This window comes from Stenotrophomonas beteli, from assembly GCF_001431665.1.
In the GTDB taxonomy this organism is placed as follows: domain Bacteria; phylum Pseudomonadota; class Gammaproteobacteria; order Xanthomonadales; family Xanthomonadaceae; genus Stenotrophomonas; species Stenotrophomonas beteli.
This window is the reverse complement of sequence record NZ_LLXV01000013.1, coordinates 1-109,403: the sequence shown is the minus strand read 5'-3', so window position 1 is coordinate 109,403 and position 109,403 is coordinate 1. Positions and strand designations below refer to the sequence as shown.

Sequence of the window (109,403 nt, the reverse complement as noted above, 5' to 3'; positions counted from 1 at the left end):
CGGACCTGTTCAGCCGCGTGGCCTGGCAGCTCAAGTCCCGCGCGGGCGTGAAGGTCTACGCATGGCTGCCGGTGCTGGGCTTCGAACTGCCCGACCCGGTGCAGCGCAAGGCGCTGGCGATCCGCAACGGCGATGCCGATGGCATGTACCGGCTGGACTTCACCAACCCGAAGGCACGCCAGATCATGCTCGACATCTACGAGGATCTGGCAGTCAATTCGTATTTCGAAGGGCTGCTGTTCCATGACGATGGCTACCTGCGCGACACCGAGCTGCCTGCCCTGGCGGCCGGCGCCGACGGCAGCGCGCGTACCCGGGCGCTGATCGACTTCACCCTGGCCCTGCGCAACAGCGCGCAGCGCTGGCGGCCGAAGCTGGCAACGGTGCGCAACCTGTATGCCGAGCCGGTACTGCGCCCGCAGAGCGAAGCCTGGTTCGCGCAGCGCCTGGACCTGTTCAACAGCGCCTACGACCAGACCGCGCTGATGGCGATGCCCTGGATGGAAGGCAGCAGGCACCCCGAACGCTGGCTCGACCACCTGCTGGCTGCGGTACGCGCGCATGACCCGCAGCTGCAGCACACCCTGTTCGAACTGCAGACCGTCGATTGGCGCAGTGGCCAGCCGATTCCCGCCGAGCGCCTGCGCGCGCAGATCCGCCAGCTGCAGGCACAGGGTGTGCACCATTTCGCCTGGTACCCGGATGACTTCATCGGCGACCAGCCCTCCACCCACGATGCCCGTGCGGCCATGTCCGCCGGCACCTTCCCGTACCCGGAGAAGTGACGTGGACATGCATCCGCTGCTGCAGGTCCTGTTCCAGTTCGCCTTCTACTACCCGATGGTGATGGCGTTCTTCTGGATGTCCGGCGGCCTGTACTACTACTACCGCCGCGAACGCCATTCGCGCCCGCGCAGCGACCCGCCCTTGATGGTCGATCCCCCGTTCGCGACCCTGCTGATTCCCTGCCACAACGAATCGGAGAATCTTGACGACACCCTCGGCGCAGCGCTCAACCAGCGCTATCCGACCGATTACGAGGTGATCGCGATCGACGACGGCAGCAGCGACGACACCAGTACGCACCTGGACGCGCTGGCGGCCCAGCACCCACGGCTGCGCGTGCTGCACCTGGACCGCAACCTGGGCAAGGCCAACGCGCTGCGCATGGGCGCACTGGCCGCCCGCTCGGAGTACCTGGTGTGCATCGACGGCGATGCCATGCTGGAGGAACACGCACTGCACTGGATGGTCTGGCACCTGGTCAGCGGCAACCGGGTCGGTGCGGTCACCGGCAACCCGCGCATCCGCAACCGCTCCACCCTGCTCGGCCGCCTGCAGGTGGCCGAGTTCTCCTCGATCATCGGCATGATCAAGCGCGCGCAGCGCGTGTACGGGCGCATCTTCACCATTTCCGGGGTGATTGCCGGCTTCCGTCGCACCGCATTGCACCAGGTGGGCTGGTGGTCGGATGACATGGTGACCGAGGACATCGACATCAGCTGGCGCCTGCAACGTGCGCACTGGGACATCCGCTACGAGCCCAACGCACTGTGCTTCATCCTGATGCCGGAAACACTCAGGGGCCTGTGGCGGCAGCGCCTGCGCTGGGCGCAGGGCGGCGTGGAGGTGATGCTGCGCCACGCCCGCTCGCTGCTGCACTGGAAAGAGCGGCGCATGTGGGGCGTGCTGCTGGAGTACGTGCTGAGCGTGGTCTGGGCCTACACCATGCTGTTCATCGTGCTGCTGTGGGCGCTGGGCAAGTTCATCGAGCTGCCACCGCAGCTGCACATCGCCAGCCTGCTGCCGCAGTGGCATGGCGTGATCCTGGCGCTGGTCTGCCTGCTTCAGTTCGCCAGCAGCCTGATCATCGACCGGCGTTACGAAACACAGATTGGACGCAACTACTTCTGGGTCATCTGGTACCCGATGGCGTACTGGCTGATCAGCCTTTCCACCACCCTGGTGGCGTTGCCGAAGACGCTGCTGCGACGCCGTCGCAAGCGCGCCACCTGGACCAGCCCTGATCGGGGTATCCGATGAACGCACAGCACCCGTCCAACCGATTCGATTCGCGGATGATCCGCAAGCCACACCGCCAGCCGCGGTTCCAGCGCACGGCCTGGGGATTTGTCACCCTGGCGTTCTGGGGCTTCTACTTCTACCTGTGGGCACCGCTGGTCACGCTGGTGTCGTGGCTGGTCGGCGGGCAGATGGCATGGCAGCAGCTGTACGAGCGGCAGAACCAGTTCGACCCCTACGTACTGGTGGCACTGCCGGTGATGCTGTTGTGCGCCAGTGTGCTGCTGATCAGCTGGGCCGAGTACAACCGTGCGCGCTTCCGCGGCCGGGAGCGACGCCTGCCGCGGCCACTGGCCAGCCTCAATGAGGTGGCAGCAGATCTGGGCGCCAGTACCGGCTTGGCCGAGCGCCTGGCCCAATGCAAGGCGGCGACGCTGCATATGGACGATCACGCACGCCCGGTCGGCATCCGCCGCGAGGTGGTGTAGCCCGGCAACCCGGCAGGTGCCGGCCTGGGTCGGCAGCTACCAGAAGCAACCGTTGATATCGGCGCAGCCAGCGCTCAGGTACGCGTCTGCCCTTCGCCACGCACAACGAAGCGTTCGACGGTGAGCGCTTCCAGCCCCATCGGCCCATACGCATGCAGGCGCGTGGTGGAAATGCCGATCTCGCTGCCCAGCCCCAGCTGCCCCCCATCGGAGAAGCGCGAAGACGCGTTGACCATCACCACCGCCGAGCGCAGCGCTTTGACGAAGCGCTCGGCATTGCCGGTGTCTTCGGTGGCGATCACTTCGGTATGGTCGGAGGTGTACGCGCGGATGTGCGCGATGGCCGCAGCCAGATCGTCAACCACGCGCACCGCCAGCACCAGATCGAGGAACTCGGCAGCGTAGTCGTCTTCGGTGGCCAGCGTGCTGCCCGGCAGCAGGGGCTGCGCATCCGCGTCGGCGCGCAGCTGCACGCCACGCTCGCCCAGCGCCTTCGCCACGCGCGGCAGGAACGAGCCGGCGATGTCACGATGCACCAGCAGCGTTTCCAGTGAATTGCAGGCCGAAGGACGGCTGCACTTTCCGTCCACCAGCAGATCGAGGGCCTTGCCGGGATCGGCACTGGCGTCCACGAACAGGTGGCAGACGCCCTTGTAGTGCTTGATCACCGGGACCCGCGCATGCTCGGCAACGAAGCGGATCAGGCCTTCGCCACCCCGCGGAATCGCCAGGTCGATCAGCTCATGCAGCTGCAGCAGTTCCAGCATCGCTTCACGGCGCAGGTCGGTCATCACGGTCACTGCCGCCGCCGGTACGCCATTGGCCTGCAGGGCACCTGCCAGCGCCTGGGCGATGGCAGTGTTGGAGTGGATCGCTTCGGAACCACCGCGCAGGATCACGCCATTGCCGGCCTTCAGGCACAGCGCGGCCGCTTCGGCGGTCACGTTCGGGCGCGCCTCGTAGATCATCGCGATCACACCCAGCGGCACGCGCACCTTCTGCACGCGGATGCCGTTTGGACGCACATCGTCGCGGGTGAGCTGGCCGACCGGATCGGGCAGCCCGGCGACCTCACGCACGGCCTCGGCCATCGCGAACAGGCGTGCCGGGTCCAGCGCCAGGCGGTCAAGCATGGCACTGCCAACGCCCTTGTCGCGGGCGGCCGCCAGATCGCGCGCGTTGCCGGCCAGGATCAGCCCGGCGTTCACTTCCAGCGCCTGCGCCATGCCCAGCAGCAGCGCGCGCCGGGCATCGCTGTCGAGGCCGGCAACGACCTGGGCCGCGTCACGGCAGGCACGCGCCTGCGCTTCGATATCGCTCATCGGGATGTCCTTCAAGCCGGTCATGGCAGCACCAGGTCGTCGCGATGGACGACGCTGCCACCGTAGTTGTAGCCGAGCACGGCCTGGATGTCGCGCGAATGGCGTCCCGCGATGCGACGCACGTCATCGGCCGCGTACTGGCTGACGCCACGGGCGATGCAGACGCGCCCCTGCGGTGCGTCCCAGCACACCTGCACCATGTCACCACGGCGGAACGTCCCTTCCGCACCGGTGATGCCGCCAGGCAGCAGCGAGGCGCCCTTCTCGCGCATCGCCTGTGCCGCACCAGCGTCGATCATGATCGCGCCTTCAGCCAGCGGTGCGTGCCGCAGCCAGTGCTTGCGGGCCGCTTCGCGGCTGCGTGCGGCGTGGATGCGGGTACCGAACAGGCGATCCTGTGCCAGCGCGCGTACCACCTCGCCACTGCGGCCGTTGAACAGGTAGGTTTCGATGCCGAGACGGCCGGCCTTCGCTGCGGCCTCCAGCTTGGTGCGCATGCCGCCGGTGCCAGCGCGGGAGCCGGCACCGCCGGCCATCGCCAGCACCTGGTCGCTCAGTTCCGGCACATCATGCAGCGGCCGCGCGTCGGGCACCGTCCGCGGATCGGCGCTGTACAGGCCGTCGATGTCGGTGGCGATGAACAGCGCATCGGCGTCGACCAGCGCCGCCACGGTGGCGGCCAGGTTGTCGTTGTCACCGAGCTTGAGTTCGTCCACCGATACGGTGTCGTTCTCGTTGACCACCGGCAGCGCACCCAGCCGCAGCAATTCGTTGAGGGTTGCCCGCGCGTTGAGGTAGCGGCGGCGGTTGCGCAGATCGTCATGGGTCAGCAGCACCTGCGCCACCGGGCGTTCGAAGAAGCGCTGCCAGAGCCCGATCAGCTGCGCCTGGCCGAGCGCGGCCAGGGCCTGGCGTGCGGCCATCGCCGCGCCGGGCTCGTCGGCGCGCGGCAGGATCGCGCGACCGGCCGCGACCGCGCCGGACGATACGATCACCACCTCGCGCCCGGCCAGTACATTGGCCGACACGAACTGTGCCAAGCCCAGCGCGTGGCGTGGCGACAGGCCGCCACCATCGGCCGCCAGCAGGCTGCTGCCAACCTTCAGCACCGCACGCCGCCATGGCGGCAGCGCCTGTTGCGGGAACGGCGAAGCGACAGTGGCGGCGTGCAGGGTCATCGGTCAGGGCCTCAGCGGGTGTTCCATTCGTGCACGGTCAGGTCGGAGGCCTGCATCGTCACCAGCGGATCGGTGGCGACGATGGCCTGCGCCTGCGCCAGGTTGTCCACGTTGCACAGCACGTAGGCGCCACCACTGCCATCGGCGAAACCGCCGGTCAGCTGCAGCTTGCCCTGCGCCTGCAACGCATCGAGGAAATCGCGGTGCGGCTGCACGGCCGCCGCGTTGAAATCGGGCCGGCGCATCGCCAGCACCAGGTAGACAGTGCCCGCCATCAGGACAGCGCCTGCCAGCGTGCCTGCAGTTGCTCCAGGCGCAGGTCGGACGCCGAGCCGGGCGACACGCGCGCCGCCAGGCTGCCTTCCGGCGTGCGTCCCTGCCCTGCACTGTCGGCGCCGGCCGCCGCGGCCTTGTAGGCCTCGCGGAACGGTACACCGGCCACGGCCGCTTCCACCGCGACATCGGTGGCATACATGCCCGAATCAATGGCTGCACGCAGCTTGTCGTCACGCCATTCCAGGTTGGCCAGCAGCGCCGGCAGCAGTTCCAGCGCGGCCAGGCCACGGCCGAAACCGTGGAAGATGGCGCCCTTGGACGACTGCAGGTCACGGTGGTAACCCGAGGGCAGCGACAGCAGCTGCTCGATCTCGGTGCGCGCGGCGGCGACGCTGGCGTGGGTGGCACGCATCAGCTCGATCACGTCCGGGTTGCGCTTGTTGGGCATGATCGAGCTGCCGGTGGTGTACTGCGCCGGCAGCGCGACGAAGCCGAATTCGGCGCTGGTGAACAGCGACAGGTCCCAGGCGATGCGGCGCAGGTCCAGCGTTGCGCCGCCGAGCGCTTCCAGCGCGGCCAGCTCGAACTTGCCGCGCGACAACTGCGCATAGATCGGCGAGATCTGCATGCGCGCGAAGCCGAGCACGGCGGTGGTGTGCTCACGGTCCAGCGGCAGGTTCACGCCGTAGCCGGCGGCGGTGCCGAGCGGATTGGCATCCACCAGCGCATGGGTGTCACGCGCGCGGGTGGCGTTGTCGATGAAGGCCTCGGCCCAACCGGCCCACCACATGCCGGCCGAGGACACCACCGCACGCTGGATGTGGGTATAGCCGGGAATCGGCAGATCCTTCTCGGCCTGCGCGCGATCCAGCGCGACCTTGGCTACGTCGGCGCTGAGCTGCGCCACCCGCTGCAGTTTCTCTTTCAGCCACAGCCGGGTGGCAACCAGGATCTGGTCATTGCGGCTGCGCCCGGTGTGGATCTTGCGGCCAGCATCGCCGAGGCGTTCGGTCAGGCGCGCTTCGATGGCCGAGTGGCCATCTTCGTACTGCGTGTCTAGCACGAAGCGGCCTTCGCGGAAGTCCTGCGCCAGCACCTCCAGTTCGCGCAGCAGACCGGCCAGCTCATCGGCGCTGAGGATGCCGATGTGCTGCAGGCCCTGCGCATGCGCGGCGCTGGCGGCGATGTCATGCAGGAAGAACTCGCGGTCGAGGATCACGTCGTCGCCGGCGAGGAAGGTCTGGATCTGGGCGTCGACAGCGACGCCGGGCTTCTGCCAAAGAAGGTCTGCCATGGGTGCTCCGGGAATGCGGGGGTCAGTGCGGGATCGACGTCAGTTCGTCGATGCCCAGCGCGAGATTGAGGTTCTGCACGGCCTGGGTGGCCGCGCCCTTGAGCAGGTTGTCCAGGGTCGCCACCACCACCACCCGCTTGCCGCCCGGGGCCAGGGTGAAGCCACCGACCTGGGCACCGTGGCGGCCGGCGATGCGGCTGACCCACGGCGCCTCGTCCACCACCTCGATCAGCGGTTCGCCGGCATAGGCCTGCTGGAAGCGTTCGACGATCTGCTCGCGGGTCTGCACGCGGTTCAGCCACAGGTTGGCGGTCAGCGTGATGCCCCGGAAATGCGGCGCGACGTGCGGCATGAACTCCACCGCTACGCCCAGCTGCACCGACACCTCGCGCTCGTGCACGTGGTTGGTCAGCGCATACGGCATCAGGTTGTCGGCCAGCAGCTCGACGTTGTTCTTGTCCGATGGCGTGGTGCCGGCACCGGAGTAGCCGGAGACACCGAAGCACTGCGGCGGGCCGGCCAGCAGGTCCAGCAGCGGATGCACCGCCAGCTGCATCGCGGTGGCATAACAGCCCGGGTTGCTGATGTGCTTCTGGCCGTTGTAGCGGCTGCGGGTCAGCTCCGGCAGGCCGTAATACCAGCTGTGGTCGAAGCGGTAGTCGGCCGACAGGTCGACGATGACGGTGTCCGGCTTGGCCGCGTCCAGCGCGGCCACGAACGGTGCGGCCAGGCCGTTGGGCAGGGCCAGGATCACTGCGTCCGCGCCCTTGGCCGCCACCGCATCAGCGTCCAGGTTCTCGTACTGCAGATCGCCCTGGAACTCGGGATGGTGGTCGGACAGGCGCTGCCCGGCGCGCTCGCGCGAGGAAACGAAGGCCAGTTTCAGGCGCGGGTGGGCGGCCACCAGCTTGATCAGCTCGGCGCCGGTATGGCCACGGGCACCGACAATGCCCAGGGTGAAAGTCGAATCGTTCATGCGTGGCTGTCCAAGCGGTATCGCAGGTGGCGCTTCACGCCCTGCCATTCCGCGTCGATGATGGAAAAGATGACGGTATCGCGCGGCGTGCCATCGGCATGCCGCTTGTGGTTGCGCAGCACGCCATCCTGCTTGGCGCCGAGGCGGGCAATGGCGGTGCGCGAAGTGGCGTTGAACCAGCTGGTTTCCAGCACCACGCTGATGCAGCCCAACGTTTCGAAGGCGTGCTGCAGCAGCAACAGCTTGGCTTCGGTGTTGGCGCCGGTGCGCTGCACGCGCGGCGTGTACCAGGTGTAGCCGAGGCTGAGTCTGGGCACGCTGGCATCCAGATCGTAGAAGCGCGTGCTGCCGATGATGCCACCGGCCGCATCACGGACCACGAACGGCAGCACCCTGCCTTCGGCCTGTGCCTGCAGCGCAGCCTGCACATAGGCTCCGGCGTGCTCCGGCGACGGCACCTGGGTGTACCAGAGCTGGTCCAGGCCACTGCCTTCAAGCGCATCGCGCAGGCCGGGCACGTGTTCCATCTGCAGCGGCTGCAGGGTTACGTGCTGGCCGCGCAGGGTGGGAACCGTGTTCCAGGCACCGGGGTTGCTCATTGCTCAGCCCTGCAGGCTCGGTGCGCGCTGGGCGCAGTGATCGACATAGGTCTTGATGCGGTCGATGCCATCGGCGCCATACCAGAACACCTTCCAGTGATCCTGCTTGTAGCAGCCGTCGGATTCGGCGTAGTAGAAATGGTTGATCGGGTTGCCGTGGCGCGAGCGCCAGAACAGCTGCGGGGTTTCCTCCAGCATCACGTTCCACACCGCACGGCCCAGGCCCTCGCCCTGCGCATCATCGAGCACGGCGAACTTGTCCAGGTACACGCCTTCGGCCTCGTCGGTGAGGATGACCGCAGTGCGGTAGTTCTCGCTGACATAGGCGCGCAGCAGCCTGGTCTTCTCGAAATAGTCCGGCACCAGGGTGCGGCCGAAACTGGATTCGATCAGGCTCTTCAAGCGCGGCAGGTCCAGTTCGTTCCAGGCGGTGGCGCGCAGCACTTTCTCGCCCTTGCGCACCAGCGTGCCCGAGCCCTTGTGGGTGAACAGTTCCTTGGCCAGGTCGGCCGGACGGGTGATCGACACCGACGATTCCAGCGGCAGGCGATCAAGCAGATCCTTGATCTGCTCGATCTTCACTTTCATGCCACCGTGGATCCACGGCTGTGCAATGAGGTGGTCGTACTCGGTGGACAGGTTGATCGAATCAATCACGGCGCCCGCCTCGTCCAGCAGGCCACCGGTGCCGGTCAGGAAGATGATCTTGTACGGCTGCAGTTCCTGCACCAGTTCATTGGCGGCGAAGTCGGCGTTGACGTTGAGGATCTGGCCACCGGCGGTTTCACCCAGGCTGGTGATGACGGGGATCGACCCGGCGCGCAGGCTGGCCTCGATCGGCGCCAGGTTGACCTTCTTCACCTCGCCGACCAGGCCATAGGTGTCCACGTCGAGGTACTCGGCCTCGAACACGCCACCGGTGATCGAGGTGGCACGTGCGCCGTTCTGCTGCAGCGCCTCGACCAGGCGCAGGTTGGACTGCTGGAACACCCGGCGCACGATCGCCAGCGCTTCCGGGGAGGTCACCCGCAGGCCGTTGACGGTCTGCTTCTCGATGCCGGCCGCCGACAGTTCGGCATCCAGCTGCGGGCCGGCGCCGTGCAGCACGATCGGGGTCAGGCCGACTTCCTGCAGGAACGACAGCGAGGAGGTCAGCGCGTCGAGGTCATCACGCAGTACCGCGCCGCCGACCTTGACCACGGCGAAGCGCTTGGCGTCCAGCTGCGAGAAGCGCTTGAGGTACTGGCTGATCTCCTTCGCGCTGGCCATGCTGGAAAGCAGGCGCACGATGGTCTGGCGGGTCTGGCGGTGGGGCTGGAGGGCAGGAGACATTTCGGTTTCGTCGGAAAGGGAAGAATCAGGCGCCGGCGGCGATGATGCGGTGCACGGCGTCGGTGTAGCGCTGCAGCTGGTCCAGCGTCACGAACTCATCGGCGGTGTGGGCCTGGGCAATATCGCCCGGGCCGAACACCAGGGTGGTGTAGCCGGCGGCGGAGAACAGCGACGCTTCGGTCCAGAAGTCCACTGCGTTGCCGATCGGAAGGTCCAGCGCATCGGTCACGTCACGCGCCAGCAGGCGGCGGTTCTCGGCCTCGGCGATGTCGCCGGCCGGCAGGCTGGGACCACGGAAGGTCTCAGTGAACACGGCCGCTTCCGGTTCGGCGAAACCGGCGAAAGTGGCCAGCAGTGCGTCGATATCCATCGACGGCAGCGGGCGGAAGCCGAAGCGCACTTCGGCGGCCGGCGCGATCATGTTGGCCTTGATGCCACCTTCCACGCGGCCGATGTTGAAGCGCAGTCCGGTCAGCCCGCCGAAGCGCGCCGAGGCCAGCGATTCCACATGATCCAGCGCGCGGTTGCCCCAGCGCATGGCCTGGTGCAGCGCGCTGGCAGCGGCATCCTGCTTGCCCGAGGCATGCCCGGCGCGGCCGGCGAACTGCATCAGCACCGAGCTGATGCCACGATGCGCCAGCACCGCTTCGCTCATGGTCGGCTCGGCCACCAGCACCGCCTCGTACGGAATGCCACGGGCGAGGAAGGCGGCGATGCAGCGCGGATCGTTGGCTTCCTCGTCGCTGGAGAACAGGAAGGCGGCATCGCCATCGCTGGCATTGGCCGCCGCCACCAGCGCAGCGGCGGCGCCCTTGATGTCACACACGCCCAGGCCGACCACGCGGTCGTCCAGGCGGCGCATCACATGCGGGTCGGCACTCCAGTGCGGCGAATCGGGCACGGTATCCAGATGCACATTGAACAGGTACTTCGGCGTCCCGCGCACGGCGTACAGGCTGACCGCACCCGCGCCATGGTCGATCACCTCGACGTTGAAGCCGGGCAGGTTGTCGCGCAGGTAATCGAAGATGCCACCGGTGGTGATCGCACGCGGCGGGTTGCGGGTGTCGAAGGACACCAGGGCCTGCAGGTGATCGAGCGTCTGTTCAAGCATGAATCAATAGTTCCTTTGATGCCGCCATCAACCCAGGCTGGAGGAGAGCCCCCTTCTTGTTGAAGGGGGCGCGCCGAAGGCGCGGGGCTAAGGTGAAATGCGTGGGCTCGTGCTCAAGTCAACCGCGGTTGACTTGAGCAAAGAGCGTCGAGCTCATGCCAAACAGCTTGATGAAGCCCTCGGCCTCTTCCACGCCCCAGTCAGCCGACTGCGCGTAGGTGGCACCCTTGGTGTTGAGCAGGTGCGGCGACTTCACCGCCACCGCATCGACGCGGCCACCACGGGTTTCCAGCACCACTTCACCATTGACCTTGGCCTGCGAGGACTTCAGGAAGGCCTCGAGATCGGTCTTCAGCGGGTCGTGGTAGAAGCCTTCGTACACCAGCTCCACCCACTTGCGCGCCACGTCCGGCTTGAAGCGGTTCTGCTGCTTGGTCAGCACCGCATCTTCCAGCGCGCGGTGCGCGGCCAGCAGCGAGACCAAGCCCGGTGCCTCGAACACGATGCGGCCCTTCAGGCCGATCACGGTGTCGCCGGTGTACACGCCGCGACCGACGCCATACGGGGCGAACAGCTTGTTGAGCTGGGCCAGGATCTGGTCACCCGGCAGCGCCTTGCCGTCCAGTTCGACGGCTTCGCCTTCGACGAACTTCAGGGTCACGGTCAGCGCCTGTTCCGGCCACTCGCTGCGCGGTGCGCACCAGCCACGCGCGCCCTCGCCCGGAGCTTCCCAACGGTCGATCTCGCCGCCGGACATGGTCAGGCCCAGCAGGTTCTCGTTGATGGTGTAGGCCTGCTGCTTGGCGCGCACGCCGAAGCCGCGCTCTTCCAGGTACTTCTGCTCGTAGGCGCGGGTCTGGGTGTGTTCCTTCTGGATCTCGCGGATCGGCGCGATGATCTGGTAGTCACCCAGGGCCTTCACGGCCAGATCGAAGCGGACCTGGTCGTTGCCCATGCCGGTGCAGCCGTGGGCGATGATGTGGGTGCCCAGTTCGGCGGCACGCTTCAGCGCGGCATCAACGATCAGGTAGCGGTCGGACACCAGCAGCGGGTACTGGCCCTGGTAGCCTTCGCCAGCCCACACGAACGGCTTGACGAAGCCTTCCCAGATGGCCGGGCCACCATTGACGGTGACGTGGCTGGTCACGCCCAGCTCGGCGGCACGCTTTTCGATGAACTCACGCTCTTCATCGTCCACGCCGCCGGTATCGGCGAACACGGTGTGCACGTTGTAGCCACGCTCCTGCAGGTAAGGCACGCAGAAGCTGGTATCCAGGCCGCCGGAGAAGGCGAGAACGACGTCTTTGTTGCTCATGGGGGGATGTCCTGTTCGTCTGTGTCGTCGAGCCATGCTCGACTTCGTCTATGTAGAGTCGAGCCATGCTCGACTGATGCTTCTTAGCGCCCGGCAACCGCGGCCATGATCGCCTTCTGCACGTGCAGTCGGTTCTCGGCTTCGTTGATGGCAATGCACTGCGGCGAATCCATCACCGCGTCGGTGGCCTTCACGTTGCGGCGCAGCGGCAGGCAATGGCTGAACACACCGTTGTTGGTCAGCGCCATCTTCCGCTCGTCCACGATGAAGTGCTTGAACTGGTCGCGGATCGGCTTTTCCGGTTCCCAGTTGCCGAAGAACGGCAGCGCGCCCCAGCTCTTGGCGTAGACCACGTCGGCGCCGGCGTAGGCGCTGTCGATGTCATGGCTGATCTTCAGCGAACCACCGCTCTCGGCCACGTTCTGCTCGGCCCAGCCCATGTAGCGCTCGTCGAGGATGTAGTCGGCGGTCGGGCACAGCAGGGTCACGTCCATGCCCATGCGGGTGGCGATGGTCAGCGCCGAGTTGGCCACGGCGGTGTTCAGCGGCTTGGGGTGGTAGGTCCAGGTCAGCACGTACTTCTTGCCGCGCAGGTCCTGGGTGCCGAAGTGCTCCTGCAGGGCCATGATGTGGGCCAGCTCCTGGCACGGATGGGTGATGGTTTCCATGTTGATGACCGGTACCGGCGAGTACCTGGCGAAGCTGTTGAGGACGATGTCCTGGCGGTCGTACGCCCAGTCCTGGAACTTCGGGAACGCACGCACCGCGATGATGTCGCAGTAACGGCCCAGCACCTTGGCCACTTCAGCGATGTGTTCTTCGGTGTCGCCGTCCATCACCGTGCCCAGATTGAACTCGATCGGCCACGCATCCTTGCCCGGCTGCAGCACCACCGCGTGGGCACCGAGCTGGAACGCACCCAGCTCGAAGCTGGTGCGGGTGCGCATGGACGGGTTGAAGAACACCAGCGCGATCGACTTGCCCTTGAGCTGGTCGCCGAGCTTGTTGCGCTTGAACAGCGCCGCCTGGGTCAGCAGCGCGTCAAGATCGCTGCGGCTCCAGTCCTGGGTGTTCAGGAAGTGCTTGGGGGACATCATTTTTCCTTGCATGGCGGCGCCGGTTTTCGACGCGGTGGACGGGAAAAGCAGGAACCAAAGGTGGATCGAAAAGGTTGCAGTTGCAGCTTTCAGAACGCAGAAACAAAAAAACCCAGCCGGCGGGCTGGGTTTTTTTCGGACGAACAGCAAAAAGCTCCGGTTACCCAGCGAGAATGTGGGGTTCCGGTCGACGCGCACGCGAGGTCATGCCCGACGCCTGTCGGGCTGCGCTGCTGTCGTGCTGGAAGTCGGTGAGCTTCATGGCCGGCAATCTTTGCACGCGGCCGGAGCCGGCGCAAGGGGCAGCGGTTCCGGAATCAGGGATTGCTGGCGGTGCCCTGCTCGGGGCCGACCCACGGGGTGATCGAAACCCGGATCTTGAGCCGGTTGCCAGGGTCTTCAGGCAGCCGCGAGCGGTACTTCGTGCCCTTGTAGACGTAGTCCACGTCATAGGCGATGGGGCGGCGGAATTCACGCCCCACCGGCACGATGCGGCAGTCGCGGGTCAGCATCGGCCCATTGTTGGCCGGCGCCGGGGCGGGGTTCTCGGCGGCGGCCTCTTCGGTCACCTCCTCGTCGCTGCGCTTGAACATCGAGCGCACCGAGTCCCAGAAACGGCCGATCCGCCCCTTGTCTTCCACCGGTTCTTCACCGGTGACGTTGACCGGGGCCAGGGTACGGGTCGATACCGGCTCGCAATGCTCCTCGGTACGGGTCGCGCGCAGGGTCTGGAACACCGGCTCCACGTTCAGCACCTGGGCATAGTCGAACTTCACGTTCTCCACGATCACCACCCGGTTGCGGGGCTCGGCCTCCTGCGCCAGGGCCACGGCGGGCAGCGCCGACAGGCAGGCCAGGGTCAGCAACGCGGTGGATTTCATTGGCGACGGGAGCAAGGACACGGCAATAGTGTAGGCAGTGACGAGCACAAGGGGCTGAACATTACCCGTCCACGCCGCTCCTGCCCACCCCACCCTGGCCGGGCGCGGCGTCCACCGGTGGCAGCGGGCGCCCCAAAGGGGGTCGACACGTTCTAAAATCGAAGGATTGTCCCCCAGCCACAGCCCCATGACCCTGCGCCTGCACAACAACCTGACTCGCCAGCTCGAACCGTTCACCCCGCTCGACCCGGCCTGTCCGACGCTGTATGTGTGCGGGCCGACGGTCTACAACTACGTGCACATCGGCAACGCCCGTGGCCCGGTGGTGTTCGGGGTGCTGGCCGATCTGCTGCGCCGCCGTTTCGGCGCGCTGCGCTATGCCCGCAACATCACCGACGTGGACGACAAGATCAACACGGCCGCGCGCGAACAGGGCGTGCCGATCAGCACCATCACCGACCGCTTCGCCGCCGCCTACCGCGAGGACATGGCCGCGCTGGGCGTGGTGCCGCCGGACATCGAGCCGGAAGTGACCGCGCACATGCCGCAGATCATCACCATGATCGAGCAGCTGATCGGCAACGGCCACGCTTACGCCGCCGAAGGCCACGTGCTGTTCGCGGTGGCCAGCTTCGAAGGCTACGGCAAGCTCTCGCGCCGCGATCCGGAAGAGATGCTGGCCGGCGCCCGCGTCGATGTCGCCCCGTACAAGCGCGACCCGGGCGACTTCGTGCTGTGGAAGCCGTCCACCGACGACCTGCCGGGCTGGGAATCGCCGTGGGGCCGTGGCCGTCCGGGCTGGCACATCGAGTGCTCGGCGATGGCCGCCGCGCACCTGGGCGAGACCATCGACATCCACGCCGGCGGCGTCGACCTGCAGTTCCCGCACCACGAGAACGAGATCGCGCAGAGCGAATGCGCCCACGGCGGCAGGATCTTCGCCCGTTTCTGGCTGCACAACGGCATGCTCAACTTCGGCGGCGCCAAGATGAGCAAGTCGCTGGGCAACATAGAGCGCGTGCACGACCTGGTGCGCCAGCATCCACCGGAAGCGCTGCGCCTGGCCCTGCTGTCGGCCCATTACCGGCAGCCGCTGGACTGGACCGACGGCCTGATCGAGCAGTCGGTGCGCACCCTGGACCGCTTGTACGGCACCCTGCGCGAACTGGCGCCGATCGAGGCCACGGCGGTCATCCCGGCCAGCGTCGAGGCGACCCTGGACGACGACCTGAACACCCCGCAGGCGCTGGCCGAAGTGGCCCGCATCGCCGCCGATGCACGCCGCGCCACCGATCCGGCCGAGCAGGCGCGCCTGAAGGGCGAGCTGCTGGGCGCGGGCCTGGCGCTGGGCCTGCTGCAGGCCGACCCGGCGCAGTGGTTCGGTACCACGGCCGGCGACGACGGCGATGATGCTCGCATCCAGGGCCTGATCGACGAACGCGGCGCGGCCAAGAAGGCGCGCGACTTCGCTCGTGCCGACGCCATCCGCGACCAGCTGGCGGCCGAAGGTATCGTGCTGGACGACACCCCGCAGGGCGTGCGCTGGTCGCGCAAGCGCGGCTGACCCGCCCTGCCCCGTGGCCGGTCCGCCGGCCACGCCCCCACTGTAGAGACTGCTGTGATCGACTCCCCGTTCCCGCTTGAACCCACCGCCGCCGAGGCCCAGGCCGCCATCGCCGAGGAATTCGGCTTCTTCGGCGACTGGTCCGAGCGCTACCAGTACCTGATCGACCTCGGCCGCAAGCTGCCCGCCTTCCCGGACGAATGGAAGACCGAAGAGCACCGCCTGCTCGGCTGCCAGTCGATGGTCTGGATCGTGCCGGAAGGCAACGCGCAGTCGCTGCGCTTCCATGCCATCAGTGATTCGGCCATCGTTTCCGGCCTGATCTTCCTGGCCCTGCGCGTGTACTCCGGGCGCTCGGCACAGGAAATCCTGGACACCGAGCCCAGCTACATCCAGGACATCGGCCTGGCCCGTCACCTCTCCCCCACCCGCAGCAACGGCGTGGCGGCGATGCTGGCCTTCATCCGCGAGACCGCGCAGGCCCAGCTGCAGCGCGACCCGTCGTGAGCGGGCCTGCCACAGCCGAAGACACCGCGCTGGGCCTGCTGTCCCGGCCCGGTTTCGCCAAGCTGCTGGCCTACCGCATCTTCGCGATGCTGTCCTACCAGGTGGTTGCGGTCACCGTCGGCTGGCACATCTACGAAGTCACCCGCAATCCGTTCTCGCTGGGCCTGGTCGGCCTGGCCGAGGTGCTGCCGTTCTTCTGCGTGGCACCGTTCGCCGGCTACCTGGTCGACCATCTGCCGCGCCGCCGGCTGGGCATGGTCGCCTGTTCCGGGCTGATCGCCACCGCCCTGGTGCTGACCGGCGTTGCGACGGGTTGGCTGCCGTTCGAGGGCGTGTGGCCCATCTATGCGGCCATCGCCCTGACCGGCATGGTCCGTGCGTTCCTCTCGCCCATCTACAACGCGCTGTTCGCCCGCGTGCTGGCCCGCGACCAGTTCGCGCGTGGCGCCGGACTGGGTGCCGTGGTGTTCCAGGCCGGCATGGTGGCCGGCCCGGCGCTGGGCGGCGTGCTGGTCGGCTTCGGCGGCAAGGGCCTGTCCTATGCCGTGGCGACCGCCTTCGCGCTGGTGGCGACGGCCTGCCTGGCCACGCTGAAAGTGGAAGAACCGGTGCACACCGGTCCGGCCGCGCCGATCTTCAAGAGCATCGCCGAAGGCGCGCGCTTCGTGGTCGGCAACCGGATCATGGTCGGCGCGATGGCGCTGGACATGTTCTCGGTGCTGCTGGGCGGCGTGGTGGCGATGCTGCCCGCATTCCTGCACGAGATCCTGCACCACGGTCCGGAGGGACTGGGCATCCTGCGCGCGATGCCAGCGCTGGGTTCGGTGTGCGTGGGCCTGTGGCTGGCCCGCCACCCACTGCACCGCAATGCCGGCCGCGTGCTGCTGTTCGCGGTGGCGGGGTTCGGCCTGTGCGTGATCGGCTTCGGGCTGTCGCAGCACTTCTGGCTGTCGGCACTGATCCTGCTGTTCTATGGGGCCTTCGATGGCGTCTCGGTGGTGATCCGCTCGACCATCCTGCAGCTGGCCACGCCGGAAGAAATGCGCGGCCGGGTATCGTCGATCAACGGCATCTTCATCAGTTCGTCCAACGAGCTGGGCGCGTTCTATGCCGGCACGATGGCGAAGCTGCTCGGCCTGGTACCCGCGGTGGTGCTGGGTGGCTTCGCGGTGCTGAGCGTGGCCGGGATCACCGCGTGGAAGAACCCGACGTTGCGGAAATTGAATCTTCGCGACCTGCAGTGACGCTGCTAGCAGCGGATTCGGCGGCGCCGGGCGTTTGGCTGGGGCCGTTGCTCTCCCTCGATGATTGGGCTTGTCACTTTCTTTTCGCGAAAAGAAAGCAACCAAAGAAACGCTCCGCCATCCGCGAGCCGGCGCTGCGCGCCGGTGCCCTGTGCGCCTCGGTGAATCAGGGGACGGCGCCGAACTCGCTGCGCTCAAACAGCGGCGCCTCTTCGCCCCTGATTCCCCTGCGGTGCTCGGCTCGCTACAAGGCGGACTCAACAGCCGCGAGCGCACGCATGACCGCTCCTGTCGGCCTGAGCCGAGCGTGGGCTCGGCTCTACATCGGCCGCGCACGCAGGAAACCGTCGAGAGCCTGCGGGTGGGTCCGGGCAGGACCGTCCGCGGCATGGATGCCGCGGCCGAGCTTACAGGGATGTACTTGCAGCGTGTCCCGCCCGGACCCACCCGCAGGCTCCATCCGATACCCGGAAGGCGCTGCTCTACACAGCCAACTCGAACCCAACAAAAAACCCGGCCGAGGCCGGGTTTTTCGCATGAGCAGACAACGAACTGGAATCAGTCGCCCTGCTGCTTCTGCAGGTGCTCCCAACGCTCCTGGGCGTCGATGGTGCGTTCAGCGGTGAGGCGCGCTTCCAGGCGCTCCAGGCCGATTTCTTCGCCGGTGTCGACGCAGTAACCGTAGTCGCCCGCTTCCAGGCGCTTCAGGGTGCTGTCGATCTTGCCGATCAGCTTGCGGTAGCGGTCGCGGGTACGCAGTTCCAGCGAGTTCTCGGTCTCGCGGGTCGCACGCTCGGCTTCGTCGCCGATGTCACGCACTTCCTCGCGCAGGTTCTCGATGGTCTGCTTGGACTCTTCCACCAGATCGGCGCGCCAGTTCTGCAGCCGCTGGCGGAAGTACTCCTGCTGCAGCGAGCTCATGTATTCCTCTTCCGAGGACGGCTTGTAGCCGGCCGGCAGGATCGGGCGGCCGGTGGCCTCGTCGGTCTTGTACTCGACCACCTTGTACTTGCTGCGCGGGGCCGGTGCCGCCGAGCGGGCGGCGACAGCGACGGCGACCTTGCCGACAGGGCGCGACACGGTCTTCGGGGCGGAATCGGATTTCACGGCGGTTTTGGCAGGCGATTTCGAAACGGGCACGGGATTCTTGGATTGCGGGGCCTTGGATGCAGCAGAAGCGGCGGCCGGGACCGGCTTGGGAGCCGGTTGGGCTGCTGCCGCTGCCACGGTCTTGGCCGGGACAGGCTTGGCCGGAGCCGGCTTGGCAGCAGGCTTCGGTGCGGACTTCACTACGGGAGCCGGGGCCGGCTTGGCAGCCGGTACGGCGACATTCTTGGCAACGTTCTTTACAGCAGCAGGCGTGGCGGCCGGTTTGGCCGCGGCGACCTTCTTCGCCGCCGGCTTGGCGACCGGCTTGGCCGCGGCTTTCTTCACCACCGCCTTCGGCGCCGGCTTGGCTGCTGCCTTCTTCGCCACCGGCTTGGCGGCGGCCTTCTTTGCCGGCGCGACCTTGCTGGCAGCCTTCTTGACCACCGGCGCCTTCTTGCTGGCGGCGGCAGGCTTGGCCTTGGCGGGCGCGGCGGCTTTCTTCGCCACCGGCTTGGTTGCCTTGACCGGCGTTTTCTTTGCGGTGGCCTTCCTGGCCGCCGGTTGCGAGGACGCTGCCTTGGTCGCCGCCTTGCTGGCCGGCTTCTTGGCAACGGGCTTTGCCGCCAACTTCTTCACAACAGGCTTGGCGGTTTTCTTGGCGGCCGTTGCGGCCTTCTTTGCAGTTTTTTTAGCAGCCACGAAACGCTCTTCCTTGGATTCCCCGGGGCCCGGGAAAGCGGGCCTTTATAGCCTACCCGACCCGCAGCAGCAACCTCGGCACCCTGCTCCATTCAGTCCTGGAGCCAAGGCACCCAAAGCGCGGTCCGACGAACACGGACCGCCTTGCGCGGTACGGAACCTGGCCGGCACCCAGCGGCGCCGACAGCGGTCGCAGGCCATCGGCGACATGCGACCAACAGCCCATCCTGCACAAATGCGGCCTTCATGCCAACTGGCATAAGATGACTGGGTGATCTCGCGCCTGCTCATTGCCCTGCTGCGCTTCTACAAGCGCTTCATCAGCCCCCTGCTGGGGCCACGCTGCCGTTTCCTGCCGAGCTGTTCTGAATACGCGATGGAAGCCATCTCGCGGCACGGCCCGCTGCGCGGCAGCTGGCTGGCTGCGCGCAGGCTGGGCCGCTGCCACCCGTTCCATCCCGGCGGCTTCGACCCCGTGCCCGAGTCCCCCAACGCCCCCTCTTGCCGTTGCACAGGAAAACACTGACATGTCCTCCACCCTCATCACCAATGCCCGCATGGTCAACGAAGGCCGCACCTTCGACGGCGACCTGCGCATCGAGAACGGCCGCATCGCGCAGATCGGCAACGGGCTGGCGCCGCGCGACGGCGAGCAGGTGGTGGACGCGGCCGGGCGCTGGCTGCTGCCCGGCATGATCGATGACCAGGTGCACTTCCGCGAACCGGGCCTGACCCACAAGGGCGACATTGCCAGCGAGTCGGCCGCCGCCGTGGCCGGGGGCCTGACCAGCTTCATGGACATGCCCAACACCAACCCGCCGACGCTGGATTCGACCATCCTGGAAGCCAAGTACGAACTGGCGCGCGGCCGCGCCTGGGCCAACTACGGCTTCTACCATGGCGCCAGCAATGACAACCTGGAGGCGATCCGCGCGCTGGACCCGAAGAAGGCGCCGGGCGTGAAGGTGTTCATGGGCGCGTCCACCGGCAACATGCTGGTGGACGACCCGGACACGCTGGACGCCATTTTCCGCGAATGCCCGACCCCGATCATCACGCACTGCGAAGACACGCCGATGATCGATGCCAACCTGAAGGCCTTCCAGGAAAAATACGGCGACGCACTGACCCCGGACATGCACCCGGACATCCGCTCACGCGAGGCCTGCATCAAGTCGACCCGCCTGGCGATGTCGCTGGCGCGCAAGCACGGCACCCGCCTGCACGTGCTGCACATCTCCACCGCCGATGAACTGGCGCTGTTCGAGAAGGGCCCGCTGATCCGCGCCGATGGCAGCCGCAAGCAGATCACCGCTGAAACCTGCGTGCACTTCCTGCACTTCGCGCGCCCGGACTATGCGACCAAGGGCAACCTGATCAAGTGCAACCCGGCCATCAAGGAAGTGTCCGACCGCGAGGCGATCACCGCTGCGCTGGCCGACGACGTGCTGGACGTGCTGGCTACCGACCACGCGCCGCACACCTGGGAGGAGAAGCAGAAGCCCTACGCGCAGGCGCCCTCCGGCCTGCCGCTGGTGCAGTACGCGCTGGTGGCCGCGCTGGAGCGCGTGCACGAAGGCAAGCTGACCCGCGAGCAGGTGGTGCAGAAGTTCGCACATGCGCCGGCGCAGCTGTTCGACGTGGAAGAACGCGGCTTCCTGCGCGAGGGCTACTTCGCCGACCTGGTGCTGGTCGAGGACGTGCCGTTCACCGTCAAGCGCGAGGACGTGCTGTCCAAGTGCGGCTGGTCGCCGTTTGAAGGCACCACCTTCCGTTCGCGCGTGGCCTCCACCTGGGTCAACGGCCAGCTGGTGTGGGACGGCAGCAAACTGGTGGGCGAGCCCGCCGGCCAGCGCATGACCTACGACCGCTGATGCGCAGGATACTTCTGTTCGGGGCGCTGCTGGCTGCGCCCCTGTTTTCCGCACCCGTGGTACAGGCGCAGGATGGCATCGGCAGCCTGATCGACAGCCGCGTCGTGTTCCCGGCCAGTGCGTCGCAGGGCGCGCTGGTGATCGGCAAGGTCCCCGCCGGCAGCCGCGTGCAGTATGCCGGCCGCCAGCTGCGCGTGAGCGGCTATGGCAGCGTGGTGTTCGGCATCGGCCGTGACGAGAAGGGCCCGCTGCGCGTGCAGGTGCAACGCCCCGATGGTGGCAGCGAGACCGCGACCATTGCGGTGACGCCGCGCGACTGGCCCACCGAGCGGGTCAACGGCGTGCCGCCGAAGACGGTCAATCCGCCACCTGCGATCGCCGAGCGGATCAAGCGCGAACAGGCACAGGTGACTGCTGCGCGTGCCCGCGACGACGACCGTACCGACTTCACCCAGACCTTCATCTGGCCGGTCCAGGGCCGCATCAGCGGCCGCTTCGGCAATGCGCGCGTCTACAACGGGCAGCCCGGCGCCGGTCATTCCGGCATGGACATCGCGGTGCCGACCGGCACGCCGGTGAAAGCACCGGCCGCCGGTATCGTCACCTTCGCCGGCCCGGACCTGTACCTGACCGGTGGCACGCTGCTGCTCGATCACGGTTTCGGAGTCAGTTCCAACTTCCTGCACCTGTCGCGCATCGACGTGAAGGTCGGCGACCGGGTGGAACAGGGCCAGGTGATCGCCGCGGTCGGCGCCACCGGCCGTGCCACCGGCCCGCACCTGCACTGGGGCATGAACTGGTTCGATACCCGCATCGACCCGCTGCTGGTGCTGGAGCGTAAATAACACCCATCGCCCGGTGCAGTGGTGAGCTGCCGTTGTAGAGCCGAGCCCACGCTCGGCTGCTGTCGCGCAAGGATGAGCCTGAGCATGGGCTCGGCTCCACCGACGGCATTCAATCAACCGCGCACGGTAGCGCCGGGCCCTCCCCGGCGGAGCGCCGGATCAACCGCGCGCAGCCCACCACACGCGCAGCAAAGTACGCACCGGAGTAGCTTCAATCGGCTTGCCTGCGGCCTGCGCCGCCACGCGCGCGCGCGCCAGGCTGGACCATACGCGACGCGGGCGCGGGCCGGGCACGCGGGTGCTCCACCCCTTCAACAGATGCTGTGCCCAGCGCTGCGCGGCGCTGCTGGAATCTTCATCCAGCACGCTGCGGGGCACGCCAGCCACGCCGGCATCCTGCAGACGCTGGGCCAGGGTCTGCAGCAGTACCGCGCGACCGGCGCCAGTGTGCTGCTTGTCGTTGAACAGCGCCGCTTCCACCGCCGCCACCGCGTCGGCATAGTTGGCCAGCGCACGCTCGGCGCCGGCCGCATCCAGTGCGACGGTGCGCGCTTCGACCAGATCCGGCAGCGTGTCGGCCAGCTGCGCCCAGGGCGCACGCACCGGCTCCAGCAGGCGCCCCAGCGGATGGCGCGAACGATGCGCGGCCCAGCTGCGCAGCTCCTCGCCCCACCATGCCAGCTTGGCATCGGCCGGCAGCGGATCGCCGCCGGTATTGAGCATGTCGTCGAATTCCTGCAGCAGCGCGAACCACGCCACTGCGAGTTCGCGGTGCGATTCGGCCACGAACGGGGCGGCCACCGACCATTCCGGCCAGCGGCTGCGCCACTTGTCGAGGAAACTGTCCAGCGCGGTGCTGCTCACTACGTCATTCCTTACGGCTGGGCCGGGGCTGCCGGCCGGGTCGGCCACAGACTGGCCAGTTGCAGAAGTCCGGCGTTCTCCACCAGCACGTCGGCCTGCCAGGCCAGCGGGTCGTCGCTGTGCAGGCGGTAGCCCCACAGCGCCGCCACCGACGGCATGGCTGCAGCCCGTGCGGCGATGATGTCGCGCTCGTCGTCGCCCACGTACACGCAGTCTTCGGCCACGATGCCGATCGCCTGCGCCGCATGCAGCAGCGGCAGCGGATGCGGTTTGCGCTCGGCCAGGGTGTCGCCGCCAACCAGCACCGCACAGCGCTGCTGCCAGCCGTATTGCGGCACGATCAGGCGCGCCAGGTACTCCGGCTTGTTGGTGACGATGCCCCACACCGTACCGGCCTCATCCAGCGCGGCAAGCATCCCGGCCACGCCGTCAAACAGCACCGCGTGCTGGCCGATCAACGCTTCATAGCGCTGCAGGAATTCCGGAATCAGCGCATCGCGCGCAGCGGCATCCAGGTCCGGGAAAGCGGCCCCGACCATCGCACGCGAGCCCTTGGAGACCACCGGCCGCAACATCGCCGGATCGATCGGCGCACGGCCACGCTCGGCCAGCATCGCATCGCAGGTGGCAACGAAGTCCGGCGCGCTGTCCAGCAACGTGCCATCCAGATCGAACAGCACCGCACGCGGGAAGCGGGCGGAGGTCATGCCGGCTTGACCGCGTAAGCCAGATAGTTGATGTCGGTGCGGCTGCTCAGGCGGGCGCGGTTGCGCCACGGCTCGTAGGCCATGCCACTGACATCCACCAGCTGGACGTCGGCCTCGCGCAGCCAGCGTGCCAGCTCGGCCGGCTTGATGAATTCCTGGTAGTGGTGCGTGCCCTTGGGCAGCAGCCGCGCCACGTACTCGGCGCCGACAATCGCCACCGCGAAGGCGGCAGCGGTGCGGTTGATGGTTGACAGGAACAGGTGGCCGCCCGGCTTCAGCAGGCGCTTGCAGGCTTCGATGATGGCGCCCGGATCGGGCACGTGCTCGAGCATTTCCATGCAGGTGACCACGTCGAAACTGCCCGGCTGCTCGGCGGCCAGGTCCTCGGCGGCCTGCACCCGGTAGTCGACCTTGGCGCCGCTTTCCAGCGCATGCAGCCGCGCGACCTTGACCAGTTCCGGCGCCAGGTCGATGGCGGTGACATCAGCGCCGGCCTGGGCCAGCGCTTCACTCAGCAGGCCACCACCGCAGCCGATGTCCAGCACGCGGGCACCGCGCAGCGGCACGCGGTCGGCCACGTACTTCAAGCGCACCGGGTTCAGCGCATGCAGCGGCTTCTGCGGGCCGTCAGCGTCCCACCAGCGGTTGGCCAGCGCGGCGAACTTGTCCAGCTCGGCCTGATCGAAATTGGAAGAAGCGTGGGGGGCGGTCATGGGAAAGTCCTTGCAGCGCCGGGGTTCAGGCGCGGATATGACGGATGCGCTCGCGCCACTGGCGCGCGTTGGCGATGATGCCGGGCAGGTCCATGCCGACCAGCTCACGCTGCACCAGCTTCGGCTTGCCGGCGATCCAGACGTCGCTGACCTGCTGGCGGCCGGTGGCGTACACCAGCTGCGACAGCACGTTGTGCAGCGGCTGGGTTTCCAGCGCCGACAGATCGACGCAGACCAGGTCGGCCTGCTTGCCGACTTCGATCGAGCCGATGCGCTCGCCGAAGCCCAGCGCGCGGGCGCCGCCCAGGGTGGAGGCGCGCAGCGTGGTGGCCGCGTCCAGCGCGGTCGCATCGTCGGCCACGGCCTTGGCCAGGATCGCCGCGGTACGGTTCTCGCTGAACATGTCCAGGTCGTTGTTGCTGGCGCAGCCATCGGTACCGATCGCCAGGTTCACGCCGGCCCGCTGCAGGGCGCAGGCCGGGCAGAAGCCGGAGGCCAGCTTCAGGTTCGATTCCGGGCAGTGCACCACGCTGACGCCACGCTCGGCGCACAGGTGGATTTCCGCATCGGTCAGCTGGGTCATGTGCACCGCGATCAGGCGGTCGTTGACCAGGCCGAGCCGATCCAGCCGCGCCAGCGGGCGCTGGCCGTGCAGCTTGATCGAATCGTTGATTTCCTGCGCGGTCTCGTGGGTGTGCAGGTGCACCTGCATGTCGAGCTGGTCGGACAGCATCCGCACCCGTTCGAAGTTGGCGTCGTTGACCGTGTACGGCGCATGCGGTGCGAACGCGGTGCCGATCAGCGGATCGGTGCGCCACTGGTCATGCAGTTCACCGGCCTTGGCGAAGTATTCGTCGTCGGTCTTGGCCCAGGCGGTGGGGAAATCGATGATGACCGCGCCGACCAGCGCGCGGAACCCGTGCTTCTTGTAGACCGCGGCCTGCACGTCACCGAAGAAGTAGTTCTCATTGGCGCAGGTAGTGCCGCCGCGCAGCATCTCGGCGATGGCCAGGGTGGTGCCGTCGGCGACGAACTCGGGGCCGATCACCGCCGCTTCCACCGGCCAGATGTGCTGCTGCAGCCAGGTCATCAGCGGCAGGTCGTCGGCGACGCCGCGCAGCAGGGTCATCGGGTTGTGCGTGTGCGCGTTGACCAGGCCCGGCATCAGCGCCGCCTCCGGGCGGCTGACCACCTGTGCGGCACGGAACCGCGCGCGCGCTTCGGCACGCGGCAGGATGGCCACAATCTCGCTGCCACGCACGGCAACGGCATGGTCTTCCAGCACCACCGCATGCGGCTCGATCGGGACGACATAACCGGCTTCGATGAGCAGGTCGCAGGCTTCGGGGAGATGCGGGCTATCGCTCATGCGGGCTCACTGGCTGGGGGGCGGCGAGATACTTGTGGGGGACACGCCCCTGAGTCAGGGGCTGCCGCGAAGCGGCGGGGTCTGGAGACCCGTGAAGCGGGACCCATGATCTGCCGAAGCAGATCATGGGAGCGCCAGCGCGAATGCGATGGCGCGTGCCCGAGCATGGCTCGGCTCTACAGCAAGGCCGGCCTACGGCCGCAACCTTACTTGACGCGCGCGGAGTATTCGCCCGAACGGGTGTCGACGCGGATCACTTCGTCCTGGTTCACGAACAGCGGCACGCGGACCACGGCGCCGGTTTCCAGGGTGGCCGGCTTGCCGCCGCCGCCCGAGGTGTCGCCACGGACGCCCGGATCGGTTTCGGTGATCTTCAGTTCGACGAAGTTCGGCGGCTGCACGAAGATCGGCTCGCCGTTCCACAGGGTGACCACGCAGGACTCTTCGCCCTTCAGCCACTTCTCGGCGCCGCCCATGCCGGCCTTGGTGGCCTGGACCTGCTCGAAGGATTCCGGGTCCATGAAGTGCCAGTACTCGCCGTCGCTGTACATGAAGTTCATGTCGGTATCGACGACGTCGGCTGCATCCAGCGAGTCGGTCGACTTCATGGTCACTTCCTGGGTGCGGCCGTCCTTGATCAGGCGGTACTTCACGCGGGTGAAGGCCTGGCCCTTGCCCGGCTTGACGTATTCGGTGTCGATGATGACGGCCGGTTGGTTGTTGACCAGGATCTTCATCCCGTTCTTGACGTCGTTCATGCCGTAGCTGGCCATGCGTAAACTCCTGAGTGGCAAAAACGCCGCGGGTGCGGCGAGCCGTTAGAATGGAAAGCCCACCGGATGCCGGTGGGCGACTGTTTTTCTGCCCCCATGATAACCGCAGGCCCCCTCTCCATGCAGCTTTCCGCCTTCCCCCGGCCCCAGTCGCCAGGCGCGCCCGCGCGCTGGCAGCAGCTCTGGCGCCAGGCGCTGCGCGACCCGCACGCCCTGCTGGCCCGGCTGCAGCTGGATCCGGCCGCGCTGGGCGTCTCGGAGGCGGCCATGGCCCAGTTCGCGCTGCGCGTACCGGAAGGCTTCGTGGCCCGCATGCGCCCCGGCGACGCGGCCGATCCGTTGCTGCGCCAGGTGCTGCCGATCGACGAGGAAATGCGTCCGGCGCCCGGATTCAGCTTCGATGCGGTGGGCGATGGTGCGGCCAGGAAGGCCACCGGCGTCATCCAGAAGTACCGCGGCCGCGCCCTGCTGGTCGCCACCGGCAGCTGCGCGATCAACTGCCGCTACTGCTTCCGCCGCCATTTCGACTATGGCGCGGAGAACGCCGCCAAGGGCGGCTGGCAGGAAGCGGTGGCCGCCATCGCGGGCGATCCGGACATCGACGAGGTGATCCTGTCTGGCGGCGACCCGCTGTCACTGGCCACGCACAAGCTGGTCGAGCTGACCGACGCCCTGCGCGCCATCCCGCATATCCGCCGCCTGCGCATCCATACCCGGCTGCCGATCGTGCTGCCCGAGCGCGTGGATGAGGAACTGCTGGCCTGGCTGAGCAGCCTGCCGTGGCCGCTGGCGATCGTGGTCCATGCCAACCACGCCAATGAATTCGATGCCAGCGTGGACACCGCGATGGCACGCCTGCGCGGCACCGGCGCACAGCTGCTGAACCAGGCAGTGCTGCTGCGCGGGGTCAATGACAGCGTGCAGGCCCTGCAGGACCTGAGCGAGCGCAGCTTCGCCGCCGGCGTGCTGCCGTACTACCTGCACCAGCTGGACCGGGTCGAAGGCGTGGCCCACTTCGAAGTGGACGATGCCCGGGCCAAGGCGTTGATTGCCGGCCTGACCGCACGCCTGTCCGGTTACCTGATTCCCAAGCTGGTGCGCGAACTGCCCGGCGACCCGAGCAAGCGCCCGGTGTAATTCCGCAGGGGGGCAGATTCCTTTTCCACGGGGAAAAGGAATCTGACCCCAGGCCGACACCTACAACCCCGATTCGACCATCCGCACCACTTCGGTGGCGGTCACCGGGTGGCTCAACCAGTAGCCCTGGCCGAGATCGCAGCCGCGCTGGACGAGAAGTTCGAACTGCGCCTGCTGCTCGATGCCTTCGGCCACGACCGTGATTCCCAGCGCATGGGCCATGGCGATGATCGCCGTGGTCAAGGCCAGATCGTCCGGATCGCGCTGCATGTCGGCCACGAAACTCTTGTCGATCTTCACCCCGTCCACGGGCACCTGGCGCAGGTGACTGAGCCCGGAGAAGCCGGTACCGAAGTCGTCCAGCCAGACCTTCACGCCGGTGCGGTGCAGCTTGTCCAGCAGCTGCGCGGCCACCATCTCGTCGCCGATCACGGCGGTTTCGGTCAGTTCCAGATGCAGGCGCGAGGCCGGCAGCCCGGACTCGTGCAGGCACTGCGCCACCAGTGCCGGCAGTTCCCCTCCACGCAGCTGGCGAGGCGAAACGTTGACCGAGACGAACAGATCATCACCACCTGCTCCACGCGGCCACTGCGAGGCTTCCATGCAGGCCGCACGCAGCACCTTCGGGCCGATGACCTCGATCAATCCGCTCTGCTCGGCCACTTCGATGAACACCGACGGCGGAATCGTTCCCAGGGTCGGATGCTGCCAGCGCAGCAGCACTTCCACGCCGACCATGCGGCGGTCGCGCATGCGGAAGATCGGCTGGTAGGCCAGCCGCAGCTCGCCGCGCTCCCACGCGCCACGCAGCTCCTGCTCCATGTGCACGCGGCGCTCGACCGCGTGGTCCATTGCGCGGCTGTAGTAGCGATAGCAGTTCTTGCCGGCCATTTTCGCCTGGTACATGGCGATATCGCCGTTCTTCAGCAGGGTGGTCGCATCGGCCGCATCATCCGGGAACAGGGTCACGCCGATCGAGGTACCCAGGAACAATTCCCTGCCCTGCACCACCAATGGCTTGCCCAGTTCGCGCACCAGCACTTCGGCCAGCAGCCGTGCGTTGGCGGCCACATCACCGTCGCCCACCAGGATCACGAACTCGTCGCCACCGAACCGCGCCAGCAGGGCCTCATCGCCGCCGGCCTCGGCGACAGCGCGGCCGATACGCTGCGCGAACTGCAGCAACGCCTCGTCGCCGGCCTCGTGGCCGAGCGTGTCATTGACCCGCTTGAAATCATCGATGTCGGCAAACAGCAGGCCCAGCCGGTGGTTGGAAGCACGCGCGGCCATCAGACGATGGTCCAGTGCCTCCCGGAACGCCAGCCGGTTGGTCAGCCCGGTCAGGGCATCGGTATAGGCCATGTGCCGCACTTCGCGGTCGTGGCGGGCGATCGCGTCGCGCATGCGGGCAAACCCGCGCACCAGCTCGCCGACTTCGTCATCGCGTGTGTTCTCGGCCAGCGGCGCCTGGTAGTCACCCGCCTCGATGCGCCGCGCGGCGGCGGCCAGGTCACGGATCGGGGCGACCAGGGTGCGCTGCACGTACAGGATCACCGCCACGCCGATCACCACCAGCAGGCCCAGCATCAGCAGCAGCCAGCCCAGGTGACGGCTGCCGACCTGCTGCAGGCGTTCGCCCAGGGTGGCATTGGCGGCCTGTTCGCGCTGCTGCACTTCATCGAGCGCCATGCCGACGCGAACCCCACCGATGCGCTGGCTGCCGACCATGATCGGCATGGTGTTGTCGAGCACCTTCGGCGATTCCTGCACCACCAGGGCCCGTGCCGCAGCAGCCTTGGGCGCCAGCGGGTCGGTCATCGGCTGGCCGAACCCGGAAACCTCCACCGAACCGTCGTGCACCAGCCGGCCGCGCTCGTCGAACACCAGCACGTAGCGCACCACCGGCTGCCGTGCGGTGCTGCGCACCAGCGCGCCGACCTGGTCCAGGTCACGGTAATACAGCGGGTTGGCCAGCGCGTCGGACAGCTCGCGCGCCACCGCTTCGCCACGGCTTCGCACGCTGTGATCGAACAGTTCATGGATGACGCCCCCACTGAGGGTACGCACCTCGCTCTGCATCGCCGCCTGCCGTCCCAGCAGCACGGCCAGAATCGCCACCACCACGACCATCGCCCCGCCCATCGCGAGCAGGAACCTGGCCTGCATTCCCGAGCCGAGCCACTTCATTCCACTTCCATCCGCACGCGTGTCAATCCTTGTTTCAATTCATCCAACCGCTGCTGCGCATGCGCATCGACGCGGTGGAACCCAGAAGTGCCGAAAAACCGATGCAACGCTCCCTGCGCCCGTGGGTCACTGGCCGCCTGCAGCAGCACCTGCTGCAGGCGGTCACGCACCTGCGGATCGAGGTCGGCGCGGACCATCTCCACCGCCCGCGGGTAGGGCTCGGTACGCTGCAGTTCGCGGAAATCGCGCCGGAACGCCGCCGGCACCCGCCGCTCGTCGTCCCAGTCGACACTGCTCACCGCCCCCCCTTCGACCAGCCCCTTGTGCACGAACGTCGCGATGTTCAATTCGCTGCGCGCAAACACATACCCCACGCTGTTGCGCCCCGGCACGTCCCATTCCCCGGCCAGGATCTGCGGCGACAGACCTGCCTGCAGCAGGGTCATCACCGGCACCAGGTAGGCACTGGTGGACGCGGTGTTCTGCAGCGCCAGACGATGGCCGCGCAGATCCTCCATCGTCTGGATCGGACTGTCGCTGCGGACGAAGAACACCGTCTGGTACTGGCGCACGCCATTGCGTTCGGTCAGCAGCAACGGCCTCGCACCGCTGCGCTGGCCCAGCGCCATCGCCGTGCCGGACGTTTCCGTGACCCAGTCCACGCGTCCCCGCCGCAGATAGCTGGCCATCTGCTGCGGATCGCGCGCCATCAGGATCCGCCCTTCCCTGATGCCGACGTCGTGCATGTGCGCCACCACATAGTCCAGCAACGGCCGCAGCTGCTCATAGTGGGCCTTGGGATCATCACTGATCCGGCCCAGCACCAGCACCGGATCCGGTGCTGCATGCAGCGACCCGGCCAGCAGGATCATGGCCAGGCCCAGCAGTCCCCTCTGCACTGCCTTTCGCAGACCCGACACAAGTTTCATCCCCCAGGGTATCCGGACAGACTACTCGAAAAGCTGAGACCGTCGTCAGTCGTCCCGGCTGCCGGCACGGGCCAGCCGCGCCATGCGCTGCGTATCGGCCAGGATGCCGCGCAGCAGGCGCACTTCCTGCTCGCTCGGCTGGTTGCGCAGGAACAAGCGGCGCAGCTTGCGCATCGCCGACTCCGGGGCACGCCCCTTGTGGAAATCGATCTCGTCCAGGGTGTCACCCAGCTGGGCAAAGAAGCTCTCCATCTGCTCGTGGCTGGCCGGCTGCTCGCGGAAGCCCGGCTCGGTCTCCGCCACCGGCTGCGCGCCGAGCAGCTGCATCCGCGTTTCGTAGGCCAGGACCTGCACCGCAGCGGCCAGGTTGAGCGAACTGAACGCCGGATCGGACGGGATGTGCACCGCGGCATGGCACAGCTGCAGCTCCTCGTTGGTCAGGCCGGTGCGTTCGCGGCCGAACACCAGCGCCACCTCGGCACCCTCGCCTGCCCGGGCCACCGCGCGGGCGGCGGCGTCGGCCGGCAGGTACTCTTCCAGCTGCACGCGACGGGCCCGGGCGGTGCAACCCAGCACCAGGGTGCAGTCGGCCACGGCTTCGGCCAGCGTGGCGACCACCGGGGCCTCCCCCAGCACGTCCTCGGCGCCGGCCGAACGCCGGAAGGCCTCCTCATCCAGCGGCTTTTCGGGGGCAACCAGCACCAGGCGGGCCAGCCCCATGGTTTTCAGGGCGCGGGCGGCGGCCCCCATGTTGCCGGGGTGCTGGGTGCCAACCAGGACGAAACGGAGGCGGGTGGCGGCAGGAAACTGGGACATGAACAGGGAAAAGGTCGAGCTGGACGATGACCAATGGTAAACTGTGCGGCCGGCCACTGCGCCGGACCCGCTCTTTTCCCCCGCCAGTCCATCTCTTCTGCCTTTCCGGGAGCCCACGCCATGCAGAAACCCGCCGTCACCGTCATGGTCAAGGCCGCCCGCCTCGCCGGCAACGTCCTGTTGCGCAACATCAACAAGCTCGAGGCACTGAACGTGGTGCAGAAGGGCCGGATGGACTACGCCAGCGAAGTGGATGCGGACGCGGAAAAGGTCATCGTCAAGGAACTCAAGCGCGCCTACCCGGACTACGGCATCTTCGGTGAAGAAGGTGGCGTGCAGGGCGAGCGTCGCCAGATGTGGGTCATCGATCCGCTGGACGGTACCAGCAATTACCTGCGCGGCGTTCCGCACTACTGCGTGTCGATCGCGCTGGTGGAGAACGGCGAGCCGACCGATGCGGTGATCTTCGACCCGCTGCGCAATGAACTGTTCACTGCCAGCCGCGGCGCCGGCGCGGTGCTCAACGACCGCCGCATCCGCGTGGCCGACCGCAAGGACCTGGACGGCACCATGATCCACACCGGCTTCGCCCCGCGCGAGCGCAGCCGTGCCAGCGCCCAGCTGAAGGCGGTCGACGCCCTGCTGGTGCACGGTGAGGACATCCGCCGCACCGGTTCGGCCGCACTGGACCTGGCCTACGTGGCCTGCGGCCGCGCCGACGCCTACTTCGAAGCCGGCGTGAAGGCGTGGGACATCGCTGCCGGCCTGCTGCTGGTCCGCGAGGCGGGCGGCAAGGTCTGTGACTTCAAGGGCGCGACCCTGGGCCGGATGGACAACCGTGGCCCGGACACCCACCAGATCGTGGCTGGCAACCTGAAGGTGGCCGAGTCGCTGCAGAAGGTGCTGGTGAACACCGGCTACGCGGCGGAGTTCGACGCGAAGTTCTGAGGTTTCGCGTAAAGTGGTTCATGGAGACGGCACCTGCGAGGGTGCCGTTTTCGTTTGTGCGCACGGAGAGTCGTTTCCGCGACCGCGGAGGGGTGTCACTTTCTTTGCGCGCAAAGAAAGTAGCCAAAGAAACGCTCCGCCAGCCGCGAGCCGTCGCTACGCGACGGTTCCCTGCGCTTCTCGGAGAATCAGGGGACGGCGCCGAACTCGCTGCGCTCAGACACCGGCGCCTCTTCGCCCCTGATTCCCCTGCGATGCTCGGCTCGCTCAAGGCGGACTGGAAGGTCAAGATCAAGAACAACAGCATCCACGCGTCGCGAAGATGTACTGGGTGCAGCTGTGGCATTTGACCTTGGGTCCGCCTTGAGCGAGCCGAGCACCGCAGGTCCGGCGAGGGCGAAGAGGTGCGGGTGTCTGAGCGCCGCGAGTTCCCGCACCGTCCCTCGACGGACCGAGGAGCACAGGGTACCGATGCGCAGCATCGGCTCGCGCCCCGGCGGCGTGTTTCTTTGGTTACTTTCTTTGCACGAGCAAAGAAAGTGACACCCCTCCGCGGTCGCGGAATCGACTCTCGCCAAGTCGTACCCGGCGCCACCAATGCTGCGCGCAAACAAAAACGCCCGGCGCGATGCCAGGCGTTCTTGTACCCACTTGGGAGCACCAAGGCTTACGCCACCGTCGACGCCCGCAGCGCGGCAATGCGCTCTTCCAGCGGCGGGTGGCTCATGAACAGCTTCTTCGCCGTCGAACCAGCAATACCGAACGCGGCGATCTGCGTCGGCAGCGTGCTCTGGCCGTGGTTGAGCTGCAGGCGCTCCAGCGCGGCAATCATCTTCTGGCGGCCGGCCAGCGAGGCACCGCCGGCATCGGCGCGGAACTCGCGGTGGCGCGAGAACCACATCGAGATCATCGTCGCGAACAGGCCGAACACCATCTCCAGCACGAACACGATGATGAAGTAGGCGAAGCCACGGCCACCGCCCTCGCGGTTGCCCGACAAGGCGCTGTCGATGATGCCGCCGACCACGCGGGCCAGCACGATGACGAAAGTGTTCAGCACGCCCTGCAGCAGGGCCATGGTGATCATGTCGCCGTTGGCGACGTGGGCGATCTCGTGGCCCAGCACCGCTTCGGCTTCGTCTTCGCTCATGTTGTGCAGCAGCCCGGTGGACACCGCCACCAGCGCGTTGTTGCGGTTGGCGCCAGTAGCGAAGGCGTTGATCTCCGGGCCTTCGTACACGGCCACTTCCGGCATGCCGATGCCGGCCGCCTTGGCCTGGCGCTCGACGGTCGCCAGCAGCCAGCGCTCGGTCTGATTGCGCGGCTCGGTGATCACCACTGCACCGGTGGAGCGCTTGGCCATCCACTTGGACAGCAGCAGCGAGATGAACGAACCACCGAAGCCAAAGATGCCGGCCATGACCAGCAGGCCGCTCATCGAACGCGAATCCACGCCGAGGATCGACATGACGATACCGGCGAGGATCAGGACCGCGAGGTTGGTCGCCAGGAACAGGGCTATACGGGTGAACATGGGAAAATCCGGCTCGGAAAGGGTCGATATCTGCCAATTTGCGGTGCGGTCAGCTTGAATTCAAGCGCCAACCTGACCGACGATTCAGCCAGCATGACCTCCCCTATTCCCTGCGGCCGCTTCGCGCCCTCACCTACCGGCCTGCTCCATCCCGGATCCCTGCTCGCCGCCTTCGGCAGCTGGCTGCTGGCCCGCCACCACGGCGGCTTGTGGCGTCTGCGCATCGAAGACGTCGACCCGCCCCGCACCGTCCCCGGCGCCGCGCAGTCACAGTTGCAGGCACTGTCTGCGTTCGGGCTGGTCCACGATGGCTCGGTCCTCTGGCAGAGCACCCGCGGCGCGGCCTACCAAGCCGCGCTGGATGTGTTGCTGGCCAGCGACCAGGCCTTCGTCTGCCACTGCAGCCGCAGCGACCTGGCCGCCAGCGGCGGTATCCACCACCGCTGCGTCGCACGGCAGCCGCGACCGGATCCTGCCGTCCGCTTCCGCGTGCTGCCCGGCAGCGTCGTGCACTTCGTCGATGGCCTGCGCGGGCCGCAACAGCAGGATGTACACGCCGAGGTCGGCGACTTCGTGCTGCGCCGCGCCGATGGCTGCTGGGCCTACCAGCTGGCGGTGGTGGTCGATGATGCCGCACAGGAGGTGACCGAGGTGGTGCGCGGCGCCGACCTGCTTGACTCCACCGCACGGCAGATCCTGCTGCAGCAGGCATTGGGCCTGGCCGTGCCACGCTACTGGCATCTGCCGCTGCTGCTGGATGCGCCGGGCCACAAACTGTCCAAGTCGCTGGCCGCGCTGCCGGTAGACACCCGGCACCCGTTGCCGGTGCTGCGCCAGCTCTGGCAGCTGCTCGGCCAGGCGCCCGCCGCGCTGGATTCGGCCCAGGCGCTGGACGCGCTGCTGGCCCGCGCGCAACAGGCCTTCGACCCGGCGCGGCTGCCACGCGCCGACATCCTGTTGCGGCCCGGCGCACTTTCCGCGCCGATGTTGCAGAATCCCCCTTCCCCCACCTGATATCCGGACAGCACTCCATGACTTCTCGCGTCGCACTGGTCACCGGCGGAACCGGCGGCATCGGCACCGCCATCTGCCAACGCCTGGCCGACCAGGGCCACCGGGTCGCCACCAACTACCGCGACGAAGCCAAGGCACGCGCCTGGCAGCAGGCCATGACCGAGCGCGGCTACAGCGTGTCGATCTTCCCCGGCGATGTCTCTGATCCGGACAGCGCCGAGGCGCTGGTGCGCGCCGTGGAAGCCGAGCTCGGCCCGGTCGAGATCCTGGTCAACAACGCCGGCATCACCCGCGATACCACCTTCCACCGCATGCGCGCCGACCAGTGGCACGATGTGATCAATACCAACCTCAACTCGGTGTTCAATGTCACCCGCCCGGTGATTGAAGGCATGCGCCGCCGTGGCTGGGGCCGGGTCATCCAGATCAGCTCCATCAACGGCCTGAAGGGCCAGTACGGCCAGGCCAACTACGCAGCGGCCAAGGCCGGCATGCATGGATTCACCATCTCGCTGGCCCGGGAGAACGCCGGTTTCGGCATCACCGTCAACACCATCTCGCCCGGTTACGTGGCGACGGACATGGTGATGGCCGTGCCCGAAGAGGTGCGCGCCAAGATCATCGCCGACATCCCGACCGGGCGCCTGGGCAAGCCGGAGGAGATCGCCTACGGGGTGTCCTTCCTGGTGGCCGACGAGGCCTCGTGGATCACCGGCAGCAACCTGGACATCAACGGCGGCCACCACATGGGCTGGTAAGCCGAGCGGGCTGCAGCCCCTGCCGTTGGTCATGCTGCGCAGCACGCAAACCCTTGTTGCGCAACATGATCGCCCCCGAAAGCCAAGCCTGGCGGGGGCTGAGGCGGTTGCAACCGCTGCTGCACTGCGCCATGCTGCGCTCCTACTGTGACGAGTGACCGCTTCAATGGCTGCGACCCGCATCATCAAGAAGTATCCGAACCGCCGTCTCTACGACACCGAGATTTCCAGCTACATCACCATCGAGGACGTGCGCCAGCTGATCCTAGACGGTGAAGACTTCGAAGTCCGCGATGCCAAGAGCGGCGACGACCTTACCCGCTCGGTCCTGCTGCAGATCATCGCCGACCAGGAACAGGACGGCGAACCGATGCTCTCCACCCAGCTGCTGAGCCAGCTGATCCGCTTCTACGGCGATTCGCTGCAGGGCTTCATGGGCAATTACCTGGAGCGCAGCATGCAGGTCTTCCTCGACCAGCAGCAGCAGTTCCGCCAGCAGATGGGCAACCTGCTGGGGCAGACCCCGTGGGCGATGATGAACCAGCTGACCGAACGCAACCTGGAACTGTGGCAGGAATTCCAGCGCAGCATGGGCGCCGGTTTCGGCGGCCCGCGCCCGGGCGGCACCGGAACGGGTGCCGGCACCGGCAGCAAGCCGAACGAACCGGGTACCGGCACCGGCGGCAAGACCCGCCGCTGAGCCGCGGGCCGGGCAGGAACGAAAACGGCGCGCCCCTGGCGCGCCGTTCTGTTTTTGCGGTCCAGTGGCGAGGCGTCAACGTTTCGCCTTGCACCCCGTGCACACGCGTTCGACCTTGTAGCCCTTCGCCTTCAGCTTCTCGACCACGCCATCACTGCCCAGCAGGTGCAGCGTGCCGACCACCACCAGCGTACCGCCCTGCCCGGCCTGCAGGTATGGCTGCAGCTTCGGCACCCAGGCATCATTGCGCCCGGTGTTGATGCGCTGGTACAGCTGCGGATACTGCTGGCGCATCTCCGCCGCCATCTTCGTCCACAGCAGGCGCTCATCGCCGCGGCGCCACGCATCGTGCAGCTGGCGTGCCTGCTCGTCGGCCTTGCCGGCCTGGTCCAGCGCCTCGGCCAGCATCTGCCGTTGCTCCTGCAACGTCATGCCATCGAGCATGCCGATCTGCGTGTCGATGTCCTCCAGCCCGGCAGTCTTGCGGCCGGTCTTCTGCGCGCGCTCCATGAAATGCCGGTCCAGCCCCAGCGCCGGGTCCAGCCCCAGCTTCTGCATCTGCCCGACCGAAATGCTCAGCCCGACGAACCACGGCTTCATGCCCTGCATCTGCGCCAGTGGCAGCTTGTTCTCGGCAGCGAACACCTGCAGCTTCTGCCAGGTCGCAGCATCGAGATCACGCTTGAGCTCGCTGCCATCGGTGCGGACCGCTGCCTGCACCATGCGGCTGGCCAGCTGTGGCGACTGCATGTCTTCCGGCGACAGTTCGAACACCACCCGCTGCGAGGCCTCGAACGCCTGCTCGACATCGGGCGACAACGGGTAGTCCTGCGGCTTCAGCAGGTGGAAGGAACCGAGCAGGTAGAGGCGGGAGTCACCCGGGCCGGTCACTTTCCACAGCAACGGTACCGGCGGCTTGGCCGCGGTTGCGGCCGCAGCAGAGGTGACCGGCGCATCACGGGCCGGGGCCAGCGGTGCGATTGCGCAGGCCGCCAGCAACAACGTGACGCGGAACAGGTGTCTGATCGGCATCTCAGCCTTCTCCTTCAGGCAGGTGGTAGGCCTTCTCGCCCGCTTCCACGCGCAGGTCGAGCCGGTTTTCCGGCGGCGCCAGCGGGCAGGTCGCGTAGGCGGTGAACGCGCAGGGAGGGTTGTAAGCATGGTTGAAATCGATGCGCACCGTGCCGTCGGCCGCCGGCGCATCGGTATCCAGGTAGCGACCGGCCGGATAACTGCCGCGGCCGCTGGTACGGTCGGCGAAGATCAGGAACAGCGGTTGGCCGGGGGCACCGATCGCCTCCAGCCGCCAGCGGCGCCCTTCCCGCTCGAACTCGACGGCGCCGGCATTGGGCATCTGCGTGGTCAAGCCGGTGATGTCGACGATGGGCAGGGTCTTGCCCGGCGGATGCGCGATGAAGCGCGCCTGCACCTGCCAGTCAGCGCCACCCGGCCAGTACTGCAGGCCGGCGAAATCGCGGCGCGCAGGTGCGTCGGCATGCTTCACCCGCAGTGCATCACGCGGACCACGGCGGATGATGCTGAGCTGGCCCTTGCCGCCATCGAAGGCGAGCAGGGTCGGCTGCGGATCCTTGTCGGTGTCGACCCGGATGCGTCCGCGCACCGGTTGCCCGTCATGGCTGACCTCGGCGCCCGCTTCCGGCGTGAACCACCACTGGCTGCCCTCGCGGCGCAACAGGCCCAGTTTGCCCGGACCGACCGCAAGGCGGATGCCATTGGTGGCCCCGCTGCCGACGAAATGCGACTTGTTCTGCAGCCAATGCAGGCCCACCAGCGCCGTCCAGCCATCGGCCCGGGTCAGATCCTGATAACGCGCCACGCGCCACTGCTGCTGCGCGGCGGCGAATGCCGGATCCTCCACTGCAGCCGGCGCCGGTGGTGTCGCCGGGCTGCAGGCGGCCAACATCCAGGCGACCAACAGGCCACTCATTCCCCAGTTGCGCATCGATCCTCCCCTCAACGTCCGCGCAGGAACCAGCGGTCGATCTCCGCCAGCGAAAAACGGGCCCAGGTCGGTCGGCCGTGGTTGCACTGGCCGGACCGTTCGGTGATTTCCATGTCGCGCAGCAGCGCGTTCATTTCCGGCACGGTCAGGCGCCGGTTGGCGCGCACCGCGCCGTGGCAGGCCATGGTCGACAGCAGTTCGTCACGCGCGCTGGCCACGCGGCGGCTCTGGCCGTGTTCGCGCAGATCGGTCAGCACATCGCGCAGCAACCCTTCCGGTTCGGCATGGGCCAGCAGTGCCGGAAGGCTGCGTACGTGCAGCGCACCCGGGCCGGCACGGGTCACTTCGAAGCCGAGCGCGGCCAGCGTTTCAGCTTCACTCTCCGCGGTGTCGGCCTCGCGCTCGCCAACCGCCAGCGTGATCGGTACCAGCAGTGGCTGCGACTGCAGGCCGATGCCATCGTGCGCATTCTTCAGGCGTTCATAGCCGATGCGTTCGTGCGCGGCATGCATGTCGACCACGATCAGGCCTTCGGCGTTCTCGGCCAGGATGTAGATGCCATGCAACTGCGCGATCGCATAGCCCAGCGGCGGCACGCCTGCATCGGCACGGGTGACCGGCAGACCGTTCTCGCTGGGCATCGGCGGCAACGGTGCTGCGCGCTCGGCACCGGCCGGCGTGGCGTACAGCGCTGCATAAGCCGCTGGCGCATCGGCCACCTGCAACCCCAACGGTTGCTGCGGGCGCCAGCCGGAGAAACCACCACCACCGCCGCCGCCCGCACCGGCACCGGGCGCAGGCCCGCGGACCAGGCCGAAGCCGGATGCGCCCACGCCCGAGGGCATGGGTGCTGCGGCGCTGTCGGCCGGGTGCGCAGCGCCGGCGCCGATCTCCTGCGCGGACACACCGGCACGGGTCTCGGCCAGCGCATCCTTCAGGGTGCGGTAGACGAAGTCGTGGACCAGCCGCGCATCACGGAAACGCACCTCATGCTTGGCCGGGTGCACATTGACGTCGACGCGGGTCGGATCCAGCTCCAGGAACAGCACGTACGCCGGCTGGCGGCCGTGGTACAGCACGTCGCCGTAGGCCATCTTCACCGCATGGGCGACGCTGCGATCACGCACCGAGCGGCCGTTGACGTACAGATACTGCTGATCAGCACTGGCCCGCGAATAGTGCGGCTGCGCGATCCAGCCGTGCAGGCGCAGGCCGGCACCGCTGTGGTCCACGCGCACGGCCTGGTTGGCGAAGTCCTCGCCCAGCGTCTCGGCCAGCCGCGCATCGGAATACAGATCGCCCGGCTTGTAGCGGCGCGAGGCCTTGCCGTTGTGCGACACGCGCAGTTCAACGTCCGGGCGCGCCAGCGCCAATGACCGCAGCCATTCTTCGATGTGGCCCAGCTCGGTGCGCTCGGCGCGCAGGAACTTGCGTCGCGCCGGCACGTTGTAGAACAGCTCGCGCACTTCCACCGTGGTACCCGGCGCGTGCGCGCGCGGGGTGACCTCACCGATCTTGCCGCCTTCGATCTGCAGCGCGGAGCCGTGCTCATCATGCGCGCGGCGCGAGGCCAGGGTGAAGCGGCTGACCGAGGCGATCGAAGGCAGCGCTTCACCGCGGAACCCCAGCGTTGCCACCGATTCCAGATCGTCCAGGTCGGCGATCTTGCTGGTGGCGTGGCGCGATACCGCCAGCGGCAGCTGCTCCGGTGCGATGCCGCTGCCATTGTCACGGATGCGGATCAGGCGCACACCGCCCTCTTCCAGATCGATGTCGACGCGGCTGGCGCCGGCATCGATCGCATTCTCGACCAGCTCCTTCACTACCGACGCGGGACGCTCAACCACTTCGCCGGCGGCGATCTGGTTGATCAGGATTTCCGGCAGGGGCCGGATCGGGCGCGGATGGCTAGCAGACGTCATGCGGGGATGATAACGGAGGCGCCGCAGGTAGAGTCGACTGTCAGTCGACTGCTCCTGGCCGGACAGCGAAAAACCCCGCGCTGCGCGCGTAGTCGACTAACAGTCGACTCTACAGAAAGCAGTAACCCGCCCTCCGGCGGGTTACTTGCTGCCGCCGGCCATGGTGCCGGCTGCGTCGATCTCGGCCTGCGCGCGCGCCGCGTACAACGTCCCCGGCGGCGGCTGCCGGCTGAAGAAGGTATGCACGCCATCGAGCACGGCACCGGCGATCTTGCGCTGGTAGGCCGGGTCGATCAGGCGGCGCTCTTCATCCGGGTTGGAAATGAACGCGGTTTCCACCAGCATCGCCGGCATGTCCGAGGTGCGCAGCACCGCGAAGTTGGCACGTTCGATGTTCGGCTTGTGGTTGTTGCCGATCCGCTTCAGGCCACCCAGCACATGGCCGGCAGCATCTTCGGAGGCCTTCATGTAGCCGCTCTGGGCCAGATCCAGCAGGACGTTGGCCAGCGTGCCTTCGGTCTGCTGCAGGCGCACGCCGCCGACCAGATCGGCCGCGTTTTCCTTGTCCGCCAGCCAGCGTGCACGCTGCGAAGACGCGCCCTTGGTCGACAGCACATACACCGACGAACCGGTCGCAGAGCGGTTTTCGGCGGCATCGGCGTGGATCGAGATGAAGATGTCGGCCTTGTTCGCACGCGCCTTCTGCGCACGCATCGGCAGCGGGATGAAAACGTCGCTGTCGCGGGTCAGGTAGGCCTTCAGGCCGGGCGTGGCGTTGACCTGGCGGGCCAGTTCGCGGGCCACCGCCAAAGTGACGTCCTTCTCGCGCTTGCCGGTCGGGCCGATCGCGCCCGGATCCTGGCCCCCGTGGCCGGGATCGATCGCCACCACCAGATGGCGCATGCCCGGCTGCATGCGGATGCGCGAGGCGTCGCTGGGCATTGCCGGGCGCGGCGCTTCAACCGGCGCCGCTGGCGCCGGCGCGGGAACGGTTGCCGGCGGCGTGCTCACCACGGCGGCGGTGCGCTGGCCGGCGAGGATTGCGGCCGGCGAAGACGGAGGCGTACTGCTGGCCGTAGTGCCTGCCGCGGCGACCTGGACCGGCGTCGTGGACGGTGCCGGCGTCGGCGCGGCGGGCGCTGCTGCGGTGGCACTGGCCTGCTGCTGCACCTGTGCGGTCAGCAGCGCAGTGGCGCGTGCGGCATCGGTACGCGACTGCGCACTTTCGGCCGGGGTCGGGGCCGGTGCGGCAGCCGGCGCCTGCGGTGTCGGTGCCGGACGCTGGGCAGCCACGGCCGGGCCATCGCCCGGCCACTCGATCACCAGCTTGGATTCATTGCCTTCGCGCTGCATCTGCGGGCGGAACGGCGCCACCGATTCAGCGAGGTCGAAAACGACACGGAAGGTGCCCGGCACCGGCTGTCCGGTGCGCACCGCCGTGACCACGCCCTGCGCGGCCGGCATCTTCAGGTTGCGGATGGCGCTGGAGTCGGGGAAATCGACCACCAGACGGTTCGGGCCTGCCAGCGACAGCGTCTTGTAGCCGCCGCTGCCGACCAGCGAGATCTCCGCGCGGGTGCCGGTGGCACCGGTGTTCAGCAGGACCTGGCGGACTTCACCCGCCCACGCACTGACGCTCGCCAGACCCAGTCCGACGGCGGCACAGATGGCAATGAGACGGTTCCCCGGGCGCATGGCTCAGGATTCAATCACCGCGCTGAACGGAATGCAACACCTTTTTCCTTAATAATCCGTAACCTGCCGGTGTTTGTTCTCGTCAACCGGCAGAAATGGCCTGCAAGTCGCCCCCTTGTGGGAGCCGCCGCAGCCATTCATGACCGATGTCGCTTGCTGCAGTGAGACGGGCACGACGGCCCTGCCCCTCGATCGCCAGCGTCACCACCAGGTCGGTCGGCGGCAGCGCGCCGGCACCGCGCTCGGGCCATTCGACCAGCCACAGCACCGCGCTGCCCTCGTCCAGGCCGAGGAAATCCAGCTCGCCGGCCTGGCCGATCCGGTACAGGTCCAGGTGCCATGCCTCGCCGCCGCTTGCCAGTGGATAGCGCTCGACCAGCGTGTAGGTGGGGCTTCGGATCGCCCCCTGCACGCCCAGCGCGCGCAACAGGGCACGGGCGGTGGTGGACTTGCCGGCACCGAGGTCGCCGCGCAGTTCGACCAGCGCCTGCGGCGGCCGGCTGGCCGCCAGCCACTGCCCCAGCCGTTCGGTGGCATCGCTGTCAGCAAGGAAGAAGTCAATCATCGAGCGTGTTCCGGGTTGGCCAGTCGCCGCAGCGGCGCCAGCAGGTCGGTAGGGAGCAGGCCGCGCGCGCCCTCGGCAGCAGCGGCATCGCCTGCCAGTGCGTGCAACAGCGCGCCGGCGGCGGCGGCATCGAACGCACACAGGCCCTGCGCACGCAGACTGGCAATGATGCCGGTGAGCAGGTCGCCCATGCCACCGACGGCCATGCCGGGGTTGCCGGCAGCGATCAGCCGCGGCAACTGCCCGGGCGCGGCCACGATGCTGCCTGCGCCCTTCAGTACCACCACGGCGTGGAAGCGTTCGGCCAGCGCCTGCGCGCTGGCATAACGGTCGGCCTGGATGTCGGCGGTGCTGCAGCCCAGCAGGCGCGCGGCTTCGCCCGGATGCGGGGTAAGGATGGCCTCGTGCAGCGCATGCGGGTCCTGCGCCAGCAGATTCAGCGCATCGGCATCAACCACCAGCGGCTTGCCACAGGCCAGCGCCCGCGCAGACAGCGCCCGCGCCCATTCGTCCTGGCCCAGCCCGGGGCCGATCGCCACCACCCTGGCCCTGTCCAGCAGCGCGGGCAGCGCGTCGCCGTCTTCCAGCGCGTGGCTCATCGCCTCGGGCAGGCGCGCCAACAACGGTGCTACATGATCGCGACGGCTGCCGACGCTGACCAGACCGGCACCTGCGCGCAGCGCGGCAGCGGCGGCCAGCATCACCGCACCGCCGCTGCCGTGGTTGCCGCCAATGCACAGCACGTGGCCGGACTCACCCTTGTGGGTATTGGCCCGGCGCGGCGGCAACAGCGCCGGCAGACGCTCAGCCGTCCAGCGCTGCGCACGGGCGGCAATGCCTTCCCAGGCGGCATCAGGCACGTCCAGCGGCGCCAACCGGCGCTGGCCCACGTGATCCAGCGCATCGCCGGTGTACAGGCCACGGTGGCAGGCAATGAACTGCAGCGTGACGTCGGCCTTCACCGCCACGCCCGGCACGCGACCGCTATCGGCGTCGACGCCACTGGGCACGTCCAGCGCCAGCACCGGTATCATTGCGTGATTGAGCGCCTCGATCAGCGCCAGCGCCTCGCCCGCCGGCGCCCGGTCCAGGCCAAGCCCGAACAACGCGTCCACATACACCTCGGCCGACGGCAGCTGGCCTTCGAAGGCGACAACGCAGCCTCCTGCCGCTGCAAAGTCCGCCGCGGCCTGCCTGGCCAGCGCTGTGGCAGGCGCCTTGCCGGGCAGCGTGACCACCTGCACCGGGCGCCCCGACCGCAGCGCATGGGTGGCCAGCACGTAGCCATCGCCGCCGTTGTTGCCGGCGCCGGCCAGCACGCACAGCGCGCGGGCCTCGGGCCACTGCTGCAGCAGGCATTGCCAGCCGGCCAGACCGGCCTGCGCCATCAGGCCCCAGCCACCGTCACCGGCCAGCGCCGAGGCGCGTGCATCGAGTGTGCGCGCGGCGGCGGTGTCCAACAGAAGAGAAAGATCGGGCATGCCGGGATTTTATACTGGTACACATGTCCCTCGTCCCCGCCCCTGTCGATCCGGCCCAGGCCGTACTGCGCATCCGCGAACTGGCCCGCGCGCATGGCTTCCAGCGCTGCGGCATTGCCGGCATCGAGCTGGGCGAGGACGAAGCGCACCTGGCCGACTGGCTGGGCCAGGGCCTGTACGGCACGATGGACTGGATGGCGCGCCACGGCACGCTGCGCGCGCGACCGGCCGAACTGCTGCCGGGCACGGTGCGGGTGATTTCGGTCGGCATGGATTACAGCCACAAGGACGATACCGAAGCCTGGGCCACCCTGGCCGACCCGGGCCGCGCCTATGTGGCGCGCTACGCGCTGGGCCGCGACTATCACAAGTTGATGCGCAACCGCCTGCAGAAGCTGGCCACGCAGATCAACGATGAAGTGGCGCCGCTGGGCTACCGCGTATTCGTCGATTCGGCACCGGTGCTGGAACGTGCGCTGGCACGCAATGCCGGGCTCGGCTGGATCGGCAAGCACACCTGCCTGATTGATCGGCACGGTGGCTCGTGGTTCTTCATCGGCGAGATCTACATCGATATCCCGCTGCCGATCGACACGCCGGCCAGCGCGCACTGCGGCACCTGCACGCGCTGCATCGATGTCTGCCCCACCCGCGCGATCACCGGCCCGCAACGACTCGACGCGCGACGCTGCATTTCCTACCTGACCATCGAGCATGACGGCGCCATTCCCGAGGACATGCGGCCGTTGATGGGCAACCGTATCTACGGTTGCGACGATTGCCAGCTGGTCTGCCCCTGGAACAAGTTCGCCAAGCGCACCGACGAGGCCGATTTCCGCGCGCGCAACAACCTCGATACCGCGCGCCTGGACCAGCTGTTCGCCTGGGACGAAGCCGAGTTCCTGCGCCGCACCGAAGGCAGCCCGATCCGCCGCAGCGGACATGAGCGCTGGCTGCGCAACATCGCGGTGGCGCTGGGCAATGCGCCGGCCTCGGCCGAGGCCCTGGCCGCGCTGCACACCCGCATCGACGACCCCTCGCCGCTGGTGCGCGAGCACGTGCAGTGGGCGCTGGCCCAGCACGCCCCGCGCTGACGTGCGATCCTGAGCGCCCGTTCCACCTGCCGCACGCCGTTCCCATGCAGCCACGCAACAACGACATCCTCACCCCCAGCCAGCTCAACACCCTGGCCCGCGACCTGCTGGAAGGCAGCTTCCCGGCGATCTGGGTCGAGGCCGAGCTCGGCAGCGTGGCGCGGCCTGCTTCCGGGCACCTGTACTTCACCCTGAAGGATGCGCGCGCCCAGCTGCGCGCGGCGATGTTCCGGATGAAGGCGCAGTACCTGAAATTCGTGCCGCGCGAAGGCATGCGCGTGCTGGTCCGTGGCAAGGTGACGCTGTACGACGCACGAGGCGAGTACCAGATGGTGCTCGACCACATGGAGGAAGCCGGCGAAGGCGCGTTGCGCCGTGCGTTCGAGGAACTGAAGGCACGGCTGGACGCCGAAGGCCTGTTCGACCCGGCACGCAAGCGCCCGCTGCCGGCCCATGTACAGCGCCTGGCGGTGATCACCTCGCCCACCGGTGCCGCCGTGCGCGACGTGCTGAGCGTGCTCGGCCGCCGCTTCCCGCTGCTGGAAGTGGACCTGCTGCCGACCCTGGTCCAGGGCAGCACGGCTGCTGCGCAGATCACCCGCCTGCTGCAGGCCGCCGATGCCAGCGGCCGCTACGACGTCATCCTGCTGACCCGCGGTGGCGGTTCGCTGGAAGACCTTTGGGCCTTCAACGATGAAGCACTGGCCCGCGCGATCGCCGCCAGCCGCACCCCGGTGGTTTCTGCGGTGGGGCACGAAACCGACTTCAGCCTCAGCGATTTCGCCGCCGACCTGCGCGCACCGACACCGTCGGTGGCTGCCGAACTGCTGGTACCGGACCAGCGCGAACTGGCCCTGCGCCTGCGCCGCACCGCCGCGCGCATGGTGCAGCTGCAACGGCATGCGATGCAGCAGGCCATGCAGCGCGCTGACCGCGCCCTGCTGCGCCTGAACGCCCAGAGCCCGCAGGCGCGGCTGGACGTGTTGCGCCGACGCCAGCTGGATCTGGGCCGGCGCCTGCATGCCGCCTTCAACCAGCAGCAGGAGCGCCGTGCCGCGCGCCTGCGTCATGCGGCGGCAGTGCTGCGCGGGCACCATCCGCAGCGCCAGCTCGATGCGATGCAGCGCCGTCTGGCTGCCCTGCGCGGGCGGCCGCAGGCCGCGATGCAGCGCCTGCTGGAGCGCGATGCACTGCGACTGCGCGGACTGGCGCGTTCACTTGAAGCAGTCAGCCCGCTGGCGACTGTGGCGCGTGGCTACAGCATCCTGACCCGCAGCGATGACGGTACGCTGGTGCGAAAGCTTGATCAGGTACAGTCCGGTGACGCCCTGCAGGCCCGCGTCGGCGACGGCGTGATCGACGTGCAGGTCAAGTAAGGGGTGTTCGGCGGGGCTGCGCCCTGCACCTGCAGAGGCTTCAAGCCAAAGCAACGCCAACGTCAAAAGCAGGCATTCCGTGGGATGGCGGGGCGGTGCCGGAGTGCGGGGACGCCGTAAACCCGTCCATGGGGGCTTGGCAGCCGCATCCATGCGGCTGACACCCCGCACTCCGGCACCGCTCCACCTCTGACAGTTTTCCGCGATCGGGTAGATCCACGCCATGCGTGGATGAATCTCTGCCAGATATCGAATCAATTCGGGGTCAGATCCGTTTTCCGTAGGAAAACGGATCTGACCCCACGCCATTCCGACAGATCGCGAGAATCTGTCGAAGGCGGGGTGGGTCCGGTTGCGGGGGCGTGAGCCGCATGGGCCCGAGGCATGCCTCGGGCGGGTTGGGCAGGACGCCCAACCCCGGTCTTGCCGTGTGCGAAGGACTGCGCACACGAGCAAGCGGCGACCGAGCTTACATGGGTGAGGGCGCTTTGCTTGCGAAGCATTGCTTCGCAAGCGCCCGAACGCACAGCCGCCAGCGGCTGGGCCGGTCCCCGGAGGGGTACTTGCAGCGGCCCCCGCAACCGGACCCACCCCGCCATCCCACGGAATGCACGCTGTTGCTGTTGCTGTTGCTGTTGCTGTTGCTTCGGCAGGTGCAGGGCGCAGCCCTGCCGAACACCACCCTACTTTGCCTGCTCGCAGAACGTCTGCCGGTACTCGAGTGCCTTCGGCATCAGCGCCTGCAGGTTCTGGATGCGGGTACCGGGATTGGGATGGGTGGAGGCGAACTCCGGCGGCGACTGCCCCCCGCTGGCCTGGCCCATGCGCTGCCACAGCGGCTCCGCCTCGCGGGGATCGAAGCACGCTGCTGCCGCCAGCATCAGCCCCACTTCGTCGGCCTGCGTCTCGTGGCTGCGCGCATAGGGCAGCAGGTAGCCGTAGCCCATCGCTGACATCATCATCTGTTGCTGCTGCGCATCCATGCCGCTGGCGGCGCCGGCCACCTGCCCGATCTGCGTCAGCTTCTGCTGCGCCATGCGCTGCGCACCGTGGCGCAGCAGCGCATGGGCGATTTCGTGGCCCATCACCACCGCCATTGCATCGCGGGTGCGCGCCACCGGCACCAGCCCGGTATAGACCGCCATCTTGCCGCCAGGCAGGCAGAACGCATTGGCCTGTTCGGACGGAATGACGTTCACTTCCCACTGGAAATCACGCGCGAAGTGCGCCGGCTGCACGCCATGCTCCTGCGCCAGCGCGGTCTCCACCACATCCACCTTGGCAATCAGTCGCTGCGCGATGTCACGCACGTCGCGCGCGATCGGCGCGTTCGGATCCATCGGCGGCTCCTGCGACAGGATCTGCTGGTAGGCCTGCAGGCCCAGCGCGGTTTCCTGGCGCGCGTCCAGGCTGCTGTCGATCATCACCTTCTCGCCGGTATAGGGATCCACCGTGCGGTTGGAAAACCAGTAGAACGCGGCATAACCGGCGGCCAGCAGCAGCACCCACCAGCGGATGTTGCCGAACAGGCCGCGCCGTTGCGGGCCTTGTGGCGAGCGGGAAAAGGGATCGTTGCGCATCGGGCGGTCTTCCGGCAGGCCCCGCCGGCCGGCGGGCACGGCGCAATCTTAGTGCGCCGGCGCCTGCAGCAGGTGAAGCCGCGCGACGATCAGATACCGCGCACCAGCCGGAAACCAATGCGCGCGTTGGTCGTATCCGAATCCTGCGACTGCCGCCAGGCGGCACGGGTCTGCTCGGGCGCGTTGGCCCAGTTACCGCCACGAATCACCCGCGAGCGGCACCCCGGGTTGAACCAGGCCACGCCATCGGACGGCGCACGCCGGTAGCTGGCATGCCAGCAGTCGGCCACCCACTCGCTCAGGTTGCCCGCCATGTCATGCAGGCCGAAGGCATTGGCCTGGAAGCTGGCCACCGGTGCCGGCCCCCACCAGCCATCACCATAGCCGATGAAGGCGTTGTGCCAATGTCGGCCCGAGGGCGATGCATCCTTGCTGCCGGTGAAGTTGCCGCTGCCGGGGGGAGGTGTGCCGGCATCTCCCCACGGGTAACGGCCACTGCTGCCGGCGCGCAGTGCATATTCGAATTCAGCTTCGCTCGGCAGCCGGTAGCTGCGCCCGGTCTGCTCGGACAGCCACGCCGCGTAGTTCTCGGCATCACGCACGCTGACGTGCATGACCGGCGAGTTGCCCAGCGCGCGGCCGCCATCGTAGTCCGAGCGCCAATCAACGCCACTACGCCGGATGAAGTTGCCGCTGCGCTCGTCGTACACCACCGAATGACCACGGCGGGTGGCCCGGGGCCGCGCGTTGGTCGCTTTTACGTACCGCTCGAAATCGCTGACGGTGACCTCGGTGATCGCCATCGCGAAGCCTCGGTCAAAGCGCACGTAATGCGAAGGCCGCTCGGAATCGGCCGAGCCCGGCTCGGCGTCGCCGGCGCCCATCTGGAATCCTCCGTGTGGCACCACCACCATCTGCGGGCCGCGTCCACCATCGCGCATCGCATCACTGAACACCTGGCCCGGGCGGAAGCTGCCGTAGTGCGTGGCCAGGTCGATGCGCTCGCGCAACTGGGCCACCACCGCATCGCCCGGCAGGCCGATGCGCAGTGCCTCGGCCAGCTTCTCCCGCGCCGGTTTCAGGCCCTGCGGCGTGGCCAGGTCGCGCAGGCCGTCGTCGCGCAGGCGCAGCAGCGTGTCCGAGCGAATCTGCTCGATACGCTCAAACGCATCGGCAATGGTCGGCGACGAATCGCGGACCTTGCTCGCCTCGGCCAGCCAGCTGCCTGCGCTGGCGAAGTCGCGGGCACGCGCGGCGTCCTCGGCGCGACGGATCAGCCCACTTTCTGCCGCCGCCAGACCCTGCCGCGCCCGGCTGTTGTGCTCGTCCAGCGCCAGCGCCTCGCGGAAGCTGCCGATCGCACCGTCCCCCTGCTCGCCGATCCGGTCCGAGCGCAGGTCCTCTTCGCCCTCGCGGTTGTAGGCGACCACGCGCTGGGCCCGTTCCACCCGTCCCTGCAGGGCGCGCACCTTGTCATCATTGGGTGCCAGGGTCAGCAGCACCAGCGCCTGGCGGCTCGCCTCGGCCAGGGCCTCGCGCTGCTTCAGCGGGCGCACCAGCAACTGGTCGGCCTGCTGCTGCAGGCGCTGGCGTGCACGCTGCAGGCCCTGCCGCGCCTGGCGGTCATCCGGGTCTTCCTCCTGCACTGCCAGCCACAGCGGAATGGCTGCGTCGGCATCCTCATAAAGCCGCCCCTGGGTGAACGCCTGCTCGGCCGCACGGCGCAACTGGGCCAGGCTGCGCCCTTCCCGGTCCACGCGCGGCGGTGTCCACTGCTGAACATTCTCTGCGGCGTCCTCGCCGGCAATGGTTACGCTGCCCAGCCCCGGTGGTGGTGCCGTGCCGGTGTTGCTGTCCTGGGCCGGGCGTGCATCGCCGCCGGCCGCCCGCTCCGCAGTCGCCGGCGGCGACGGCGTGCAGCCGGCCAAGGCCACTGCCAGGGCGGTGCACAGCACGGGCGACAACGAAAAACGCAAGCACAGTCTCCTTCGGCACGGATGCGGACCGACGTTAGGCTATTCTCCCCTGCCTGAGCAAACCCGAGTAGTAGGCCCTGACCCGTGGCAACCTGGATCACCACCCCCGCCGAGCTGGATGCGTACTTCCAGCAGCGCCCGGCCCGCATCGGCCTGGACACCGAATTCATCCGTGAACGGACCTTCTGGCCGCAGCTGGCGCTGGTGCAGATGGCGGTCGGACAGGACATTCTGCTGATCGACCCGCTGATTCCCGGCATGACCGACGCATTGGCGCCGTGGCTGGCCGACGAATCGATCACCAAGGTGATGCACAGCGCCAGCGAAGACCTGGTCGCCTTCAAGTGGGCCTGCGGCGTGCTGCCGCGCCCCCTGTTCGACACTCAGATCGGCGCTGCACTGGCCGGCATCGGCGGTGGCATGGGCTACCAGAAGCTGGTGGCGGAAATCACCGGCGTGACCCTGGCCAAGGGAGAGACCCGTTCGGACTGGATGCGCCGGCCATTGTCCGAGTCGCAGCTGCAGTATGCCGCCGACGATGTCGAGCACCTGTTCGCCCTGCATGACGCCATCGATGCCCGGCTGCAGGCGCTGGGGCGACAGCAGTGGCTGCATGACGATGGCGAGCGCCTGCTGGCCAGCGTCGCCAACGATGAGGATCGCTGGCCCCACCTGGCGATGCGCTCGGCGCAGTTCCTCGATGCCGCCGCACAGCGTCGCCTGCTTCGCCTGCTGCGCTGGCGCGACGTACAGGCGCGCAGCAGCGACCGGCCGCGCAGCTGGATCCTGGACAACGAACTGGCCGCCACCCTCGCACGCACGCCACCGGCCGATGCGGACGGGCTGGGCAAGCTGTTCGAGCAGTTCCCGAAAGCACCGCGCAAGCTCGCCGCAGCGATCTGGCAGGCGCTGGACACGCCGCTGGCTGATGAGGCCGATGCCCCGCTGGCGCTGCCGGCCAATGACAGCAACAAGCAGGCCCTGAAGAAGCTGCAGGATGCGGTGGCCGAACGCAGCCGCGAACTGGGCCTGCCGGACGGCGTGCTGGCCTCGCGCAAGCACCTGGAAAGCTATCTGGAACGCCGCCAATGGCCCGCCGCGCTGGCCGGCTGGCGCCAGCAGGAACTGGAATCGCGGCTGCAGGCACTGCTGCCCGCACGCTGATTTCGGCAGGCGCCGGGCACATCCGGCGCCAGCGCAGTGGAGCCGCCCCCGGCGCACACAGCACAGCGGCCTCACTGCGGCCTGAGGCAACAGCAAAGGGCGGCCCGGGGCGGGCCGCGCCAGCGTCAAACGTAGCCGCGCGTTTTCAGCAGCGCCCAGCGCTCGGGCGCCAGTGCCCGCCGCAGGGCCGGCAACGGATCGACACTGCCGGTGTTGTCTGCCACCGCCACCACGAAATCATCGGTGGTCCGCAGCTGCCTGCGCTGTTCCGGCTCGTCCAGCCACGCGGCCACTTTCTTCAGCACCTGCATCGCCGAGGCCGGACTCTGCCGCAGTGCCATGTACTGGTTGTGGCGGGCGCACGCCTGCACCAGCGCGGGCGCATCGAACCAGCGTTCGCAGGACCCGCCCTGCGCCTGGCGGATCTCATCCGGTGCCCACAGGTAATAGGCCACATCCTCGCCACGTGCCAGGACCTGCTCACGATGCGACTGCCGGCCCCAGACCAGGAACGGCGGCCAGGCCGCCGGCACGTCTTCCCCGGTGAAGCACAGCAGCAGGCAGTACAGCGGCTCTTCCTGAGGGATGCGTGGCAACGCATCGGCGAGTGACTCCTGCAACAGGTGCTGCACCTGCGCGCTGACCGTCGCCAGCGTTTCTCCCTTCCTGGGCCGCAGATAGAGCAGCTGCGCGTCGCCCTTGCGGCGCTTCCTGCGGTCCAGGTACTCCAGCGTCATTCGCTGCAACTGGCCGTCATCGTCATAGTCATGCAGGCGTTGGCACCACCAGGTGCGCCGGCCGTCGCCGCGGTTCTCGATCAGCACCCGCTGCAGGCGCTCGCCTTCCCACTCGTAGTGCTCGGTGAAGCCACGACCCTCGGCCGCCAGCTGCAGTTCCTGCAGGCGTCCACCGGATTCGCGGAACTGGGTGATCGAGCCGAGGCTGCCCGAGTTGTGGAACGAGAACTGCTGCCGGACGTCCGCCAGATGCAGCCAGACCGACAGGCTGCCATTGGGCTCGCACTCCAGGATGATCCGCCCTTGCGCATCAAACCCATGGTGGACATGCCTGGCGGGATCGGCCTTGGTATCGGCGATCCAGCGCGGCAGCGGCCCACCGTGCTCTTCGCGCATGAACGGCACCACGAAGGCCATCGAGTGGCTGGCCCAACGCCAGGACACCACCTGCTCGCGGCAGCGCGCCTGCAGCTCTGCGCCGGCGCTGGCATCGGAATAGGTCTGGTACAGCGCATCAAGCATGGTCGAGATCCTTTCAACACAGGGCAGGACCTTAGCACGGCCCACGAAAAACGGCGCTCCAGGAGCGCCGTTTCCGAAACACGGACGGCTGGAATTACCAGTTCATGTTCAGCGAGACACCGACGGTGCGCGGCTCGTTGTAGACCGCGGCCATGTAGTTCTCGATCACGCCCTTGAGGTTCTTCTCGTTGGTGATGTTGCGCGCGAACAGCGCCACTTCGTAGGCACCGTAGTTGCCCGAGTAGCCGATCTTCAGGCCACCCTCGAAGTCACCCTTGGAGTTGAACTCCTTGCTGTCGTACAGCACGAAGCTGGTGTAACCCTGCTTGTTCCAGTCGGTGGAGACGAACATGGTGCCGGCATCGCTGACCGGGAAGTCATAGCGGGCGGCCAGGTTGACGTTGTACTTCGGCGCGTTCGGCAGCGGGTTGCCGTCGATCTGCGCGAAAGTGTTGGCACCGACCTTGATGGTCGGGTCATTGACCGTGCACACCACCTGGCCATTGAGGCCGCAGACCTGCGCGTACACGCGCTTGTCCTTGATCTCGCTGTGCAACAGGCTCAGGCCGGCGCTCAGGGTCAGGTTCGGGATCGGGCGCAGCTCCATGTCGGCTTCGAAGCCGTAGGCCTTGGCCTTGTCGGCGTTGAACAGGACGCCGTTGCCATCCGAATCGTTGCCGTTGAGCTGGATGTCGTTGACGGTGTAGGTGAACGCGGTGGCATTCAGGCGCAGGCGGTTGTCCCACAGGCTGCTTTTCACGCCCGCTTCCCAGGACAGGATCGTCTCGGAATCGGCGGTAGTGAAATCGGCATTGAACACCGCCGAACGGCCCTGGATGGTCGGGCCACGGAAGCCACGCGCGACCTTGGCGTAGACGCTCACGTCCGGGGTGATCTGGTACATCGCGCTCAGATCCCAGCTCGGGGTGGTGTCGGACATCCTGACGTCGGTGCGGCCCTTGTAGGTCACCACGCCGGCGGCGGTATCGGCGGTCTTCAGCAGACGCGTGTGCTTCTCGTCCCTGGTCTGGCGCAGGCCGGCGGTGATGGTGAACTTGTCGGTGAAGGCGTAGCTCAGCTGGCCGAATCCGGCCCAGGAGGTGTTCTTGTTGCGCAGGCGCACCCAGTTGTTCGGGTTGCGGGCCGCGCCCTGCAGGAACCACGCGCGCTGGTAGAAGTCGGTGGTGTCGCTGCCGTTGAAGTAGAACGCACCGGCCTGCCACTGCAGGGCGCTGTCGTCATGGCTGGCCAAGCGGAATTCCTGGGTCCACTGGTCCAGGTCGCGGATGCGGCCCATCGACTGGCCGTAGCCGTTCGGCACGCCGTTGACCGGGAAGTTCACCGCAGCGCCGCCGTCGGTGTCACCACGGCTGTAGCCGGAGGTGGTCTCATAGGCGGTGATCGAGGTGAAGTCGATCGCGCCGAAGTCGTAGCGCGCTTTCACCGAGCCGCCGTAGGTCTTGTAGGCCTGCGGGTTGTTGTCGGCTTCGTCGTAGGCCACCTTGTCGCGCGCCACGTCGGTCTTGTTGGAGCCCTTGGTCAGCGCACTGCGCAGGAACAGGGTCGAGGTGCCTTCATAGTCGCGGGCATGGGCTGAGGCCAGGATCGAGAACTGGTCGCTCGGGGTCAGCAGCAGCTGCGCGCGCACGTTGCGGTCATCGAAGCCGCCCATGGCGTTCTTCTTCGGGCTGACCGTGCCGTCGGCGCTCGGGCCCTTGTAGGTGTTGTCGACGTAGTCGTCGCGGTGCTGGTACAGCGCCGACACGCGGAACGAGGCGATATCATTGATCGGACCACCAAAGCCGCCGTCGATCGACACGCTGTTGTAGGTCGCATAGCTGGCGCTGACGCGGCCGGTGTAGTCCTGGGTCGGCTTCAGGGTGTCGAACTTGACGATGCCGGCGGTGGTGTTGCGGCCGAACAGCGAGCCCTGCGGGCCGCGCAGCACTTCCACCTGGTCCACGTCGTAGACCGGGTTGGACTTCAGCACCACGTGCTCCAGCACCACATCGTCCTGGATGATCGACACCGGCTGCGAGGCACCCAGGTAGAAATCGATGTTGCCCAGGCCGCGGATGTAGAAGCGCGGGAAGATGCGGCCGGTGGTGGTTTCCGCATACAGGCTCGGTACGCGGCCAGACAGTGCCAGCAGGGTGTCATCGCCGCCGGCGGTGAAGTCGCGCATGCGCTCGCCCTGCACAACGCCCACCGAGACCGGCACTTCCTGCAGGTTCTGCTCACGGTGTTCAGCGGTCACGGTGATCGTGTCCAGGCCAGTCGGGGTCGGCGCGCTGTCCTGCGCGGCGGCACCGAAGCTGCCGACCAGGGCCAGGCCGGCACAGGCCAGGGCCAGCGGGTGGCGGCGGAAGGAAACGAAGGAAGACGACATACCCGACAGGCGGCGGGAATCGGAATGGGAGGGCATGGAATGCTCTGAGGAGGCGTCCGTGCGGCCTGCGCGAGCCGGGCGGCAAAAAAGGAGGAGAACTGCGCAAGCGGCCATTATCCCCCAATTTGTTACGATTTCGTTGCGCGGCGCCCAGGCCCGGCGAAACAAGCGGTTTCGGCACAGTCAGCCGGCAGCGCCTGGGGTCAGATCCGTTTTCCAAGGGAAAACGGTTCTGACCCTGGATCTCAGGGCAGCAGGCTCAACGCCACGTCGACCATCGCCAGCAGGCGCTCGCGGCTGATGCCGTCACGGGCCTGCACCGAAATGCCGTGCAGCACCGTGGCGAAGTAATCGCCCAGCGCCTGCACCGCCACATCGCCGGCCAGCTGCCCTTCGGCCTGGGCCTGCTGCAGCCGCGCGATGATCGCCGCCGTGCGCTGGCGTCGATGGCTGGCCAGCCAGTCCCGCACGCCCTCGCCATCGGGCGACACGCTGCTGGCCGAAGACACCACCAGGCAGCCATGCGGACGCCCGCGCCGGGTGTAGGTCAGCACCGCCTCGCGCAGCATCGAACCGATCGCCTCACGCAGCGACGCCTGCTCCAGCGCGCGCGGCGCGAAGCCGCCCTCGCCGTCCTCGTACAGCGCAACGGCTTCGCGGAACAACTGCTCCTTGCTGCCGAACGCGGCGTAGATGCGCGCAGAGGCGATGCCCAGTGCTTCGACCAGTGCCGACATCGACGTGCCTTCATAGCCGTGCTGCCAGAACAGCAGCATCGCCCTGCGCAACGCCTGGTCCCTGTCGAATTCGCGCGGTCGCCCTGCCATCTGCCTGCCTGCTCCAGTGAGGCGCGCAGTGTAACGCGGGTGTTGACCACCGCGAGAGCCGCCCCTATTCTTTGTCGACCGACAAACAATTGGAGCAACACATGCAGACCCTCAGGGGCCCCAGCCTGCACCTGGCGCAGTTCGCCGGCGACCAGGCCCCGTTCAACTCACTTGCCGGCATCGCCGCGTGGGCCGCCGGCCACGGTTTCAAGGCCCTGCAGATCCCGGCCTGGGACGCGCGCCTGTTCGACCTGGCCACTGCCGCCGGCAGCCAGGATTACTGCGACGACATCCGCGGCACCCTCGCCGCGCACGGCCTGCAGGTCAGTGAACTGACCACCCACCTTCTCGGCCAGCTGGTGGCCGTGCATCCAGCCTACGACGAGCTCTGCGATGGCTTCGCACCGGAAGCAGTGCGCGGCAATCCGAAAGCCCGCAGCGAATGGGCGCAGCAGCAGCTGCACCTTGCCGCCCGCGCCTCGCGTCGGCTGGGCCTGCAGGACATGGGCACCTTCTCCGGCTCGTTCGCCTGGCCCTACCTGTTCCCGTTCCCGCAGCGCCCGCCGGGCCTGATCGATGCGGCATTCGACGAACTGGCACGACGCTGGCGGCCGATCCTCGATACCTGCGAGGACAACGGCGTCAACCTCTGCTACGAGATCCACCCCAGCGAAGACCTGCACGACGGCACCAGCTTCGAGCGCTTCTTCGAACGCGTCGGCCAGCACGCTCGCTGCCGCATCCTGTTCGATCCCAGCCACTTCGTGCTGCAGCAGCTGGACTACCTGGAGTACCTGGACATCTACCACCCGCTGATCCGCATGTTCCACGTCAAGGATGCGGAGTTCCGCCCCAGCGGCCGCCAGGGCATCTATGGCGGGTATGCCGACTGGACCGAACGTGCGGGCCGCTTCCGCTCGCTGGGCGACGGCCAGGTCGACTTCAAGTCGATCTTCTCCAAGCTGGCCCAGTACGACTACCCGGGCTGGGCGACGCTGGAATGGGAGTGCTGCCTGAAGGACCCGGACGCCGGCGCGCGCGAAGGTGCCGCGTTCATCCGCGACCACATCATTCCGGTCACCGACAAGATTTTCGACGACTTCGCCGGTGCTCCCATCAGCACCGCACAGATGCAGCAGATGCTCGGCATCGCCTGAGCACCAACGGAGCACTCCCCCATGACCACATCCCTTTCCGCTGGCGCTGCCGGCGACGACGCCCTGCGCCACCACTACCTGCGCATCGAGGGCCAGCGCGTGCATTGCGTATCCGCCGGCCACGGCGAGCCGGTGCTGCTGATTCCCGGCTGGCCACAGACCTGGTACGCCTGGCGCCACGTGCTGCACGCCCTGGCCGAGGCCGGCTTCGAAGCGATTGCCGTGGATCCGCCGGGCATCGGCGAATCCGATCGCCCAAGCCACGGTTACGACACCGGCAGCGCCGCCGCCATCCTGCACCAGACCATGCTGGCGCTCGGCCACGCACGCTATCAGCTGGTCGGCCACGACATCGGCATGTGGATCGCCTATGCGCTGGCCAGCGACCAGCCGCAGGCGGTGCGACAGCTGGCGGTCACCGAAGCGGTGATTCCCGGCCTCGCGCCGGAACCCGGCATTTTCGCCGCACCGGCCGACAACATCTTCCTCTGGCACTTCATGTTCAACCAGGTGACCGACCTGCCCGAGGCGCTCATCAGCGGACGCGAACGCGCCTACCTGGAATTCATGTTCGACCGCTGGTCGTACCGGCGCGATGCGGTGGCCGCCGATACCTACATCGCCGCCTACAGCCGCCCCGGCGCACTGCGGGCCGGCTTCGCCTGGTACCGCGCGATTCCGGAGACCATCCGCCAGAACAAGCTGCGCGCGCAGCGCCGGCTGGCGATGCCGGTGCTCGCGATCGGCGCCGAACACGCCACCGCCGATGCGCCGATGCTGACCCTGCAACCGCACGCCGACAACGTGCGCGGCAGCATCTTGCCGGGCTGCGGCCACTTCATCATGGAAGAAGCGCCGCAGGCGTTCCTGGCCCAGCTGCTGCCGTTCCTGCGGGAGGCGCGCCATGCAGCTTGAACCGGCGCTGCAGCAGTTCGTCGATGCCATCGCGGTCCATCCGCTGCCGGAGGACCTGCGCGAGCTGCGTGCGATCAGCGAGAGCGCGCTGCCACCGTTGCAGGGTGCGCCGCAGCCGGTTGCGCATGTGATCGAACATGCGGTGATCGCACGCGACGGCCACGCGTTGGAAGTCCGCCTTTACACACCGGAAGGGCTGCCCGATGGACCGGCGCCGGCCTTGTTGTTCGCCCATGGCGGGGGCTGGTTCCAGTGTTCGCTGGCGGTCTACGACGGTCCCTGCCGCGCCCTGGCCAATGCCAGCGGCTGCGTGGTCGCGGCAGTCGGCTACCGGCTTGCGCCGGAACATCCGTTCCCGGTACCGCTGCACGACGTTGCTGACGCCTGGTCGTGGCTGCAGGCCAACGCCGAACTGCTCGGACTGGACCGGCAGCGGCTGGCCATCGGCGGTGACAGCGCCGGTGGCAATCTGGCGGCCGCCTGCTGCCTGCTGCTGCGCGATCTCGGGCTGCCGCAGCCTCGCCATCAGGTGCTGCTGTACCCGGCGCTGGACGCCGGCATGGACAGCGATTCCTACCGCGACTACGCCACTGGCTACTACCTCAGTGCCGAACTGATGCAGCGCTGCTGGCAGGCCTATCTGGGTGATCTGGATCAGCCGCCGGTTCTCGCCTCGCCCGCCCATGCAACGGAACTGCATGGATTGGCGTCGGCCTCGGTCCTCAGCTGCGAGCATGATCCGTTGCGGGACGAGGCCGAGCAGTACGCGTACCGCCTGCAGGCTGCGGGGGTCGACTGCACGCTGGAGCGGCTGCCGGGGATGATTCACGCCTGCATCCACCTGCAGGCCGTGGCCGCGTCCACCGGCATCGCGGTTCAGCGCGCAGGCGCCCTGCTGCGCCAGGCCCTGGCCTGAATCAGTATGGGAAGACGGTGGATCCTCGCCTGTCGCCGTCCCGGCCCGGTGCTTGGCAAGCCCGGCAGGCAGCGCTACACTGAAGCCCTGCCGTGGGGCCATAGCTCAGCTGGGAGAGCGCGTCGTTCGCAATGACGAGGTCAGGAGTTCGATCCTCCTTGGCTCCACCACTATTCAGAAGAACCCGTAGATCTCCGTGATCTACGGGTTTTTTCTTTTCAGCGCCGGCGGCTCAGGCCGGCTCCTGGTCGCCGTCCCTGCGGCGCGGGCTGCGCGAATGCGCATCACGCACCTGTTGATCGCGCTGGCCCGGCCGCTGCTTGGCCACATCGTCCTGCTTCCTGTCCTGGCGGCTTTCCTGCACGCCCTGCTTCGGGTCCTGATCCTTGCTTCGCTCGTTCATCGAAATCTCCACGCCGGGCGGCGGGCCTACGTTGCCCACCACGCTAGAGGTTGCCGGGTAAGCCGCAGGTCAGTCCCGTGCCAATGTCATGTGCAGGCGCTGACTTGTCGCCGCGGGCCTCGCGCAGCCAGAATCCGAGCCACCACGCCCACCGGTATGCCATGCCCTCTCCTGCCCAGCACGCAGCGCGCGCGTTGCCGATGCTCCTCGATGCAACCGACGGCAGCATCCAGCTCGGCAACCTACCGACGCTGATTGGCCCCACCCTGTCCCGGAATGAGGCGCGTGTCGCCTTCGCCACGCTGATGCATGGCGAGCGCGATGTCGGCACCGGCTATCACTGGCTCAGCCTGCACCGGCTCAGCCTGGGTGGCGCGCCCGCCGGCATCAGCCTGTGCTTCCACGGGCAACAGCTCGACATGGTGACGATCGGCGTCGATCTGCCTGGTGCGACACTGGAAGACGGCTGGCCGACCCAGGCCGCGATCGATGCCGAAGTCGCTTTCATGCGTCGCACCTTGGCCACGGCACTGGGGCGCAAACTGGCAGGTGGCCGCGCCCGGTTCGACTGGGGCGAGGCATGGGCCCGGTTCGACCCGAAAGGCTTCATGGCCAGCAGCGGAATCCGCTACACGCCGCGCTCATGACGCCGCTCAGGTTCGGGTGATCGACACCCCACCTTCAACACGCATCGCGGTACCGGTGACGAAGCTGCTTTCATCGCTGGCCAGGAACAACGCGGCATTGGCGATCTCCTCCGGCTCGGCCATCCGCTTCAGTGCGTGCAGCGAGCGTACGAAATCACGCGCGTCGCCGGTCGGTGCCGCCTGCCGGCCCATCTCGGTATCGGTGCCTCCCGGCAGCAGCACGTTGCTGCGCACGCCGCGCGCGCCGTATTCGGCGGCGATCACCTGGCTCAGGCCGATCAGCCCGGCCTTGCTCGACGCATAGGCGGCCATGCCCGGGAAGCCCACGGTGTGGCCGACGAAGGTGCCGACGAACACCAGCGAGCCGCCGCCGCGTGCCAGCAATGCCGGCAACTGCGCGCGTGCGGCATGGAAGGCGGCATCGAGATTGGTGGCCATCACCTCGCGCCACGCATCGGCCGGGAACTCCGCTGCTGGCACTCCCGGGCCAAGCATGCCGGCATTGTTGAGCGCGATGTCCAGGCCACCGAAGGACTGCTGGGCCAGATCGACCAGTGCCTGCGCCGTGCCTGCTTCGGCCACGTCGGCGGCATGCACCACCACCTCGCCACCGGCGGCACGGATCTGCTCGGCCAGTGCCTGCAGCGGCTGTGGGCGTCGTGCATTGAGTACCAGCTTTGCCCCTTCGGCAGCAAAGCGCAGCGCGCTGGCGCGGCCAATGCCAGCGCTGGCACCGGTGATGAGGGCGATCTTGTTGTTCAGGCGCATGAGGGCGGTACCGGTTGTGGAGTGGCCCCCACGATGCCGCGCCTTTGGCCCGCCAACACTCCGTTTCCGGGCCTCGCGGCCAGGTGCAGGAAACGGAGTTTCCGCAGAACCGGCACGTGCCAGAATCCGCCCATGGACAGCACCGCCACCACCGCCCTCGATGCCCGCGTCGAACGGGTCTGCCGCCATCTGCAGGCCAGCCTCGACGAACCCTCGCTGCAGGAACTGGCTGACATCGCCGGCTGCAGCCCGACGCGCCTGCATCGCCTGTTCAAGCAGGCCACCGGGCTGACCCCCAAGCAGTACGCCATCGCGCTGCGCGCCGACCGCCTGCGTACCGGGCTGCAACAGCAGGAACGCATCACCGACGCCTTCCACGATGCCGGCTTCGGTTCCAGCGGGCGCTTCTACGAGAATGCACCGAAGTTGCTGGGCATGACTCCCAAGCAATGGCGCGCAGGTGGTCGCGGCGAAGTCATCCACTTTGCGCTTGCCGAAAGTTCGTTGGGCAGCGTGCTGGTGGCCAGCAGCACCACCGGCGTGGTCGCGATCCTGCTCGGCGACGATCCGGAGACGCTGCTGCAGTCGCTGCAGCAACGTTTCCGCCAGGCCGAACTGGTCGGCGCCGACCAGGGCTACGAGCAACTGGTGGCACAGGTGGTAGGCCTGGTCGAGGATCCCTCGCGAGGTGCCACGCTGCCGCTGGATATCCGCGGCACCGCCTTCCAGCAACGGGTCTGGCAGGCGCTGCAGCAGATTCCGCGCGGCCAGACGGCCTCGTATGCCGATATCGCCGCGCGCATCGGCGCGCCGCGATCGAGCCGCGCGGTGGCACGCGCCTGCGCAAGCAACCCGCTGGCGGTGGCGGTGCCCTGCCACCGTGTGGTGCGCCGTGACGGCGACCTGTCCGGCTATGCGTGGGGCGTAGCGCGCAAGCGCGAACTGCTGCGCCGGGAAAAGGCCTCGACTGCCTGACCTGGGTGCCGGCCTTGGTCGGCACACCCAGCGTCCCGTAGGTGCCGACCTTGGTCGGCACACCGCCAGGCCCTCAATCCAGCTTCACCACCAGCTTGCCGAAGTTGCGCCCCTGCAGCAGCCCGAAGAACGCCTCCGGCGCCTTCTCCAGCCCTTCCACCACATCCTCGCGGTACTGGATGCGGCCCTCACGCAGCCACTGCGCCATCTCGCGCTCGAAGTCCGGCCAGAGGTGCTTGAAGTCGTGCACGATGAAACCACGCACGGTCAGGCGCTGGCGCAGGATCTGGCTGAACAGTGACGGCAGCCGGTCCGGGCCAGGCTGCTCTACACCACGATCGTTGTAGGTGGCGATGGTGCCGCACACCGGAATGCGGGCGAAGTCGTTGAGCAACGGCAGCACCGCATCCAGTACATGGCCGCCCACATTCTCGAAGTAGACATCGATGCCGTTGGGCACGGCGGCGCGCAACCGTTCGGCGAAATCGTCCGCGCGATGATCCAGCGCCACGTCCACGCCCAGCGTCTGCAGATAGGCTCGCTTGGCCTCGCCACCGGCGATGGCGACCACGCGCGCCCCCTGCAGCTTGGCCAGCTGGGCCACGGTCGCGCCGACCGGCCCCGTCGCGGCGGCCACCACCAGCGTCTCTCCCGGCTGCAGACGGGCGATTTCATGCAGGCTGGAATAGGCGGTGAATCCCGGCATGCCATACACGCCCAGCGCCGTACTCAACGGCAGTCCGGCCGGATCCAGACGACGCCCCAGCGCCTTGGCCGGCAGCACCGCGTGGGTCTGCCACCCGCCCGGGGCCAGCACCAGCTCGCCCACTGCGACGCCCTCGGCGTTGGACTGCAGCACCTCGGCCACGGTCTGGCCTTCCATCACCGCCCCCACCGCCACCGGCGCGGCGTACGACGGTCCTTCGTCCATGCGTCCACGCATGTACGGGTCCAGCGACAGGTAACGGTTGTGCAGCAGCACCTCACCGGAGGCCAGCGGCGGCAACGGCGCCTGCTCCAGGCGGAAATTGGCGGCCGTCGGCGCGCCCCGCGGACGCGAGGCGAGCACGATGCGGGAGGCGGTCGGGGAATCGGACATGGCGATCGGCTCGGCTGTTGCCAGCATCAGGAAAGGAACGCCGACACTACGCTGCGGCCCGCCCCGCCGGGGGCCGCGAAAACAGCGTTCCATGCCCTGCCCCGGTGCTGTCGGCGCGTATCCCTCGCCACTGCCGCTTTGCCCATCACGGTGGGTCGCTGATTTCCGCCGCCGGCGACGATGCGCGAATCGATGTCCAGCCGTTCCTGCCGTGCCGCGCGGCGGCGGATCAAGCACTTGCGTGTGCGCAGACGGCAATGTGAAGAATTCTTGGCAAAACCCTTGCCGAACACCATCGACCTCCGTAATATACGCCTCCTCGGCAGCGACCTCGCTGCAACGAAACATGTGGCCGAGTAGCTCAGTTGGTAGAGCAGGGGATTGAAAATCCCCGTGTCGGCGGTTCGATTCCGTCTTCGGCCACCACTTTCGAAGGCCTGCAGAAATGCGGGTCTTTTTTTTCCGGAAACCGCATTCACCGCGGTCGCCACACAATCTGGCCGAGTAGCTCAGTTGGTAGAGCAGGGGATTGAAAATCCCCGTGTCGGCGGTTCGATTCCGTCTTCGGCCACCATCTTCAGAGACCTGCAGAAATGCAGGTCTTTTTTTTGCCTGCGCTTCGCCGTCCGCGCATGGCACGGGGCACGGCCCCGCTTGACGAAACATTTACACCGGCAGCCGCTGCGGCACCTACGCTCCAGACTCCTGCCCGGAGTCCGCCGATGCCCCTGCGTCCCACCCTGCTCGCCTGCCTGCTGCTGGCCACCCCGCCGGCGATCGCTACCGAACCGGTGCGCGCGGTCGAGTCCCTGGACATTGATCGCTACGCCGGCCAGTGGCATGAGATCGCGCACCTGCCGGTGTCGTTCCAGAAACGCTGCACGGGTGAGATCACCGCCAATTATGGATTGCGCCGCGATGGCCGCATCACCGTCACCAATGCCTGCCGCGCCGACGATGGCCAGCGCCTGGTGGCCGAGGGTGTGGCTCGCCCGGTCCCCGGGCACGCCGGCCAGCTGCAGGTGCGCTTCGTCCCGGACTGGCTGAGCTGGGTGCCACTGGTCTGGGCCGACTACTGGGTGCTGGCGCTGGACCCGGACTACCAGTGGGCCCTGGTGGGCGAACCCGGCCGCCGTTACCTGTGGGTCCTCTCGCGCCTGCCCGAGATGGATCGGGCCCTGTTCGAGCAGTTGAAGGCCAAGGCCGAGGCAATGGGATACGACCTTGGCCCGCTGCGGGTCATGGCCCCGCTGCGTGACGCCCCGGCCGATTGAACCGCGCCACAACCCGCGCACCCGGCGTGCCAGATCCGGCGCCGCGCACGCCCGGGCGCGGTCTTCACACGCTACCCTCTGCGACGGGTCGCCAGCGGCGATCCACAGAACCATACGCCGTAGTATGCTTACCTCAACGCACCCCCTCCAAAGGACTTGCGCCCATGCTCCACCGTGCCCGTACCGCCTTGATCATCCTGTGCACCCTCGCCCTTGTTGCCTGCAACGACGGCATCGTCAAGCGCGTGTCGGAACCGGCGGCCAGCCTGCAGCAGCTCACCGTACGCGCCGACGGCAACTGGACGGTGGCGCTGCGCCTGCAGAACTACAGTTCCATGCCGATGACCTTCGATGACGTAGCGCTGGCGCTGACTGTCGGCGACAGCGAGGCCGGCACCCTGCAGGCCAAGCCGGGTATCTCCATCGGCGGCACTTCCGCCGACGTCATCAATGTCGACCTCGTGCCCAGCTCGGCCGCACGCCTGGTGGTGGCCGACGCGCTGGCCGGCAACCGCACCCTGGCCTATGGCCTGAAGGGAACGGTGGCCGCCACCCCGCAGGAAAAGAAGCAGCGCAGCTTCGACATCAGCAGCCGCAGCACCCTCAACCAGGCCCCGGGCCTGCCCGGCGTGCTGCGCTGATTCCGCTTTCCGCTGCGGCGCCGCGCGCCGCTCCCCCTGTCCCTGATCAATTCGAGACGTACCGATGAGCAGCTACACCGCCCCGCTTTCCGATCTCCGTTTCGCCCTGCACGACGTGCTCAAGGTCGAACCCCTGTTCGCCCGCCTGGGCTTCACCGACGCCACCGCCGACGTGGTCGATGCCGTGCTGGAAGAAGCCGGCCGTTTCAGCGCCACCGTGCTGGCCCCGCTCAACAGCGTCGGCGACGAGATCGGCTGCGTGCTCGACCAGGCCAGCGGTGAAGTGACCACCCCGCCCGGCTTCAAGCAGGCCTACGACCAGTTCGTCGAGGGCGGCTGGACCGGCCTGACCGCCTCGCCGGAGCTGGGCGGCCAGGGCCTGCCGCATACCCTGGGCGTGCCGCTCAACGAAATGATCAACGCCGCCAACCTGGCCTGGGGCAACTTCCCGCTGCTCTCGCACGGCGCCATCGAAGCGCTGAAGCAGCATGGCGAAGCCTGGCAGCACGAGGCCTTCCTGAAGCCACTGATCGAGGGCCGCTGGACCGGCACCATGTGCCTGACCGAGCCGCACTGCGGTACCGACCTGGGCCTGCTCAAGACCAAGGCCGAGCCGAACGCCGATGGCAGCTATTCGATCACGGGCACCAAGATCTTCATCACCGCCGGCGAGCACGACCTGACCGGCAACATCGTGCACCTGGTGCTGGCCAAGCTGCCCGACGCTCCTCCCGGCGCCAAGGGCATCTCGCTGTTCGTCACTCCCAAGTTCAAGGTCGACCGCGACGGCAACGTCGGCGAGCGCAACGCACTGCGCTGCGGCTCGATCGAACACAAGATGGGCATCAAGGGGTCGGTCACCTGCGTGATGAACTTCGACGGCGCACAGGGCTACCTGGTCGGCCAGCCGCACAAGGGCCTGCAGGCGATGTTCACCATGATGAACACCGCACGCCTGGGCGTCGGCCTGCAGGGCATCGGCCTGTCCGAGCGCGCCTACCAGAACGCGCTGAAGTACAGCCGTGAGCGCCTGCAGTCGCGCGCCCTGAGCGGGGCGAAGTTCCCGGACAAGGCAGCCGACCCGATCCTGGTGCATCCGGACGTGCGCCGCATGCTGCTGACCGTGAAGTCACTGGTCGAAGGCAGCCGCCTGCTGGCCCTGCACGCAGCCACCCTGATCGACGTCGCCCACCACGCCGAGGATGCCGCCGAGCGCGAGCGCGCCGACACTCTGGTGAGCTTCCTGACCCCGATCTCCAAGGCCTGCCAGACCGAATGGGGCATCGAGAACACCTACAACGCCCTGCAGTGCTTCGGCGGCCACGGCTACATCCGCGAGCACGGCATGGAACAGCTGGCGCGCGACGCCCGCATCACCACCCTGTATGAAGGCACCACCGGCATCCAGGCGCTGGACCTGATTGGCCGCAAGACCGCCTCCAGCCAGGGCGCCGGCCTGAAGCTGATGCTGGCCGAGATCGAAGCCTTCGCCAAGGAACACGAGGGCAACGAAGCGCTGGCCGAGTTCATCGGCCCGCTGCGCGCCAAGGCCGCCGAATGGGGCACGCTGACCCGCGACGTGCTGCAGCGCGCGGCCGCCAACCCGGACGAACTGGGCGCGGCCAGCTACGACTACCTGTTCTATTCGGGCTACGTGGTGCTGGCCTACTGGTGGGCCCGCAGCGTGGCAGCCGCCGATGCCAGCGCGCACGGCGCCGCCTTCGCCCAGGGCAAGCGCGAGACCGCGCGCTTCTACTTCGCCCGCGTGCTGCCGCGCACGCTCAGCCACGCCGCCGCGATCCAGGCCGGCGCCGCCCCGCTGATGGCGATGGACGACGAACGCTTCGGCGCCTGAGCCGGGCTGCGCCCGGCACCTGCGGTAGTGCCGGCCGCTGGCCGGCAACCTCAATAGCGACAGCTGGATCCCGGTGGATGGCGGGGCGGTGTGGGCTGGCAGGACACGCCGTAAACCCATCCCTGGGGGCTCGATGGCGCCATCCATGGCGCCAACGGTCCTGCCAACCCACACCTCCCCGCCTCTGACAGTTCCCCGCGATCTGCGTAGATCCACATCATGCGTGGATGAAAACCACCGAAATCCATCTGGAGAAAAGCCCCCCTTTGTTAAGGGGGGCGCGCCGACGGCGCAGGGGATAGGAGGAATGCGTGGGCATCCCAACCCGCCATCGGCGGGCTGGGATGCGGAATGCGCCGACCTGAATGTTGACGATTTGTGCATCGCCGACAGGCGATACACAAATCGTCAACATTCAGGTATAAGCTGTTCTCCCGATGGAGACAGACACTACACGCTTGGGTCTGATCGAAGCCGGAGCTCCGTTTTCTGCTCCGGGCGCCGAAGCATCGCCCAACGCCACGACGCTGCATCGCCCCGGTTCGGTCCGGCTACTCTCGCTTGACGCCCACGGACGCGTACTGGACTGGATCACCTGGCAGGACGCAGCCTGCCTCTACGCCCGCGAGGCTGTGGCCTGGACGCTCGGCGATCCCTGCCTGCACATCCACGGCGGCACCAACCGCTTCAGCGGCCTGCAGAGCGGGCTGGACCTGCACCCGATCATCGCCGCGCGCGGCCACGCCCGCTCCCGTGCCATCGACCCGACACCGAACCTGACCAATCCGGCCCTGTTCGCCCGCGACGCCCATCTGTGCATGTACTGCGGACAGCAGTTCAGCCGCCCCACCCTCACCCGCGACCACGTGATGCCGCTGTCCAAGGGCGGCCTGGATTGCTGGGAGAACGTGGTCACCGCCTGCTTCCACTGCAACTCGCGCAAGAGCGACCGCACCCCGCAGCAGGCCGGCATGCCGTTGCTGGCGGTGCCTTACCGGCCCAGCTGGATCGAGCACCTGATCCTGTCCAACCGCAACATCCTGGCCGACCAGATGGCCTTCCTGAAGGCGCAATTGCCGAAGCGCTCGAAACTGAGCACCTGAATCGCCGGAAATGCAACCCTCACCGTCCTGTCACGGGCGGCGGCGTTTGCTTGCCCCACCCCCGTTTGAGGGCGAAAATGGGCGTTCAGAACAAGTGCGAACATGATGATCGACTCTGCCCGCTATCCCCGCCTCGCGCGCATCCAGACACCGGATGACCTTCGCACATTCGACGAATCCGAACTGAGGGCGGTCGCCGACGAACTGCGCGCCTACCTCATCGAATCGGTGGGCAAGAGCGGTGGCCACTTCGCCGCCGGCCTGGGCGTGATCGAACTGACCGTGGCCCTGCACTACCTGTACCAGACCCCGCACGACCAGCTTGTCTGGGACGTCGGTCACCAGACCTACCCGCACAAGATCCTGACCGGTCGCCGCGACGAAATCCACACCGTCAAGCAGAAGGACGGCGTCGCGCCGTTCCCGAAGCGCGAGGAAAGCGAGTACGACACCTTCGGCGTCGGCCACTCCTCGACCTCGATCTCGGCCGCGCTCGGCATGGCCATCGCCCGCCAGTCCGAAGGCGACGACCGCAAGGTGGTGGCGGTGATCGGAGACGGCGCGATGACCGCCGGCATGGCCTTTGAAGCGCTGATGCATGCCGGTGGCATGGATCCGGAGCCGAACCTGCTGGTGATCCTCAACGACAACAACATGTCGATTTCCGAGGCGGTCGGCGGGCTGACCAAGATGCTCGGCCGCGCCACCGGCAGCCGCACGCTCAATGCGCTGCGCGAAGGCGGCAAGAAGATCCTTGGCGACAAGAAGAACAACCCCGCGCGCTTCGTCAAGCGCTGGGAAGAACACTGGAAGGGCATGTTCGTGCCGTCCACGATGTTCGAGGAAATGGGCTTCCACTACACCGGTCCGATCGACGGCCACGACATGCCGGCCCTGCTGTCCACGCTGAAGACGCTGCGTGCCTCCAAGGGCCCGAAGCTGCTGCATGTGATGACCACCAAGGGCAAGGGCTACGAGCCGGCCGAAGGCGATCAGATCGGCTACCACGCCGTCGGCCCGTTCGATCCGGACAAGGGCCTGGTAGCCAAGGCCGGCGCCAAGAAGCCGACCTACACCGATGTATTCAGCGACTGGCTGTGCGATGCCGCGGCGGCCGAGCCGCGCCTGTACGGCATCACCCCTGCGATGCGCGAAGGCTCCGGCCTGGTGCGTTTCAGCAAGGAATACCCGCAGCGCTATTTCGACGTGGCGATCGCCGAACAGCATGCGGTCACCCTCGCCGCCGGCATGGCGACCCAGGGTGGCAAGCCGGTGGTGGCGATCTACTCCACCTTCCTGCAACGCGCGTACGACCAGTTGGTGCACGACGTGGCCATCCAGGACCTGGACGTGCTGTTCGCCATCGACCGCGCCGGTGTGGTCGGCCCGGACGGTGCGACCCACGCCGGCAACCTCGACCTGAGTTTCCTGCGCTGCGTGCCGAACATGGTGGTGATGGCGCCATCCAATGAAGCCGAGTGCCGGCAGATGCTCAGCACCGGCCTGCAGCACCCGGGCCCGGCCGCCGTGCGCTATCCGCGCGGCACCGGCACCGGCGTGGCTGCCGGCACCGATCTGTCCACCCTGCCGATCGGCAAGGGCGAACTTCGCCTTCAGGGCAGCCGCATCGCCCTGCTCGCCTTCGGCAGCACCGTGGCCGCCGCCGAACAGGTCGGCCGCGAACTGGGCCTGAGCGTGGTCAACATGCGTTTCATCAAGCCGCTGGACCGCGAGCTGGTGCTGGCTGTCGCCGCCCAGCACGAGGGGTTGGTGACGATCGAAGACAACGTGGTGGCCGGTGGCGCCGGCTCCGGCGTCGGTGAGCTGCTCAACGCCGAAGGCGTGCTCCGCCCGATCCTGCACCTGGGCCTGCCCGACAGCTACCAGCACCATGCCAGCCGCGAAGACCTGCTGGCCGAAGCCGGCATCGACGCGGCCGGCATCCGCGCAGCGGTGCTCAAGCGCTGGCCGCAGCTGGGCGCAGGAACCCCACCGCTCAGCGCGGCAGGCTGAGGCCGATCACTACCCAGTGGATCCACGCACGGCTTGGATCCACTGCGGAACAGGGGTCGATCCACGCCATGCGCGGATAACGAGCTCCGGAAGCCCCAGCCCTCAGCCGTAGCTGACCGCTTCCACGTACGCGCCGCTGGCCTCCACCCGCACCGCAGCGCGCTGCCCGGTGTCGACAAAGTGGAGGCGTGCAAGGGCTTCAGCGAAATCGTACGCCCGGGCACCATCGCGGAACTCGATCGGTTCCGGCCGGTCCGGGTGCAGCACGCGCCATTGGCGCTGTTCGCATTGCAGGCGGATCAACATGCGGCTCACTCCTTGAGGCAGCGTATCGACGGCGACGGGATGCCCGGGCCGGCTGCGTGCGCGGCACCGTAAGCAGTCAGGGCGCACACCGGCACCCTGGCTGCAGACGATACGGCCTTCAAAATGAGAGCTGTATCAGATTTCTCTGATTTTGCCGGGGCAATCCCGAAAGACTCAGTTCACCTGGAACTGGGCCCGGCAGCCATCGCTGACCCAGATGCCGCGGCGGTCCCAACCCCAGGTCTGGCCTTCGATGCAGGCACTGCGCGAATCCTGGCGAACCAGGCGAACACCACGGCGGATGCGCGCATCGCAGTACTCCTGGCGATGGCCATTGGAATGGCAGGCGATCACCTCCCCGCCTCCACCCCAACCATTGCCGTTTCCGTTGCCCCAGCCACCGCCACGACGATACTCGCCAACGAACTCGGCGCGACAGCCCTGCGTCACCCAGACGCCGTAGCGCGACTGGCCCCACGTCTCACCTTCCACGCAGGGTGAACCGGACAACTGGCGGATCATCCGCGCCCGGCCTTCAAGACGGCACTCGTTGCTGCGGTTCTTGATCGATTCGCAGCGCACGATGCCGCTGCCTTCGCGGCCGCCGTAGCGGTCGTCGTCATAGCCGTAGCCATAGCTCTGCGCCTGGGCGCCACCCGCCGCCGCCAGCATCGGCAGCAGGGTGCAGGCCAGGGTGCGCCAGGTGAGTGCCTTGCCCATCGAGATCTCCAGATGAATACGATGGCGCAAGCATCCGGGATTCGCGGCACGGCGCACAGGGGGGCGCGTGACGGCGGTTTTTCCCCATTCAAACACCACAACCGTGGCTGACTGCACCACGGCGGTCGGCGTCAATCTCCGACGTGAAGGGCATCCACCGTGCTGCCGAGCGCCTCCACCCGCACCGTGCTGGGCTGGCCGGTGCGCCGGTGATGTTCCAGGGCCAGCGCTGCAGCGGCATCGAACGCGTCGGCGCCGTGCGCATAGCCAATGGCGTCGTGCGCCTGCGGATGCAGCACGGACCAGTGCCGTGCCTTGCATTGAACCGTAATCACCATGTCATGGCTCCTTCGCAACAGGGATGCAGTGGCAGGTCGAGAGGCGCCCCCGCCGGTACAACGTCAGGCTAGCGAGCACGTCGGGAAGGGCCTATAGGATTTGTACGAAAACGCCTCCGCTACGGGTCGGTGCTTTCAACCCTCACATCCCTGAGTCCGTTTAGCCCATTCATTTCGTGATCCTTGTCACGGAGTCAGCGTGGCTTCACACTACCGTCATCAACAGGGGCCCCTTCCACATGCGCACCTTCTTCTCACAGCAGCGTTCGACGTTGTTGAAGTTCTATTTCGTGGCCAGCTACGTGGTGCTGATCGAAGAGCTGATCCGCGCTACGGTGTTCTAAGCGCTTGCCGCGTCCCGGGCAGCAGCGCAGACTGCTGCTTTGAACGAGGATGACGGCCATGAAACCGCTACTTCTGATGCCCGCGGTGCTGCTGCTGGTCGCCTGCGCCAGCGCGGACAGGCCGGCGGCCGCCACCGATACCGGGCCCACCCGCCCGGCGCCCGGCAGCGACCGCGATGCGCATGGCTGCATCGGCTCGGCGGGATACCAGTGGTGCGAGCACAGCCAGCGCTGCGAGCGTCCCTGGGAACTGGCGCAGGCGCAGGGGCTGGCCAATACCGCCGAGGCCATCGATGCCTATTGCGCCAAGCCGGCCAGCCCGGCGCAGACCTGAGCCCGACCCCGCATGGCTGAACTGAGTCCACTGCCCGCGCTTGCGCGCGGCCGCTACCGCCACTTCAAGGGCGGCGAATACGAAGTGATCGATCTCGTGCGCAGCAGCGAGACGCTGCAGCCGATGGTGCTCTATCGCGCCCTGTACGGCGAACGCGGCCTGTGGGTGCGTCCCTACTCGATGTTTGTCGAGCAGGTACCCGGCGAGCACGGCCCGCAACCCCGCTTCGCCCGCATCGACGATTGAGCCCGGCCCGGGGCGGGGACGGCAACGGGACCGTGGCGCTGCTGCGCTACAATCGTACCGTCCAGTCGGTTTCTTCCCGCATGTCCCAACCCCCTCCCCGTTCCCGGCGCAAGGCGCCCGACAGCGTGCGCCAGTCGCTGTTGCAGGCCACCGTTGCGATGATCGGCCAGCATGGCCTGGCCGCCCTGACCGTACAGGACGTCGCGCGCGCGGCCGGGGTCAGCAAGGGGGCGCTGTTCCACCACTTCAGCAGCAAGCAGGCCTTGGTCGATGCGGCTGTTGACGGTCTCATCGGCGAATTCGAGGTGCGCGTGCGGGCACTGCTGCCGGCGGGACCGCCTGGCTACGGCCGCTTCAGCCGCGCCTATGTCCAGGCCAACTTCGAGCACCTGCTGCAGCAGGAACAGGACAACGATATTGGCCTCACCCTGGGCAACCTGCTGGAACCGGCCCTGTTGGCGCGGTGGCGCGACTGGAAGCGCGCCATGCTGGTTGAATTCCCCGACGAAGCCAATGACCCCCGGTTGTACACGGCGCGCTGCGTCGCCGATGGCTATTGGGCCACCGCCTATGGACGCCCGCTGGACGCGCAGGAGCACGCCAATGCGCTGGCGATGGCCGAGCAGGCCCTGAAGCTGTGTGATCCGCCGTAGCCCGGAGCCCGTGATGAATCCCTACCTGTACCTCGCCGCCGCCATCGTCCTGGAAGTGATCGCCACATCGCTGCTGAAGGCCTCCGAAGGCATGAGCCGGCTGTGGCCGACGCTGGGCGCACTGGTCGGCTACGGCCTGTGCTTCTACCTGTTGTCGGTGACCATGAAATCCATCCCGACCGGCATCGCCTACGCGATCTGGTCCGGCGTGGGCATCGTATTGATCTCGGTGATCGGGCTGCTGGTGTTCAAGCAGCGCCTGGATGCGCCGGCCCTGATCGGCATCGGCCTGATCTGCGCCGGGGTGCTGGTGATCAACCTGTTCTCACGCAGCAGCGCACACTGAGCGCGCCGCTGCGTGAACGACGCTAGCTGACCTTCTTCGCCACGGTCATGCCCAGCAGGAACAGCACCACCGCGATGATGATGCCGGCCCAGAACAGGAACTTGGCAATACCAACCGCCGCGCCGGCAATGCCGCCGAAGCCGAGCACGCCGGCGATGACGCCGATGATGGCGAAGATGATGGCCCACTTGATCATGTCAAACCTTTCCCCGCGGGGGACTGCGTACTGGATGATCAGGCTAGGCCGTGGCCGATGCGGCACTCGTGAACAGGCCGCGTGCGCGGCGTGAATCAGCGCGGGCGGAAACGCAGCAGGGCCACCGCAAACGCCAGGAACACGCTGCCTACCAGCCGCTCGAACCAGCGCCGCGCGAACGGCCGGGCCAGCCAGCGACGCAGGCCATGCCCACCGGCTGCGTACATGACGTACCAGAACAATTCGCAGGCCGCGAAGGTTGCCACCAGCACGCTGTACTGCACGGCCTGGCTGCGCGAAGGGTCGACGAACTGCGGCAGGAACGCGGTGGCAAACAACAACAGCTTGGGATTGCTCAGGCCGACCCACAGGCCGCCACGCAGGACGGTCCACGCACCATGTACCGGCGCCATCGCCAGCGCCTCGTCACTGGCCACCGGCGGCGCCGGCCGGAGACTGTCGTGCCAGGCCTTGATACCCAGCCAGGCCAGGTAGGCCACGCCCAGATAGCGCAGCACCTCGAACAGCATCGGCGAGGAGTGCAGCAACGCGCTCAGCCCCGCCGCCGAGGCCGCCAGCACCAGCAGCATCGCCAACAGGCAGCCTGCCATGGCCGGAACGCTGCCGCGGAAACCCAGCCCGACACTGCGTCCGAGGATATGCAGCATGTTCGGCCCGGGCGTGCCGCACAGGACGAAAACCGTGGCCAGGAACCACCACCAGGTATGCAGCGCCATGTCCGGCATCCATCTCGGAAGAGCGCACCAGCATAGTGCCCGCTGCCGCATTGCGGCACACACAGCGGCGCACCGATGCGATGGTTACAGGCTGGCGGTGACCGCATGGGCAGCGCCATCTGTGCTGCAATGGCCTGCCCTGGCATGGAGCAGTGCATGAAGACCCTGGGCCTGATCGGCGGTATGAGCTGGGAGAGTTCGGCGCAGTACTACCGGCTCATCAACGAGGCGGTGCGCGATCGCCTCGGCGGTGCGCATTCGGCGCAGCTGCTGCTGTGGTCGGTGGATTTCGCCGGCATCAAGCAGCTGCAGCACGAGGGCGACTGGGACGCCCTGGGCAACCACATGGTGGACGCCGCGCAGCGGCTGCAGGCCGGCGGCGCCGAGCTGCTGCTGATCTGCACCAACACCATGCACGCACTCGCCGGTCGCATCGAGTCCGCGTGCCCGTTGCCGCTGCTGCATATCGCCGACCCGACCGCAACGGCGGTCGTCAAGGCGGGCGCGCGCAGGGTCGGACTGCTCGGCACCGCCTTCACCATGGAACAGGAGTTCTACCGCGGCAGGCTGGAACAACGCTTCGGGCTGGAGGTGCTGGTCCCGGACGCGGCCGACAGGCGCTGCGTCCACGACATCATCTACCAGGAGCTGATTCTCGGCGTGGTCAGCGAGGCCTCGCGGCGACGCTACACCGAGGTGATCGCACGGCTGACCGCCCGCGGCGCCGAAGCGATCATCCTCGGTTGCACCGAGATCATGCTGCTGGTGCGCCCCGAAGACAGCGCGGTGCCACTGTTCGACACCACCACCCTGCACGCGATCGCAGCGGTGGACGCGGCCCTGGGTTGATCCGGGGCGGCATCAGCCCTCGCCCTGCACTTCCAGCGCGGTGATCAGCCAATCGACCACCGCCTGGGAATCACACAGGAAGAAGATGGCGTCGCCCGAACGCGCCTCGGTCAGCATTCGATAGATGGTGATCGCCACCGCCGACTGGTTGGCGATGAACACCTCCGGGCTGCGCGGTCCTTCGCTGTGCCCTGCCACCGCCTGCAGCGCCTTGCGCGCGGCCACGGTGCCGGGCGGATCCGCGCTGCGGGTCAGCTCCGGCCCACGCAGGCCCCAGGCAACGAACACATGCTTGCCCTTGAACGTGGTGTCCAGGACCTGCACCCGCCCAGCATCGGTGCTCGCCGAACGATGAATGACGGTACTGCTGATCAACGCAACCCCCTGTGGTCGTCGTGGTCCGCGCATCGTCTTCCGCAGGCCGCGCACGCCGGCGAAGACAGCCACAGGCTGCGCCGCCAGGCGTGGCAGACATGTAAGAAGGTGTAAGCCGATGCGATCGGATGTGCGGCGATGATACGGGATGTAAGCCTCTGCATGGGCCGGTGCACACTACTAAATCCCTACTGAGCCGCTTCAGGAACGATGCGTTCCGAGGGGCCCGTGCTGGGTCATCCTTGCCGCCCGAATCCCCGCCCGAGGCCCCCCATGACTCTTCGCCCGCTGCTGCCGATCACCGGCGCCGCCCTTGCCCTGCTGCTGGCCGCCACCGCCGTGGCCGCCCAGGACTACGACACTGATCACATTCCAGCGCTGCGCTGCGAATCCCAGTTCAACAAGACCGAGCAATGCCCCATCGAGGGCCCGATGCGCCTGGCCAGGCAGCTGTCGGTGACCCGTTGCGTGGAAGACCAGAACTGGGGCCAGAGCCGGCGCATGCTGTGGGTGACCGACGGCTGCCGCGCTGAGTTCGTCGCCGACGAACGTGGCCGCTGGCCGGGACGTGGCCGCGGCCGTGATCGCGACAACGAGGGCGAACGCCTGGTCTGCGAGTCCTACGAGAACAAGGACAAGGAGTGCCGGATTCGCGTGCGCCACGAGGTGCGGCTGGTCAGGCAGAAATCGGTGACAGCCTGCATCGAGGATCGCAACTGGGGCTGGGACCGCCGCGGCGTGTGGGTCAGCGATGGCTGCCGTGCCGAGTTCCGTGTGTATTGACTGCCGACCACACGCTGGCTGTGGCGGATGCGCAGATACGGCCGAGGTGATCGATAGACTGGGCGCCCCCAGCCCAGGAGTCTTCGATGGTCCCGCCCGCCCCCTCCTCGACCCTGCTGCATATCCGCGAGGCGATGCCCACCGACGTTCCCGCGCTGATCGCGCTCGACAGCGTTGCGGCCCACGATCCGCGACGCGCACGGCAGATCACCGACTGGCAGGCCGGCGGTGGCGTGCATGTGGCCGAACGGGCCGGCCAGCTGGCCGGTTACCTGGTCATCCACCATCACTTCTTCGGCGAAGCCTTCATCGAGATGCTGATGGTGGCGCGCGAACAACGCAACCAGGGCGTGGGTGCCGCCCTGCTGCGCCATGCCACCGCGCTGCAGGGCCAAGGCAGGCTGTTCACTTCGACCAATGCCTCCAACACCGGCATGCAGCGCCTGCTCGCCGCCTCGGGTTTCATCGACAGCGGCATCGTGCATGGACTGGAGGAAGGAGATCCGGAGCTGATCTACCGCTTTGCCGGCAGCTGACCGAGATATGCGGCCACCTTGGCGTCCAGCAGGTCCATCAACAGCGGATCCATGCAGCGATAGTCGTCGGGGATGTCCAGGCAATGCAGGCGCTTGTGTTCGAGCAGGCGTGCGTATGCGGCCTGCAGGCGATGCTGGTGCTTGGCTTCCATCACGAAGATGACATCGGCCCAGCGGATGTCCGCCGGACCGATGGGGCGTCGTGCATGCGGGCTGGTGCCGGCCGACAGCACGGCGAAGCCGGGCCGCCGTCGCCACATGGCTTCGGCGGTCGGGCTGCGCAGCTGGTTGCGGCTGCAGACGAACAGCAGGTTGATCATTCCTGTTCCTGCAGTTGGCGGGCGCTGAGGACCGGATAGGTGAAGCCCAGCTGGCGTGCGCGCGCGAGCTTGGCGTCACGCGTATACAGCAGCTTCCAGTTCTTCTCGGGCTTGTAGCTGTACGCGGTCGTGGCGCGGTCGCCACCGCGATTGCGGGCCTGGCTGCGACGCCAGGCGCGGTTTCTTGCAGATTCCATGATGTGTTCTCGTGAGTACCGGGTTCAGCAGCCGCGGTAGTACGAGTGGCGCGCAGCATACACCGCACGCACAAAAAAGCCCACGCATCACTGCGCGGGCTTCTTGATTCATCACAGTGGTCGGGACGGCCGGATTCGAACCGACGACCCTCTGCCCCCCAGGCATCGTTACAGATAGGCATATCCTGTTGATCTGCAAGGATTTCAGGACCGCGCAGCCCCTCCCAAAAGTGCAGATTGCGGCCCAATCCGATCAATCACTTACGCCCGCATAGGGTGCATCCGATCCCTACCCCATTCCCCTGAATGGCGGCTTCAGGCTGTCCTTCAGCAGGCGGTTCCCCGCGACTGCCTCCCGGTACTCCCGGATCTTGGCCAAGTCCTCGCGTAGCCGGGCCTCGTGCCTGGCCACCCACAGCTCGGCCCCTGCCCGACCCTGCTCGTAGCTGCTGCACCAGCGGAATGGACCGCCGGGGCCATGCCGGTGCCGGTCCAGCGAGGCAATCCAGATCCCGTCGTTCACCCGCTGGATCATAGCCACCACCCACACCCCTTCACAGGCAATCACGGTTGGGAGGTCATCCGGGTTGCTGGAGGACCTGGTAGTCCAGTGGAAGTCGGAGGGGAGCGGCATGGCCGGGAGGATACGGCCTTCCGTCGCAGATCCTGCGAACGAGCCAGCCACCTCGCTGAATCGTTCGGGCAGGGCCGAGCCAGGCTCGACCCTCCCTGCCTTTATTTGAACAGCCCTGTGCGGCTGAAGTAGATGATCGGGTTGCTGTCGATATCGGAACCGATGAAGCAGCCCGCCGATGGGGACCACACGATGCCCTCCGGGATAGCCATGATCGTGCCCGCCAGCGGCGCTGGAATGTCCGTGGCTTGGAACGTGGCGCCGTTGTCGCGGCTGATGAACTGTCGGGAGCTGCCCACGCCGGGACCTGACATGTAGGGCTGGATCACCAGCAGGCGCAGCGTCTCGTCGTACGCGACGAACCCGGCAACGTTGTACCCAGCGGGGACGCCCGGGAGATCGGACGGAACAACAGGCCGTCCGAACGTCAGGCCGCCATCGTGCGACACCATGTAGCCGTTGATGCTGGTCGTTGAGTCCACCCCGGAAACCCAAACGTCGCCATTGGGCAGGCTGGCCAAGCCATATCGGCCGTTGATGCTCGTCCCGGCTGGGCTGGTGGGATAGGTCCAGGCCGTAGCGGTAGGGTCAGCCGTGCACACCGCGTAGCTGCCACTGCCATGAGGCAGGCAAATCGCGCGATCGTGCACCGCGTTGTAGCCAACGTGATAGTAATTCCCGGTATTGCTCTTATTGACCGGAGCGGCGCCGCCAGCATTGAGCGTGAGGATCCGTCGGGTATAGGCGCCAGCGCCCACCGCGATGAAGATGTTCCACTCGGGGATCCATTTAACGAACTGCCAAGCCGAGTCGTAGGGCGTGTAGCTGCGCGCCCAGGTGAGGCCGCCATCCAGGCTGCGCGACACATAGTGACCACAGGCCACCAGCACCTGGTCGCGGTCGTTGTAGGAAAAGGACCTTGTGTAGTACGGCGTCCCCGGGTCAGGCGGCTGGATGATCCGCGTCCAGGTCACGCCCTTATCGTCCGACCACCAAATGTTCCCATCGTGGCCGCCCATCAGCAGCCGCCCTGCCCCGTTGTACTTGATGGCATAGGGCACGCCGCGCCATTCCATGCTGCCGCGCGTGCGGGCCTGCCACGCGCCATCCCACAGGACGACGCTCACCGTGCCCTTCCACAGGTAGCTGCGGCCGCGCGAGTCGCTGACCAGCAGGGACAGGCTCAGCAGCTTCTCGTAATTGATGCCAGCCGACGGGACCGTGTGGTCCCACTCGAAGGTATCCACGAAGAGAATCTTGTTCTCGCGGTAGCGGATGCCGTTACCGGCCACGTTGATCGTCGCCGCGCCCGCCGGTGCCACCCCGGTCACGTTGGAGTCGTAGACCCGGTTCTTGCTGGCCGACATGACCCGGTTGCCCTCGGCCGAGTCGATCACCTCGCCGGCGAGGTTCCGGTATTCCAGCATCACCGAGGCGCCCGCATTGCCTTCCGACGATGCACCCTGGCGCACCTGGCACTTTGCGTGGGTCACCTGCCCGGGAAACACCGAGTAGCGCGAGGTGCTGGAAATGCGGGACTCGCCCTGCGCGTTGAGGTAGCCGGCCGCCCACAGGCCGGTGGGCGGGTTCTCGGTGGCGATCTTCCATCCCGGCCCACCGATCCAGCCAGAGTCGCCGGCTTCGAACCCAGGATTGACGATCGGCGCGAGGCCGGAAACGTAGGCCGGCCAGGCCAACACCACTTCCTGGGTGACCTGGTCTACGTACAGTCGGTGCCCCTCGGGCAGGCGGTCGCCGTCGACCTGCCGCACCTGACAGGCACCGATCCCGTTCTTGATCTGCAGGCGCCCCTCGTAGGCGGCCGAAGGCTCGGCGCCAGGGAACAGGCCGGCAACGTACAGCGCCTTCTGCCCCAGCTGCTGGTCCAGGTCCGGGCGGTCAAAGATGCGCGCGGTCATGTCAGCCTGCCCTCTGGCCGACCAGGTACACCCGCAGCCCCTTGGCGTTGGCGGTACCGATCTGGTCGACGTCGATCGTGATTTCGTCGCCCTTGGCCAGGATGTTGCCGCCGGCCTCGTACACGGCGGGGATCGCCGCGGTCTGCGTGCTGCGCTCGTTGTTGTCGAAGGTCAGCCTCGTGGACAGGATGCTGGTCCCGTTCCGGTTGACGTCCACGGTGAGCACCACGCCAGTGGCCTGCGCGGTGGACAGGGTGGCGTAGATCCCACCGTTAGCGATGGTGTCCAGCATCAGCCCGTAGGGCAGGATAAGGCTGTCTTTGCTCACACCGGTGGTGATATTGGAGCCGATCAGCACCGAGCGGTCGATCAGGTCGAAGCACTGCAGGTCGACTGCCGCAGCCACCCGCAGCAGATCACCGGCGGCCACCCATGCGTCGGCGTCAGGCGCAAGGCAGGTGCCACTGATGATGCAGCCCTGTGCGCGGGTCTTCGCCTGGAAGCTCGGCGGCACGGTGAGTGGCCCACCGCCCTCGACGGCGAGCGTTACCTGGCCGGCGCCTACCTGTAGCACCGAGAAGAACTGTCCTTCCTTCCAGTCGGCGCTGCCGCCGGTGTTCGCCCGCATGGTGAGGGTGATCGGCGTGGCCGAGTTGGCCAGGATCAGGGTGTTGTGCATGTCCCCGGCCAGCGTGGTGTTGCCGGTGACGCTGACGATCCGCGGCGCAACCGTGTAGACCGGCGGTTCACCGATCCACGGCCTGGCGTAGCCGCGCAACGTGGTGAAGCCCTGAACGCCGTCAGCCAGCGGAACCTTGAACCGAATCGCCGGCGGCGCACCATCGACACCCGGCACGATCAGGAATTCCCCTACCCCAGCCGCATCAACCGGCCGGGACACCTTGTAGTTTCCAGCACCGGCAGTGATCTCGACTGCGGTGTCGTAGAACAGCGGGCTCAGCACGTCGGCGCCGGCCAGAGGGAAGTCGGTCACCTCCCCGTCGCCCTCGAACGTCCACAGCCGCGGCGTGATTCCGATCGTGCCGCCTCCGCCTTGGATCTGCTCGATCAGCACCAGCGCACTGCGAAGGTTCAAGGCGTCCGCCAAGGCCGTGGCGTCGCCCACGTTGGTGATGCGGCTGCCCTTGGCGTCCCAGACGAACTCGCCCGTAACCGGGTCCTGGACCAACTGCATGCCGTTGTCCAGCAGCTGCTGCAGCTGCATCACCCGGTAGTCGAAAGCGTCTTCGTGGATCTCCGGCAGGAATGCGCCCTGGTTGGTGATGTCCGTCGGCTGGTCCATGGGGACCGTGCGCAGGATCAGGATGTCGGCATTCAGCGCAGGCGGGACGTTGAAGGTCACCACGCTGGCCGGCTGCCGCAGCCCGGCCACCGTGTACTGCGCCGGCGGCACCAGGTGATAGACCGGGTGCGTGCCGGTGAACACCTGAATGTGGCTGGACAGGAACGCCCTCGGCCCGTTGAACGCGGTGGCGACGCCGTTCCCCACGTAGGTTTTGCGGCGGTCATTGGCGGAGATAGTCATCTGATTCTTGACTCCAAAATGAAAAGCCCCGCAATGCGGGGCTGGGGGATCAAACCATTACCGCCGGTGGCGGCTCGGGCAAACCAAACCATTGCGCTACGAAACATCCAAACCCGTGTGAGTAGCGCGCTGCATGCCGCGCCATCGCACGCATGTAGGCCTTCTCCCGCTGCTCCTTGCGCTTGCTGGCAATCGATCCTTCGCACGTCCGGCAGAAGTCGAACCTGAACGTCCCAGCCGCCGTTTCCCGGCTCCTACGAACATAGCCATGCTCGTAGGAAAGCCCGTGTCCGCAGTGATCGCAGTAGCCGTGGCAACGTGGAAAGTTGACAGCCAGCGCGCTGCGTGTAGTCTTCGCCATGATTTCCTCTCCGGAAGTCGATTTCTGAAACGCCTCGGTTGCCGCCGGGGCGTTTCTCTTTTTCTGGGGCCTGCGGCTGCTCATGCCGCTTCACTCGCAATCAGCGGGAGCTTTATCTGCGGGTCCAATTGCTCCAGTCGGGCAAGGTGAACCAGCCTCCGCCCGCGCCAGTTGGATAGATCCTTCCCGCACCGAGAGGCATGCTCCAGGTCTGCGCGGTACTCCACGTACGCGACCTCCCAGCGCTGCAGCGCACCGTCAACCTGTGCCCGAACAAACTCCGCCATCTCGTTGAATGCGGCGATGAACTCGAGCTTCACCTTCAGCGCTTCGTCACCCGTGAAGCCCATTACCAAAAGCATGAACCCATCTTTGTTCATCTGATAGAGGTCATAGGTCTCACCGTTGTGGCTATCGATGTAGGGGGTGTGCCCAAAAATGGGCGCCCCCCCTTCCGGCAGCTTCTTCATGAGGCCTCGGATCTTTCGAGTCACGTGCGCGTGCCGCTTCCCGAACGCTTCCGCTACCTTCCGGCTGTCCGTCATCACGTGCTTGCCCGAGAGCATGACCACCTCGGAGGCGTGGTCGAGGCCGTTCATGCGACTTCCCCCACCTTGGCGGCCTTGGCCTGCATCAGCAGCGCTGTGGCGATGAAGTTGACCGACCTCGACTCGGCCTGTGCCTGCTGCTTCAACCAGGCTTTCAGCTCCGCCGGGACAACCAGAACCACTTGCTCTTTGCTCACCTTCACTACTCCTGTTGAGTTTCGTTGAGGTTGAGTATTGTTGAGTTACATCCCATCGTCAACTACTTTTTTTGAGTTTCGTTGAGCGGCGGCTATTCTTTACGGCATGGCTTCTCCCCCCTCCATAGATGAACGCAACTTCCCGATCACTCTCCGCAATGCCAGAGAGCGCGCAGGGCTGACTCAGCGGGAGCTAGGAGAACGAGCCGGGGTCAACTTCAGCCAGATCTCGCGATACGAGCAGGGCATCGCTCTACCCAGGCCCGGCATGCTGCTGAAGCTTGCCGACGCTCTAGGGGTTACCCCGGAATTCCTCCGAAAGGGCGAAGACTTGGTGCATGTCGACATGGTTGACCCGGATGGTGGCCGTATACCGATCGCATTCCCAGCGTCGGAGATGGACCGCATCCGCCATGCCGCCAAGGCGAGCGGTCGAACGGTCGAAGAAGAAATCCTCAGCATGGTGCTGAACGGAATTCGAGCGCTTGAAGGCGAGCTCGAGTTAGCCCCAGGGCAACTACCTCCTACAAAACCAAAATCAAAGCGCAACGCCAAGGACTGAAGCCATGACCCTCGCGTTCCTCTGTGTCGCCATCGCCTTTGCCGCAGGAATGATCGGAGCCACGCCTAAGCGAGCCGCGCTCTTGGGGGCCGTGGCCGGCATCCTTGCCGGCACGATCTACTTCCTTGTGGAAGAGAACTACGTCCACTACAGCCCCGAATGGGAGTACCTGCCGGCAACTGCTCTGCTACCTTGCGCCGCCTCCGCGGTGTTGGCCTTCGCCGTCGCCAAGCTGAAGCGGTAGGCCCTACTTCTTCTTGTCGGGCAGCACCTCCCCGTCGGCGTAGAACGGGGTCTCCCCGTAGACCGCCATCTGGGTGAGTTCGAGCGCTCCAGTGTCCGGATCGTCCCAGATTTCCTTGTACGCCTTGTCCCACTTCCTGGCCTGGGTGGACGGCGCACCGACGAGCGGGCCGGCCAACTGCAGCAAGTCCACGGTGTACTCGTCCCAGCTGTCGCCGAAGGACTTACCACTGTCCCAGCGTTTGGCGATGCGCTTCGTTGCCTTGCCCATGTTGTTGATCGCAGTCGCCAGCGGTGCGCTACGAGCGTTCGGTGGCCGATTCGCCAGCAGAGACTCGGCGATCGATGCAACATCGCGCACCAGCGGCAGGGTCTGCAAGGGGAACAATCCTACTTCCGTAACCATCCAGGTGACCCAGTCCTTTTCGCCGTCCTTGTCATCGTCGTCAGCCAAGCGGCCGGCCAGCAATGCGAACACCGTCGGTGCCAGTACCCACTGCAGGAACAACGAGGCGATTCGTGCCGATCCTTCGCGCGATGCACCGCTGCCTTCAGTCGCAGCGCGGAGCCTGCCGAAGATGACGAACATCGGGCCCATGTACTGGCGGGTCTGCCGCAACGCCGGATCACGCTCGAAGGTTGAGAGATCCTTCTTCCCAGTGGCCGTCTGTGTCATGCGGATGGCCTTGTCGGCCAGCTTCACCGCGTCGACATCAGGCGTCCCCTTGCGACGCTCGGTCTCGTAGCGAGCCAGCCAGACGACGCGCGACACGTCAGCATCCGCCAAGCGATGCAGCGTCATCATCAAGCGGGTGTAGCCCGCATGCGCTCCCTTCCATCGATCACCGCGGATCTTGCCGATGGTGGTGGCGTACATGTGATCGACCTCCTGCAGCTTTGCCGCCATGAAAGGCGATTTTTCGACGATCTCCCGGGTCAGCTCGTTCCGATGGGTCTGGAACTTCGCGAACGATCGCAGCACCGAAGACGTGCTTGACCTGTCGATGCCCTGGACCAATGCCGAACCATAGTTTCCGAGTGCGATGTCCGGCCGCAGCGCCAGTGCAGCAACCGTGATGTTGGCCAGCAGCCCATCACCCAACGCGCGCCATTTGGCCACGTTGCCAGCGGCCTCGGTACTGCCGACCACGGAATAGGCCAGGCCACCGGTGAGCGAGCGCAGCGCTGCAGGGCTCAAGCGGGAGCTCACGTAGTTCTTGATGCGCGGATCGTTCAGCAGCATGTGCACATCGCGGACCGCCTCGCGATAGGCGAGGTCAGTCATCACCTGATCAAGGTGTCGATTCACGACCAGGCCATAGTCCAGATTCAGCGCTGCCTTGACGGTCTCGGCACGGCCCTTCACGTAACCCTTGCTGGTGGCCGCCCGGCCTGCACCGGTAGCCATCAGCACCTTCATGGCGTCCTCGCTCGCTTGAACGTCGCCGACCACAGAGCGGGTTGAGTCATAGGCGAGCGGGAAATAGCCGCCGGCCATGTGAACGACTTCCCCGCCAGGCATTTGCACGTCGAACGGCACCGCCTCCACGAACTGGACCGGCACACCGCCCATCCGTGCGTTCAGGGCTTCAATGTCGGGACGCATCGAACCGATGGCATCCCACATGCCCTGGACATAGCGCAACTCGGTAGGGCTTAGCATTGCTGCCAGGGAGTTGAGGTCGCCTTCGGTCAGCAGGATCGTCCTGGTACTGGTGGTGAAGCCCCCTTCCATCAAGCGCTGCCGATTTCCGGCGTTGCCCAGGTTCAGGGCCATGCCGATCAGCCGCCGACGGGTCATCGCAACACCCTTGAAGGTCACGACCTGCCGCAGGTTGTCCTCCCAACTCTTCGGCAGGCCAACGTGCAGCTGCTTCAGCTGGGTACCAACACGCTGCATCAGCTCGCTCTTCTTGGACTCAGCCTGTTCCTGCGCGTGCCAGATGAAGTCGTGCCACGGCCCAGTTTCTCCGCCGTCGAGCTTCTCCAGGATGGACTCAGGACGATCGATGTCATCAAGCAAGCCACTTGCAGTCCTTGCTGCCCGGGCACCTGCCGGAAGGTCATCGGCAGCAACGAACTCTCTGGCTTCGCCCAGCACCGATGTTGAACGGTTGAGCATCTCCGCGATGGCGCTGGCCTTGTCCGCCTTCCGTGCGCCGGCCAGCAGCTGGTTCTGCCGGCTGGCCAAATGGGACAGGTTTTTGATCGCCTCGGCGAACTCCCGAGCCTCTGCGAACGGCACGTCGCGAAACTCAGTGGGGTTGTCCAGCCGTGCAATGACCGCATCGCCTACCGCCGTGACCTCACCACTGTCCTGCAGCCCTTCGACCCAGTCCGCCAGGGCCCGGGAATCGCCGGGCGCTTCCTTGCCGAAACCATACGCCGCCAGCAGACCGTTGACCTGGGGGAGGAAGCCACTTCCTGCCTTGGCGAGACGTTCCTGTCCAGGCGTGCGGGTCAGTTGCGTCGCTGCGCGTTCGATGCGACTTAGGCGCTTCTGTGCTTCGATCGCGCTCCGATACAGTGCTGCATTCAGGGCTTGCTGACGCTTGGCCAGCAGTGCCTCGCCGAATCGTCCTTTGGTCGCTGCTGCGGTTGCAGCCCGGGCCGCATTACGCTCCGCTGCCAGATAGGCGTTCGGGCGCAGTTGTCGCGAGGATTTCCGATCGATCACCGCCTCGGCCACAGCCTTCAGCTCGCGGCGATTCGGACGTGGCTGCTCCGCCAGATTGGCAAGAATCGCAAGTTCCCGCTCCAACAGCCGAATCCGCCGACTGTTGTGGACCGCTTCCATTGCCTTCTCCGGCAGCGAACCATCGATCATGGGATCGCCGTATCGTTCCCGCATCCTGGTGTCAGCTTCCTCCCGCACTCTCTGGCTCAACTGCGTTCTGGTGGCTAGGGCGTCCACCAGCGCATTGGCCGAGTCGAAGCCATGCAGCGGGGCCAGCATCTCAGGCGACACGCCACCTTCGTCGCGGTACAGCCCCTTCAACGGCTGCAAAATCGACTCTCCCCAACCTTCGACCAGCGATTCGCGGTCCAGCTGGACGCGCTGGGACTCTGGTATCGGAGTTCCATCTGGGAAGGTTTCAGCGCCAGACAGTGCAAGCGCCAGGCGCTCGGTCTGATCGACGTTCAGATCCGAAGCAACCTCCCGTCGCACTGCGGCCAGCTCTTCCTTCCACCACTGCTTTCGGGCCTTGGCATCGGCCTTTTGCAGCTGCGCCATCAGGTCGGCCTCGGCCTGCTCCCGCGCCGCAGCGACCTGCGCCTGGTAATCGGCGAACTGGCGCTCGGTCATGCCCAGCGCCTGCGCTTCGGCCAGGTCCCGCGCGATCGGCTCGAACCCCACCCGGGCCTGTGCCGCTTCGATCTCTTCCTGGCTGGCCAGCATGCGGTCGAACACGCCGCGCACGTCGTCGGTCAGCTCCACGTCCAGATTCCGCAGGCTGCGGTAGACGCCGAGAATCCACTGCTTGAACTGGCTGAACACCGACTGCAGCTCCGGCGTGGGCGCCTTGCCTTCGCCCAGGTAGGCCTCGAAGCCACGGGCGAACTGTTCGTGCTGGTCGACACCGATCTGTTCCGCCGACTCAACGCCGAACCACTTCAGCATGGCATCCAGATCGGAGCGGATCTGCGGCGATGCGTCCTCTGCTGCGGCCAGGTCGCGGTAGACCTCCAGGAAGAAGTGCCCGGATTCATGCAGGAAGGTGGACAGGTCGGCGCCCTTGAACAGGCTGATCTGCATCGCTCGGTCGGTTCCGATCTGGATCTGGCCGCGCGGCGCGGCACCGCCTTGGAACAGGATGTCCCCGGCCAGCACCTCGCGCGCAGCGGTGTCCGGCAGCGCCACGCTCCAGGTCTGCCGCTGACCGTCGATCGGGTCGTCCTGCACAATCTCGCCGCCGGTGCGCTCAGCTTCCGTGCGCGCCTGATCCAGCGTCAGGAAGTCTCGGGCTTGGCCCTGATCGTCGGCCAGCAACCACTGCCCGGCGCGCTGCACGTAGGCGTTGCCATCACGCTCGATGGTCTGCTGGCCGCGGCCGTCGGTGGCCACCTGTGGCCGGCCGAATAGGCTGCGCAGCGCATCCATGCTCCGCTGCATCAGCGTGCGCGGTGCGCCTGCCTCTGCTGGAGCATCAGCGATCTGGATGCCCGCGGAGTACCGCTCGTACAAGGCCATAGGGTCCTGTCCGGTCACCTCCCCCAACCTACCGAACACCGCTTGCCAGAGCCGCGCCTGGCTGTCCGCCTGCGCCGGCGTGTATCGCTCAGTGGCAGAGAGCTGCGCCAAGACGGCCTGCCGGACCCCGTCGGCATCGACCTGCGCGGAATCTGCGGCCCCCTGCCCTTCGTCCTGCACGCCCAGTTCCCGGGCGATCGCTTCGACATCCAGTCCTTCCACTTCGATCGGCGACAGACCTTCCGGCGTGGTTCGCGTGTGTTGAAGGATCTCGCTCCAGTTCGGTAGCTGCGGAACAGCGGCCATCCAGTCCGCCTTGGAGATCGTGATCTGGCCGGTCGCCATCTGCTCGGCCAGGGCCTCCTGCCCGCCCACAAGATCCTGAAGCACCTGCGGGGCGGACTGGAACAGCGTCTGGGCCTGCTCGGCGTCCAGGTACAGGTTCGAGTCTTCGCCCACCAGCTGCCGAACAATCGCCCGCATGTCATCCGGCGAACGGGCGCCGAGCTTCAACTCTGCTGCCGCCTGGGTTGCTGCTGCCAGTTCGGCGTTGGCATCCTGAGACCCGATGATGCTCTGCACCTGCTCAGCGGCGGCGCGCGTGCGCGACCGCGGCACGCCGGGGATTCCCAGCAGCGCTCGAACGATCGCGCCCACAGCGCCGCCCTGTGCCGCGTTGTCGGCGACTCCCTCAGTCAGGGCCTGCTTCGGGTCCACGAACGCCTGCAGCGCCGCATTCTGGGCCACCTGCTGCCCCGCCTCGGTCGCTCCCTCGGTCGCCGCCGCGATGCTGATGTCGGCGATGTAGCGCATCGTGCTGCTACGAATGTTCGGCGGCAGGCGCTCCACCAGCCGCTCGATGCCGAGACGCTCCAGGGCACCCTGCGCCAGACCACCGGTGGCGATGGCCAAATCACCCCTTCCGGTGCCGTAGGCGCCCTTCTCGCGAACTGCGTCCGCCATCTGGTCCACGCCCATGCCGTAGGTGCTGGCCGGCAGGGTCTGCGGGGCGTAGATGCTCTGGATGACCATCGGACCGACTTGGCCTACGCCTTCGGCTACCTGTGTTCCGAACGTCTGCCGTTGCTTCGGTGGGGCGATCCAGTCGGCCAGTTGCTTCAGATACTGACCGGTACCGACGAACGAGTCGCCTGGCCGCAGCCAGATCGGCACGTCGCTACGGGCAGGGCCGCCGCCGCTGGGCACGCCGACACCCGATAGGCCGCGATCCAAGGTGCGCTCGCCCAGGTTGTAGGTCTCACCCACACCGCCCACTGCCATACCGATACCACGCACGGCGCCGGCCGGCAGGGACCGCAGGACGTCAGTGGACGACTCAACGTCCTCGGGCGTGGACTTGCCGGTGCGTGCCCGGTTGGCATGGCCGTACACGCCGATGCCGGTGGAGACCATGTTGGCCAGCAGCTCCTGCGCCCAGTCCTGCTGCTTTGGCTTGGACAGCGTACCGGCGAACTTCTCGACGCCGTCCACCTCATCCTTCACCAAGCCCAGTCGGCGAGGATCTTCCAGCCAGTCGGCCAAGGCAGGGTTGCGCTCGCGAACGCCCTCGATCTTGCGCTGCAACTCCATGCGCGCCGCCTGTTCCGGGTTGCGCGCCAGAACGTCGGCCGGTACGCCCAGGCTGGTGGACTGTCGCTGTGCAATGGCGATGGCGTCAGGCGAGAACTGGCCGGCGCCAACCACTGCCCTACCAGTATCGGTAGGGAGACCGCGAGCCGCCTCTGCATAGGGATTGGAAGTTGACGCAGTCTTGGTGGCCGCGTCGTCGGGGAGCGCAGCAGCTGCCGCAGAGTACGGATTGTTCATTTCTTCCCCAGCCAGAGCTTGTTGATGTTGTCGGCGGTGACAGGTTTGCCAGCAGCGCGGAGCGCTTCCTCGATCTGGATGCGATCAGGTGCCGGGATGTTGAGGTCCTGTACCCGATAGGTCTCGGTGTTGGTCCCCCACAGCCGTCCAGGCCTCTCGACAGTGCCCTGCAGGGTCAGGAAGTCAGCCTGCTTGGTTACTTCGTCAAATCCTGGTTTGCGCTTCTTCTCATTCTCGAACTGTTCGGCCCAGCGGCGCATGTCCACGGTGAACTGCCAAGCTTTCATTCCATCAGGTGTTTTTCCGCCGATCTTGCTCGCATCGATCCCCATCGTCGTGGTTATGTACTGCTTCACGACCGAATTGAACTCGGCCTCGCTGGCAACGCTGGCCGTCTGTTCGGGTTTGCCCGAGAGCAGCTTCAGCTGGGCGTCGGCATACCGCTTCCGGTCGGACGCGGACAGCTGCAGGTTCGGGTCGTAGGGGTTGAAGTGGGTCAGGGCGACGCGGGCCGGCTCGCCGCCGAGGGACGCGCGGTACACCGCTTCATCCATAGCCAGAACGGTGGTGGGACTGCTGGTTTCGGCCTGGCCGGTCTGACGCTGCTTCCAGCGGGCTTCGAGCGACGGGATCCAACCGCGCTCTGCTGCACGCGTGTAGTTCCGGCCCAGCAGTTGCCGCAGGCTTGCCCCGCTGTTCGGGTCGGCGTTCTCCACGGCCAAATTGATGGACTCGGAGACGTCCCGATCCTGCTCTGCACGGCGGGCCTCGGCGACAGCCAATCGATCTCCATAGCGCTGCCGTGCCGCACGGCGCCGGCGAGGGTCGGCGAGACCATCGATATAGGCAAGAACATCGCCCTTCGACCGTGGCCCGCCCAGGTACATATCTGCCTGATCGTTGTGCAGGGACTCGGCGTAGGCCGTAGCCTGCTCGGGGGTCTTGAAAACCCCCAGATGCTTGCCGGTCTTCTCATACAACGCGATGGCGTCATCGTCAGAGAGCACGCGCCCGTCATCGCTGACCGTCGGGATCAACACCTCACCCTTGTCGGTGCCGAACGAGATGGATCGCACCGTGCTGATGCTTCCATCGGCATTGCGCACCACCGGTCGCTTGGCAAGATCGATGTTTCCTGGCTCGACAAGGCCCGCTGTCGGATTCTCCCTGGTCGATCGCGTCGATGGCAGTTCCGCATGAATATGCGGGCCGGTTCCATGCGGCTCGGTGATTACTTGAAACCCAGCTGCTCGTAGGTCTGCCACGAACGCATCGATCTGCTCTTGGCTCTTCCCCTTAACCGACCAGTCTCGGGCTGTGCCGCGGCTTTCCAAGTGCTGACTGTTAGCCACGCCACCTACGCGACGGTTCTCTTCCTCCGATCGCGTGACACTGGTGGTCCTGAATCCGTGCTGCGCTCCCAGCGATGCAAACTGTGTCTGCACTCCGGCGGCATCTGCTCGCTCGGCAATCGCACGATTACCCGTCTCGGCCGCGTCCACATCGGCATCGGCCTGGCGATCCTCCACGTACGGCCTTAGCTCCCTTTCTACCATCGCGCGATCTGTCGGGGTCAACTGATCCGCGTATCGGTCGTAGAGATCTTCGGCAGCGAACGGGTCCTGCAGGGCCATGCCGATGATTGTTTGCTTGCGGACGCTGGAGACGATCCCGCGCTCGCCGGCCTTCAGCGCCTCAGGGCCGTACCCCTGCTTCTGGTAAGAGGCCATCGCGATGCCGATGACTTCTTGCAGCCTGGTCTCGGCCAGGTTGAAGTCCCCGGCGAGGCCTGCGCGAACAGCGTCCTGCCCAACCGTATCGATGGCGGCCTTGTTCTCAGCCTCCTCGAACATCGAATACTGACGCTCTGCGTATCCGTTGAGGCGGGTCTGCACGGTGTCACGGAAGGAGAACGCGACCTGATCGAAGCGGGCCTGCTGGTCGGCAGTGAGTCGTGATCTAATCTCCCCTGACCTTTTGTCAAGATCCCCCAGCAACGCGTCTGGAGCGAGCAGCGAGTCCTTTCCACGGTACTTCGCCACACCATCGGGATTGGCGGGATTGAATGCACTTCCTTCCCACTCGGATAGCTCCCGGCGAGCCTGCATGACAGCAGTCAGATCCGATCGATCCTTCTGCTGCTGGAAGATCTGCGCCGCGGCCTGCCCGACCTGGCCTGCTGCATGAATGGCTGGCGACAGGTCGACCTGGGCGGTGTTGCGGACCTGGGGGCCAAGCTCGGCCTGCACCTGCGGCCCGCTGGTGCGTGGGATCAGGGTTGCCATGTCACAGCCCCCAGCCGCGCGAAATGCGCGCGTTGTTGCGCATGGTGATGCTGTTGGCTTGGGATGACAGGTTCCCACCGCCGCCAGCACCGCCCGCCCGGCTCATGCCTCCAATGCCCATGCTCGCGGCGCTGGCGAGCGAGCCCAGGATCGTGCCGGTCGCCTGCGCATTGCCGCTCCAGCGCGCCAGCTCGCCCTGCGTGCGCTGGTTCTGGGCCTGTGCGCTGAAGCCCCAGGCCTGCCGTGCGGCGTTCATGCGGATCGTCTGCTGATCGACTTCGCCGAACATGGCCGTCTCGCCCAGGATCTCTGCGGGGGTTCCGAGCGTGGGATCGAGGTTGTTCGCGGCAATGGCAGCGCGCTGCTGGCCGAGCGCTATGCGCGTGCGCCAGGACTGCTGCTCCATCTCGCGGGTGGCCAGGGCGTTGCTGGCGTCGGCGTCCTGCTGCGCCAGCACCGCGTTGTTCTCGGCGATCTGCGCGTTGGCCTTGCCCTGCTTCTGCTGCTGGTCGGCCTGGTATGCACCGGTTACAACGGTGGCCGCCAGAAGGGCGATTGCGGGATTGCACACGTTATGCGCTCCAGTAGAACGGAAGGAAAGGGGCGCTGTCCGGTCCGACCGGCACCGGCGCGAGGAAGTGGAAGCCCAGCCAATGCAGCCAGCGCTGCGCGGCCTCGTTGCGCTGGTCGACAACGTTGAACAGCATCGAAGGGAATGCCTGCTGCATTCGGGCCAGCGCCGGGCGGGACAGGCGCAGCAGTTCCTTCTGGACCGACAGCGGGTTGAGCCCCGTCGAGCCGACCATCCAGGGCGTACCGATGCCGCCGAGGATCGAGTAAGGGGTCGCCCCGAACATGCACACCGGCACGCCGCGCACCGTCGCCGTCCACGCCTCAGCGCTCCCGGCCAAGCCACGCTGCAGGGCCTCCGCCGGCGTGGTGCGGGCGCATGCCCACAGCTCGACCACGTCTGCGGGCCGTGCTGCGGCCGCGATCACTTCGATGTGTCCAGCCTCAGCCGGTACCAGTTCTGCGGTGATCTTCATTCGGACGCCACCACCTGGGGCATCAGAGACAGGATCTCCATCGGCAGCGGGTCGTCGCTGATGATGTGGAAATGGCCGCTGTCCACGCCCCACCGGCAGGACATGTTCTTGCGCAGGACGCCCGTGTACGGGGCCGTGGGCTCGTCGTAGTCCTCAAAATCGCGCTGTGCAATGGGGTCCAGCGTGTCCAGCGTGGTCCCGACGTAGACGCCGCGGGTGTTGCGCACCAGCAGCGCGACCTCGAAGGCGAGCTTCTTCATCGGGCGCAGCGGGTCGCCGCCGTTGGCATTGACCTCCAGCGTCTCGATGTGGGCGGTGTAAGGCAGGCCGATGTGCACAACGCCGCCCGGGCGCTGCAGCTGCACCTTGCCGTCGATCACCTGCAGGTCCTTCTGCACGTTGCCGTCGACCAGGGCCACCACGGTCTTGCCCTCCAAGTGGCCCATACCGGCGATCGTCGAGCGCTGGTAGGTCCAGTCCTGCACAGCGACGCCGCGCAGCGCCAGCGGCACCGCGCCAATCGATTCCACCGTCGCGACCGTGGGCGACACATAGGCCATGACCCGCACGCGGACGTGTTCGTCGCCAATGGCCAGCCGCAGGATGTTGCCCACGTCGCCTGCCCCGCTGAAGATCGCGGCGCCGGTGGTTGCGGTGATCACGGCGCCCTCGTTCCACCCATCGGTGCTGGTCAGCGTCATGGGCGAGCCGTTCGGGCGCCGGCCGTCGTAGGTCAGCAGGCTGTCGGCGTACTTCCAGTCGAGCGGATCGTCGTACCGGGTCGGGGCCATCTGCTCCACGTACTGGACCCATTCGCCGTTGATGAAGCGGCGCACCAGCAGGTAGACCTCGGTCTCGATCTCGCCGGGCAAGCAGCAGACGTCCAACACCTCGCCGTCGGTTTCATGCGGGTGCCAGCCGGTGACCTCCTGCTCGGGCATGTATGTGCAGCCGATCAGCACACCGTCCGTGCGCGGCATCCACAGGATTGGCCAGGGCGCCGTGCTGTATTCGATGCCGCGGAACGTGTAGCCCTGCACCAGGTGGTCGGCCCAGATGCTGATCTCGTTACCGCGGAAGCCGTCCTTTTCGAATTGATAGGCCAGATCGCGCACGCGCTGGCCCTGTGCCTGCAGGAACACCGCCGACTCGCCCAGCACGCGGGCCTGCAGGTCGCCGGTGCCGTAGGCGGACTGCGGCTTGATCCCGATCGTGCTGGGCGTCACCACAGCGTCCTGCCCTCCGGTGACCTTCCACTCGCCGCCGGTCGTCAGCACCAGCAGGCTGTCCAGCGGCACCAGGTCGCGGATCGCATTCACCTGGCGCGCGTTGATCGTGAACGACACCGCGTCGCTGTCGACGATCGGCGAGCTGCGCCCGAAGTTGGGGTAATCGCCGATGTTCGACGCCCACACTGTCTGCGGATCGCCAGGGCTGCCAGCGAACCACAGGCGGTCGCCGAAGAACTCGACCTCCCCGGGGTAGCCATAGCGATAGGACCAGGCGCCGACGGCCCAGACGTCGGTGCCGCCGACAGCGCCGGCCGCGTACTGGGTCACCACGATGTTGTTGGTGCCGGTCGGCGGCGCCTCGTAGAAATTGATCAGGTCCGCGCCGGGATCGATCGTCCAGCCCTGTGCCATCACTGCACCTCCTGCGCGACGCTGCCGCCGCGGCCGATGCCACCACCGCTGGTGCCGCCGGTGCCACTGCCGCCCGGGTAGTACGGATTGGACTGCACCGGCACGCCATCGATCTTGACCTGGTAGTCCAGGTAGCTGCTGCTGGTCGCGCCAGGGATGGGGAACTGTTTCGTGGTGCCGTCGCCGCTGAAGGTCCACGGACCTGCCACCGGCGGCGGTACGTTGCCCACGATGCTGTCGGGGATCCGCTCGATCACCGTGGCGGTGACCTCGAACGGGCTGGTAAAGGCAGTGATTTTCATGATGCCGAACCCGCCGTGCACGTATTCCCATTCGACCCCGACGGCGTAGTCGTTGACGTTGTCGAACTTCACGTCCTGCGGGCCGTCGAACGCTCGGCCGCTGTCGTGCACGGGGCGCACGCTGCCGCAGACGTAGTACGGCGTCCCGGCCAGGCCGGTCACCACAGGGACGCTCACGCAGCGGTAGACCTTCTGGTCGCTTCGGCGAAGTGCACCCAGCGGCACCTTCTTCTCCGCCGCCACCCAGGGCTTCACCGAGCGCAGTTCTTTTTCCTCGGCGTACAGCAGCGAGCCGACCATCTCCGCGGTAAAGGTCGGAACGTTGGTCGTCACCGTCACCACGCCCTGGGTGCCGGACACGGCCAGCAGCGCGGCCTCGTCGTTGTTGAACGGGCGGAATGGGCCACGCCGGTATTCGAAGTCGCGCAGCTCGAACTGATCCACGGCCAGGCGGCGCAGCTCCTTCTGCGGGATCCACGGGTGCACCAGGAAAAGCACATCCGCCGACTGCGTGTGCCGCACCTTATAGATGTCCTCGCCGGTGTATGGCGTGGCCACCTCGACGATGTCCCCTGCCCAATTGCGCAGCAGCGCTCCGCCCACCCAGAAACGCATGTAACCGTCGCCCAGCTCGATCGCGTACTTGACCGTTGTCGAGTAGATGAACGGGATGAAGCGGGTGGCGCGGTCGTTGTGCTTGGCACCGCCGCGGAACAGGTAGCCTGGCCGCTTCTCTCCGCCGCCGGTGGGCTTGGTGATGACGTTCAGACACCGCTTCAGGCTGATGGCGTACCGCACCATATCGACGCGCCCCTGGAGCCCGGGCGACAACTCACCGCCGGACATGCTCGGTTGCAGCAGACGTGCCATGGTCAGGCCCTCGCCATCTGGGCCATGGACGGCTGGCGCTCGTCCTCGTCGGCCTCGTTGAAGTCATGCGCCGCGGCCTGGCTGAGCGCGAGCTGGTACAGCTGCTTCAAGCCAGATTTGTTGGAGAACCCGTTGGCACCAATGATCGTCGGCGCGCCTTCCTCGGCCAGCTTGCAGGCCAGGGCATCGACGAAGTGCGCCGGGTAGCGCTCCGGGTCTTCCACGCGCGCGACGTAGATCAGATAGGCCTCGGCCTGATCGCACAGCAGCGACGTGCCGTCAGTGCCCATCGCCTGCTCGAACTGGATGCCGTGGCACTGGCGGAACTGCGGCTCACACCAGCGCGACAGGCGGCGGCCAGCGCGCATGCCATGGTCGTCGGTGATGGTCAGCACGGTGATGCAATCCGCCGGACGAGCGTAGCGGATCTCCCAACCCGGCATCGGTGCCTCAGCGGCGACGGCCAGGCGCTGGGCCTTCATCGCCCACGGCCACAGCCGGTCGGCCAGCACCAAGTCGCGCATCGGCTCCCACAGGCGCGAGAACACGCGCGCTTCCTTCGAGCGCTCGGTCAGCGAGGTAATCGTGATGTCCTGGGCCAGCTTGCCCAGGGCCAGGTTGCAGATTTGGACCTGGGACGTCATGGGTCAGCCCTCACCGTTCGGGTACAGCACTTCGCTGGGATTCGGGCCCTTCGCGGCTGCCAGCCCCATGTCGGTGATCTGCAGCTCCAAACGGCGATGCACCTTGCCATCGCGCGTTTCCTCTCCGAGCGAAACCACGGTCGCGATCGCCTCAATGGCGACCTGTGCACCAGACGCCGGCAGCTGCTTGATGCCCTGTGCTGCGATCTGGTCTTCGTCCAAGTTGATGCGCAGCCCCCATGGGTAGTCAGGCTCGCTGCAACCTGACGGCGCCGTTGCGCAGCAGTCACAGCCGTGGTCGTGGCTGCCATCTTTCTTCATGGATACGAGCTTCATGTGCCGCTCCGGTAGTGGGGGCGCCCGAAGGCGCCCCCGGTGGTTGCCGTCAGGCGTTCGCCGACTTCTCGGCCACGGCCGCGTCAATCGCCTCGATCACGCCCTTGCGGGGCTTCTCGGCGGCAGCTTCCTGCTCGCGGTAGGAGACCAACTGCTCGACCTCCAGACCGGCCAGGTCCGCCTTGATCAGGTCAGCGTTGCGGGCCAGGAACGGGGCCGCCGGCGGCGCTGACTTCTCGGCCACGGCCTCGCCGCCGATCTGCTCCATCCAGGAGCCCAGCTGTTCCTTGCTGGCGATCTCGAACTCGTCGCCCGCCTCGCGGGTCTGCCCGAAGAAGCCGCGCCGGGTCGCGCGCACGCGCAGGCCGGTCACAGGTTGTTCTCCTGGTGGCCGGCGACGATGCCCGCAGTGACCTTGCCCGTGGTCGGCGCGGTGCCCACCAGGGTGTAGTTCAGGCGGACATAGCGCAGGTTGGTACCGCGCGGCACGTAGTACAGGCCGCCGAACACCGAACCGGCAGCCAGATCGGCCAGCAGCTTGGTCTGCGAGCCGACGACAACCGGTGCGGCGAAGTTCTCGGTGGCCGAGACCTGCAGCTCAACCTGCAGGCTGGTGGCGTTGTTGAATGCCTCGACGACCTGGACGCGCAGCGGGATCGGGATACCCGGACCGATGTCGCGCTTGATGGGGGCGCCCTCGCCCTGCACGGTGCCGGTGGCGCCCAGGTCGATGACGTTGGTGGACACTGCGCTCGCCAGCACCGACTGTGCGTTCGAGAACAGGTTCTGCTGATCGAAGATCATGGTGGTTTGCTCCTTGGGTTGCGGTAGGGAGCGGGGCCGGAGCCCGCGCGCCCGATTCAGTGGCGGCGGATCAGACGACCCGGGCTTCGGTGTTCAGCAGCGCATCCGACTCGCGCAGCGGGATGCCGCGATAGGTCAGCACTTCCTCGCCCTCGATCTCCTTGCGGGTGAGGCGCACGAAGTTGTCGGTGGTGCCGCCATTGGTGGCCAGCGCGTCCAGCGCTTCCAGCATGTCGGTGTTGAGGTAGATGGCCGCACGGCCACCCATCACGCGGCGCTGCTTCAGCTTGTAATAGGCCTTGCGCATGAAGTCGTACAGCTTCACGTTTCCGGCCTTCACGTCGGACACATCGATGTTGGCGATGCGGGAAACGTAGCGGTAGTCGCGAACCGACAGGCCAATGTCCCACTGGAACTTTTCGCGGACCACGTCGAGGATCGACCCATCCGCGTTGGTCTTGGTCTGCTTGCCCTTGTCTTCACGATCGATGCCGGCCTTGCTGCCCTTCGGGTACAGGCCATGGACGGTGTTCTCACCCCAGACGATGAACCAGATCGAGGTGTTGTCGGAGCCGGTACCGCCTGCATCGACGATCTGGGCGCCCGAACCGCTGGTGGCGATCTTGTTGAAGCGGGGAGCAAAGCCAGTGAACTTCGCCGGCGAGGTAGCCTGGTCACCGTAGAACATCGAGGTGGCCACGCCCTGGTTCAGGCCTTCGAGGAATGCCTGGGCTTCGGACAGGCGCAGGCCGGCCGAGTCGCCGGTCATGCGCACCAGCTTCTCGTCGATCTCGCTCCAGGCTTCGATCATGCCGGTGGCATCGCGCACCTGGGCGGTGGTCGACTTGGTGGGCTGAACGCCCTGGTACAGCATGCGCCAGGTGGCTTCGGGGATGCCGGTGCGCACGGTCGTCAGGTGGGTGGTGCCGTCATTGCACTCCTTGACGATCATGTCCTGCAGGATCGGGTTGTCCTGCGCCAGCAGCTCGATCACCGCAGCGATCTGCTTGTCGGCGTCGGTGCGCTTGAACACGTCCGCCAGGGTCAGGTAGGTGTTGCCGATGGTCGACATTGTTGGTCTCTCCAGATACGAAAAAACCGCCTTGCGGCGGCTGGTTGATGGGGTATTGCGTGGCGGCTATCAGCCGCCGTAGAGGATCGACTTCGGGTCGCTGGAAGCGCTCGGACCAGACGCGGTGGTGCCGCCCAGGCCGTCGATCTTGCTGTCACGGAGGAATCGGCCCATGAAGGCGAACGCGTTGACCATGGCCGGGTGGTTGCCCCAGCCCTGCTCGTTGAACGCTTTGGTCAGCTCGGGGTCGTTGATGGCCTTCACCGCAGTGGTGGCCAGGCCGACGGTTTCGTCGTACTTTGCGCCCAGCTGCTGCTTGGTTTCCGTCCCCCACTGCTCGATCTGCTGCAGGCGCTGCGCTTCCACTGCCTGCTGCATCGCCGCCGCATCCTGTCCGGCCATCTGGGTATACAGGTCGACGGCCTCCTGCGCCTGCTCCTGCGTCCAGCCCTTGGCCTTGAAGAACTGCGTAGCCGCGCCCAGTCGATCGCCTTCCAGGGTGAACCCTTCCGGCAGGTTGAACTGTCCGTACTGCTCCGGTGCCGCGCTGGTCTTACCGTCCCCGGGCTTGCCGGCTTCACCGCCGCCTTCACCCTCGTTCGGCTTTCCATCGTTGCCCGCAGCGTTGCCACCGCTGCCGCCACCATCGGTCCCCGCCGGCGCACTGCTGCCGGGAACCTGCGGAGTTTCGGTCGTGGTGGTGGTATCGCCGGCGCCAGGATTGGGGTTGCTGGCAGTGTTGGCGTTGTCAGTCGACATCGTTGATTTCCTCGGGTTGCTGCAGCTGCGATTGCAGCCGCTTCATTGCACTGTTGGCCTCGGCGCGCATCTGTGCCTCGCGCTCCGGGCAGCTGTCACGGACGAGGCGCAGCCACCACTGGCCGGCCTCCTGCCGTCCGATTTTTCGGGACTGCGCCATCGCGTTGGTGTTGAACGCGCTGTCATCCACATCCATGGCCTGAATGAACAGCCACACCAGCCGGCGCCCGGCTGGATCGGCCAGCACTGCACGCGCGTCCTCGCGGAGCTGGCTGTCCTGCAGGTCCGCGATGTGCTCGGCCACGCGGCGCTGCTCTTCCTCCCGTGGGTCCATACCGGGGCGCTTCATGCCGCACCCTGCATGGCATCGATCAGGGCCTGCGCCGCGGATCCTTCCTCTGGCACGGTGTCGCTGGCCGTCTTCAGCGCCTGCGCGGCGTCCTTCATGGGCTGGGCAGACGCTGCCAGCTGCTGCTGGCGCTGCTGCTGCGCGCGGTCTGCGCGGATCCTGGCCACTGCGTCGTCGCTACGGATGATCGAAGCAGGACCGCCAACAGCTGCGGTGTACTCGTCGACCACCTGGTCGCTGTCCAGCTTGTCCATCACGGACGGGTCACCGGTGGCCTGCGCGACGTTGGCCACGAAGGTCATGGTGCGCTCAATCGACCCGACCGCTGCTGCCTTGGCAGCCTGCGCCAGGATGCTGGTGTATTCGATCTTCAGAGGCACATTGGCCAGCACCTGCGGCGGATCGGGGATGCGGCCTGCACGCTCCAGCAGACGGAACACCCGAACGACCACCGGGTCCAGCACCTCGTCGGTGATGGATTCCAGCGTCGGCGCCAGCACTGCCGCCTTCTCTTCCTTGCGGGTGACGATCTCGGTGGCGGTGCGGTCCGTCTTGTCGCCGAGCGCCTCCAGCATCAGGAACAGCTGGTAGAAGAACGCTCGCTGGATCCGCTGCTCGACGACCGAGATTTCCTCGCGGATCTGCGCCAGGCCGCGCGAGTCGGGCATGTAGACCGGCGCTACCGTGGCGTTCGCTGCGTCCTGCGGCAGGTACACCTGGCCACCTTTACGCAACCGCGCACCGCCAGTACGGCGCAGGCTCTCCGGCATAGCGAGCGTCGGATCGGACATCTGCTCCATAAGGCGGAGCTTCTCGCCTTCCAGATACTGCAGCTGCTTGATGTCGCCCAGGCAGTTGATCGCCGGGCAGGACGAGTAGATGTCCTCCGCGACGGGGTTCCAGCGGGCCACGACGAACGGGGCCTCGTAGTGGCCGCCGATGTCGATCACGCCGTTTTGGCCGTTAGCGACTCCGTCGATCCAAACCACCTCACGGTACGGCCGGAAGCGCGGCGCCTGCAGCCCCAGCGGGCCGATGCCAGGCCGCTGGTCCGGGTTCGGCTCGATCAGCGACTCCACCCAGAATTTCTGGTCGCCGCTCTTGGGCAGGGCATCGCGCACGACTGACGGCAGTGCATCTGCGCCGTAGCGTTCCTCCAGCTGCCGCGCCGTCTTCGGGTAGCGGCGCCACAGCGAGTCGACCCGCCCCTGGTCGTCCAGCCCCACGGCGTAGTTGCCGGCGGTCAGCGCGTAGAAGCGGACCACCTCGCGCGAGTCTTCCAGCACCAGCAGCGGGGCAACGCCGAAGATGCCGTCCTCGGCGTAGACCACCGGCATGGCCTTGTAGAAGTTGCTGCTGGCCAAGGTGTCGCGGATTCGCTGGGCGACATCGTCCAGCCACACGCGCACGCCGAACAGCTCGGCAATGGCCGGGTCAGGCGTGGTCACCTTGAACCACGGCTGCGCCTTGGGCGTCATGTGCGACATCATGCCGGCGGCCATCACGCCCAGCGCATCGGTGGCCGTGCTGTTGATCACCTTGGCCCAGTTGCGCTTACGCGGCTTGTCGTCCTGGTCACCGTAGAAGCGGCCGCGGGTCGGGTCGATGTACTCCGACGTTTGGCGCCACAGCGGCGTCCAGTCGTTCTGCGCCTCCTTCAAGGCGGTCTTGCGGCGCCGGCAATGCGCCTGCAGCTTCGCGATGTCCATCAGCCTCCCCCCAGAACGGTGTTGCGCGGAGCCGTTCCACCCAGCGCGGTTGTGGTCGGCGCCAGCGATCGATACGCCACAGAGGACGCGCCGCTGCTGGCGTAGGTGCGGCGCTCGTCCTCCGCTTCCTTGCGAGCGCGGCGCACGCGGCCAGTGGGATCACCCACGGCGGTCTTGGTGATGCCGAGCGGGTCGGCGTACTTGCCGGTCTTGTCGCCGAACAGGAGGCCACCCGGATCGATGATCTGGCGCGAGGTGCACATGGCGTCAGGCACCCAGAGCCGTCTTGACCGACGCGGTGGGCATCGCCGAGCTGGTGTCACCGGCCAGGATGGTCGACCTGGCGCCGAAGCGCAGGCGCTGCCGCTGGCGTTCGCGGTCACGCTCGTTCACGGCGGCATCGTCGATGGACTCGGGCGCCACTTCGGGCGCTGCGGCCACCGGCTTCACCTTCGGGGCGGAGTTGCACATGGGGATTCCTTCAGGACAACGGGTTGTAGGGCTCGCCGGCCTGCTGGTCGGCGTGGTCGCGATGCTCCATCGGCGACCCATCGGGGAAGCGCGGCCGGGGCATCACGGGGTATGCGAACGACAGCACCAGGGCGTCTGCCCGGTTGGGGCTCGGCAGGCCGCGGCGCTTCATGTCCTTCTTCGATTCCATCTGCAGCTTGCCGTCGAGGCGCGGCACGGTTTCCGGTGCCTGCAGCTCGTCGCGCAGCTGCGGGTCTTCAGGGATGGCACCGCCTTCCTTAAGCCAGTCGCGGCAGGCTTTCCACATCTCGGCGCGCTTGTTGAGGCAGCCTTGGTCGCCCGACTCGCCGGAGAACCACACCAGGCGCCAGTCGCGGCCCATGGTTCGGCCTGCGGACACAATGCCGGTGCCGAATCCGCCGTCGACGAACACAGCGTCGGCCTGATGCTCGTCCTCCAACTGGGCGAGGATCGCCGCCACCGCCATGTCGTTGTCGTTCTTGGCCAGCGTGCGCAGCTGCCGATAGGCCAGGCCCTGACGCATGCCGATCACCAGCTCGTCGTCGCCTTCCCACGCCGGGTCCAGCGTGAGGATCTTCGGCGCCCAGCTGTACTGCTCGGGCCGCAGGTGTCGCCCGTAGGCTGCAGCCACGTCCGCCTCTGCGATGAACTGGCGGGCTGACATCGACGGGAACAGGCCTCGGATACGGACCTTCACCACGTCGCTGTCCTCGCCGTAGTCGCGCACCATGCGCTCGGCCTCGACCAGGTTCACACCCTCAACGGTGCGGCTGTCGATCTGCTCGGTGTCCCAGCTGGCCTTGAACCGGCGGAAGCACTCGCGGAAGCGGCCGGTGTTGCGGGTGGTGTTGCCGAACGCGGTCCAGATGATCTCGGTGCCCTGGTCGGTCAGCGCGCCCTCGGCCACTTCCCACACCTTGTCGGCGATGGCCGAAGCCTCGTCGAACACCAGCAGGATGCGCCGGCCCTCGTTGTGCAGGCCCGCGAAGGCCTCGGTGTTGTTCTGCGACCACGGCACCGCGTCGATGCGCCAGGTCTTGTCGTGGCCCGGGGCGTTGCTGATCAGCGCGGTGGCGGTCAGCGTTGCCCAGTCCTTGGTGAGGCTGATCCCGTGCCACTTCGACAGCTCGGCCCAGGTCTTGGTGCGCAGCTGGTTGTCGGTATTGGCCGTGACCACGCCGCGGGTGTCTTCGAACGTGTCGAAGGCCCACTTGATCAGCATCGCCACCAGTGCGGACTTACCGATGCCGTGGCCTGAGCCGACCGCTTGGCGGATCACCTCGCCAGCATCAGCAGCCCCGGCCTGCAGCTTCCTGCCAACCTTCTCCAGCTGCCGGCGCTGCCAGGCGCGCAGCTTCTTGCCATCCAGCGGGCCGCCCTTGACGCCCCACGGGAAGTTGAACAGCACGTAGCCCAGCGGGTCGTGCTGGAACGAGCCGATCGCCTCGACCAGCTGCTGCTCAGGACTCGCGGCCAGCTGCGCGCTCACGGGCGGCCCTCAGTTGGTCGGCCAGGTTGTCCTGCACGCCGTGGTCCAGAGCAACGCGCTCGCCGTACTTCTTGGGCTGCAGCTTGCCGGCGTACCACTTCCGGGCATCGATCATCAGCTTGGAGCGCTCGACCATGTCGCCTGTCTGTCGCTCCAGCACCTTGCCCTTGCCGTCCTTCTTCAGCCGCTCGCCCAGCACCGCTTTGTCGGCGATGTCGAGGATCTCTTCGGCCAGCGTGTCCGCCTGCAGCTCGCGTGCACGCGCGTACTGGTTGCGAAATGCCTCGTCCTCAGCCAACCAACGAATGACCGTGGAACGGCTCGGCATCTTCGCCGTGGAACAGATCGTGCGCAGGCTCTTGCCATCCACCAGCAGGTCGCAGATCGCGTCGGCCAGCTGCTGGCTGTACTTGCTGGGGCGTGCCATCAGTAGTCGCCCCTGATGATCCGGGCCTTGGACCACTCCAGCAGCCCGACCAGCTCTGCGGCACTGCACTGCCGCCCATAGACGCGGTGATCTACGCCGCCTGCGCAATCCACCACCAGGGCCACCTTCTCCACGTCCCCGAACTGCCCGGCCTCGATGCGGTCAGCGAACTCCCGGATGCGCGCGGCAAGCTGGTGCTGGTCCACGGCCAGCGCGTTGTTCGGGATGAGCTGCAGGACGTTGCTCACGGTTGGCCCCTGTCCGCCCGGATCACGGCTTGGCCGGCGCGGACGTGGTCGTCGGCGTCGCGGCCGATTTGAACAGCAGCTCCCGCAACCTCTGCTCGTAGTTCGGCGTGCGCATCACGTTCGACGGCGCCGGCGACGGCTTGGGACAGGAGGCTGGTGCTGCAGGTGGCGAGGTCGTCGCGCAGCTGGAGACGCCCAGCGCGCAGGTCAGCCACAACAGCAGCAGGGACGGTCGCGGCCGCAGTGCGGTCTTCTTCATGCTTCGCTCCAATGGCGGCCAGTGTCTCGGCCTGGGCATGCTCGATGGCACGGGTCTGGTTCACCTGGGCGGCGACTGCCTCGGCGCCGGCGGCGCGCTGGGTGGCCTCCCTGCCCTCTGCACGGTCACTGCGCCAGGCCCAACCAACGCCGACCATGGCGACGGACCAAAGAACGAAGGCTGCTACCGCGATGGCGATGCGGTTCACGATCGGCCCTCGCACATCGCCCGTTCCGCCGCCCGGCGGTTCACCAGGCCCTGCACGCGCTTCCCGCCGGCATACACCCAGCGGTCCAGCTCCGGGCACCAGGCCGCGGCGGGTTGGCCGGCGTTGATCCTGCCCACCAGCGTCGAGCGGCAGGCGGCGCCGACGCCTACGTTGTAGGTCCAGCTCAGTACCGCGGCCCACTCGCGCTCGCGCAGCGGCACCTTGATGCACTGGCTGATGCCGGTCAGGTAGCTACCGAGGCGGCTGTTGAGCTTCTCGGCGCACTCCTGCTCGGTGTAGACCGCCTTGTCCGCGCGGCTGGTGTCGCCGTAACAGTGCGTGGCGACGCCCACCATGTCGATGTACGGCGTGGGCGAGTAGCCCTCCCACGGCTTCACCAGCGCGCCGGCAGCGAGCAGCACGACGCCCGCGACGCTGCCGCCGATTACCTTGCCCTTCACCCGATCACCCCGCCGCGGCGCGCCTGGCGCCATTCGCGGATCCACTTCCACACCAGGTAGCCGATCTGGCCCACCAGGTAGATGGCAGTCAGCACCAGCACCGCCTTGTCCAGGGTGAACCCCGATGCGACGGCCGTGGCCACCGTTACCGGCGGCGTGACCTTCAGGGCTGCGGTCCCCACCGCGTCAATGATTTCTCCCCGCATGTCGGTTCCATGGTTGATCCGGTTCGGCATGACGCCCTCCCCGATTGGTCGATAGGTGCCCGTCACCGCAGCCCGGCAGGCTCGGCGAATTGGTCCGGTGAGGGTGGACGGGCGTGGATGGTTGCGGGGGCCGGATTCGAACCGGCGAATCTCCGGGTTATGAGCCCGGCAGCCTGGACCTCTGGCCTACGCCCGCAGGAAGCGCAGTCCCGGAAACGCAGAAGCCCCGACGCAGGGCCGGGGCTTCAGGGACAATTCTTGACAGTTGCAGAATTAGGGCACTTCCTTGTGCAACTTGTCAACAGCCGGCCGTCCGCGTAAGAAGTGCGGACCTCAACTAAACGGACTTTCCGATGTTTTTCCTTTTCGGCGGCTACAACATTCGCATCGAACACGTCTCTGCCGTTTCAGCTGTGTTCGACCAAGGCGACCATTTGAAGATGAACCGTTACATCGTCCGCGTCTATTTGTCAGGCGGTCAGCACATTGACGGTGGCTACGACGACGAGGGCGAAGCCATCAAGGCTCAGCTTGCGGTGAAGAAAGCGGTTGGTGCGCTGGTTCCCTAAGCCGCAGACGCCTGCGCGCCAGAGATCCAATCTACGGCGCGCTGCAACTCCCGGCGGTACTGCCAGACCGACAGCGTGCCGCCGTACTTCTCCGCCACCATGCGTGCCTTCACCGCCTGGCTGGCCGACACCGTGTACTCGGTGTGCAGCACCAGGGCACGCAGCGGGTACTGGCGCATCATCGACGCCAGCGCCTGCTCGACCCACCGCAGTTCGTCGGGGATACCAACGTCGACGGCGATCTCGGGGTTGTCGTGTGGCTTGTCGGCATCGTTCGTCGACCGCACCGGATCAACCGCCCACGCCGGCAGCATGCCCATGCCCTCAACGCCGCTGCGGTCGGCCATGAAGCGCCTGCGGCTGGACCCGTCTCGGCCCACCAGGTCGCGCAGGGCGCGCTCCCGGGTGCCGGGCGCTAGGTCGCGGGCCTTCTCCAGCACGTGCGTGCTGCGGTCGGCGTAAGTCAGCGCGAACCGGTTGGCCTGCGCATGGCCCCAGGCCCGGAGCTGCTGCACCAGGTAGTCGTCAGTCGCCATCGCGCATCCCCTTCAGCACGTTCTCGTCGAATCGGAACACCGGCAGCAGGCCGTCGGTGTCGCAGCTGCCCTGCCGGTCCGGCCGGCGCTGGCAGTGCGCCGGGCTGCTCCCGCGCTCCCGCATGGTGCAGACCGAGCAGACGCCATGCCGGCGCAGGTAGGCGTTGTATCGCTTACGGGTGCGGGCCTCGGCGGTGGTCATGCGCCACCCCTGATCAGGCTGTCGCCGTACAGACCAATCAGCAGCGCGTCTGCCCGGCCGTTGTCCTTCTTCCGTTGCAGCTGCACCGCCGCAGCGGGGAAACGCTGGATAGCCAGCACACGGCCCGCGTCCTTGCCCTTCCCCGACAGGTCGAAGCGTCGCTTCCAGACCGATGGCTGGACCAGTAACAGCTGCATGCCCAGCAGCCGCACGGTTGCCTTCAGCTGGCCGAAGCCTTCCGCTAAGTTGTGCCTGGCCACCGATCCCTCGATGGCCTTGCCCTCGCCGTTGCGCATCGGCCGGGCGTGGATCCGTTCCAAGGCCACTGCGATCAGCGCGCCAGGGTTAGCGTCCCGCTGCTGCCGGAGGAACGCCGCGACCGCGCGCGCGTCGACCTCCCCATCCATCACCGGCATGTCGACCATCGGGCCAGGCTCTCCGTCGAGCAGCGTCACGATGGCGCCGGTCAGGCCTGGGTCAATGCCGAACGTCAGGCGGCTTGCCATTGGCGGGTCTCCTTCATGTGCTTCTCGATCAGGGTGTTCTGCAGGTCCAGCAGGTAGTCGTCGCTGCCGACCTCCTGGCGGAACTTGCGGGGTTGGAGGGCGTAGGACGGACCGAACAGTTCCTCGCACCGGGCAGCGGACATGCCGCCGAATGGCTCGCCGCGGTGGGACCAGGGGTTCAGCCCGATGGTGAAATCGTGGCCACGGCGCTTGGCGCCGTGCTTGCCTCCGACCGTCAGGTGGTGCACTTCAGCCGGGATAGGCCTGTCGCCCAGGTCAATGCCCAAGCCATGGGCGACGATGCAGCCGATTTCGGCGATGGCGTCCATCCGCTGCTGCTGGGCAACAGTCGGCTTGCCGGTAGAGCGGCCGCGCTTCATGCTTCAGCCTCCACCACGGACAGGCAAGAGCAATGGCTGAGCCCCTCTACTGCTACCCATTTCAGATCCTTTGCCAGCCACTGAGCTGGTGGTCGTCTGCCGCCTCCTGGGCTCAGGCGCTTTTGTCCGCGCTGGCAATCCTCGGGGCTTCCTACATAGCGAAGAAGCAACACGAACGAGTAAAGGTGCAGCAGATTGGCGCAATCTGCGGGACCGTCCAAATGGCCGCTGATCACCTGATCGGCTACAGAAATGTCATTCGAGACAAAGCCACGACCTGTCTCATCAGTGAAGCCGACAGACGGCGCCTCGATGTCATCTCGACAGCGTTGTCCTCCACTCCAATCCATGAAATCCCAGATCACCGGCTCGCCATCTGGATGTTCACCGTGGGTGAGATCGTTGCCCAAGCGGCCGACGCAGTTGGACAATTGCCTAGCAAACCAAGCCCCGACGATGTCAAGAAGTGCGTTGCTTCGCTTGACATTTACGTGAATCAGGCTAGTGATTGCCTGAAGGCAGTGAGAGAGATCGACAAGCAGTACTCGGGCCGCTAGCGAATCATCATTTGAAGCGAGCATCACGCAACCCTCCTGTTCTGCCCAGCCATGTTCCAGAACTCGGCGCGCACGCCGTCGAGCATCACGTGGGCGTAGCGGTGGCCGATGTGCTCGGTCAGGCCGTCGAACAGCTCCTGGAACCGGGCCTGTTCCATCTCGTCGAATGCAAGACTCTCGGCGCGCTTGACCGGAATCGTGCGGATCTCCGGCAGCACTCCGGCCAGCACCTTGCGAGCGCCTGCACCCAGCAGCGCCTCGCATGCGTCCAGCACCGCGGCAATCACCGGGGTGGCGTCCATTTCCACGGTCTCGCAGCACACGTCGGCGTCCAGCTGCAGTCGCTTCACCGCGTCGTGGGCGTCCAGCTGCTCCCAGCCCTCCACGTGGTCGACCATCAGGTGCCCGATCTTGTGGATCAGGCGGTGCTGCCATTCCTCGCGCGGCTGCTTCAGCTCGCCGCGGATCTCCCGGCCCACGCGGAACTTGCGATCGCGCAGAAGGCGCTGGTCGACGGCATTGGCCGGGACCAGGGCGCCCACCAGCTCGCCGGTGTTCGGGTCGACCAGCTTGGCCACCACCAGGTAGATCGGGCGGCGCGCACGTTTGGCGCGGATCTTCTTCGCTGCAGCGGTCAGGGTCATTCTCGATCCCCCATCGGCAACGCGGCGGCGAGCCCTCGGCGAGCCCTCGGCGCGGACCCAGCAGCCGGTGCCGACGCGCTGGTCTGCTTCGGCTCCCACCATTCGGGCAGGTTGGAGAACCGGAAATACTCCGGCGCATAGGCGACGCGTGCCATGCCCGGCGCACCGTCGCGCTGGATGGCCACGATCAATTCGGCCGTGCCAGCCCAACGGCTGTCGGGGTGATAGATCTCGTCGCGGTAGATGAAAATCACCGCGTCGGCGTCCTGCTCAATGGAACCGGAGTCGCGGAGGTCGGCCACGATCGGGCGCTTGTCCCCGGTGCGCTTCTCCAGGTCGCGGTTGAGCTGGCTCAGCAGCAGCACCGCGATGTCCAGCTCGCTGGCCAGGAGCTTCAGCGCACGGGTGATGTCGCCGATGCCTGCGGCACGGTTGTCCCCAGAGACGTGCATCAGCTGCAGGTAGTCGATCACCACCAGGACCAGGTTGTCGTCCTGCGCTTTCATGCGGCGGACCTGGGCGCAGACGTGCTGAACCTTGGCGATGCGCGGCCGGCTGATGCGCATTGCCGCCTCGCCGATCCTGCGGGTCCAGAGGGTGACGTTCTGCCAGTCGGCGTTGTCGAGCTTGCCCGACCGCAGCTTGCCGCCACTCACCCCGGCCAGGTTGGCCAGCATGCGCTTGCCCAGTTCCTCTGGCTTCATCTCGAAGCTGAAGAAGGCCACCGACTTGCCCGCACGCAGGGCCACCTGCTCGGCGATGTTCTGCGCCAGGGTCGTCTTTCCCATCTTCGGCCGCGCCGCCAACACGTACAGGCGCCCGCCCAGCAGCCCGTCCAGGATCTGGTCGAGGTCTTCCATGCTGGTGGACAGACCGGTGATGCCATCGACCGTTTCGGCGGCGTGGGAAAGCTGGTCGAAAACGCGCGCCATCACCGGTGCCACCGGCTCCAGGTCGCACGGCTCGCTGTCCAGCAGCCCACCGATTCGGGACTGGGCATGCCCGATCAGGTCGAGCGCGCTGCGACCCTCGGGACTGTAGGCCGCGTCGATCAGGTCGTGCCCAGCATCAATCAGCGCACGCAGCTTCGCCTTCTCGGCCACGATCTCGGCATAGGCCCGCACGTTCGCAGCCGACGGCGTGTTGTTGGCCAGCTCAATGATGTACGCACCGTCGCCCACCAGCTCCAGCTGGCCGGCAGCCTCGAACCACTCGCCGATAGTCACCGCATCGAACGGCTGACGCTTCTCGGCCAGCTGCAGGATGCAGCGCCACAGCAGCTGGTGGTCCCGGCGATAGAAGTCGCCTTCAACCAGAACGTCCTGTACCTCGACCAGCGCCCGGTTGACCAGCATCAACCCACCCAGCACGGACTGCTCGGCGTCGATGCTGTGCGGCGGCAGGCGCAGGGCCTGCTGGTCGCCGTACAGGCCCGACAGGCGGCTCACTTCGTCACGGGCCGCGTTCACTGGACCACCTCGGACAGCGCCCGGTCGGCCAGCTTGGCGATGGTCTTCTCGCGCAGCAGGACTTCGAAGTCGGGAACGTAGGTCTCATGACCTGGGCCGCCCTTCACCCGGCCCGAGTAGAAATCATCATCGGCCGCGGATTCGAAGTAGAGCTTCCAGAACTGGGGCGTCACCCGCTCGCTTCCGAATAGCTGCTGGCAGAGCTGGCGCACGGTCGGCAGAGCGTTCTCGACCGCCTTCAGCCGCGGCTTGTTCAGCACGGTGCACTTGGACAGCAGGCCGTGCGGCTTGGCCATGGTCGCGTTGAACGCAGCCTGCGCATCGGCAGCGATCTCACGGATGCGGTCGGCCTTGCGGGTCTTCAGGTCAGCCTTGGCGTCCTGCCCCTGCCCCTGCCCCT

Annotated in this window: 116 protein-coding genes and 4 tRNA genes (1 of these 120 running past the window's edge); 40 read left to right on the top strand and 80 right to left on the bottom strand. The window is 67.0% G+C overall.

Translation table 11 applies throughout. The features are described 5' to 3' along the window. The 3 genes in view from pgaB to pgaD are tightly spaced (at most 7 nt apart) and all read left to right on the top strand, a layout consistent with a single transcriptional unit that may run on beyond the window. Positions 1 to 785 carry the end of a poly-beta-1,6-N-acetyl-D-glucosamine N-deacetylase PgaB gene (gene pgaB / locus ARC23_RS01290; protein ID WP_057495541.1) on the top strand. The gene continues 1,102 nt to the left of window position 1, outside the view, so only the last 785 of its 1,887 coding nucleotides appear in the window; its start codon lies beyond the left edge, outside the window; the stop codon is at positions 783 to 785. A gap of 7 nt (positions 786 to 792) precedes the next feature. Next, entirely contained in the window at positions 793 to 2,043 is a 1,251-nt protein-coding gene (gene pgaC / locus ARC23_RS01285; RefSeq protein ID WP_203226332.1) for a poly-beta-1,6-N-acetyl-D-glucosamine synthase, read from the top strand. Continuing rightward, positions 2,040 to 2,510, top strand: a complete 471-nt coding sequence (gene pgaD / locus ARC23_RS01280) for a poly-beta-1,6-N-acetyl-D-glucosamine biosynthesis protein PgaD (protein ID WP_057495539.1) — start codon at positions 2,040 to 2,042, stop codon at positions 2,508 to 2,510. The genes pgaC and pgaD overlap by 4 nt, the downstream gene beginning before the upstream one ends. Before the next feature lie 74 nt (positions 2,511 to 2,584). On the opposite strand, the gene ARC23_RS01275 is transcribed toward pgaD, so the two are convergent. The 11 genes from ARC23_RS01275 to ARC23_RS01225 form a co-directional block, all read right to left on the bottom strand. Continuing rightward, complete coding sequence (locus ARC23_RS01275) at positions 2,585 to 3,856, bottom strand: glutamate-5-semialdehyde dehydrogenase (RefSeq protein ID WP_057495538.1); 1,272 nt, start codon at positions 3,854 to 3,856, stop codon at positions 2,585 to 2,587. Further along, positions 3,853 to 5,010, bottom strand: a complete 1,158-nt coding sequence (gene proB / locus ARC23_RS01270; protein WP_057495537.1) for a glutamate 5-kinase — start codon at positions 5,008 to 5,010, stop codon at positions 3,853 to 3,855. The genes ARC23_RS01275 and proB overlap by 4 nt, the downstream gene beginning before the upstream one ends. Positions 5,011 to 5,021: 11 nt before the next feature. Further along, positions 5,022 to 5,285, bottom strand: coding sequence for a YciI family protein (locus tag ARC23_RS01265; RefSeq protein ID WP_057495536.1), 264 nt, complete (start codon positions 5,283 to 5,285; stop codon positions 5,022 to 5,024). Next, positions 5,285 to 6,580 (bottom strand): argininosuccinate lyase, encoded by a 1,296-nt coding sequence (gene argH, locus ARC23_RS01260; RefSeq protein ID WP_057495535.1) that lies wholly within the window; start codon positions 6,578 to 6,580, stop codon positions 5,285 to 5,287. Before argH ends, ARC23_RS01265 begins: the two co-directional genes overlap by 1 nt. A gap of 22 nt (positions 6,581 to 6,602) precedes the next feature. Next, a complete protein-coding gene (argC, locus tag ARC23_RS01255) occupies positions 6,603 to 7,556 on the bottom strand; it encodes an N-acetyl-gamma-glutamyl-phosphate reductase (protein WP_057495534.1) in 954 nt (317 codons plus the stop codon). Next, complete coding sequence (locus tag ARC23_RS01250; protein WP_057495533.1) at positions 7,553 to 8,155, bottom strand: GNAT family N-acetyltransferase; 603 nt, start codon at positions 8,153 to 8,155, stop codon at positions 7,553 to 7,555. Before ARC23_RS01250 ends, argC begins: the two co-directional genes overlap by 4 nt. A 3-nt stretch (positions 8,156 to 8,158) precedes the next feature. After that, positions 8,159 to 9,487, bottom strand: coding sequence for an acetylglutamate kinase (locus ARC23_RS01245; RefSeq protein ID WP_057495532.1), 1,329 nt, complete (start codon positions 9,485 to 9,487; stop codon positions 8,159 to 8,161). Between the two features lie 25 nt (positions 9,488 to 9,512). Continuing rightward, complete coding sequence (locus tag ARC23_RS01240; RefSeq protein ID WP_057495531.1) at positions 9,513 to 10,601, bottom strand: acetylornithine deacetylase; 1,089 nt, start codon at positions 10,599 to 10,601, stop codon at positions 9,513 to 9,515. 118 nt (positions 10,602 to 10,719) lie between these two features. Next, on the bottom strand, positions 10,720 to 11,916 hold the full coding sequence (locus ARC23_RS01235; protein ID WP_057495530.1) for an argininosuccinate synthase: 1,197 nt from the start codon (positions 11,914 to 11,916) through the stop codon (positions 10,720 to 10,722). Positions 11,917 to 11,999: 83 nt separating this feature from the next. Then, positions 12,000 to 13,010, bottom strand: a complete 1,011-nt coding sequence (locus ARC23_RS01230; protein ID WP_057493584.1) for an N-acetylornithine carbamoyltransferase — start codon at positions 13,008 to 13,010, stop codon at positions 12,000 to 12,002. A 320-nt stretch (positions 13,011 to 13,330) separates the two neighbouring features. Then, the gene (locus ARC23_RS01225; RefSeq protein WP_057495529.1) at positions 13,331 to 13,894 is read right to left on the bottom strand and encodes a glycine zipper 2TM domain-containing protein; all 564 of its coding nucleotides are present in this window, start codon (positions 13,892 to 13,894) and stop codon (positions 13,331 to 13,333) included. A 187-nt stretch (positions 13,895 to 14,081) separates the two neighbouring features. Here ARC23_RS01225 and cysS point away from each other — a divergent pair, with 187 nt between their 5' ends. From cysS to ARC23_RS01210, 3 genes are read left to right on the top strand one after another with little or no spacing between them, the layout of a single operon-like run. Continuing rightward, positions 14,082 to 15,458, top strand: a complete 1,377-nt coding sequence (gene cysS / locus ARC23_RS01220) for a cysteine--tRNA ligase (RefSeq protein ID WP_057495528.1) — start codon at positions 14,082 to 14,084, stop codon at positions 15,456 to 15,458. Positions 15,459 to 15,512: 54 nt separating this feature from the next. Continuing rightward, positions 15,513 to 15,965 (top strand): SufE family protein, encoded by a 453-nt coding sequence (locus ARC23_RS01215; RefSeq protein WP_057495527.1) that lies wholly within the window; start codon positions 15,513 to 15,515, stop codon positions 15,963 to 15,965. Beyond that, the gene (locus tag ARC23_RS01210; protein WP_057495526.1) at positions 15,962 to 17,209 is read left to right on the top strand and encodes an MFS transporter; all 1,248 of its coding nucleotides are present in this window, start codon (positions 15,962 to 15,964) and stop codon (positions 17,207 to 17,209) included. Before ARC23_RS01215 ends, ARC23_RS01210 begins: the two co-directional genes overlap by 4 nt. 558 nt (positions 17,210 to 17,767) lie before the next feature. Here the strand turns inward: ARC23_RS01210 and dksA are convergent. Then, positions 17,768 to 18,997, bottom strand: a complete 1,230-nt coding sequence (gene dksA, locus ARC23_RS01205) for an RNA polymerase-binding protein DksA (protein WP_057495525.1) — start codon at positions 18,995 to 18,997, stop codon at positions 17,768 to 17,770. 271 nt (positions 18,998 to 19,268) lie between these two features. Between dksA and yidD the strand changes: the two genes are divergently transcribed. Genes yidD through ARC23_RS01190 form a run of 3 tightly spaced genes read left to right on the top strand, consistent with a single transcriptional unit; the run spans position 19,269 to position 21,716 of the window. After that, a complete protein-coding gene (gene yidD, locus ARC23_RS01200) occupies positions 19,269 to 19,523 on the top strand; it encodes a membrane protein insertion efficiency factor YidD (protein WP_057495524.1) in 255 nt (84 codons plus the stop codon). A gap of 1 nt (position 19,524) precedes the next feature. Further along, a complete protein-coding gene (locus ARC23_RS01195; RefSeq protein WP_057495523.1) occupies positions 19,525 to 20,871 on the top strand; it encodes a dihydroorotase in 1,347 nt (448 codons plus the stop codon). Further along, positions 20,871 to 21,716, top strand: a complete 846-nt coding sequence (locus ARC23_RS01190; protein WP_057495522.1) for a M23 family metallopeptidase — start codon at positions 20,871 to 20,873, stop codon at positions 21,714 to 21,716. The genes ARC23_RS01195 and ARC23_RS01190 overlap by 1 nt, the downstream gene beginning before the upstream one ends. Positions 21,717 to 21,875: 159 nt before the next feature. On the opposite strand, the gene ARC23_RS01185 is transcribed toward ARC23_RS01190, so the two are convergent. The 5 genes from ARC23_RS01185 to efp form a co-directional block, all read right to left on the bottom strand. Beyond that, positions 21,876 to 22,580 (bottom strand): isoprenoid biosynthesis enzyme family protein, encoded by a 705-nt coding sequence (locus ARC23_RS01185; RefSeq protein WP_057495521.1) that lies wholly within the window; start codon positions 22,578 to 22,580, stop codon positions 21,876 to 21,878. Positions 22,581 to 22,591: 11 nt separating this feature from the next. Continuing rightward, positions 22,592 to 23,287, bottom strand: coding sequence for a phosphoglycolate phosphatase (locus ARC23_RS01180; protein WP_057495520.1), 696 nt, complete (start codon positions 23,285 to 23,287; stop codon positions 22,592 to 22,594). Further along, a complete protein-coding gene (ubiG, locus tag ARC23_RS01175; RefSeq protein WP_057495519.1) occupies positions 23,284 to 24,000 on the bottom strand; it encodes a bifunctional 2-polyprenyl-6-hydroxyphenol methylase/3-demethylubiquinol 3-O-methyltransferase UbiG in 717 nt (238 codons plus the stop codon). Before ubiG ends, ARC23_RS01180 begins: the two co-directional genes overlap by 4 nt. Positions 24,001 to 24,025: 25 nt before the next feature. Next, positions 24,026 to 25,369 (bottom strand): TRZ/ATZ family hydrolase, encoded by a 1,344-nt coding sequence (locus tag ARC23_RS01170; RefSeq protein WP_049444821.1) that lies wholly within the window; start codon positions 25,367 to 25,369, stop codon positions 24,026 to 24,028. Positions 25,370 to 25,575: 206 nt separating this feature from the next. Next, on the bottom strand, positions 25,576 to 26,142 hold the full coding sequence (gene efp / locus ARC23_RS01165) for an elongation factor P (protein WP_005410381.1): 567 nt from the start codon (positions 26,140 to 26,142) through the stop codon (positions 25,576 to 25,578). A gap of 96 nt (positions 26,143 to 26,238) precedes the next feature. On the opposite strand from efp, the gene epmB reads away from it, so the two are divergent. After that, a complete protein-coding gene (epmB, locus tag ARC23_RS01160) occupies positions 26,239 to 27,279 on the top strand; it encodes an EF-P beta-lysylation protein EpmB (RefSeq protein ID WP_152985179.1) in 1,041 nt (346 codons plus the stop codon). A 60-nt stretch (positions 27,280 to 27,339) separates the two neighbouring features. On the opposite strand, the gene ARC23_RS01155 is transcribed toward epmB, so the two are convergent. From ARC23_RS01155 to ARC23_RS01145, 3 genes are all read right to left on the bottom strand, one after another. Further along, positions 27,340 to 29,466: a putative bifunctional diguanylate cyclase/phosphodiesterase gene (locus tag ARC23_RS01155; protein WP_057495517.1), complete on the bottom strand. Its 2,127-nt coding sequence runs from the start codon at positions 29,464 to 29,466 to the stop codon at positions 27,340 to 27,342. Then, entirely contained in the window at positions 29,463 to 30,338 is an 876-nt protein-coding gene (locus ARC23_RS01150; protein WP_411847886.1) for a phosphate/phosphite/phosphonate ABC transporter substrate-binding protein, read from the bottom strand. The genes ARC23_RS01155 and ARC23_RS01150 overlap by 4 nt, the downstream gene beginning before the upstream one ends. A 102-nt stretch (positions 30,339 to 30,440) precedes the next feature. After that, positions 30,441 to 31,211: an RNA methyltransferase gene (locus tag ARC23_RS01145; protein ID WP_057495515.1), complete on the bottom strand. Its 771-nt coding sequence runs from the start codon at positions 31,209 to 31,211 to the stop codon at positions 30,441 to 30,443. 120 nt (positions 31,212 to 31,331) lie between these two features. Here ARC23_RS01145 and ARC23_RS01140 point away from each other — a divergent pair, with 120 nt between their 5' ends. Continuing rightward, positions 31,332 to 32,159 (top strand): inositol monophosphatase family protein, encoded by an 828-nt coding sequence (locus ARC23_RS01140; RefSeq protein WP_057495514.1) that lies wholly within the window; start codon positions 31,332 to 31,334, stop codon positions 32,157 to 32,159. A gap of 667 nt (positions 32,160 to 32,826) precedes the next feature. Here ARC23_RS01140 and htpX read toward each other — a convergent pair. After that, on the bottom strand, positions 32,827 to 33,693 hold the full coding sequence (htpX, locus tag ARC23_RS01135; RefSeq protein ID WP_057495513.1) for a protease HtpX: 867 nt from the start codon (positions 33,691 to 33,693) through the stop codon (positions 32,827 to 32,829). A 93-nt stretch (positions 33,694 to 33,786) separates the two neighbouring features. Between htpX and gluQRS the strand changes: the two genes are divergently transcribed. The 3 genes from gluQRS (at position 33,787) to phaR (ending at position 36,165) form a co-directional block, all read left to right on the top strand. After that, positions 33,787 to 34,707, top strand: coding sequence for a tRNA glutamyl-Q(34) synthetase GluQRS (gene gluQRS / locus ARC23_RS01130; RefSeq protein ID WP_057495512.1), 921 nt, complete (start codon positions 33,787 to 33,789; stop codon positions 34,705 to 34,707). Positions 34,708 to 34,724: 17 nt separating this feature from the next. After that, on the top strand, positions 34,725 to 35,465 hold the full coding sequence (phbB, locus tag ARC23_RS01125) for an acetoacetyl-CoA reductase (RefSeq protein ID WP_049423910.1): 741 nt from the start codon (positions 34,725 to 34,727) through the stop codon (positions 35,463 to 35,465). A gap of 166 nt (positions 35,466 to 35,631) precedes the next feature. After that, the gene (gene phaR / locus ARC23_RS01120) at positions 35,632 to 36,165 is read left to right on the top strand and encodes a polyhydroxyalkanoate synthesis repressor PhaR (RefSeq protein ID WP_057495511.1); all 534 of its coding nucleotides are present in this window, start codon (positions 35,632 to 35,634) and stop codon (positions 36,163 to 36,165) included. A gap of 75 nt (positions 36,166 to 36,240) precedes the next feature. Here the strand turns inward: phaR and ARC23_RS01115 are convergent, their stop codons facing one another. The 6 genes from ARC23_RS01115 to ARC23_RS01090 all read right to left on the bottom strand — a co-directional run bounded on the left by ARC23_RS01115 (position 36,241) and on the right by ARC23_RS01090 (position 43,791). Beyond that, positions 36,241 to 37,197: a TraB/GumN family protein gene (locus ARC23_RS01115; RefSeq protein WP_057495510.1), complete on the bottom strand. Its 957-nt coding sequence runs from the start codon at positions 37,195 to 37,197 to the stop codon at positions 36,241 to 36,243. Position 37,198: 1 nt separating this feature from the next. Continuing rightward, positions 37,199 to 38,128: a DUF1684 domain-containing protein gene (locus tag ARC23_RS01110; RefSeq protein ID WP_057495509.1), complete on the bottom strand. Its 930-nt coding sequence runs from the start codon at positions 38,126 to 38,128 to the stop codon at positions 37,199 to 37,201. Positions 38,129 to 38,139: 11 nt separating this feature from the next. Then, complete coding sequence (gene mutL, locus ARC23_RS01105) at positions 38,140 to 40,050, bottom strand: DNA mismatch repair endonuclease MutL (protein ID WP_057495508.1); 1,911 nt, start codon at positions 40,048 to 40,050, stop codon at positions 38,140 to 38,142. 141 nt (positions 40,051 to 40,191) lie between these two features. Then, complete coding sequence (locus tag ARC23_RS01100) at positions 40,192 to 41,745, bottom strand: N-acetylmuramoyl-L-alanine amidase (protein WP_057495507.1); 1,554 nt, start codon at positions 41,743 to 41,745, stop codon at positions 40,192 to 40,194. 82 nt (positions 41,746 to 41,827) lie between these two features. Continuing rightward, on the bottom strand, positions 41,828 to 42,310 hold the full coding sequence (tsaE, locus tag ARC23_RS01095) for a tRNA (adenosine(37)-N6)-threonylcarbamoyltransferase complex ATPase subunit type 1 TsaE (RefSeq protein ID WP_057495506.1): 483 nt from the start codon (positions 42,308 to 42,310) through the stop codon (positions 41,828 to 41,830). Continuing rightward, positions 42,307 to 43,791, bottom strand: a complete 1,485-nt coding sequence (locus ARC23_RS01090) for a bifunctional ADP-dependent NAD(P)H-hydrate dehydratase/NAD(P)H-hydrate epimerase (protein WP_057495505.1) — start codon at positions 43,789 to 43,791, stop codon at positions 42,307 to 42,309. Before ARC23_RS01090 ends, tsaE begins: the two co-directional genes overlap by 4 nt. Before the next feature lie 23 nt (positions 43,792 to 43,814). Here ARC23_RS01090 and queG point away from each other — a divergent pair, with 23 nt between their 5' ends. Further along, the gene (gene queG, locus ARC23_RS01085) at positions 43,815 to 44,885 is read left to right on the top strand and encodes a tRNA epoxyqueuosine(34) reductase QueG (protein ID WP_057495504.1); all 1,071 of its coding nucleotides are present in this window, start codon (positions 43,815 to 43,817) and stop codon (positions 44,883 to 44,885) included. A 44-nt stretch (positions 44,886 to 44,929) separates the two neighbouring features. Beyond that, a complete protein-coding gene (gene xseA, locus ARC23_RS01080; RefSeq protein ID WP_057495503.1) occupies positions 44,930 to 46,261 on the top strand; it encodes an exodeoxyribonuclease VII large subunit in 1,332 nt (443 codons plus the stop codon). Between the two features lie 683 nt (positions 46,262 to 46,944). Here xseA and ARC23_RS01075 read toward each other — a convergent pair. Beyond that, positions 46,945 to 47,841: a M48 family metallopeptidase gene (locus ARC23_RS01075; RefSeq protein WP_057495502.1), complete on the bottom strand. Its 897-nt coding sequence runs from the start codon at positions 47,839 to 47,841 to the stop codon at positions 46,945 to 46,947. An 89-nt stretch (positions 47,842 to 47,930) separates the two neighbouring features. Then, on the bottom strand, positions 47,931 to 49,817 hold the full coding sequence (locus ARC23_RS01070; RefSeq protein WP_057495501.1) for a formylglycine-generating enzyme family protein: 1,887 nt from the start codon (positions 49,815 to 49,817) through the stop codon (positions 47,931 to 47,933). An 84-nt stretch (positions 49,818 to 49,901) separates the two neighbouring features. Between ARC23_RS01070 and rnd the strand changes: the two genes are divergently transcribed. Beyond that, positions 49,902 to 50,981: a ribonuclease D gene (gene rnd / locus ARC23_RS01065; RefSeq protein WP_057495500.1), complete on the top strand. Its 1,080-nt coding sequence runs from the start codon at positions 49,902 to 49,904 to the stop codon at positions 50,979 to 50,981. A 125-nt stretch (positions 50,982 to 51,106) separates the two neighbouring features. Here the strand turns inward: rnd and ARC23_RS01060 are convergent, their stop codons facing one another. The 3 genes from ARC23_RS01060 to ARC23_RS01050 all read right to left on the bottom strand — a co-directional run bounded on the left by ARC23_RS01060 (position 51,107) and on the right by ARC23_RS01050 (position 55,456). Next, positions 51,107 to 52,240, bottom strand: coding sequence for a hypothetical protein (locus ARC23_RS01060; protein ID WP_057495499.1), 1,134 nt, complete (start codon positions 52,238 to 52,240; stop codon positions 51,107 to 51,109). A gap of 94 nt (positions 52,241 to 52,334) precedes the next feature. Then, the gene (locus ARC23_RS01055) at positions 52,335 to 54,665 is read right to left on the bottom strand and encodes a TonB-dependent receptor (RefSeq protein WP_057495498.1); all 2,331 of its coding nucleotides are present in this window, start codon (positions 54,663 to 54,665) and stop codon (positions 52,335 to 52,337) included. A gap of 209 nt (positions 54,666 to 54,874) precedes the next feature. Continuing rightward, positions 54,875 to 55,456, bottom strand: coding sequence for a TetR/AcrR family transcriptional regulator (locus ARC23_RS01050; protein WP_057495497.1), 582 nt, complete (start codon positions 55,454 to 55,456; stop codon positions 54,875 to 54,877). Positions 55,457 to 55,557: 101 nt separating this feature from the next. On the opposite strand from ARC23_RS01050, the gene ARC23_RS01045 reads away from it, so the two are divergent. The 4 genes from ARC23_RS01045 (at position 55,558) to ARC23_RS01030 (ending at position 58,614) form a co-directional block, all read left to right on the top strand. Then, positions 55,558 to 56,613 carry a sugar phosphate isomerase/epimerase family protein gene (locus ARC23_RS01045; RefSeq protein WP_057495496.1) on the top strand — a complete coding sequence of 352 codons (1,056 nt, stop codon included), beginning with the start codon at positions 55,558 to 55,560 and terminating at the stop codon, positions 56,611 to 56,613. Between the two features lie 21 nt (positions 56,614 to 56,634). Continuing rightward, positions 56,635 to 57,528 (top strand): alpha/beta fold hydrolase, encoded by an 894-nt coding sequence (locus tag ARC23_RS01040; protein ID WP_057495495.1) that lies wholly within the window; start codon positions 56,635 to 56,637, stop codon positions 57,526 to 57,528. Next, positions 57,518 to 58,444 (top strand): alpha/beta hydrolase, encoded by a 927-nt coding sequence (locus ARC23_RS01035; RefSeq protein ID WP_057495494.1) that lies wholly within the window; start codon positions 57,518 to 57,520, stop codon positions 58,442 to 58,444. The genes ARC23_RS01040 and ARC23_RS01035 overlap by 11 nt, the downstream gene beginning before the upstream one ends. Positions 58,445 to 58,538: 94 nt before the next feature. After that, a tRNA-Ala gene (locus ARC23_RS01030) sits at positions 58,539 to 58,614 on the top strand. 62 nt (positions 58,615 to 58,676) lie between these two features. Here ARC23_RS01030 and ARC23_RS21030 read toward each other — a convergent pair. Then, positions 58,677 to 58,847 (bottom strand): hypothetical protein, encoded by a 171-nt coding sequence (locus tag ARC23_RS21030; RefSeq protein ID WP_203226331.1) that lies wholly within the window; start codon positions 58,845 to 58,847, stop codon positions 58,677 to 58,679. 161 nt (positions 58,848 to 59,008) lie between these two features. Between ARC23_RS21030 and ARC23_RS01025 the strand changes: the two genes are divergently transcribed. Beyond that, entirely contained in the window at positions 59,009 to 59,494 is a 486-nt protein-coding gene (locus ARC23_RS01025) for a hypothetical protein (protein ID WP_057495606.1), read from the top strand. Positions 59,495 to 59,500: 6 nt separating this feature from the next. On the opposite strand, the gene ARC23_RS01020 is transcribed toward ARC23_RS01025, so the two are convergent. Then, positions 59,501 to 60,262 carry an SDR family oxidoreductase gene (locus ARC23_RS01020; protein ID WP_057495493.1) on the bottom strand — a complete coding sequence of 254 codons (762 nt, stop codon included), beginning with the start codon at positions 60,260 to 60,262 and terminating at the stop codon, positions 59,501 to 59,503. 132 nt (positions 60,263 to 60,394) lie between these two features. On the opposite strand from ARC23_RS01020, the gene ARC23_RS01015 reads away from it, so the two are divergent. Next, positions 60,395 to 61,237 (top strand): bifunctional transcriptional activator/DNA repair enzyme AdaA, encoded by an 843-nt coding sequence (locus ARC23_RS01015; protein WP_057495492.1) that lies wholly within the window; start codon positions 60,395 to 60,397, stop codon positions 61,235 to 61,237. 73 nt (positions 61,238 to 61,310) lie between these two features. Here the strand turns inward: ARC23_RS01015 and ARC23_RS01010 are convergent, their stop codons facing one another. Further along, entirely contained in the window at positions 61,311 to 62,336 is a 1,026-nt protein-coding gene (locus ARC23_RS01010; protein WP_057495605.1) for an NADP-dependent oxidoreductase, read from the bottom strand. Between the two features lie 26 nt (positions 62,337 to 62,362). Continuing rightward, positions 62,363 to 62,632, bottom strand: a complete 270-nt coding sequence (locus tag ARC23_RS20965; protein WP_160321648.1) for a hypothetical protein — start codon at positions 62,630 to 62,632, stop codon at positions 62,363 to 62,365. A gap of 54 nt (positions 62,633 to 62,686) precedes the next feature. On the opposite strand from ARC23_RS20965, the gene ARC23_RS01005 reads away from it, so the two are divergent. The 7 genes from ARC23_RS01005 to dxs all read left to right on the top strand — a co-directional run bounded on the left by ARC23_RS01005 (position 62,687) and on the right by dxs (position 69,222). After that, positions 62,687 to 62,762: transfer RNA gene (locus tag ARC23_RS01005), tRNA-Phe, on the top strand. Between the two features lie 72 nt (positions 62,763 to 62,834). After that, positions 62,835 to 62,910: transfer RNA gene (locus tag ARC23_RS01000), tRNA-Phe, on the top strand. A 148-nt stretch (positions 62,911 to 63,058) separates the two neighbouring features. Beyond that, positions 63,059 to 63,610 carry a lipocalin family protein gene (locus tag ARC23_RS00995; RefSeq protein ID WP_057495491.1) on the top strand — a complete coding sequence of 184 codons (552 nt, stop codon included), beginning with the start codon at positions 63,059 to 63,061 and terminating at the stop codon, positions 63,608 to 63,610. 164 nt (positions 63,611 to 63,774) lie between these two features. Further along, positions 63,775 to 64,251: an LEA/WHy family protein gene (locus ARC23_RS00990; RefSeq protein ID WP_057495490.1), complete on the top strand. Its 477-nt coding sequence runs from the start codon at positions 63,775 to 63,777 to the stop codon at positions 64,249 to 64,251. A 64-nt stretch (positions 64,252 to 64,315) separates the two neighbouring features. Further along, the gene (locus tag ARC23_RS00985) at positions 64,316 to 66,106 is read left to right on the top strand and encodes an acyl-CoA dehydrogenase C-terminal domain-containing protein (RefSeq protein ID WP_057495489.1); all 1,791 of its coding nucleotides are present in this window, start codon (positions 64,316 to 64,318) and stop codon (positions 66,104 to 66,106) included. Positions 66,107 to 66,543: 437 nt separating this feature from the next. Further along, on the top strand, positions 66,544 to 67,209 hold the full coding sequence (locus ARC23_RS00980) for an HNH endonuclease (RefSeq protein WP_057495488.1): 666 nt from the start codon (positions 66,544 to 66,546) through the stop codon (positions 67,207 to 67,209). A 105-nt stretch (positions 67,210 to 67,314) separates the two neighbouring features. Then, a complete protein-coding gene (dxs, locus tag ARC23_RS00975) occupies positions 67,315 to 69,222 on the top strand; it encodes a 1-deoxy-D-xylulose-5-phosphate synthase (RefSeq protein ID WP_057495604.1) in 1,908 nt (635 codons plus the stop codon). A 102-nt stretch (positions 69,223 to 69,324) separates the two neighbouring features. On the opposite strand, the gene ARC23_RS00970 is transcribed toward dxs, so the two are convergent. The 3 genes from ARC23_RS00970 to ARC23_RS00960 form a co-directional block, all read right to left on the bottom strand. After that, entirely contained in the window at positions 69,325 to 69,528 is a 204-nt protein-coding gene (locus ARC23_RS00970) for a hypothetical protein (RefSeq protein ID WP_057495487.1), read from the bottom strand. Between the two features lie 174 nt (positions 69,529 to 69,702). Further along, the gene (locus ARC23_RS00965) at positions 69,703 to 70,248 is read right to left on the bottom strand and encodes a DUF3011 domain-containing protein (RefSeq protein ID WP_057495486.1); all 546 of its coding nucleotides are present in this window, start codon (positions 70,246 to 70,248) and stop codon (positions 69,703 to 69,705) included. A gap of 131 nt (positions 70,249 to 70,379) precedes the next feature. Then, the gene (locus ARC23_RS00960) at positions 70,380 to 70,586 is read right to left on the bottom strand and encodes a hypothetical protein (protein WP_057495485.1); all 207 of its coding nucleotides are present in this window, start codon (positions 70,584 to 70,586) and stop codon (positions 70,380 to 70,382) included. A gap of 402 nt (positions 70,587 to 70,988) precedes the next feature. On the opposite strand from ARC23_RS00960, the gene ARC23_RS00955 reads away from it, so the two are divergent. The 4 genes from ARC23_RS00955 (at position 70,989) to ARC23_RS00940 (ending at position 72,509) form a co-directional block, all read left to right on the top strand. Continuing rightward, entirely contained in the window at positions 70,989 to 71,264 is a 276-nt protein-coding gene (locus tag ARC23_RS00955; protein ID WP_057495603.1) for a hypothetical protein, read from the top strand. 12 nt (positions 71,265 to 71,276) lie between these two features. After that, on the top strand, positions 71,277 to 71,510 hold the full coding sequence (locus ARC23_RS00950) for a DUF1653 domain-containing protein (protein WP_057495484.1): 234 nt from the start codon (positions 71,277 to 71,279) through the stop codon (positions 71,508 to 71,510). Positions 71,511 to 71,590: 80 nt separating this feature from the next. After that, positions 71,591 to 72,163, top strand: coding sequence for a TetR/AcrR family transcriptional regulator (locus tag ARC23_RS00945; RefSeq protein ID WP_057495602.1), 573 nt, complete (start codon positions 71,591 to 71,593; stop codon positions 72,161 to 72,163). A 13-nt stretch (positions 72,164 to 72,176) separates the two neighbouring features. Beyond that, complete coding sequence (locus ARC23_RS00940) at positions 72,177 to 72,509, top strand: SMR family transporter (protein WP_057495483.1); 333 nt, start codon at positions 72,177 to 72,179, stop codon at positions 72,507 to 72,509. Positions 72,510 to 72,531: 22 nt separating this feature from the next. Here the strand turns inward: ARC23_RS00940 and ARC23_RS20225 are convergent, their stop codons facing one another. Together ARC23_RS20225 and ARC23_RS00935 are read right to left on the bottom strand one after the other, a co-directional pair. Next, positions 72,532 to 72,705, bottom strand: coding sequence for a DUF1328 domain-containing protein (locus ARC23_RS20225; protein ID WP_006380555.1), 174 nt, complete (start codon positions 72,703 to 72,705; stop codon positions 72,532 to 72,534). Positions 72,706 to 72,800: 95 nt separating this feature from the next. Beyond that, positions 72,801 to 73,442 carry a LysE family translocator gene (locus ARC23_RS00935; RefSeq protein ID WP_057495482.1) on the bottom strand — a complete coding sequence of 214 codons (642 nt, stop codon included), beginning with the start codon at positions 73,440 to 73,442 and terminating at the stop codon, positions 72,801 to 72,803. A 156-nt stretch (positions 73,443 to 73,598) separates the two neighbouring features. Between ARC23_RS00935 and ARC23_RS00930 the strand changes: the two genes are divergently transcribed. Further along, positions 73,599 to 74,291 (top strand): aspartate/glutamate racemase family protein, encoded by a 693-nt coding sequence (locus ARC23_RS00930; RefSeq protein WP_057495481.1) that lies wholly within the window; start codon positions 73,599 to 73,601, stop codon positions 74,289 to 74,291. A 12-nt stretch (positions 74,292 to 74,303) separates the two neighbouring features. Here ARC23_RS00930 and ARC23_RS00925 read toward each other — a convergent pair whose 3' ends face one another. After that, positions 74,304 to 74,699, bottom strand: coding sequence for a hypothetical protein (locus ARC23_RS00925; protein WP_057495601.1), 396 nt, complete (start codon positions 74,697 to 74,699; stop codon positions 74,304 to 74,306). A 240-nt stretch (positions 74,700 to 74,939) separates the two neighbouring features. On the opposite strand from ARC23_RS00925, the gene ARC23_RS00920 reads away from it, so the two are divergent. Together ARC23_RS00920 and ARC23_RS00915 are read left to right on the top strand one after the other, a co-directional pair. Beyond that, positions 74,940 to 75,449 (top strand): DUF3011 domain-containing protein, encoded by a 510-nt coding sequence (locus ARC23_RS00920; protein WP_057495480.1) that lies wholly within the window; start codon positions 74,940 to 74,942, stop codon positions 75,447 to 75,449. Between the two features lie 86 nt (positions 75,450 to 75,535). Then, positions 75,536 to 75,985, top strand: a complete 450-nt coding sequence (locus ARC23_RS00915) for a GNAT family N-acetyltransferase (RefSeq protein WP_057495479.1) — start codon at positions 75,536 to 75,538, stop codon at positions 75,983 to 75,985. On the opposite strand, the gene ARC23_RS00910 is transcribed toward ARC23_RS00915, so the two are convergent. The 7 genes from ARC23_RS00910 to ARC23_RS20960 all read right to left on the bottom strand — a co-directional run bounded on the left by ARC23_RS00910 (position 75,964) and on the right by ARC23_RS20960 (position 81,707). Then, a complete protein-coding gene (locus ARC23_RS00910) occupies positions 75,964 to 76,305 on the bottom strand; it encodes a low molecular weight protein tyrosine phosphatase family protein (RefSeq protein ID WP_057495478.1) in 342 nt (113 codons plus the stop codon). The two genes, ARC23_RS00915 and ARC23_RS00910, sit on opposite strands and share 22 nt — an antisense overlap. Beyond that, positions 76,302 to 76,502 (bottom strand): hypothetical protein, encoded by a 201-nt coding sequence (locus ARC23_RS00905; RefSeq protein ID WP_014037933.1) that lies wholly within the window; start codon positions 76,500 to 76,502, stop codon positions 76,302 to 76,304. The genes ARC23_RS00910 and ARC23_RS00905 overlap by 4 nt, the downstream gene beginning before the upstream one ends. A gap of 735 nt (positions 76,503 to 77,237) precedes the next feature. Continuing rightward, on the bottom strand, positions 77,238 to 79,055 hold the full coding sequence (locus ARC23_RS00895) for a sialidase family protein (RefSeq protein ID WP_057495476.1): 1,818 nt from the start codon (positions 79,053 to 79,055) through the stop codon (positions 77,238 to 77,240). Between the two features lies 1 nt (position 79,056). Next, positions 79,057 to 80,601, bottom strand: coding sequence for a hypothetical protein (locus tag ARC23_RS00890; RefSeq protein WP_057495475.1), 1,545 nt, complete (start codon positions 80,599 to 80,601; stop codon positions 79,057 to 79,059). 49 nt (positions 80,602 to 80,650) lie between these two features. Then, a complete protein-coding gene (locus ARC23_RS20650) occupies positions 80,651 to 81,046 on the bottom strand; it encodes a hypothetical protein (protein ID WP_152985178.1) in 396 nt (131 codons plus the stop codon). Continuing rightward, complete coding sequence (locus ARC23_RS00885; protein WP_057495474.1) at positions 81,043 to 81,561, bottom strand: Rha family transcriptional regulator; 519 nt, start codon at positions 81,559 to 81,561, stop codon at positions 81,043 to 81,045. Before ARC23_RS00885 ends, ARC23_RS20650 begins: the two co-directional genes overlap by 4 nt. After that, positions 81,558 to 81,707, bottom strand: coding sequence for a hypothetical protein (locus ARC23_RS20960; protein ID WP_160321647.1), 150 nt, complete (start codon positions 81,705 to 81,707; stop codon positions 81,558 to 81,560). Before ARC23_RS20960 ends, ARC23_RS00885 begins: the two co-directional genes overlap by 4 nt. A 106-nt stretch (positions 81,708 to 81,813) precedes the next feature. Here ARC23_RS20960 and ARC23_RS00880 point away from each other — a divergent pair, with 106 nt between their 5' ends. Beyond that, a complete protein-coding gene (locus ARC23_RS00880) occupies positions 81,814 to 82,269 on the top strand; it encodes a helix-turn-helix domain-containing protein (protein WP_057495473.1) in 456 nt (151 codons plus the stop codon). A 4-nt stretch (positions 82,270 to 82,273) separates the two neighbouring features. Beyond that, positions 82,274 to 82,513, top strand: coding sequence for a hypothetical protein (locus tag ARC23_RS00875; RefSeq protein ID WP_057495472.1), 240 nt, complete (start codon positions 82,274 to 82,276; stop codon positions 82,511 to 82,513). A gap of 3 nt (positions 82,514 to 82,516) precedes the next feature. Here the strand turns inward: ARC23_RS00875 and ARC23_RS00870 are convergent, their stop codons facing one another. The 23 genes from ARC23_RS00870 to ARC23_RS00760 all read right to left on the bottom strand — a co-directional run bounded on the left by ARC23_RS00870 (position 82,517) and on the right by ARC23_RS00760 (position 104,337). Beyond that, complete coding sequence (locus ARC23_RS00870) at positions 82,517 to 88,531, bottom strand: hypothetical protein (protein WP_152985177.1); 6,015 nt, start codon at positions 88,529 to 88,531, stop codon at positions 82,517 to 82,519. After that, complete coding sequence (locus ARC23_RS00865; RefSeq protein WP_057495470.1) at positions 88,528 to 90,816, bottom strand: D-Ala-D-Ala carboxypeptidase family metallohydrolase; 2,289 nt, start codon at positions 90,814 to 90,816, stop codon at positions 88,528 to 88,530. Before ARC23_RS00865 ends, ARC23_RS00870 begins: the two co-directional genes overlap by 4 nt. 1 nt (position 90,817) lies before the next feature. Then, a complete protein-coding gene (locus ARC23_RS00860) occupies positions 90,818 to 91,387 on the bottom strand; it encodes a hypothetical protein (RefSeq protein ID WP_057495469.1) in 570 nt (189 codons plus the stop codon). 1 nt (position 91,388) lies between these two features. Then, positions 91,389 to 91,862, bottom strand: coding sequence for a hypothetical protein (locus ARC23_RS00855; protein ID WP_057495468.1), 474 nt, complete (start codon positions 91,860 to 91,862; stop codon positions 91,389 to 91,391). Continuing rightward, entirely contained in the window at positions 91,859 to 93,505 is a 1,647-nt protein-coding gene (locus ARC23_RS00850; RefSeq protein ID WP_057495467.1) for a phage tail protein, read from the bottom strand. Before ARC23_RS00850 ends, ARC23_RS00855 begins: the two co-directional genes overlap by 4 nt. After that, positions 93,505 to 94,677, bottom strand: coding sequence for a phage tail protein (locus ARC23_RS00845; protein ID WP_057495466.1), 1,173 nt, complete (start codon positions 94,675 to 94,677; stop codon positions 93,505 to 93,507). Before ARC23_RS00845 ends, ARC23_RS00850 begins: the two co-directional genes overlap by 1 nt. A 2-nt stretch (positions 94,678 to 94,679) precedes the next feature. Beyond that, positions 94,680 to 95,321: a hypothetical protein gene (locus ARC23_RS00840; RefSeq protein ID WP_057495465.1), complete on the bottom strand. Its 642-nt coding sequence runs from the start codon at positions 95,319 to 95,321 to the stop codon at positions 94,680 to 94,682. A gap of 3 nt (positions 95,322 to 95,324) precedes the next feature. Beyond that, complete coding sequence (gene gp10 / locus ARC23_RS00835; protein WP_203226330.1) at positions 95,325 to 95,642, bottom strand: capsid staple protein; 318 nt, start codon at positions 95,640 to 95,642, stop codon at positions 95,325 to 95,327. Positions 95,643 to 95,706: 64 nt separating this feature from the next. Further along, positions 95,707 to 96,030 carry a hypothetical protein gene (locus tag ARC23_RS00830; RefSeq protein ID WP_057495464.1) on the bottom strand — a complete coding sequence of 108 codons (324 nt, stop codon included), beginning with the start codon at positions 96,028 to 96,030 and terminating at the stop codon, positions 95,707 to 95,709. Next, positions 96,027 to 96,461: a Bbp16 family capsid cement protein gene (locus ARC23_RS00825; RefSeq protein ID WP_057495463.1), complete on the bottom strand. Its 435-nt coding sequence runs from the start codon at positions 96,459 to 96,461 to the stop codon at positions 96,027 to 96,029. Before ARC23_RS00825 ends, ARC23_RS00830 begins: the two co-directional genes overlap by 4 nt. Positions 96,462 to 96,531: 70 nt before the next feature. Next, entirely contained in the window at positions 96,532 to 97,533 is a 1,002-nt protein-coding gene (locus ARC23_RS00820) for a major capsid protein (protein ID WP_057495462.1), read from the bottom strand. Between the two features lie 69 nt (positions 97,534 to 97,602). Further along, positions 97,603 to 98,292 carry a hypothetical protein gene (locus tag ARC23_RS00815; RefSeq protein WP_057495461.1) on the bottom strand — a complete coding sequence of 230 codons (690 nt, stop codon included), beginning with the start codon at positions 98,290 to 98,292 and terminating at the stop codon, positions 97,603 to 97,605. Further along, positions 98,282 to 98,641, bottom strand: a complete 360-nt coding sequence (locus tag ARC23_RS00810; RefSeq protein ID WP_152985176.1) for a hypothetical protein — start codon at positions 98,639 to 98,641, stop codon at positions 98,282 to 98,284. Before ARC23_RS00810 ends, ARC23_RS00815 begins: the two co-directional genes overlap by 11 nt. Further along, positions 98,638 to 100,350 (bottom strand): portal protein, encoded by a 1,713-nt coding sequence (locus ARC23_RS00805; RefSeq protein WP_057495459.1) that lies wholly within the window; start codon positions 100,348 to 100,350, stop codon positions 98,638 to 98,640. The genes ARC23_RS00810 and ARC23_RS00805 overlap by 4 nt, the downstream gene beginning before the upstream one ends. Next, the gene (locus ARC23_RS00800) at positions 100,350 to 100,625 is read right to left on the bottom strand and encodes a hypothetical protein (protein ID WP_152985175.1); all 276 of its coding nucleotides are present in this window, start codon (positions 100,623 to 100,625) and stop codon (positions 100,350 to 100,352) included. The genes ARC23_RS00805 and ARC23_RS00800 overlap by 1 nt, the downstream gene beginning before the upstream one ends. Continuing rightward, positions 100,618 to 100,821, bottom strand: coding sequence for a hypothetical protein (locus ARC23_RS00795; protein ID WP_049438775.1), 204 nt, complete (start codon positions 100,819 to 100,821; stop codon positions 100,618 to 100,620). The genes ARC23_RS00800 and ARC23_RS00795 overlap by 8 nt, the downstream gene beginning before the upstream one ends. Before the next feature lie 10 nt (positions 100,822 to 100,831). Next, positions 100,832 to 102,331: a hypothetical protein gene (locus ARC23_RS00790; RefSeq protein WP_057495458.1), complete on the bottom strand. Its 1,500-nt coding sequence runs from the start codon at positions 102,329 to 102,331 to the stop codon at positions 100,832 to 100,834. Next, on the bottom strand, positions 102,303 to 102,758 hold the full coding sequence (locus tag ARC23_RS00785; protein ID WP_057495457.1) for a terminase small subunit-like protein: 456 nt from the start codon (positions 102,756 to 102,758) through the stop codon (positions 102,303 to 102,305). Before ARC23_RS00785 ends, ARC23_RS00790 begins: the two co-directional genes overlap by 29 nt. Continuing rightward, complete coding sequence (locus ARC23_RS00780; protein ID WP_057495456.1) at positions 102,758 to 103,006, bottom strand: hypothetical protein; 249 nt, start codon at positions 103,004 to 103,006, stop codon at positions 102,758 to 102,760. The genes ARC23_RS00785 and ARC23_RS00780 overlap by 1 nt, the downstream gene beginning before the upstream one ends. 22 nt (positions 103,007 to 103,028) lie before the next feature. Then, on the bottom strand, positions 103,029 to 103,265 hold the full coding sequence (locus ARC23_RS21365) for a hypothetical protein (RefSeq protein ID WP_080392982.1): 237 nt from the start codon (positions 103,263 to 103,265) through the stop codon (positions 103,029 to 103,031). 204 nt (positions 103,266 to 103,469) lie between these two features. Next, positions 103,470 to 103,934, bottom strand: coding sequence for a lysozyme (locus tag ARC23_RS00770; protein ID WP_057495455.1), 465 nt, complete (start codon positions 103,932 to 103,934; stop codon positions 103,470 to 103,472). After that, positions 103,931 to 104,140, bottom strand: coding sequence for a hypothetical protein (locus tag ARC23_RS00765; protein WP_049438770.1), 210 nt, complete (start codon positions 104,138 to 104,140; stop codon positions 103,931 to 103,933). Before ARC23_RS00765 ends, ARC23_RS00770 begins: the two co-directional genes overlap by 4 nt. A 118-nt stretch (positions 104,141 to 104,258) precedes the next feature. Further along, positions 104,259 to 104,337, bottom strand: a tRNA-Met gene (locus ARC23_RS00760). A 156-nt stretch (positions 104,338 to 104,493) separates the two neighbouring features. Between ARC23_RS00760 and ARC23_RS00755 the strand changes: the two genes are divergently transcribed. Then, complete coding sequence (locus ARC23_RS00755; protein ID WP_057495454.1) at positions 104,494 to 104,709, top strand: hypothetical protein; 216 nt, start codon at positions 104,494 to 104,496, stop codon at positions 104,707 to 104,709. Here the strand turns inward: ARC23_RS00755 and ARC23_RS00750 are convergent. The 8 genes from ARC23_RS00750 to ARC23_RS20955 all read right to left on the bottom strand — a co-directional run. After that, positions 104,706 to 105,245, bottom strand: coding sequence for a hypothetical protein (locus tag ARC23_RS00750; protein ID WP_057495453.1), 540 nt, complete (start codon positions 105,243 to 105,245; stop codon positions 104,706 to 104,708). The genes ARC23_RS00755 and ARC23_RS00750 overlap by 4 nt on opposite strands. After that, the gene (locus ARC23_RS00745) at positions 105,235 to 105,447 is read right to left on the bottom strand and encodes a hypothetical protein (RefSeq protein WP_057495452.1); all 213 of its coding nucleotides are present in this window, start codon (positions 105,445 to 105,447) and stop codon (positions 105,235 to 105,237) included. Before ARC23_RS00745 ends, ARC23_RS00750 begins: the two co-directional genes overlap by 11 nt. Beyond that, positions 105,444 to 105,953, bottom strand: a complete 510-nt coding sequence (locus tag ARC23_RS00740; RefSeq protein WP_057495451.1) for a RuvC family protein — start codon at positions 105,951 to 105,953, stop codon at positions 105,444 to 105,446. The genes ARC23_RS00745 and ARC23_RS00740 overlap by 4 nt, the downstream gene beginning before the upstream one ends. Continuing rightward, positions 105,938 to 106,333, bottom strand: a complete 396-nt coding sequence (locus tag ARC23_RS00735; RefSeq protein WP_057495450.1) for a Ref family recombination enhancement nuclease — start codon at positions 106,331 to 106,333, stop codon at positions 105,938 to 105,940. The genes ARC23_RS00740 and ARC23_RS00735 overlap by 16 nt, the downstream gene beginning before the upstream one ends. Then, positions 106,330 to 106,917, bottom strand: a complete 588-nt coding sequence (locus ARC23_RS20640) for a hypothetical protein (protein WP_152985174.1) — start codon at positions 106,915 to 106,917, stop codon at positions 106,330 to 106,332. Before ARC23_RS20640 ends, ARC23_RS00735 begins: the two co-directional genes overlap by 4 nt. After that, positions 106,914 to 107,534, bottom strand: coding sequence for a hypothetical protein (locus ARC23_RS00725; protein ID WP_057495448.1), 621 nt, complete (start codon positions 107,532 to 107,534; stop codon positions 106,914 to 106,916). Before ARC23_RS00725 ends, ARC23_RS20640 begins: the two co-directional genes overlap by 4 nt. Then, positions 107,531 to 109,003 carry a replicative DNA helicase gene (gene dnaB, locus ARC23_RS00720; protein WP_057495447.1) on the bottom strand — a complete coding sequence of 491 codons (1,473 nt, stop codon included), beginning with the start codon at positions 109,001 to 109,003 and terminating at the stop codon, positions 107,531 to 107,533. Before dnaB ends, ARC23_RS00725 begins: the two co-directional genes overlap by 4 nt. After that, a partial coding sequence (locus ARC23_RS20955) for a hypothetical protein (protein WP_160321646.1) occupies positions 109,000 to 109,403 on the bottom strand: 404 nt, incomplete at its 5' end. The genes dnaB and ARC23_RS20955, both read right to left, overlap by 4 nt.

Excerpts from the sequence above, each read along its gene's own strand:
- ARC23_RS01225 (WP_057495529.1), bottom strand. The coding sequence starts at position 13,894 with ATGAAATCCACCGCGTTGCTGACCCTGGCCTGCCTGTCGGCGCTGCCC.
- ARC23_RS00925 (WP_057495601.1), bottom strand. The coding sequence starts at position 74,699 with ATGCGCGGACCACGACGACCACAGGGGGTTGCGTTGATCAGCAGTACC.
- ARC23_RS00870 (WP_152985177.1), bottom strand. The coding sequence starts at position 88,531 with ATGAACAATCCGTACTCTGCGGCAGCTGCTGCGCTCCCCGACGACGCG.
- ARC23_RS00935 (WP_057495482.1), bottom strand. The coding sequence starts at position 73,442 with ATGGCGCTGCATACCTGGTGGTGGTTCCTGGCCACGGTTTTCGTCCTG.
- ARC23_RS00810 (WP_152985176.1), bottom strand. The coding sequence starts at position 98,641 with ATGAAGCGCCCCGGTATGGACCCACGGGAGGAAGAGCAGCGCCGCGTG.
- ARC23_RS00795 (WP_049438775.1), bottom strand. The coding sequence starts at position 100,821 with ATGTGCAACTCCGCCCCGAAGGTGAAGCCGGTGGCCGCAGCGCCCGAA.
- ARC23_RS01235 (WP_057495530.1), bottom strand. The coding sequence starts at position 11,916 with ATGAGCAACAAAGACGTCGTTCTCGCCTTCTCCGGCGGCCTGGATACC.
- ARC23_RS00865 (WP_057495470.1), bottom strand. The coding sequence starts at position 90,816 with ATGGCAACCCTGATCCCACGCACCAGCGGGCCGCAGGTGCAGGCCGAG.
- ARC23_RS00875 (WP_057495472.1), top strand. The coding sequence starts at position 82,274 with ATGACCCTCGCGTTCCTCTGTGTCGCCATCGCCTTTGCCGCAGGAATG.
- ARC23_RS01025 (WP_057495606.1), top strand. The coding sequence starts at position 59,009 with ATGCCCTCTCCTGCCCAGCACGCAGCGCGCGCGTTGCCGATGCTCCTC.
- ARC23_RS21030 (WP_203226331.1), bottom strand. The coding sequence starts at position 58,847 with ATGAACGAGCGAAGCAAGGATCAGGACCCGAAGCAGGGCGTGCAGGAA.
- ARC23_RS01265 (WP_057495536.1), bottom strand. The coding sequence starts at position 5,285 with ATGGCGGGCACTGTCTACCTGGTGCTGGCGATGCGCCGGCCCGATTTC.
- ARC23_RS01020 (WP_057495493.1), bottom strand. The coding sequence starts at position 60,262 with ATGCGCCTGAACAACAAGATCGCCCTCATCACCGGTGCCAGCGCTGGC.
- mutL (WP_057495508.1), bottom strand. The coding sequence starts at position 40,050 with ATGACGTCTGCTAGCCATCCGCGCCCGATCCGGCCCCTGCCGGAAATC.
- ARC23_RS00985 (WP_057495489.1), top strand. The coding sequence starts at position 64,316 with ATGAGCAGCTACACCGCCCCGCTTTCCGATCTCCGTTTCGCCCTGCAC.
- ARC23_RS00905 (WP_014037933.1), bottom strand. The coding sequence starts at position 76,502 with ATGGAATCTGCAAGAAACCGCGCCTGGCGTCGCAGCCAGGCCCGCAAT.
- ARC23_RS01240 (WP_057495531.1), bottom strand. The coding sequence starts at position 10,601 with ATGCTTGAACAGACGCTCGATCACCTGCAGGCCCTGGTGTCCTTCGAC.
- ARC23_RS01090 (WP_057495505.1), bottom strand. The coding sequence starts at position 43,791 with ATGCCCGATCTTTCTCTTCTGTTGGACACCGCCGCCGCGCGCACACTC.
- ARC23_RS20225 (WP_006380555.1), bottom strand. The coding sequence starts at position 72,705 with ATGATCAAGTGGGCCATCATCTTCGCCATCATCGGCGTCATCGCCGGC.
- htpX (WP_057495513.1), bottom strand. The coding sequence starts at position 33,693 with ATGTTCACCCGTATAGCCCTGTTCCTGGCGACCAACCTCGCGGTCCTG.
- ARC23_RS01010 (WP_057495605.1), bottom strand. The coding sequence starts at position 62,336 with ATGTCCGATTCCCCGACCGCCTCCCGCATCGTGCTCGCCTCGCGTCCG.
- ARC23_RS01015 (WP_057495492.1), top strand. The coding sequence starts at position 60,395 with ATGGACAGCACCGCCACCACCGCCCTCGATGCCCGCGTCGAACGGGTC.
- ARC23_RS01110 (WP_057495509.1), bottom strand. The coding sequence starts at position 38,128 with ATGCGCAACTGGGGAATGAGTGGCCTGTTGGTCGCCTGGATGTTGGCC.
- dxs (WP_057495604.1), top strand. The coding sequence starts at position 67,315 with ATGATCGACTCTGCCCGCTATCCCCGCCTCGCGCGCATCCAGACACCG.
- epmB (WP_152985179.1), top strand. The coding sequence starts at position 26,239 with ATGATAACCGCAGGCCCCCTCTCCATGCAGCTTTCCGCCTTCCCCCGG.
- ARC23_RS00840 (WP_057495465.1), bottom strand. The coding sequence starts at position 95,321 with ATGACGTCCCAGGTCCAAATCTGCAACCTGGCCCTGGGCAAGCTGGCC.
- ARC23_RS00855 (WP_057495468.1), bottom strand. The coding sequence starts at position 91,862 with ATGAAGATCACCGCAGAACTGGTACCGGCTGAGGCTGGACACATCGAA.
- ARC23_RS01155 (WP_057495517.1), bottom strand. The coding sequence starts at position 29,466 with ATGAAGTGGCTCGGCTCGGGAATGCAGGCCAGGTTCCTGCTCGCGATG.
- ARC23_RS00915 (WP_057495479.1), top strand. The coding sequence starts at position 75,536 with ATGGTCCCGCCCGCCCCCTCCTCGACCCTGCTGCATATCCGCGAGGCG.
- pgaC (WP_203226332.1), top strand. The coding sequence starts at position 793 with ATGCATCCGCTGCTGCAGGTCCTGTTCCAGTTCGCCTTCTACTACCCG.
- ARC23_RS01100 (WP_057495507.1), bottom strand. The coding sequence starts at position 41,745 with ATGCGCCCGGGGAACCGTCTCATTGCCATCTGTGCCGCCGTCGGACTG.
- ARC23_RS01045 (WP_057495496.1), top strand. The coding sequence starts at position 55,558 with ATGCAGACCCTCAGGGGCCCCAGCCTGCACCTGGCGCAGTTCGCCGGC.
- ARC23_RS01115 (WP_057495510.1), bottom strand. The coding sequence starts at position 37,197 with ATGCCGATCAGACACCTGTTCCGCGTCACGTTGTTGCTGGCGGCCTGC.
- gp10 (WP_203226330.1), bottom strand. The coding sequence starts at position 95,642 with ATGAAGAAAGATGGCAGCCACGACCACGGCTGTGACTGCTGCGCAACG.
- ARC23_RS00765 (WP_049438770.1), bottom strand. The coding sequence starts at position 104,140 with ATGCGGGGAGAAATCATTGACGCGGTGGGGACCGCAGCCCTGAAGGTC.
- ARC23_RS00955 (WP_057495603.1), top strand. The coding sequence starts at position 70,989 with ATGAAACCGCTACTTCTGATGCCCGCGGTGCTGCTGCTGGTCGCCTGC.
- ARC23_RS01145 (WP_057495515.1), bottom strand. The coding sequence starts at position 31,211 with ATGTCCCAGTTTCCTGCCGCCACCCGCCTCCGTTTCGTCCTGGTTGGC.
- ARC23_RS01140 (WP_057495514.1), top strand. The coding sequence starts at position 31,332 with ATGCAGAAACCCGCCGTCACCGTCATGGTCAAGGCCGCCCGCCTCGCC.
- ARC23_RS01050 (WP_057495497.1), bottom strand. The coding sequence starts at position 55,456 with ATGGCAGGGCGACCGCGCGAATTCGACAGGGACCAGGCGTTGCGCAGG.
- ARC23_RS00815 (WP_057495461.1), bottom strand. The coding sequence starts at position 98,292 with ATGTCGACTGACAACGCCAACACTGCCAGCAACCCCAATCCTGGCGCC.
- ARC23_RS20650 (WP_152985178.1), bottom strand. The coding sequence starts at position 81,046 with ATGAGCAGCCGCAGGCCCCAGAAAAAGAGAAACGCCCCGGCGGCAACC.
- ARC23_RS01245 (WP_057495532.1), bottom strand. The coding sequence starts at position 9,487 with ATGTCTCCTGCCCTCCAGCCCCACCGCCAGACCCGCCAGACCATCGTG.
- ARC23_RS00990 (WP_057495490.1), top strand. The coding sequence starts at position 63,775 with ATGCTCCACCGTGCCCGTACCGCCTTGATCATCCTGTGCACCCTCGCC.
- ARC23_RS00885 (WP_057495474.1), bottom strand. The coding sequence starts at position 81,561 with ATGAACGGCCTCGACCACGCCTCCGAGGTGGTCATGCTCTCGGGCAAG.
- gluQRS (WP_057495512.1), top strand. The coding sequence starts at position 33,787 with ATGACCTCCCCTATTCCCTGCGGCCGCTTCGCGCCCTCACCTACCGGC.
- ARC23_RS00960 (WP_057495485.1), bottom strand. The coding sequence starts at position 70,586 with ATGGTGATTACGGTTCAATGCAAGGCACGGCACTGGTCCGTGCTGCAT.
- ARC23_RS01195 (WP_057495523.1), top strand. The coding sequence starts at position 19,525 with ATGTCCTCCACCCTCATCACCAATGCCCGCATGGTCAACGAAGGCCGC.
- ARC23_RS00725 (WP_057495448.1), bottom strand. The coding sequence starts at position 107,534 with ATGACCCTGACCGCTGCAGCGAAGAAGATCCGCGCCAAACGTGCGCGC.
- ARC23_RS01060 (WP_057495499.1), bottom strand. The coding sequence starts at position 52,240 with ATGCTTGATGCGCTGTACCAGACCTATTCCGATGCCAGCGCCGGCGCA.
- ARC23_RS00735 (WP_057495450.1), bottom strand. The coding sequence starts at position 106,333 with ATGAAGCGCGGCCGCTCTACCGGCAAGCCGACTGTTGCCCAGCAGCAG.
- xseA (WP_057495503.1), top strand. The coding sequence starts at position 44,930 with ATGCAGCCACGCAACAACGACATCCTCACCCCCAGCCAGCTCAACACC.
- ARC23_RS01190 (WP_057495522.1), top strand. The coding sequence starts at position 20,871 with ATGCGCAGGATACTTCTGTTCGGGGCGCTGCTGGCTGCGCCCCTGTTT.
- ARC23_RS01035 (WP_057495494.1), top strand. The coding sequence starts at position 57,518 with ATGCAGCTTGAACCGGCGCTGCAGCAGTTCGTCGATGCCATCGCGGTC.
- ubiG (WP_057495519.1), bottom strand. The coding sequence starts at position 24,000 with ATGACCGCCCCCCACGCTTCTTCCAATTTCGATCAGGCCGAGCTGGAC.
- ARC23_RS00965 (WP_057495486.1), bottom strand. The coding sequence starts at position 70,248 with ATGGGCAAGGCACTCACCTGGCGCACCCTGGCCTGCACCCTGCTGCCG.
- ARC23_RS00980 (WP_057495488.1), top strand. The coding sequence starts at position 66,544 with ATGGAGACAGACACTACACGCTTGGGTCTGATCGAAGCCGGAGCTCCG.
- proB (WP_057495537.1), bottom strand. The coding sequence starts at position 5,010 with ATGACCCTGCACGCCGCCACTGTCGCTTCGCCGTTCCCGCAACAGGCG.
- ARC23_RS01275 (WP_057495538.1), bottom strand. The coding sequence starts at position 3,856 with ATGACCGGCTTGAAGGACATCCCGATGAGCGATATCGAAGCGCAGGCG.
- ARC23_RS01230 (WP_057493584.1), bottom strand. The coding sequence starts at position 13,010 with ATGTCCCCCAAGCACTTCCTGAACACCCAGGACTGGAGCCGCAGCGAT.
- ARC23_RS01170 (WP_049444821.1), bottom strand. The coding sequence starts at position 25,369 with ATGAGCGATAGCCCGCATCTCCCCGAAGCCTGCGACCTGCTCATCGAA.
- ARC23_RS00910 (WP_057495478.1), bottom strand. The coding sequence starts at position 76,305 with ATGATCAACCTGCTGTTCGTCTGCAGCCGCAACCAGCTGCGCAGCCCG.
- ARC23_RS00785 (WP_057495457.1), bottom strand. The coding sequence starts at position 102,758 with ATGGCACGCCCCAGCAAGTACAGCCAGCAGCTGGCCGACGCGATCTGC.
- argC (WP_057495534.1), bottom strand. The coding sequence starts at position 7,556 with ATGAACGATTCGACTTTCACCCTGGGCATTGTCGGTGCCCGTGGCCAT.
- queG (WP_057495504.1), top strand. The coding sequence starts at position 43,815 with ATGTCCCTCGTCCCCGCCCCTGTCGATCCGGCCCAGGCCGTACTGCGC.
- argH (WP_057495535.1), bottom strand. The coding sequence starts at position 6,580 with ATGGCAGACCTTCTTTGGCAGAAGCCCGGCGTCGCTGTCGACGCCCAG.
- ARC23_RS00930 (WP_057495481.1), top strand. The coding sequence starts at position 73,599 with ATGAAGACCCTGGGCCTGATCGGCGGTATGAGCTGGGAGAGTTCGGCG.
- phbB (WP_049423910.1), top strand. The coding sequence starts at position 34,725 with ATGACTTCTCGCGTCGCACTGGTCACCGGCGGAACCGGCGGCATCGGC.
- ARC23_RS00820 (WP_057495462.1), bottom strand. The coding sequence starts at position 97,533 with ATGTCGACCATCGGCAACACCTACCTGACCCTGGCGGACGTGTTCAAG.
- ARC23_RS00745 (WP_057495452.1), bottom strand. The coding sequence starts at position 105,447 with ATGACCACCGCCGAGGCCCGCACCCGTAAGCGATACAACGCCTACCTG.
- tsaE (WP_057495506.1), bottom strand. The coding sequence starts at position 42,310 with ATGATTGACTTCTTCCTTGCTGACAGCGATGCCACCGAACGGCTGGGG.
- ARC23_RS00970 (WP_057495487.1), bottom strand. The coding sequence starts at position 69,528 with ATGTTGATCCGCCTGCAATGCGAACAGCGCCAATGGCGCGTGCTGCAC.
- ARC23_RS20965 (WP_160321648.1), bottom strand. The coding sequence starts at position 62,632 with ATGGTGTTCGGCAAGGGTTTTGCCAAGAATTCTTCACATTGCCGTCTG.
- ARC23_RS00750 (WP_057495453.1), bottom strand. The coding sequence starts at position 105,245 with ATGGCGACTGACGACTACCTGGTGCAGCAGCTCCGGGCCTGGGGCCAT.
- cysS (WP_057495528.1), top strand. The coding sequence starts at position 14,082 with ATGACCCTGCGCCTGCACAACAACCTGACTCGCCAGCTCGAACCGTTC.
- ARC23_RS00880 (WP_057495473.1), top strand. The coding sequence starts at position 81,814 with ATGGCTTCTCCCCCCTCCATAGATGAACGCAACTTCCCGATCACTCTC.
- ARC23_RS00845 (WP_057495466.1), bottom strand. The coding sequence starts at position 94,677 with ATGGCACGTCTGCTGCAACCGAGCATGTCCGGCGGTGAGTTGTCGCCC.
- ARC23_RS00850 (WP_057495467.1), bottom strand. The coding sequence starts at position 93,505 with ATGGCACAGGGCTGGACGATCGATCCCGGCGCGGACCTGATCAATTTC.
- phaR (WP_057495511.1), top strand. The coding sequence starts at position 35,632 with ATGGCTGCGACCCGCATCATCAAGAAGTATCCGAACCGCCGTCTCTAC.
- ARC23_RS00950 (WP_057495484.1), top strand. The coding sequence starts at position 71,277 with ATGGCTGAACTGAGTCCACTGCCCGCGCTTGCGCGCGGCCGCTACCGC.
- ARC23_RS01055 (WP_057495498.1), bottom strand. The coding sequence starts at position 54,665 with ATGCCCTCCCATTCCGATTCCCGCCGCCTGTCGGGTATGTCGTCTTCC.
- ARC23_RS01250 (WP_057495533.1), bottom strand. The coding sequence starts at position 8,155 with ATGAGCAACCCCGGTGCCTGGAACACGGTTCCCACCCTGCGCGGCCAG.
- ARC23_RS00945 (WP_057495602.1), top strand. The coding sequence starts at position 71,591 with ATGTCCCAACCCCCTCCCCGTTCCCGGCGCAAGGCGCCCGACAGCGTG.
- ARC23_RS00755 (WP_057495454.1), top strand. The coding sequence starts at position 104,494 with ATGTTTTTCCTTTTCGGCGGCTACAACATTCGCATCGAACACGTCTCT.
- ARC23_RS00895 (WP_057495476.1), bottom strand. The coding sequence starts at position 79,055 with ATGACCGCGCGCATCTTTGACCGCCCGGACCTGGACCAGCAGCTGGGG.
- ARC23_RS21365 (WP_080392982.1), bottom strand. The coding sequence starts at position 103,265 with ATGAAGAAGACCGCACTGCGGCCGCGACCGTCCCTGCTGCTGTTGTGG.
- ARC23_RS00805 (WP_057495459.1), bottom strand. The coding sequence starts at position 100,350 with ATGGACATCGCGAAGCTGCAGGCGCATTGCCGGCGCCGCAAGACCGCC.
- efp (WP_005410381.1), bottom strand. The coding sequence starts at position 26,142 with ATGGCCAGCTACGGCATGAACGACGTCAAGAACGGGATGAAGATCCTG.
- ARC23_RS00890 (WP_057495475.1), bottom strand. The coding sequence starts at position 80,601 with ATGACTATCTCCGCCAATGACCGCCGCAAAACCTACGTGGGGAACGGC.
- ARC23_RS00940 (WP_057495483.1), top strand. The coding sequence starts at position 72,177 with ATGAATCCCTACCTGTACCTCGCCGCCGCCATCGTCCTGGAAGTGATC.
- ARC23_RS01040 (WP_057495495.1), top strand. The coding sequence starts at position 56,635 with ATGACCACATCCCTTTCCGCTGGCGCTGCCGGCGACGACGCCCTGCGC.
- ARC23_RS00740 (WP_057495451.1), bottom strand. The coding sequence starts at position 105,953 with ATGGCAAGCCGCCTGACGTTCGGCATTGACCCAGGCCTGACCGGCGCC.
- ARC23_RS01150 (WP_411847886.1), bottom strand. The coding sequence starts at position 30,338 with ATGATCCTGCTGGCCGGGTCGCTGCATGCAGCACCGGATCCGGTGCTG.
- ARC23_RS00920 (WP_057495480.1), top strand. The coding sequence starts at position 74,940 with ATGACTCTTCGCCCGCTGCTGCCGATCACCGGCGCCGCCCTTGCCCTG.
- ARC23_RS01075 (WP_057495502.1), bottom strand. The coding sequence starts at position 47,841 with ATGCGCAACGATCCCTTTTCCCGCTCGCCACAAGGCCCGCAACGGCGC.
- ARC23_RS00995 (WP_057495491.1), top strand. The coding sequence starts at position 63,059 with ATGCCCCTGCGTCCCACCCTGCTCGCCTGCCTGCTGCTGGCCACCCCG.
- pgaD (WP_057495539.1), top strand. The coding sequence starts at position 2,040 with ATGAACGCACAGCACCCGTCCAACCGATTCGATTCGCGGATGATCCGC.
- ARC23_RS00825 (WP_057495463.1), bottom strand. The coding sequence starts at position 96,461 with ATGATCTTCGATCAGCAGAACCTGTTCTCGAACGCACAGTCGGTGCTG.
- ARC23_RS01180 (WP_057495520.1), bottom strand. The coding sequence starts at position 23,287 with ATGACCTCCGCCCGCTTCCCGCGTGCGGTGCTGTTCGATCTGGATGGC.